The 115,343-nt window shown below is 29.4% G+C and carries 115 protein-coding genes, 10 tRNA genes and 1 pseudogene (2 of these 126 only partly in view); 77 read left to right on the forward strand and 49 right to left on the reverse strand.

Annotation, left to right across the window (positions count from 1 at the left end; all coding sequences use genetic code 11):
* The 3 genes from BLV71_RS06425 to BLV71_RS06435 form a co-directional block, all read left to right on the forward strand.
* Positions 1–60, forward strand: the end of a protein-coding gene (locus BLV71_RS06425) for an energy transducer TonB (protein WP_093869755.1). The gene continues 663 nt to the left of window position 1, outside the view; 60 of the gene's 723 nt are visible here — the last part of the coding sequence; the start codon falls outside the window, past its left edge; it ends in the stop codon at positions 58–60.
* Positions 61–170: 110 nt separating this feature from the next.
* Entirely contained in the window at positions 171–926 is a 756-nt protein-coding gene (locus BLV71_RS06430; RefSeq protein WP_093869756.1) for an energy transducer TonB, read from the forward strand.
* 45 nt (positions 927–971) lie between these two features.
* Complete coding sequence (locus BLV71_RS06435) at positions 972–1,556, forward strand: acyltransferase (protein WP_093869757.1); 585 nt, start codon at positions 972–974, stop codon at positions 1,554–1,556.
* A gap of 66 nt (positions 1,557–1,622) precedes the next feature.
* Here BLV71_RS06435 and BLV71_RS06440 read toward each other — a convergent pair whose 3' ends face one another.
* Genes BLV71_RS06440 through BLV71_RS06465 form a run of 6 tightly spaced genes read right to left on the reverse strand, consistent with a single transcriptional unit; the run spans position 1,623 to position 8,736 of the window.
* A complete protein-coding gene (locus BLV71_RS06440; RefSeq protein WP_255405126.1) occupies positions 1,623–3,041 on the reverse strand; it encodes an MptA/MptB family glycosyltransferase in 1,419 nt (472 codons plus the stop codon).
* Entirely contained in the window at positions 3,042–4,532 is a 1,491-nt protein-coding gene (locus BLV71_RS06445) for a cellulose synthase family protein (RefSeq protein WP_093869758.1), read from the reverse strand.
* Positions 4,532–5,224, reverse strand: a complete 693-nt coding sequence (locus BLV71_RS06450; protein WP_093869759.1) for a glycosyltransferase family 2 protein — start codon at positions 5,222–5,224, stop codon at positions 4,532–4,534. Before BLV71_RS06450 ends, BLV71_RS06445 begins: the two co-directional genes overlap by 1 nt.
* A gap of 3 nt (positions 5,225–5,227) precedes the next feature.
* Complete coding sequence (locus BLV71_RS06455) at positions 5,228–5,776, reverse strand: toxin-antitoxin system YwqK family antitoxin (RefSeq protein ID WP_233487117.1); 549 nt, start codon at positions 5,774–5,776, stop codon at positions 5,228–5,230.
* Positions 5,766–7,388, reverse strand: coding sequence for a 4Fe-4S binding protein (locus tag BLV71_RS06460; RefSeq protein ID WP_093869760.1), 1,623 nt, complete (start codon positions 7,386–7,388; stop codon positions 5,766–5,768). The genes BLV71_RS06455 and BLV71_RS06460 overlap by 11 nt, the downstream gene beginning before the upstream one ends.
* A 4-nt stretch (positions 7,389–7,392) precedes the next feature.
* Entirely contained in the window at positions 7,393–8,736 is a 1,344-nt protein-coding gene (locus tag BLV71_RS06465) for an NAD(P)/FAD-dependent oxidoreductase (RefSeq protein ID WP_093869761.1), read from the reverse strand.
* Between the two features lie 141 nt (positions 8,737–8,877).
* Here BLV71_RS06465 and BLV71_RS06470 point away from each other — a divergent pair, with 141 nt between their 5' ends.
* Genes BLV71_RS06470 through BLV71_RS06485 form a run of 4 tightly spaced genes read left to right on the forward strand, consistent with a single transcriptional unit; the run spans position 8,878 to position 12,755 of the window.
* The gene (locus BLV71_RS06470) at positions 8,878–9,747 is read left to right on the forward strand and encodes a transporter (protein WP_093869762.1); all 870 of its coding nucleotides are present in this window, start codon (positions 8,878–8,880) and stop codon (positions 9,745–9,747) included.
* A gap of 23 nt (positions 9,748–9,770) precedes the next feature.
* Complete coding sequence (locus BLV71_RS06475) at positions 9,771–10,772, forward strand: glycoside hydrolase family 113 (protein WP_093869763.1); 1,002 nt, start codon at positions 9,771–9,773, stop codon at positions 10,770–10,772.
* On the forward strand, positions 10,762–11,493 hold the full coding sequence (locus tag BLV71_RS06480; RefSeq protein ID WP_093869764.1) for a hypothetical protein: 732 nt from the start codon (positions 10,762–10,764) through the stop codon (positions 11,491–11,493). The genes BLV71_RS06475 and BLV71_RS06480 overlap by 11 nt, the downstream gene beginning before the upstream one ends.
* On the forward strand, positions 11,493–12,755 hold the full coding sequence (locus BLV71_RS06485) for a BamA/TamA family outer membrane protein (RefSeq protein WP_093871977.1): 1,263 nt from the start codon (positions 11,493–11,495) through the stop codon (positions 12,753–12,755). The genes BLV71_RS06480 and BLV71_RS06485 overlap by 1 nt, the downstream gene beginning before the upstream one ends.
* Here BLV71_RS06485 and BLV71_RS06490 read toward each other — a convergent pair.
* The 7 genes from BLV71_RS06490 to BLV71_RS06520 form a co-directional block, all read right to left on the reverse strand.
* On the reverse strand, positions 12,752–13,276 hold the full coding sequence (locus BLV71_RS06490; protein WP_093869765.1) for a rhodanese-like domain-containing protein: 525 nt from the start codon (positions 13,274–13,276) through the stop codon (positions 12,752–12,754). The two genes, BLV71_RS06485 and BLV71_RS06490, sit on opposite strands and share 4 nt — an antisense overlap.
* 26 nt (positions 13,277–13,302) lie before the next feature.
* Positions 13,303–14,355 carry an arsenosugar biosynthesis radical SAM (seleno)protein ArsS gene (arsS, locus tag BLV71_RS06495; RefSeq protein ID WP_093869766.1) on the reverse strand — a complete coding sequence of 351 codons (1,053 nt, stop codon included), beginning with the start codon at positions 14,353–14,355 and terminating at the stop codon, positions 13,303–13,305.
* 77 nt (positions 14,356–14,432) lie between these two features.
* Entirely contained in the window at positions 14,433–14,768 is a 336-nt protein-coding gene (locus BLV71_RS06500; protein ID WP_093869767.1) for an arsenosugar biosynthesis-associated peroxidase-like protein, read from the reverse strand.
* 72 nt (positions 14,769–14,840) lie between these two features.
* Positions 14,841–15,548 carry a DUF547 domain-containing protein gene (locus BLV71_RS06505; RefSeq protein ID WP_093869768.1) on the reverse strand — a complete coding sequence of 236 codons (708 nt, stop codon included), beginning with the start codon at positions 15,546–15,548 and terminating at the stop codon, positions 14,841–14,843.
* Positions 15,549–15,661: 113 nt separating this feature from the next.
* A tRNA-Leu gene (locus BLV71_RS06510) sits at positions 15,662–15,747 on the reverse strand.
* 67 nt (positions 15,748–15,814) lie between these two features.
* Positions 15,815–15,903 (reverse strand) — tRNA-Leu (locus BLV71_RS06515).
* Between the two features lie 23 nt (positions 15,904–15,926).
* Positions 15,927–15,998: transfer RNA gene (locus BLV71_RS06520), tRNA-Gly, on the reverse strand.
* A 167-nt stretch (positions 15,999–16,165) separates the two neighbouring features.
* Here BLV71_RS06520 and cyoE point away from each other — a divergent pair.
* The 10 genes from cyoE to tsaB all read left to right on the forward strand — a co-directional run bounded on the left by cyoE (position 16,166) and on the right by tsaB (position 23,481).
* Positions 16,166–17,068 carry a heme o synthase gene (cyoE, locus tag BLV71_RS06525; RefSeq protein ID WP_093869769.1) on the forward strand — a complete coding sequence of 301 codons (903 nt, stop codon included), beginning with the start codon at positions 16,166–16,168 and terminating at the stop codon, positions 17,066–17,068.
* A complete protein-coding gene (locus BLV71_RS06530) occupies positions 17,068–17,658 on the forward strand; it encodes a cytochrome c oxidase subunit 3 (protein WP_093869770.1) in 591 nt (196 codons plus the stop codon). The genes cyoE and BLV71_RS06530 overlap by 1 nt, the downstream gene beginning before the upstream one ends.
* Positions 17,659–17,714: 56 nt before the next feature.
* Positions 17,715–18,698 (forward strand): cytochrome c oxidase subunit 3, encoded by a 984-nt coding sequence (locus BLV71_RS06535; RefSeq protein WP_093869771.1) that lies wholly within the window; start codon positions 17,715–17,717, stop codon positions 18,696–18,698.
* Positions 18,699–18,716: 18 nt separating this feature from the next.
* Entirely contained in the window at positions 18,717–19,058 is a 342-nt protein-coding gene (locus BLV71_RS06540; protein WP_093869772.1) for a cytochrome C oxidase subunit IV family protein, read from the forward strand.
* Positions 19,059–19,125: 67 nt separating this feature from the next.
* Positions 19,126–19,773, forward strand: coding sequence for a hypothetical protein (locus BLV71_RS06545; protein ID WP_093869773.1), 648 nt, complete (start codon positions 19,126–19,128; stop codon positions 19,771–19,773).
* A 10-nt stretch (positions 19,774–19,783) separates the two neighbouring features.
* Positions 19,784–20,431, forward strand: coding sequence for an SCO family protein (locus BLV71_RS06550; protein WP_093869774.1), 648 nt, complete (start codon positions 19,784–19,786; stop codon positions 20,429–20,431).
* The gene (locus tag BLV71_RS06555; protein WP_093869775.1) at positions 20,424–20,957 is read left to right on the forward strand and encodes a DUF420 domain-containing protein; all 534 of its coding nucleotides are present in this window, start codon (positions 20,424–20,426) and stop codon (positions 20,955–20,957) included. Before BLV71_RS06550 ends, BLV71_RS06555 begins: the two co-directional genes overlap by 8 nt.
* Positions 20,950–21,168: a hypothetical protein gene (locus tag BLV71_RS06560; protein WP_093869776.1), complete on the forward strand. Its 219-nt coding sequence runs from the start codon at positions 20,950–20,952 to the stop codon at positions 21,166–21,168. Before BLV71_RS06555 ends, BLV71_RS06560 begins: the two co-directional genes overlap by 8 nt.
* 220 nt (positions 21,169–21,388) lie before the next feature.
* Positions 21,389–22,714: a TolC family protein gene (locus tag BLV71_RS06565; protein ID WP_093869777.1), complete on the forward strand. Its 1,326-nt coding sequence runs from the start codon at positions 21,389–21,391 to the stop codon at positions 22,712–22,714.
* 92 nt (positions 22,715–22,806) lie between these two features.
* Complete coding sequence (gene tsaB, locus BLV71_RS06570) at positions 22,807–23,481, forward strand: tRNA (adenosine(37)-N6)-threonylcarbamoyltransferase complex dimerization subunit type 1 TsaB (RefSeq protein ID WP_093869778.1); 675 nt, start codon at positions 22,807–22,809, stop codon at positions 23,479–23,481.
* Here tsaB and BLV71_RS06575 read toward each other — a convergent pair.
* From BLV71_RS06575 to BLV71_RS06585, 3 genes are all read right to left on the reverse strand, one after another.
* Positions 23,478–24,284, reverse strand: a complete 807-nt coding sequence (locus tag BLV71_RS06575) for a mechanosensitive ion channel family protein (RefSeq protein ID WP_093869779.1) — start codon at positions 24,282–24,284, stop codon at positions 23,478–23,480. The two genes, tsaB and BLV71_RS06575, sit on opposite strands and share 4 nt — an antisense overlap.
* Positions 24,285–24,357: 73 nt before the next feature.
* Complete coding sequence (locus BLV71_RS06580; protein WP_093869780.1) at positions 24,358–24,711, reverse strand: DUF1304 domain-containing protein; 354 nt, start codon at positions 24,709–24,711, stop codon at positions 24,358–24,360.
* A 280-nt stretch (positions 24,712–24,991) separates the two neighbouring features.
* A complete protein-coding gene (locus BLV71_RS06585) occupies positions 24,992–25,192 on the reverse strand; it encodes a dodecin family protein (RefSeq protein WP_093869781.1) in 201 nt (66 codons plus the stop codon).
* Between the two features lie 150 nt (positions 25,193–25,342).
* On the opposite strand from BLV71_RS06585, the gene BLV71_RS18815 reads away from it, so the two are divergent.
* Positions 25,343–25,489, forward strand: a complete 147-nt coding sequence (locus BLV71_RS18815; RefSeq protein ID WP_255405127.1) for a hypothetical protein — start codon at positions 25,343–25,345, stop codon at positions 25,487–25,489.
* Complete coding sequence (locus tag BLV71_RS06590) at positions 25,458–25,688, forward strand: toxin-antitoxin system YwqK family antitoxin (RefSeq protein WP_255405128.1); 231 nt, start codon at positions 25,458–25,460, stop codon at positions 25,686–25,688. Before BLV71_RS18815 ends, BLV71_RS06590 begins: the two co-directional genes overlap by 32 nt.
* Positions 25,689–25,742: 54 nt before the next feature.
* On the opposite strand, the gene BLV71_RS06595 is transcribed toward BLV71_RS06590, so the two are convergent.
* Both BLV71_RS06595 and BLV71_RS06600 read right to left on the reverse strand, forming a co-directional pair.
* The gene (locus BLV71_RS06595) at positions 25,743–26,378 is read right to left on the reverse strand and encodes a ribonuclease H1 domain-containing protein (RefSeq protein WP_093869782.1); all 636 of its coding nucleotides are present in this window, start codon (positions 26,376–26,378) and stop codon (positions 25,743–25,745) included.
* Positions 26,371–26,940: a phosphoribosylglycinamide formyltransferase gene (locus tag BLV71_RS06600; protein WP_093869783.1), complete on the reverse strand. Its 570-nt coding sequence runs from the start codon at positions 26,938–26,940 to the stop codon at positions 26,371–26,373. Before BLV71_RS06600 ends, BLV71_RS06595 begins: the two co-directional genes overlap by 8 nt.
* 180 nt (positions 26,941–27,120) lie before the next feature.
* Between BLV71_RS06600 and BLV71_RS06605 the strand changes: the two genes are divergently transcribed.
* The 5 genes from BLV71_RS06605 (at position 27,121) to pyk (ending at position 31,347) form a co-directional block, all read left to right on the forward strand.
* On the forward strand, positions 27,121–27,357 hold the full coding sequence (locus BLV71_RS06605) for an acyl carrier protein (protein ID WP_093871978.1): 237 nt from the start codon (positions 27,121–27,123) through the stop codon (positions 27,355–27,357).
* Between the two features lie 7 nt (positions 27,358–27,364).
* Positions 27,365–28,615 carry a beta-ketoacyl-ACP synthase II gene (gene fabF / locus BLV71_RS06610; RefSeq protein ID WP_093869784.1) on the forward strand — a complete coding sequence of 417 codons (1,251 nt, stop codon included), beginning with the start codon at positions 27,365–27,367 and terminating at the stop codon, positions 28,613–28,615.
* A 6-nt stretch (positions 28,616–28,621) separates the two neighbouring features.
* Positions 28,622–29,350 carry a ribonuclease III gene (rnc, locus tag BLV71_RS06615; RefSeq protein WP_093869785.1) on the forward strand — a complete coding sequence of 243 codons (729 nt, stop codon included), beginning with the start codon at positions 28,622–28,624 and terminating at the stop codon, positions 29,348–29,350.
* Positions 29,351–29,442: 92 nt separating this feature from the next.
* A complete protein-coding gene (locus tag BLV71_RS06620) occupies positions 29,443–29,916 on the forward strand; it encodes an IPExxxVDY family protein (RefSeq protein ID WP_093869786.1) in 474 nt (157 codons plus the stop codon).
* Positions 29,917–29,919: 3 nt separating this feature from the next.
* Positions 29,920–31,347 (forward strand): pyruvate kinase, encoded by a 1,428-nt coding sequence (gene pyk / locus BLV71_RS06625; RefSeq protein ID WP_093869787.1) that lies wholly within the window; start codon positions 29,920–29,922, stop codon positions 31,345–31,347.
* Between the two features lie 74 nt (positions 31,348–31,421).
* Here pyk and BLV71_RS06630 read toward each other — a convergent pair whose 3' ends face one another.
* Complete coding sequence (locus tag BLV71_RS06630) at positions 31,422–33,719, reverse strand: M20/M25/M40 family metallo-hydrolase (protein WP_093869788.1); 2,298 nt, start codon at positions 33,717–33,719, stop codon at positions 31,422–31,424.
* A gap of 100 nt (positions 33,720–33,819) precedes the next feature.
* On the opposite strand from BLV71_RS06630, the gene BLV71_RS06635 reads away from it, so the two are divergent.
* Positions 33,820–34,287: a CBS domain-containing protein gene (locus BLV71_RS06635; RefSeq protein WP_093869789.1), complete on the forward strand. Its 468-nt coding sequence runs from the start codon at positions 33,820–33,822 to the stop codon at positions 34,285–34,287.
* On the opposite strand, the gene BLV71_RS06640 is transcribed toward BLV71_RS06635, so the two are convergent.
* From BLV71_RS06640 to BLV71_RS06650, 3 genes are all read right to left on the reverse strand, one after another.
* Entirely contained in the window at positions 34,288–34,983 is a 696-nt protein-coding gene (locus BLV71_RS06640; protein WP_093869790.1) for a hypothetical protein, read from the reverse strand.
* A 56-nt stretch (positions 34,984–35,039) separates the two neighbouring features.
* Entirely contained in the window at positions 35,040–35,390 is a 351-nt protein-coding gene (locus BLV71_RS06645; RefSeq protein WP_093869791.1) for a hypothetical protein, read from the reverse strand.
* Positions 35,391–35,654: 264 nt separating this feature from the next.
* Positions 35,655–35,873, reverse strand: a complete 219-nt coding sequence (locus tag BLV71_RS06650) for a transcriptional regulator (protein WP_093869792.1) — start codon at positions 35,871–35,873, stop codon at positions 35,655–35,657.
* A gap of 102 nt (positions 35,874–35,975) precedes the next feature.
* On the opposite strand from BLV71_RS06650, the gene BLV71_RS06655 reads away from it, so the two are divergent.
* On the forward strand, positions 35,976–36,302 hold the full coding sequence (locus BLV71_RS06655) for a hypothetical protein (protein WP_143032764.1): 327 nt from the start codon (positions 35,976–35,978) through the stop codon (positions 36,300–36,302).
* Positions 36,303–37,249: 947 nt separating this feature from the next.
* Here BLV71_RS06655 and BLV71_RS06660 read toward each other — a convergent pair.
* Positions 37,250–37,708 carry a hypothetical protein gene (locus BLV71_RS06660; RefSeq protein ID WP_093869794.1) on the reverse strand — a complete coding sequence of 153 codons (459 nt, stop codon included), beginning with the start codon at positions 37,706–37,708 and terminating at the stop codon, positions 37,250–37,252.
* 101 nt (positions 37,709–37,809) lie between these two features.
* On the opposite strand from BLV71_RS06660, the gene BLV71_RS06665 reads away from it, so the two are divergent.
* Both BLV71_RS06665 and BLV71_RS18510 read left to right on the forward strand, forming a co-directional pair.
* Complete coding sequence (locus tag BLV71_RS06665) at positions 37,810–38,742, forward strand: IS1595 family transposase (RefSeq protein WP_093869795.1); 933 nt, start codon at positions 37,810–37,812, stop codon at positions 38,740–38,742.
* Between the two features lie 81 nt (positions 38,743–38,823).
* A complete protein-coding gene (locus BLV71_RS18510; protein ID WP_176974360.1) occupies positions 38,824–38,997 on the forward strand; it encodes a hypothetical protein in 174 nt (57 codons plus the stop codon).
* On the opposite strand, the gene BLV71_RS18515 is transcribed toward BLV71_RS18510, so the two are convergent.
* Positions 38,998–39,159 (reverse strand): hypothetical protein, encoded by a 162-nt coding sequence (locus tag BLV71_RS18515; protein ID WP_176974361.1) that lies wholly within the window; start codon positions 39,157–39,159, stop codon positions 38,998–39,000. It abuts the gene before it with no gap.
* Between the two features lie 54 nt (positions 39,160–39,213).
* On the opposite strand from BLV71_RS18515, the gene BLV71_RS18520 reads away from it, so the two are divergent.
* Together BLV71_RS18520 and BLV71_RS06670 are read left to right on the forward strand one after the other, a co-directional pair.
* The gene (locus tag BLV71_RS18520; RefSeq protein ID WP_176974362.1) at positions 39,214–39,366 is read left to right on the forward strand and encodes a hypothetical protein; all 153 of its coding nucleotides are present in this window, start codon (positions 39,214–39,216) and stop codon (positions 39,364–39,366) included.
* Positions 39,367–39,762: 396 nt separating this feature from the next.
* A complete protein-coding gene (locus tag BLV71_RS06670) occupies positions 39,763–40,098 on the forward strand; it encodes a single-stranded DNA-binding protein (RefSeq protein WP_093869796.1) in 336 nt (111 codons plus the stop codon).
* Between the two features lie 135 nt (positions 40,099–40,233).
* Here the strand turns inward: BLV71_RS06670 and BLV71_RS06675 are convergent, their stop codons facing one another.
* The 7 genes from BLV71_RS06675 to BLV71_RS06705 all read right to left on the reverse strand — a co-directional run bounded on the left by BLV71_RS06675 (position 40,234) and on the right by BLV71_RS06705 (position 47,859).
* On the reverse strand, positions 40,234–41,181 hold the full coding sequence (locus BLV71_RS06675) for a phosphotransferase (RefSeq protein ID WP_093869797.1): 948 nt from the start codon (positions 41,179–41,181) through the stop codon (positions 40,234–40,236).
* Position 41,182: 1 nt separating this feature from the next.
* The gene (thrC, locus tag BLV71_RS06680; protein WP_093869798.1) at positions 41,183–42,634 is read right to left on the reverse strand and encodes a threonine synthase; all 1,452 of its coding nucleotides are present in this window, start codon (positions 42,632–42,634) and stop codon (positions 41,183–41,185) included.
* 1 nt (position 42,635) lies between these two features.
* The gene (locus BLV71_RS06685) at positions 42,636–43,589 is read right to left on the reverse strand and encodes a Rossmann-fold NAD(P)-binding domain-containing protein (RefSeq protein WP_093869799.1); all 954 of its coding nucleotides are present in this window, start codon (positions 43,587–43,589) and stop codon (positions 42,636–42,638) included.
* On the reverse strand, positions 43,573–44,538 hold the full coding sequence (locus BLV71_RS06690; protein WP_158530819.1) for a pyridoxal-phosphate dependent enzyme: 966 nt from the start codon (positions 44,536–44,538) through the stop codon (positions 43,573–43,575). The genes BLV71_RS06685 and BLV71_RS06690 overlap by 17 nt, the downstream gene beginning before the upstream one ends.
* A gap of 9 nt (positions 44,539–44,547) precedes the next feature.
* Complete coding sequence (locus tag BLV71_RS06695) at positions 44,548–46,029, reverse strand: M20/M25/M40 family metallo-hydrolase (RefSeq protein ID WP_093869801.1); 1,482 nt, start codon at positions 46,027–46,029, stop codon at positions 44,548–44,550.
* Positions 46,030–46,221: 192 nt separating this feature from the next.
* On the reverse strand, positions 46,222–47,244 hold the full coding sequence (locus tag BLV71_RS06700; protein WP_093869802.1) for a helix-turn-helix transcriptional regulator: 1,023 nt from the start codon (positions 47,242–47,244) through the stop codon (positions 46,222–46,224).
* Complete coding sequence (locus BLV71_RS06705; protein ID WP_093869803.1) at positions 47,245–47,859, reverse strand: HD domain-containing protein; 615 nt, start codon at positions 47,857–47,859, stop codon at positions 47,245–47,247.
* Positions 47,860–48,014: 155 nt separating this feature from the next.
* Between BLV71_RS06705 and BLV71_RS06710 the strand changes: the two genes are divergently transcribed.
* From BLV71_RS06710 to BLV71_RS06770, 13 genes are all read left to right on the forward strand, one after another.
* Positions 48,015–49,412: an RtcB family protein gene (locus BLV71_RS06710; RefSeq protein WP_369813909.1), complete on the forward strand. Its 1,398-nt coding sequence runs from the start codon at positions 48,015–48,017 to the stop codon at positions 49,410–49,412.
* Between the two features lie 3 nt (positions 49,413–49,415).
* Positions 49,416–49,781, forward strand: a complete 366-nt coding sequence (locus BLV71_RS06715) for a hypothetical protein (protein ID WP_143032765.1) — start codon at positions 49,416–49,418, stop codon at positions 49,779–49,781.
* Positions 49,782–50,237 (forward strand): hypothetical protein, encoded by a 456-nt coding sequence (locus tag BLV71_RS06720; RefSeq protein WP_093869806.1) that lies wholly within the window; start codon positions 49,782–49,784, stop codon positions 50,235–50,237. It begins immediately after the preceding gene.
* A gap of 127 nt (positions 50,238–50,364) precedes the next feature.
* Positions 50,365–50,589, forward strand: a complete 225-nt coding sequence (locus tag BLV71_RS06725) for a hypothetical protein (RefSeq protein WP_093869807.1) — start codon at positions 50,365–50,367, stop codon at positions 50,587–50,589.
* Positions 50,590–50,600: 11 nt separating this feature from the next.
* Complete coding sequence (locus BLV71_RS06730; protein ID WP_093869808.1) at positions 50,601–51,344, forward strand: nucleotidyltransferase domain-containing protein; 744 nt, start codon at positions 50,601–50,603, stop codon at positions 51,342–51,344.
* Between the two features lie 93 nt (positions 51,345–51,437).
* Positions 51,438–52,502, forward strand: a complete 1,065-nt coding sequence (locus BLV71_RS06735; protein WP_093869809.1) for a nucleotidyltransferase domain-containing protein — start codon at positions 51,438–51,440, stop codon at positions 52,500–52,502.
* Positions 52,489–53,190: a DUF434 domain-containing protein gene (locus tag BLV71_RS06740; RefSeq protein ID WP_093869810.1), complete on the forward strand. Its 702-nt coding sequence runs from the start codon at positions 52,489–52,491 to the stop codon at positions 53,188–53,190. The genes BLV71_RS06735 and BLV71_RS06740 overlap by 14 nt, the downstream gene beginning before the upstream one ends.
* 9 nt (positions 53,191–53,199) lie before the next feature.
* A complete protein-coding gene (locus BLV71_RS06745) occupies positions 53,200–53,868 on the forward strand; it encodes a hypothetical protein (protein ID WP_093869811.1) in 669 nt (222 codons plus the stop codon).
* A 206-nt stretch (positions 53,869–54,074) separates the two neighbouring features.
* Positions 54,075–54,662: a hypothetical protein gene (locus BLV71_RS06750; protein ID WP_093869812.1), complete on the forward strand. Its 588-nt coding sequence runs from the start codon at positions 54,075–54,077 to the stop codon at positions 54,660–54,662.
* Positions 54,663–55,324: 662 nt separating this feature from the next.
* The gene (locus BLV71_RS06755; protein ID WP_093869813.1) at positions 55,325–56,011 is read left to right on the forward strand and encodes a hypothetical protein; all 687 of its coding nucleotides are present in this window, start codon (positions 55,325–55,327) and stop codon (positions 56,009–56,011) included.
* The gene (locus tag BLV71_RS06760) at positions 55,996–57,387 is read left to right on the forward strand and encodes an RtcB family protein (RefSeq protein ID WP_093869814.1); all 1,392 of its coding nucleotides are present in this window, start codon (positions 55,996–55,998) and stop codon (positions 57,385–57,387) included. The genes BLV71_RS06755 and BLV71_RS06760 overlap by 16 nt, the downstream gene beginning before the upstream one ends.
* Positions 57,388–57,609: 222 nt before the next feature.
* Complete coding sequence (gene prfH, locus BLV71_RS06765; RefSeq protein WP_093869815.1) at positions 57,610–58,302, forward strand: peptide chain release factor H; 693 nt, start codon at positions 57,610–57,612, stop codon at positions 58,300–58,302.
* A gap of 70 nt (positions 58,303–58,372) precedes the next feature.
* Positions 58,373–58,942: a tetratricopeptide repeat protein gene (locus BLV71_RS06770; RefSeq protein ID WP_255405129.1), complete on the forward strand. Its 570-nt coding sequence runs from the start codon at positions 58,373–58,375 to the stop codon at positions 58,940–58,942.
* 50 nt (positions 58,943–58,992) lie between these two features.
* Here the strand turns inward: BLV71_RS06770 and BLV71_RS06775 are convergent, their stop codons facing one another.
* Complete coding sequence (locus BLV71_RS06775; RefSeq protein ID WP_093869816.1) at positions 58,993–59,553, reverse strand: carboxymuconolactone decarboxylase family protein; 561 nt, start codon at positions 59,551–59,553, stop codon at positions 58,993–58,995.
* A 60-nt stretch (positions 59,554–59,613) separates the two neighbouring features.
* Positions 59,614–60,174: a TetR/AcrR family transcriptional regulator gene (locus BLV71_RS06780; protein ID WP_093869817.1), complete on the reverse strand. Its 561-nt coding sequence runs from the start codon at positions 60,172–60,174 to the stop codon at positions 59,614–59,616.
* 802 nt (positions 60,175–60,976) lie between these two features.
* On the opposite strand from BLV71_RS06780, the gene BLV71_RS06785 reads away from it, so the two are divergent.
* From BLV71_RS06785 to BLV71_RS06810, 8 genes are all read left to right on the forward strand, one after another.
* A tRNA-Cys gene (locus tag BLV71_RS06785) sits at positions 60,977–61,049 on the forward strand.
* A 361-nt stretch (positions 61,050–61,410) separates the two neighbouring features.
* A tRNA-Asp gene (locus BLV71_RS06790) sits at positions 61,411–61,483 on the forward strand.
* A 5-nt stretch (positions 61,484–61,488) separates the two neighbouring features.
* Positions 61,489–61,561 (forward strand) — tRNA-Pro (locus BLV71_RS18525).
* A gap of 11 nt (positions 61,562–61,572) precedes the next feature.
* Positions 61,573–61,654: transfer RNA gene (locus BLV71_RS06795), tRNA-Leu, on the forward strand.
* Positions 61,655–61,693: 39 nt separating this feature from the next.
* Positions 61,694–61,765 (forward strand) — tRNA-Gln (locus BLV71_RS06800).
* Between the two features lie 39 nt (positions 61,766–61,804).
* A tRNA-Arg gene (locus BLV71_RS06805) sits at positions 61,805–61,877 on the forward strand.
* A gap of 429 nt (positions 61,878–62,306) precedes the next feature.
* Positions 62,307–62,410, forward strand: a tRNA-Phe gene (locus tag BLV71_RS18530).
* Positions 62,411–62,755: 345 nt separating this feature from the next.
* Positions 62,756–63,856: a slipin family protein gene (locus BLV71_RS06810; RefSeq protein WP_093869818.1), complete on the forward strand. Its 1,101-nt coding sequence runs from the start codon at positions 62,756–62,758 to the stop codon at positions 63,854–63,856.
* A gap of 35 nt (positions 63,857–63,891) precedes the next feature.
* Here BLV71_RS06810 and BLV71_RS06815 read toward each other — a convergent pair whose 3' ends face one another.
* From BLV71_RS06815 to BLV71_RS06825, 3 genes are all read right to left on the reverse strand, one after another.
* Positions 63,892–65,955: a PAS domain S-box protein gene (locus BLV71_RS06815; RefSeq protein ID WP_093869819.1), complete on the reverse strand. Its 2,064-nt coding sequence runs from the start codon at positions 65,953–65,955 to the stop codon at positions 63,892–63,894.
* Positions 65,956–66,208: 253 nt separating this feature from the next.
* Positions 66,209–68,305, reverse strand: a complete 2,097-nt coding sequence (locus BLV71_RS06820; protein WP_093869820.1) for a PAS domain-containing sensor histidine kinase — start codon at positions 68,303–68,305, stop codon at positions 66,209–66,211.
* Positions 68,306–68,542: 237 nt separating this feature from the next.
* On the reverse strand, positions 68,543–70,666 hold the full coding sequence (locus BLV71_RS06825) for a Tex family protein (RefSeq protein ID WP_093871980.1): 2,124 nt from the start codon (positions 70,664–70,666) through the stop codon (positions 68,543–68,545).
* A gap of 107 nt (positions 70,667–70,773) precedes the next feature.
* Between BLV71_RS06825 and BLV71_RS06830 the strand changes: the two genes are divergently transcribed.
* The 3 genes from BLV71_RS06830 to BLV71_RS06840 all read left to right on the forward strand — a co-directional run bounded on the left by BLV71_RS06830 (position 70,774) and on the right by BLV71_RS06840 (position 72,762).
* Positions 70,774–71,367 (forward strand): hypothetical protein, encoded by a 594-nt coding sequence (locus tag BLV71_RS06830; protein WP_093869821.1) that lies wholly within the window; start codon positions 70,774–70,776, stop codon positions 71,365–71,367.
* 40 nt (positions 71,368–71,407) lie between these two features.
* Complete coding sequence (locus BLV71_RS19005) at positions 71,408–71,572, forward strand: LytTR family transcriptional regulator DNA-binding domain-containing protein (protein WP_093869822.1); 165 nt, start codon at positions 71,408–71,410, stop codon at positions 71,570–71,572.
* An 89-nt stretch (positions 71,573–71,661) separates the two neighbouring features.
* On the forward strand, positions 71,662–72,762 hold the full coding sequence (locus BLV71_RS06840) for a serine hydrolase domain-containing protein (protein WP_093869823.1): 1,101 nt from the start codon (positions 71,662–71,664) through the stop codon (positions 72,760–72,762).
* Between the two features lie 94 nt (positions 72,763–72,856).
* Here BLV71_RS06840 and BLV71_RS06845 read toward each other — a convergent pair whose 3' ends face one another.
* From BLV71_RS06845 to metG, 3 genes are all read right to left on the reverse strand, one after another.
* Complete coding sequence (locus BLV71_RS06845; protein WP_093869824.1) at positions 72,857–75,280, reverse strand: hypothetical protein; 2,424 nt, start codon at positions 75,278–75,280, stop codon at positions 72,857–72,859.
* A gap of 381 nt (positions 75,281–75,661) precedes the next feature.
* Entirely contained in the window at positions 75,662–78,082 is a 2,421-nt protein-coding gene (locus BLV71_RS06850; RefSeq protein ID WP_093869825.1) for a hypothetical protein, read from the reverse strand.
* A gap of 207 nt (positions 78,083–78,289) precedes the next feature.
* Entirely contained in the window at positions 78,290–80,344 is a 2,055-nt protein-coding gene (gene metG, locus BLV71_RS06855; protein ID WP_093869826.1) for a methionine--tRNA ligase, read from the reverse strand.
* Positions 80,345–80,447: 103 nt separating this feature from the next.
* Here metG and BLV71_RS06860 point away from each other — a divergent pair, with 103 nt between their 5' ends.
* From BLV71_RS06860 to BLV71_RS06870, 4 genes and pseudogenes are all read left to right on the forward strand, one after another.
* Complete coding sequence (locus tag BLV71_RS06860; protein WP_093869827.1) at positions 80,448–80,888, forward strand: GNAT family N-acetyltransferase; 441 nt, start codon at positions 80,448–80,450, stop codon at positions 80,886–80,888.
* Positions 80,889–80,958: 70 nt separating this feature from the next.
* Positions 80,959–81,293: pseudogene (locus tag BLV71_RS19010) on the forward strand (LD-carboxypeptidase); the annotation flags it as partial.
* Positions 81,294–81,527: 234 nt separating this feature from the next.
* Positions 81,528–81,872 (forward strand): hypothetical protein, encoded by a 345-nt coding sequence (locus tag BLV71_RS19015; protein WP_369813935.1) that lies wholly within the window; start codon positions 81,528–81,530, stop codon positions 81,870–81,872.
* Positions 81,872–82,231: a YraN family protein gene (locus BLV71_RS06870; RefSeq protein WP_093869828.1), complete on the forward strand. Its 360-nt coding sequence runs from the start codon at positions 81,872–81,874 to the stop codon at positions 82,229–82,231. Before BLV71_RS19015 ends, BLV71_RS06870 begins: the two co-directional genes overlap by 1 nt.
* Positions 82,232–82,288: 57 nt before the next feature.
* On the opposite strand, the gene BLV71_RS06875 is transcribed toward BLV71_RS06870, so the two are convergent.
* Positions 82,289–83,668, reverse strand: coding sequence for a TlpA family protein disulfide reductase (locus tag BLV71_RS06875; protein WP_093869829.1), 1,380 nt, complete (start codon positions 83,666–83,668; stop codon positions 82,289–82,291).
* 203 nt (positions 83,669–83,871) lie between these two features.
* Positions 83,872–84,228, reverse strand: a complete 357-nt coding sequence (locus tag BLV71_RS06880) for a hypothetical protein (protein WP_093869830.1) — start codon at positions 84,226–84,228, stop codon at positions 83,872–83,874.
* Positions 84,229–84,339: 111 nt separating this feature from the next.
* Between BLV71_RS06880 and BLV71_RS06885 the strand changes: the two genes are divergently transcribed.
* Positions 84,340–84,858, forward strand: a complete 519-nt coding sequence (locus tag BLV71_RS06885) for a CvpA family protein (protein WP_093869831.1) — start codon at positions 84,340–84,342, stop codon at positions 84,856–84,858.
* Positions 84,859–84,883: 25 nt separating this feature from the next.
* Here the strand turns inward: BLV71_RS06885 and BLV71_RS06890 are convergent, their stop codons facing one another.
* The gene (locus BLV71_RS06890; RefSeq protein ID WP_093869832.1) at positions 84,884–85,246 is read right to left on the reverse strand and encodes an SPOR domain-containing protein; all 363 of its coding nucleotides are present in this window, start codon (positions 85,244–85,246) and stop codon (positions 84,884–84,886) included.
* A 216-nt stretch (positions 85,247–85,462) separates the two neighbouring features.
* Between BLV71_RS06890 and BLV71_RS06895 the strand changes: the two genes are divergently transcribed.
* The 14 genes from BLV71_RS06895 to BLV71_RS06960 all read left to right on the forward strand — a co-directional run bounded on the left by BLV71_RS06895 (position 85,463) and on the right by BLV71_RS06960 (position 103,257).
* Positions 85,463–86,755: a c-type cytochrome gene (locus BLV71_RS06895; RefSeq protein ID WP_093869833.1), complete on the forward strand. Its 1,293-nt coding sequence runs from the start codon at positions 85,463–85,465 to the stop codon at positions 86,753–86,755.
* 31 nt (positions 86,756–86,786) lie between these two features.
* Positions 86,787–90,032, forward strand: a complete 3,246-nt coding sequence (locus BLV71_RS06900; RefSeq protein WP_093869834.1) for a TAT-variant-translocated molybdopterin oxidoreductase — start codon at positions 86,787–86,789, stop codon at positions 90,030–90,032.
* Between the two features lie 27 nt (positions 90,033–90,059).
* Entirely contained in the window at positions 90,060–91,460 is a 1,401-nt protein-coding gene (nrfD, locus tag BLV71_RS06905; RefSeq protein WP_093869835.1) for an NrfD/PsrC family molybdoenzyme membrane anchor subunit, read from the forward strand.
* Positions 91,450–91,977: a DUF3341 domain-containing protein gene (locus BLV71_RS06910; RefSeq protein WP_093869836.1), complete on the forward strand. Its 528-nt coding sequence runs from the start codon at positions 91,450–91,452 to the stop codon at positions 91,975–91,977. Before nrfD ends, BLV71_RS06910 begins: the two co-directional genes overlap by 11 nt.
* 11 nt (positions 91,978–91,988) lie before the next feature.
* Complete coding sequence (locus BLV71_RS06915; RefSeq protein WP_176974363.1) at positions 91,989–92,534, forward strand: c-type cytochrome; 546 nt, start codon at positions 91,989–91,991, stop codon at positions 92,532–92,534.
* 24 nt (positions 92,535–92,558) lie between these two features.
* Positions 92,559–94,127, forward strand: a complete 1,569-nt coding sequence (locus BLV71_RS06920) for a quinol:cytochrome C oxidoreductase (RefSeq protein WP_093869837.1) — start codon at positions 92,559–92,561, stop codon at positions 94,125–94,127.
* Between the two features lie 36 nt (positions 94,128–94,163).
* Positions 94,164–95,171, forward strand: a complete 1,008-nt coding sequence (locus BLV71_RS06925; RefSeq protein ID WP_093869838.1) for a cytochrome c oxidase subunit II — start codon at positions 94,164–94,166, stop codon at positions 95,169–95,171.
* Between the two features lie 33 nt (positions 95,172–95,204).
* Complete coding sequence (locus BLV71_RS06930; RefSeq protein ID WP_093869839.1) at positions 95,205–96,974, forward strand: cytochrome c oxidase subunit I; 1,770 nt, start codon at positions 95,205–95,207, stop codon at positions 96,972–96,974.
* Positions 96,975–97,128: 154 nt separating this feature from the next.
* Positions 97,129–98,151: a Holliday junction branch migration DNA helicase RuvB gene (ruvB, locus tag BLV71_RS06935; RefSeq protein ID WP_093869840.1), complete on the forward strand. Its 1,023-nt coding sequence runs from the start codon at positions 97,129–97,131 to the stop codon at positions 98,149–98,151.
* 3 nt (positions 98,152–98,154) lie between these two features.
* The gene (locus tag BLV71_RS06940) at positions 98,155–99,441 is read left to right on the forward strand and encodes a hypothetical protein (protein WP_093869841.1); all 1,287 of its coding nucleotides are present in this window, start codon (positions 98,155–98,157) and stop codon (positions 99,439–99,441) included.
* 19 nt (positions 99,442–99,460) lie between these two features.
* Positions 99,461–101,191, forward strand: a complete 1,731-nt coding sequence (locus tag BLV71_RS06945) for a SulP family inorganic anion transporter (protein ID WP_093869842.1) — start codon at positions 99,461–99,463, stop codon at positions 101,189–101,191.
* A 4-nt stretch (positions 101,192–101,195) separates the two neighbouring features.
* Complete coding sequence (locus tag BLV71_RS06950) at positions 101,196–102,605, forward strand: MBL fold metallo-hydrolase (RefSeq protein ID WP_093869843.1); 1,410 nt, start codon at positions 101,196–101,198, stop codon at positions 102,603–102,605.
* 6 nt (positions 102,606–102,611) lie between these two features.
* Positions 102,612–102,989 (forward strand): rhodanese-like domain-containing protein, encoded by a 378-nt coding sequence (locus tag BLV71_RS06955; protein ID WP_093869844.1) that lies wholly within the window; start codon positions 102,612–102,614, stop codon positions 102,987–102,989.
* 1 nt (position 102,990) lies between these two features.
* The gene (locus BLV71_RS06960; protein WP_093869845.1) at positions 102,991–103,257 is read left to right on the forward strand and encodes a heavy-metal-associated domain-containing protein; all 267 of its coding nucleotides are present in this window, start codon (positions 102,991–102,993) and stop codon (positions 103,255–103,257) included.
* A 34-nt stretch (positions 103,258–103,291) separates the two neighbouring features.
* Here the strand turns inward: BLV71_RS06960 and BLV71_RS06965 are convergent, their stop codons facing one another.
* From BLV71_RS06965 to BLV71_RS06975, 3 genes are read right to left on the reverse strand one after another with little or no spacing between them, the layout of a single operon-like run.
* On the reverse strand, positions 103,292–103,939 hold the full coding sequence (locus tag BLV71_RS06965) for a hypothetical protein (RefSeq protein ID WP_093869846.1): 648 nt from the start codon (positions 103,937–103,939) through the stop codon (positions 103,292–103,294).
* Positions 103,940–103,947: 8 nt separating this feature from the next.
* A complete protein-coding gene (locus tag BLV71_RS06970; protein WP_176974364.1) occupies positions 103,948–105,135 on the reverse strand; it encodes a pyridoxal phosphate-dependent aminotransferase in 1,188 nt (395 codons plus the stop codon).
* Between the two features lie 28 nt (positions 105,136–105,163).
* Entirely contained in the window at positions 105,164–106,255 is a 1,092-nt protein-coding gene (locus BLV71_RS06975; RefSeq protein ID WP_093869847.1) for a fatty acid desaturase family protein, read from the reverse strand.
* 124 nt (positions 106,256–106,379) lie between these two features.
* On the opposite strand from BLV71_RS06975, the gene rsmG reads away from it, so the two are divergent.
* Positions 106,380–107,009, forward strand: a complete 630-nt coding sequence (rsmG, locus tag BLV71_RS06980) for a 16S rRNA (guanine(527)-N(7))-methyltransferase RsmG (protein ID WP_093869848.1) — start codon at positions 106,380–106,382, stop codon at positions 107,007–107,009.
* A gap of 5 nt (positions 107,010–107,014) precedes the next feature.
* On the opposite strand, the gene BLV71_RS06985 is transcribed toward rsmG, so the two are convergent.
* The 4 genes from BLV71_RS06985 to pruA form a co-directional block, all read right to left on the reverse strand.
* Positions 107,015–108,655, reverse strand: a complete 1,641-nt coding sequence (locus tag BLV71_RS06985) for a DUF1501 domain-containing protein (protein WP_093869849.1) — start codon at positions 108,653–108,655, stop codon at positions 107,015–107,017.
* Positions 108,656–108,689: 34 nt separating this feature from the next.
* A complete protein-coding gene (locus BLV71_RS06990) occupies positions 108,690–110,324 on the reverse strand; it encodes a DUF1800 family protein (RefSeq protein ID WP_093869850.1) in 1,635 nt (544 codons plus the stop codon).
* Between the two features lie 90 nt (positions 110,325–110,414).
* Positions 110,415–111,647, reverse strand: a complete 1,233-nt coding sequence (locus tag BLV71_RS06995; RefSeq protein ID WP_093869851.1) for a DEAD/DEAH box helicase — start codon at positions 111,645–111,647, stop codon at positions 110,415–110,417.
* Between the two features lie 185 nt (positions 111,648–111,832).
* Positions 111,833–113,458, reverse strand: a complete 1,626-nt coding sequence (gene pruA / locus BLV71_RS07000) for an L-glutamate gamma-semialdehyde dehydrogenase (RefSeq protein ID WP_093869852.1) — start codon at positions 113,456–113,458, stop codon at positions 111,833–111,835.
* A gap of 109 nt (positions 113,459–113,567) precedes the next feature.
* Between pruA and BLV71_RS07005 the strand changes: the two genes are divergently transcribed.
* The 3 genes in view from BLV71_RS07005 to BLV71_RS07015 are tightly spaced (at most 45 nt apart) and all read left to right on the forward strand, a layout consistent with a single transcriptional unit that may run on beyond the window.
* Complete coding sequence (locus BLV71_RS07005) at positions 113,568–114,275, forward strand: NRDE family protein (protein WP_093869853.1); 708 nt, start codon at positions 113,568–113,570, stop codon at positions 114,273–114,275.
* Positions 114,276–114,320: 45 nt separating this feature from the next.
* Entirely contained in the window at positions 114,321–114,992 is a 672-nt protein-coding gene (locus BLV71_RS07010; protein WP_093869854.1) for a hypothetical protein, read from the forward strand.
* Between the two features lie 8 nt (positions 114,993–115,000).
* Positions 115,001–115,343, forward strand: the beginning of a protein-coding gene (locus BLV71_RS07015) for a hypothetical protein (protein ID WP_093869855.1). 1,370 nt of this gene lie beyond the right edge of the window; only the first 343 of its 1,713 coding nucleotides appear in the window; its start codon is at positions 115,001–115,003; its stop codon lies off the right edge, out of view.

The following is a 115,343-nucleotide window of genomic DNA, read 5'->3' on the forward strand; positions in this document are numbered from 1 at the left end:
CAAAGAGGAAGACCAGTAAGAGTTGGATATACATTGCCAATTACTTTCAATGTAGAATAGCATAGACACAATATACTTATAGATATAAAAAAGCAACTCATTTTCGAGTTGCTTTTTTTATTGGCACGTTTCTTGATTTTAACATAGCATTAACATTAAAACTTATAACTATGAAATTGCCAAAAAAAATGCCAAGAAAACAGTTAGAAAAATTTTCAACAATATTTATGCAATTAGGTCTAGTGCTCTCTTTGTCTATTGTATACTTTGCTTTAGAATATGAAACTAAAGAAAAAGAAAATATGCCTGTTACTTTTGGAGAAGAAATTCCTAAGAACTATTCAATTGACGAATTACCTAAAATATTTGTTAAGGAAGTAAAGAAGAGTGCTATTAAAACAGCACCAAAAAAGCAAGTAAAGCTTGACTTAACAAAAATTAAAAAGGTTGATAACGATGAGGTAATTAAAAGTGTTATTGATTTGCCTGTAACAGATAATGAGCCTATAATAGATGTAACAGATTTACCAGAGTCTGATGAGGATGAAATAATTAATAAAAATGATGATCCTGTAACTATGCGTAACTTACAAAATGCACCAATTTTTAGAGGCTGTGAAGGGTTAAGTGAGAAACAAGGTAGAAAGTGTTTGGAAAGAAAAATAAAACAGCATGTGCAAAGATACTTTAATTCAGAAATAGCGCAAGATTTAGGGATGAGATCTGGTAAGTATAGAATATCAACACAATTTGTAATCAATAAAGAAGGAAATATTGTAGATTTAAAAATAAGAGCACCACATATAAAGTTAAAAAAGGAGGTTAAAAATTTAGTAAATAAAATTCCTAAGTTTACACCAGGTAAACAAAATAATGTACCAGTAAAAGTAAGATATACACTGCCCATAACATTCATGGTAGAATAATTTTAAAAACTCAACTTTTTAAGTTGAGTTTTTTATTTTTGTAATATGGGTAAAATAAAAAGATTTTTTTCACATGAAACATCTATTATTGATGATGGATGTATTATAGGTGAAAGAACTAAGATTTGGCACTTTAGTCATATAATGCCTGACTGTATTATAGGAGACGATTGTAATATTGGTCAAAATGTAGTTGTATCTCCAAAAGTAGTTTTAGGAAATAATGTTAAAGTTCAAAATAATGTTTCTATATATACTGGAGTATTTTGTGAAGATGATGTTTTTTTAGGACCTTCTATGGTTTTTACAAACGTAATAAATCCAAGAAGTGCAATAAAAAGACAAAATGAATTTCAAGTAACAAATGTTAAAAGAGGCGCTAGTATTGGAGCTAATGCAACAATTGTTTGTGGTAACACAATAGGAGAATATGCTTTTGTAGGAGCTGGAGCAGTAGTAACGAAAAATGTGCTACCCTATGCGTTAGTGGTAGGGAATCCATCTCAACAAATTGGTTGGGTTAGTGAATTTGGACATCGTTTAATTTTTGATAAAAATGGAATTGCTGAGTGCGTTGAGTCAGGTGACAAGTATATAAAAAATAATGGATTAGTTGATAAAATGAACTAGAAAAATAGTCTTGATTATGAAATAGTTATTTTTTTGTAAAAAAAATTTTGTAAAAAATAAAAATATTTATATATTTGAGTTGTGGTTGAACAAACCACTTTCTTTTTCTTTTTCATAGCAATTTTTCCCACTCAATTTTTGAGTGGGTTTGTTTTTTATAAACACTTCATAAATTAAAAATCCGTATACAATTAAATATTCTAAGGTAATAAACCATAGATTCTCTTTCCATGGAGTATTGGCGTAAGCTTGATAACTTAAAATAACTACCAAACTCCAAATAATTGGAAAACGGTATTTTGTAAATACAGAAAGTATAATAAGAGTCGATAAGTACCATGGATGCATGGTTGTTGTTGTAAAATAATAGAAAGATAAACCAAATAACATGCAGGTTATTATTTGTTTCATTGAGTTGTTTTTCTTGTAAAAACTAATTAAGCTTAGAAAAACTATTGTTAAAGCTGGCATTATTTTACCGATAATAGCGATTTCATTATACCCTCTAAACAAATATCCTATTTCTCTAGCTAAGTAATAAATACTAGCATTAAATTCAAAATTTTTAAACCATAACCCTACAGATTTACTGTAGTTACTAATAAACGTAGAAGAAAAAAACGGAAGAAACAATAAACATATAGTTACAAAAATTACAAGATAGAATCCAATTAGTTTTTTTAAGCATTTAAAAATTGTTTCCTCTTTTTTTATAAATAATTGATAAAATATAGGTAGAAATAGCAGAGGGATTAACTTAACAGATATTGAAACAGCAAATAAGACACCAGCTAGTACCCAATTTTTTTGATTCAACTTATATAATCCCCAAACTAAAAAGAATAACATTACAGGTTCAAAATGTAAATTACCTGTTAGTTCAATTATAACAAATGGATTTAATAGGTATAAAAAAATATTAGATGCTGGTAATTGTAGTTTTTCTAACAGTTTTTTACCATAAAATAAAATACCAATATCAGCTAGGATTATAATTAATCGCATAACAATGACTGATCCTATGATGCTATTATTAGCAATCAATGAAGCAATAAAGAAGCATAGCTGGTTAATAGGAGGATAATTTGTATAATGGCTCCCATTCATTGCGCCCATACCATTATATAATTCTACAGCCTGGTTAATGGGGTAGTTTCTTTGTTCAATAAATGTTTCAGGTAATGATAAATATGGATTATAACCTTCTAAAAGCATTCGTCCATCCCATATAAATCGATAAAAATCTTGAGATAAATTTGGATCTGAAAATAAAAAAATGAATCTAAATAAAATAGAAATACAAACTAAAAAAGTAAAGTTTGTAATTCTACATCTGTATAAATAATAGGAGCAACTAAATAAACTAATCCATAAAAAAAGTAATGTGTAAAAAGATGTTCTTTCTAATAAATAAGCAAATAAAAAATATAAGATTATTGCAAAACCTGTTAAAATTATGTAATTATATTTTTTGTAATTCCACATTTATGCTTTAGAAAAAATTGATTTAAAAAACACATAACTGAAGCCAATAAATAGCATTAAGTGAAATGGAAATAAACCAAAATCACCACCCTGATCGCCAACTATAAAAGCGCTATACATACCAAAAGCAAAGTAAATAGCCAAAAGGCCTTCAATAATAACATTTGGTGAAATTTTTGCACGTATATATTTATTGTTTTTCCAATTGTCTTTAAGTGACTTAATATTGAATTTTGGTGTTCTTACAAATTCACTTTTTTTACCAAAATGACCTTCAAAAACAGCTATAGTATTATGTAAAGAAAATCCCATTGCAATAGAAAAGAATGAAAAGAATGCTCCGATATATTTTATAAAATTAAAAAACCCAGTTCCGTACGTTTTTTTGTACATATACCAGTAACATATAAAAAAAATAATAGTACTTACAACGAAAAAACTCATGACTAGAAAGTAAAGTCTTAAATGTCCATATTCGTTTTTTATATATAACATAGGAATACTTAAAACTGCAACCAAAAATATACAAGTAAACATTGAGCTATTTAATAAATGTAAAACTCCATGAACTTTAGTTTTAAAAGAAATGTTTTTACTCACAATGATCTTTTTTAACATCTTTTGAAAGTTTTCAGCTCCACCTTTATTCCATCTAAATTGTTGAGAACGAGCAGCACTAATAATAACTGGTAATTCAGCAGGAGTTTCAACATTTTCTAAATACTTAAATTTCCATTTTTTTAATTGAGCTCTATAACTCAAATCCAAATCTTCAGTTAAAGTATCTCCTTCCCAATTTCCAGCATCATAAATACATTCTTTACGCCATATACCAGCAGTACCATTAAAATTGATAAAATGCCCTTGACTATTTCTTCCAACTTGTTCTAGTGTAAAATGTGCATCTAAAGCAAACGCTTGAATTTTTGTTAAAGTAGAATAGTTTCTATTTATGTGTCCCCAGCGAGTTTGTACAACTCCTATTTCTGGATTTTTAAAAAAAGGAACTGTGTTCTCTAGCCAACAAGGTTTTGGTAAAAAATCGGCATCAAAAATAGCAATGAATTCTCCTTTTGCAATTTTTAACCCTTCTTTTAAAGCTCCAGCCTTAAAGCCAGATCTATTTTCTCTTCTAATATGTTGAATGTCTAGTCCTGATTCTTGAAGTTTCTTAATATGTTTCTCTGTAGAAATTACTGATTCATCTGTAGAATCATCTAAAACTTGTATTTCTAATTTTTCATTAGGATATTTAATTTTTGCAATATTATCTAACAAACGTTCCATTACGTATAACTCATTATATACAGGAAGCTGTATAGTGATAAAAGGAATTTCATTAGGATTGCTTAAATCAAGTTTAGGAGAGTCATCTTGCTTTTTTCTAGCTTTTAAATAATTAAAGAGTAAGTTTAATTGTGCTAACGCATACATTAAAATAAGAATCAATGATACTGTATATAATGTAATTATTGTGTATTGTAAAACCATTATTTAAAACTGTATTTAAATATCCAACCTAAAATTTTAAAGCCAGCTAATATACTGCCTTTTACTGTTCCAGAAACCTTAGAAATACCAATACGATTACGATATTTCATAGGAACTTCAACATACGTTAATTTTTGTTTTAATGCTTTTAATTGCATTTCTACTGTCCATCCATATGTTTTGTCTTCCATATTTAAGTTTAGTAGTTTTTCATATTTTATAGCTCTAAACGGACCAAGATCAGTAAAGTTTGCACCAAAAAAAAGTTTCATTAAAAAGGTTGCTAACCAATTGCCGAATATTTGTTGTGGAGTCATAGAACCTTGTTCACGTAGTCGCTTTACTCGTGATCCTATTACAAAATCAATATTATCATTTATAATTGGTGCAATAACTTCTGCAAGTTGTTCAGGATAATCAGAGTAGTCCCCATCAAGAAAAACAACAACTCCAGGTTTTTTTGTTTGATTAGCAATGTACTCCATTCCTTTTAAACAAGCATATCCATATCCTTTTCGATTTTCTAGTAATACTGTTGCGCCAGCATTTTTAGCATTTATTTCAGTGTTGTCTGTTGAGTTATTACTCACAACAATAATTTCATCTACTACAGAAGGGATGTCTTTAATGACATTAGCTATTGAATCCTGTTCATTATATGCAGGAATAATAACTTTTATTAGTTGATTCATCTTTTATTTTAAATCCGTCAAATTATTTTCTTCTTTAAATGAAGAAAAATCCGTCCATTCATTTACTTTTTTACCATTTCTAAACCTCACAGCTTTTACTAATTCCTTTTTTTTATAAACTAGGCAATACCCATGTTTTTTGTTGTTTTTAAGTTGGCATTTATGGTTTATAGTACCTTTTTTATCATAATATAACCACCATTTATTTTGTTTACCTCCTATAAAATGCCCTTCTTTTTCTTTTGATGAATTTTTACGGTAAAAGTACCAATACTTTACTGGAAAATTAGCTTTAAAGTGTCCTTGTTTTTTTAAAACACCATTTTTGTAATAAAACTTCCAAAAATCTACTTTTTTATTATTATTTAACCAGCCTTCTTCTTTTAAATTTCCATTATTATAGTAAACTTTAGAATATTTTTTTTGAGCATATAATATAGAAGTCAATGAAAAGAATATTATAAAAATGATAATTCTTTTTTTATATGACAGTAATGAAATACTCTTCCTTTTTTTAGAAGAATAAATAGCATGTAACCTTTTATTTCTCATTAACTAGTTTCATTAAATCAACATCATTACCTAATAAAACTTCTGTTGGGTTAATACGACCTTCTTCTGGGCCATTTTCTAGTTTTAAAACACCTCTAGGACATACTGCTGAACAAATACCACAACCTACGCAACTTGCTCTAACAATATTTTCTCCTTTTTGGGCATATGATCGTACATCAATTCCTTGTTCACAATACGTAGAACAATTACCACAAGAAATACATTGACCTCCATTGGTAGTAATTCTAAAACGAGATTTAAAACGTTGTACCAGTCCCATGTATGCCGCTAAAGGGCAACCAAAACGACACCAAACTCTGTTTCCGAAAATTGGATAAAACCCAGTTCCAATTACACCAGCAAACCAAGCTCCAATTAAAAAACTATAAGTATCTTTAATCCATTGAGATTTTATGCCTAAAAACGATTGTGTACCAGTAAAATAACAGTACAAAGTTACTATTGTCATAACTAAAGAAAATACTAAAACAGAATGAATTAACCAACGTTCAAGTTTCCAAGCATTCATACTTTTATTTGAATGTTGTCTATAAGGATCTCCTAAAGTTTCAGCTAAACCACCACAACCACAAACCCATGAACAGTACCATCTTTTTCCAAAGAAATATACCATTACAGGAACAATTACCAATGTAAGTAGTATTCCCCAAACTAAAATAAATATACCTATGGACCCGCTACTGGTTAAGCTATCTAAATTCCATTCAAAGAAAAAATCATAATCCAAAGGAAATGCATTTTTAAAATCATATCCAGGCATGTTAAGGCTAGTCATGATTTCAGGAATTAAAAAAGCAAATACAATTTGAAAAAATAAAACTGAAGTCGTTCTTATAATTTGATATTTATTATGTCTGTATTTTATATACATTCTTACAGCCATAACAAGCATAATAACACAATATAAGAAACCATATACAAACCATTGACTAGCTGGCCCACCATTAAGTGATTTACTAATCGGATCTAAAATATAAGTCCAATTAACCACATAATCTGGTAAGAAGTATAATAATAAATAGAATGATACAAGATATATAAGTACCAACCATGCTATCCAACCTTTATTAGTTGAAGAATCTAAGTAAATTCCGTTATTTTTAATTCCTTCATTTCCTAAAAGAATAAAATTAGGAAGTATAAATAAAAGTGCCCCTATAATACCTAATCCAAAAGTAAGTAGCCAAAGTAAGCCAGCATTATTTTTCATTAATCCTTTACCAGCTTTTTTTGCTAATTCATAACTTAAAGTATGTGGCTTTCCATATATTTTGAATTGATATTGTTCTCCTTTTTTTGCCCAGTTTTTTTCTGAATCATATTTTGAAATCAATTGATCATAATGATCATTAGAATTTTTATATGCATTTCTAACTCTACTAGAAAACTTAAAAATATTTAAATCTTCATTTGTAACAATAGCACTGCTAAGTTCTTTTTTTATGACTTCACTTTTATAACCTTTTTCGTTAATAAAAGAATTCAATTCCGATTCAGTTAAACTAAAAGAACCTGTAAAAATGGTTCCTGTAAAAATGGCTAGTCCTATTAAGAATAGTATTAATCCTATTTGTTTTATTGTTTTCATATTTTTAAGCTTTGCTAAAGATTCGTTTCCAGCTTTTCTTTTTTAGTTGAATGTTGGTGTTGTTTTCTTGATTGAATTTAGCTACAATTTCAGCTTCATGTAATTTGTAAAATTCAGGGTCGAAGTTAGCATCTGATAAATGTTCAAGAACGTATTCAATAGTTTGTTTTTCAGTTAAAACTCGATCAAAAAACTCATGTCTCATCCTAATTCCAAAGGTGTTAATACCAATAAACTCATTCGTTTTTTTGTTAAAATTTATATGAATACACTTCTTTCCACTTTCATGTTCCCAGTAAAAACGACTTTCATTTTTCTTAGGTTCAGCCCAAACCCAACCATAAGTTTGATATTCTATATCAATAAACTTGGCTGAATTAAACCAGTGTCCAGGTTTGTATTCTATGCGATTACCACAAATTGTTTGAGCAACAGTTTCTCCCATCATTCTTCCAGTATACCATACTGCTTCAATAGGACGTCTTTGCCCAATAGATTCATGTTGTTCGGCACAATCTCCAATAGCATATATATTTGAGATATTTGTTTCTAAAAAACGATTGACTTTTACTCCACGTCCAATTTCAATTTCAGAATCTTTTATAAAATCAACATTTGGAGAAACACCAGCAGTTAAACCAACAACATCACAAGGAATTTCTTCACCAGTTTCAGCAATAACAATAGAGGTAGCTTTGCCGTTTTGATCAGTTTTTATCTCTTTTAAATTAACACCTAAACGTAAATCTATATGATTATCAATAATTTCATTATTAATCATAGCAGATTCTTGTTTAGGTAAAACAGTATTCCAAAAACTAGTTTCACGAACAAGAAAAGTAACTGGAATGTTTCTGCTGTGAAGCATCTCTGCTAATTCAATACCAATTAACCCGCCACCTACAATAACTGCTCTTTTACATATTGCATTATCAGGAGCATATTTTTCTAATTTCTCTAGGTCTTGTTTATGGTACATTCCCATTACTCCTTTAGCATCTTGTCCTGGCCAACCAAACTTATTAGGTTTAGAGCCCGTAGCTATAATTAAAGTATCGTAATTAACGGTTTCACCACCCTTAAGTTCAATTTCATTTTTTGATGAATGAACTTTAGAAACGAACCCTTTTTTTAAATTGATATTGTTTTTTTTCCAAAACCAAGGTTCATAAGGCTGTGTGTGTTCAAACTTCATATGTCCCATGTAAACATACATTAGGGCTGTTCTTGAAAAAAAGAAATCTGTTTCTGAAGAAATGATAGTGATCTGTTTGTCGGATAGTTTTCTAATATGTCTAGCAGCAGTGACACCAGAAATACCATTACCAATAATTACAACGTGTTCCATAAATAAGTTGATTTGCAAATTAGGTCGCACTTAAAGTTAAGAACTTAATTTGAGTATTAAATTTAGAATCAGTATAAATAAAAGGTTAATGTAAGTAGGTTTTATTTTTATCGACCTAAGCTTTAATTAAAATAATTTATAATGAGAAATAGCACTAAGTATTTATTTTTTGCTTTGGTATTAATAGGTTTTCAATCTTTTGCACAAGAAGAAGAGGAGAATACAAAAAGCAATATTCAAACGTATACACCATCAAGATTATTAGATAAAGGACAATGGGATATTAAGTTTTTTAATAATTTATATACAGAAACAAAAGGTAATTTTAATGGCGTTACAGCTGATAAACCTAGAGAAAATTACTTTACTTCTACAGTAGAAGCCTTTACTGGTATTTCTGATAATAATAGAATAAATGTTGGAGCTATAGTAGAGTTCCGATCAAATACAATTAGTGGTCGTCAAGCTTTATCTGTTTTTAGTTTAGAAGATACAAATACAGATAGAAAAGGTATCACGTCAATTGCACCAGCTATAAAGTTTCAGCCACTTGAAAGTGTAGGTAATTTCTCTATTCAGTCTGCAATACATATTCCTTTAGTAAGTGATGAGTCTGATGCAAATGGAGTGTTTTTAGATCAAACAGCATGGACATTTCAAAATAGATTTTTTTATGATTACACATTTGATAGTGGAAAATGGCAAGTGTTTACAGAGTTAAATACTGAATATAATTTTGGAGAAGAAAAAAGTTTTGCAAACAACACTTTTTTATTGGTTCCAGGAGCTTTTTTAAGTTATTTCCCATCGGATGAATCTACTGTATTAGCCTTTGTTCAACATGCTCAACGCTTCGGTGATTTTACACAAAATTATACAGCTTTAGGTTTTGGAGGAAAATATCAATTATCTAAAACACTTAATTTAGAAGCATTGTATAGTAAGTTTGTTAGAGGAGAAAATACTGGATTAGGTCAGAGTTTTAATATTGGACTTAGAGCTTTGTTTTAATGGAAAAAATGTAAATTGGAGCTATGAAAAATAAATGGCTCATTTTAATAAGTGTTGTTTTTTTATATTGGTCTTGTGATGGCCAAACAAAAAAAATAAATGGAATTAGTTTTGTTGCATCCCCAAACAAAATTAATCAAGATAATATTATACCCATAAAAAAGGTGTCAGCGAATTATGTTACGTTGATGCCTTTTGGTTTTATTAAAGATTTGAATTCTCCTAAGATTACTTTTAATTCTTCAAGACAATGGTTTGGTGAAACTGAAAAAGGAATAGAGCAATATTCAACTGAATTTAGAAAAAATGATATTAAAGTAATGTTGAAGCCTCAGTTATGGGTCTGGAGAGGAGAATATACAGGATTTATAAGAATGAATTCAGAAGAAAACTGGAAGATTTTAGAGGCATCTTACTCAGAATTTATTTTAACGTATGCAAAATTAGCTCAAAAAATAAATGCAGAAATATTATGTATTGGTACGGAGTTAGAAAAATTTGTTGAAAATCGACCAGATTATTGGAGTAAATTAATTCTTAAAATCAGAGAAGTTTACAAAGGAAAACTCACATATGCCGCTAACTGGGATGAATTTAAGAGGGTGCCATTTTGGGGTGATGTAGATTTTATAGGGATTGATGCTTATTTTCCTTTAAGTACCAAAAAATCACCAACAATTCAAGATTTTATTGATGGATGGCAATCGCATAAAAATCAAATAATTAAAGTTAGGGAAAAGGTAAATAAGCCTGTTTTATTTACAGAATTTGGATACAGAAGTGTTCATTATACAGGTAAAGAACCATGGAATTCAGATAGGGTAGAAGGTAATGTAGATTTAAAAAATCAGAGTAATGCCTTAGAAGCAATTTATCAACAGTTTTGGAAAGAGAATTGGTTTGCCGGTGGTTTTTTATGGAAGTGGTTTCATGATCATACTAAAGTAGGAGGGATCAAAAACAATAGATTTACTCCACAAAATAAACCTGCTGAATTGATAATAAAAAAGGCGTATGAACAATAAAATAATATATTTTTTTTTAGTGTTGTTACTTTTGTCGTGTTCAAAAAATGAAATTACAACAGATACTTTACAAACATATATAACTCAAAAAAGTCATTTAGCAAAGGATGAAGTTATTGCTTGTGCTGCAAGTGATAAAAACAATACGGATGTTTCTTATATTTTTTATTATCCAATATTGGGAGCAACCAATATTCAGTATTTTGAAACCGAGAGTGTAAATTCAGATAAAAATGATTTTACCTTATATAACAAGGTCTCACTTGAAAAAGAGAATGTGTTTAATGGGTATTTACAAAGATTTGTTCGTGAAAGTAAAAATGAAGTTTGGAGTATAGTAACCTATGAATCTAATAATAAGCTACATATTTCAAATCCAATAAGGCTAAAAAATAGTTCAAAGCCTACTGAATGGTCTACTAGTGTTTCAATAGATACAAGTACCCCTTTAATGCCAAAGTTTTCTTGGGGAGACGGAAAAGTAAAAGAAAATGCTATTTATTTTCAAGTAGTAACAAATTCAGATAATGATTTATTATCTGGAACCTATACTTACGATAAATGGTTTCAATATTATAAAACAGGTAATGTGGTTTTAAATGTAACTAGAGATAATCCGCCAATTTTAATAAAAAATAAAGAATACCATTTTACAATGATGGGAGTGAGTGAAGATAATTGGGTAAACTTGGTTATTCAAAAGCAATTTATAGGGAAATAATGAAAAAATTGTACGCAGTTTTAATTGTTTTATTGTTTTCATTTTCAACCTTTTCTCAAAAGAAAATAGTTGTTGATGTAAAAGTAAAAGGAATTAAAAAAACTAAAAAAGAAACAGTTTTAAAACTGTTAGATACTAAGAGAGGTAATTTATTAGATTCTTTACAAATAGAAAAAGATATTATTCGTTTAAAAAGGTTACCTGCTGTTTCTCATGCATATTTTCAAGTTTTTCATTCTCATGAAAATTACTACAATGTTTTTATACATATTGAAGAAAATTTTACAATAATTCCTGAAGTAAATTTATGGACAACAACGAATAAAAGATTAGCATATAAATTAGGATTGTATGATTATAATTTTTTAGGTAGAAATATGACTCTAGGTGCCTTTTATCAACAAAATGGGTTTGATTCTTATGGGGTAAATTTTAAAGCATCTACATTGTTTTCAAAGCATTTTGGGTTAGCTGTAAACCATCAGAATTGGAGCAGTGAAGAGCCTTTGTATTTTGATGATAAATCTGCAAACTATAAATATCAAAATATTTCTTATGAAATTTTAGCTCTGTGTCAAATAGATTTTAAGAATAACATCCAGTTTGGAATAAATTTTTTTAAAGAAAGGTATAATTACTTGAGCGGTCATACAGCAAGTAATGTACCTCAAAAACTGAATATTAATAAAAAATTACTTAAGCTAGTTTATACTTATGATGATTTGGACTATTATTATCATTACATAGATGGTTTTAAAAGCCAGTTTTATGGTCAGTATGTTACTAGTAAAAATGCATATCAAGATGATTTTTTAGTAGCATGGAATGATTTATTTTACTTTAAACGAATTGGTGAAAAAGGAAACTGGGCTAATCGTTTACGAGTAGGGCTGTCATCGAATTTAAAAAGCCCTTTCGCTCCATTTGCATTAGATAATAATGTTAATTTGAGAGGTGTAGGTATTTTAGTAGATCGAGGTACTGGAAGTATAGTTTGGAATACAGAGTATAGATATACTCTTTTTGAAAAGAAATGGTTTGTATTACAAGGAAATGCATTTACTGATTTTGGTTCTTGGAGAGAGCCAGGAGGAGACCTAAGTGATTTCTACCAAAGTGAAAATATTAGAGTTTACTCAGGTATAGGCTTGCGATTTATTAATAAAAAAATATTCAATGCAGTTTTTAGAATAGATTATGGATTCGGATTAACTAAAAACGCATCTAAAGGAATTGTTTTTGGGATAGGTCAGTATTTTTAATAAATTTTTTCACCTTTTAAAAGCCATTTACTCCATTCTTTATTAAAAGTATGTATTTTTTCAGTAGTATTTTGTTGTTTGTTTACTACTTGGTTGCCTTGGTTTTTCCACTCAAAAATGCCTCCATAAAGATTATAAATGTTTGTATAACCTGTTTTTTTTAGTTTTTCAGCAATATCCTCTGATCTAATTCCCAATGAACAATAAACTATGATTTTCGTGTTTTTGTTAACGGGTAGTTTTTTTATAGTTTCTCTTATATTGAAATGATCATATCCAACACAGATAGCATTATTAATATGACTTACTTTATATTCTTTAGGCTCCCTAGAGTCAAGTAAAATAATTTGATCATTATTTTGAGTAGAGATAATAGATTGCTGTATTAATTTATTTAAATCGTTGCTTGTGATGTAAGGAATGTTTTCGGTATTAAACTTTTTTAACAATTCATTTAAGTTTTTCTGTGCATTAACAGAAAAAGCTAAAGAGAATAAAAAGATGTAAATTAAATTTTTCATTTTGAGTTGATATAAAACATAACTTTTTAAGTTACTGTGCCTTGACAGCTACTTCCAGCACCAGCTGTACATCCATAACAATGTTGATTTATAATAATATTTCTATCTTGAAGTAATTCTTCGTTATACTCTGAAATATGTTTTACTTTACTAGCTACTTTTAAATTCAACATTTGGTTAAAATCGCAGTCGTATAAATAACCTTCCCAGCTAATAGATAATGTATTGGTACACATTACATTTTCTACAGCCATTGGGTTATATGCTTCAACTAAAGCATGCATATAATCTTCATAATTTTCTGAAGCGATTAAATAATCTAAAAAACGACTTATAGGTAAATTAGTAATAGCAAATAAGCTATTAAAAGTTATAGAGAAATCATCAGATAAAGCTTTTTTAAAGTCTTTTTCCATCGAAGCTTGATCTCCAGGTAAAAAGGCCCCAGAAGGATTGTAAACAAGATCTAGTTTCAATCCTGTGTTTTCTATACCATAACCAACTGCATTTAACTCTTGTAAAGCCTTGATAGATTTATCAAAAACACCATCACCACGCTGTTTATCAGTTTTTCCACGAGTCCAATGTGGCATAGAGCTAACAACATGAACATTGTGTTTTTTGAAAAATTCAGGTAAATCGTAATACTTTTTATTGGCTCTTATAATTGTTAAGTTTGAACGAACAATAAAATCTTTAATTCCAGCCTTTGCAGCTTCTTCAACAAACCATCTAAAATTAGGATTCATTTCAGGAGCACCTCCAGTTAAATCTAATGTATGGGCGCCAGTAGTTTTAATGACTTTTAAGCATTGATGCATAGTTTCCTTTGTCATTATTTCTTTTCGATCAGGACCTGCATCAACATGACAATGAGCACACACCTGATTGCACATGTAGCCTAAATTAATTTGTAATACCTCTAACTTTTTAGGGCGAAGAGGAAATTGGTTTGTTTCTCTAATTTTTTTAGCAAAAGTTGGCAGTTCATCTTTAAAAATTCCATTTGATAAAATTTCTATTTGACGCTGTGTATTTGCTAAATCATTATTTCTTGCTAAAAGCGATTTTTTAGTCATACTTTAATATTGAGTAGGGGTGAACGCAGTTAAATATTATATAATAGCTATGTTCGAAGTAATTTTTTATAGAAATATTACATTTCTAATTTATTTACCTTATTCATCATTTGCACTCCATGCACTAAGGTAGCTCCACTTTTAATAGCAGCACCAACATGAATAGCCTCCATCATTTCTTCTTTGGTTACACCTCTTTGTAATCCATCTTTAGTATAAGCATCAATGCAATAAGGGCATTGTTCAGTATGAGCAACAGCTAAAGCAATCAAGCTTTTTTCACGTGCAGTTAAAGCTCCTTCTTCAAATACTTTTCCGTAATAATCAAAAAATTTAGTACCTAATTCTTCGTTCCACTCCGTTATTTTACCAAACTTTCTTAAGTCAGCTGGGTCGTAATATGTTTTAGACATTTGTTCAATTATTTTTTGGTTGAAAAGTAAAAATACAAATTGTTTTTGCAATTACTTTTGCTAGAGGTACTGCTATTTTCCATTTAAATTCCAATCATATTGTAAATGACTAATCTTGGCTTTGTTACTAATTTTAGTTTTTGAGTATTTGTTTAAAAAATCAATTAAGCTCCCATTTTTGGTAAAATCTCCTTCAAACCATTCAAAGATTTTAGATAAATGAATTTTCTTTTCAGATATTTTATTTCGCTTAGGGTCATTAATGAATTTTTCCATTAAATCTGTTGTTTTACTTTCGTAATTATCTTCAGTAAAGGCAAAGTTACCCAATTGAGGGCATGAGCCAGAAGCGCAATTCACTCCAACATGAATTTTTGGATCGTTAAATTGTTTACGTAATATTTTATGTTCAATATGATTTAAAGTATATGTTTTATTACCAACTTTAGCAAATTTTATATTCCAAGCATCTTTACCTTTCTTTTTAATTTTTAAAATACTTTTTAAAGGATAATTGTCTAAAATCAATTTAATAGTATAGGCATTATAAGCGTTTACCCAAAAAGCTTTGGTTTTATTAGCAGGCCAATTTTTTTTAGGAGAAGTTTTAGCTAAATAATCTAGATAGGTTTGTAGCTTAGCTTCATCTTTTTTGAATGCTTTGTAATTCACATTTCCTTTACTATCAACATGTGTTTTTAATAATGAATTAAAAACAGCTGTTTGACTAAATGAATTTATAAAAAAAGAAAGACTAAGGATTAAAAATATTTTTCGCATTTTACATATTGTTTTAAACTGGTGATTTAGACGGGTAATTAATTAATACATTACAAAAAATATTCCAGAATTATAAAACAAAAAAACCTTAACAAATAAATGTTAAGGTTTTGTACTGAAGGCGGGACTTGAACCCGCACGGACATTACAGTCCATTGGATTTTAAGTCCAACGTGTCTACCAATTCCACCACTTCAGCATAATACTATGCTATATGTTTTTTTTGACTACTTTTAAAATTAAGCCTCGCTAATTAAAGCGAGGCTTGGTACTGAAGGCGGGACTTGAACCCGCACGGACATTACAGTCCATTGGATTTTAAGTCCAACGTGTCTACCAATTCCACCACTTCAGCATAATCTCTTTTAAAAGGTTAAGAGCGAAAGACGGGATTTGAACCCGCGACCCCCACCTTGGCAAGGTGATGCTCTACCCCTGAGCTACTTTCGCGTAGTCAAAAATTATTTTAAAGAACGTGCATTACTCTGAATGCGGGTGCAAATATAACACCCTTTTTTGAATTACAAAAAAAGTTTTTAATTTTTTTTAATTAATTTTAAAAAGTATGGTGGTTCTATAAGAAAGAAATATCTTTGCAGAAATTTTTAAATAACAAGGTGAGTACTGTTTCAACAATACAAGATAAAACATCTATAAAGGTATTATTTTCTGATTTTAAACAGATTACTAAAGTAGGACTGTCTGTAAGTGTAGTTTTTACTTCAATTACAGGATATCTATTAGGTGCTGATAAAATTAATTATACTACTATATTACTTTTAGCTATCGGAGGTTTTTTTATGGTAGGAGCTTCAAATGCTTTTAATCAAATAATAGAAAAGGATATAGACGCGTTAATGCAGCGAACTAAAAATCGTCCATTACCTTCCAAAAGAATGTCTGTAACTACAGCAATGGTTATTGCAATATTATTTACAATTGCTGGAATTGCAATTTTATATGCAATAAATCCTAAATGTGCTTTATTTGGAGCGGTATCTATTTTTTTATATACAAGTGCCTACACTCCATTAAAAGCAATTACTCCTTTAGCAGTTTTTGTTGGTGCTATTCCAGGAGCAATTCCATTCATGTTAGGTTGGGTTGCTGCAACGGGACAGTTTGGTGTCGAAGCAGGATTTTTATTTATGATTCAGTTTTTTTGGCAATTTCCTCATTTTTGGGCAATAGGTTGGTTGCAATTTGAAGAGTATAATAAAGCAGGCTTGCATATGTTGCCAATGGATAAAAAAGACAAAGGTGCAGTAGTACAGATAATTTTTTATACTTGTGTAATGATTTTAATGTCTATAGCTCCTGTATTAAAAGTAACAGGAAACTTTTATATATACCCACTTACTGCTGTTATAATTTTACTATTAGGTATCTTAATGTTGTTTTATGGTATTAAATTATATAAGTCAGAAGAGAATATTGATGCAAGAAAATTAATGTTGGCAAGTGTTTTTTATATTACAATTGTGCCAATAATATATGTAGTAGATAAATTTTTACATTAATGAGTGAACAAACACAAACATTACAAGAAGAATTAAAAACAGCTAAAAGAAAATCTGCAAAACCAATGTTGTGGATTTCCATGATAAGTATGGTTATGTTTTTTGCAGGGTTAACAAGTGCTTATGTTGTTAGTATGAATCGTGAAGATTGGGTTACTTTTGATTTGCCTCAAGCGTTTTATATAAGTACTATTTTAATCATTTTAAGTAGTATTACACTGTTTTTATCACATAAAACTCTTAAAAAAGATAATTTAAAAGCCTCTTTTATGCTTTTATTGGTAACATTTATACTTGGTTTAGGTTTTATTTGGTATCAATATGTAGGGTTTAATCAACTAAAAGAAGTAGGGTTATATTTTACTGGACCAGAAAGTACAGTTTCTACATCTTTTATTATAGGAATTACATTTATGCACGTATTGCACCTGTTAGCAGGGGTTGTCGTGTTATTAGTCGTTATTTATAATCATTTTAAAAAGAAGTATTCATCTACTGATATGCTTGGGTTTGAACTAGGTGCAATCTTTTGGCACTTTGTAGATGTTTTGTGGATTTATCTATTTTTCTTTTTCTATTTTATTAAATGATGAGAAATGCTTAATTTTGGCGCACTGTTTTAACAAAAATTAACTAAATAGTATTTATGGAAGCAAATATTGCTGTAAATTCTGACAAAAAAGAAACCTGGAGCGGAGGTGGCGAAAAGCCATTTGGAGCTAGTTATGGTAAAATGATGATGTGGTTTTTCATCGTGTCTGATGCATTAACCTTTACTGGGTTTTTAGCTGCGTACGGTTTAACACGTTTTAAATTTATTGACTCATGGCCAATTGCCGATGAAGTTTTTACACACTTTCCTGGGTTACATGGGGTACATGCACCAATGTATTATGTAGCTTTAATGACCTTTATCTTAATTATATCATCAGTAACGATGGTATTAGCAGTTGATGCTGGTCATCAAATGAAAAAGAAAAAGGTAGCTTGGTATATGTTTGCAACTATAATTTTTGGAATTATTTTTGTAGGATCGCAAGCTTGGGAATGGAAAAACTTTATTAACGGTTCTTATGGAGCTGTTAAAACTACTGATAACCATATTTTACAGTTTGTAAAAGATGGTCATCAAATAGCTTTAGCAGATTTTGTACATAATGACAGGAAAGATGGTAGGGTTCAGCATGCGAAAGAAAATGGATTATGGTTTGAAAAAGAGGGAACAATTTCTGAATATTCTGTAGCACAAGTTCAGGAAGCATTTAAGAATAATCCTTCTTTACTAATAAGAACAGAAAAGATTAATCTTGAAACAAAGCAAAAAATCGTATTATCTAGAGAAGAAAGTTTAGCTCAATTAGCCAAAGCTAATATGGTGGTTGAAGGAGCTAATTTGCATGTAAATGAATATGGGAATCCTATTTTTGCAGATTTCTTTTTCTTTATTACAGGTTTTCATGGTTTTCACGTAGTTTCAGGTATATTAATAAACATTATTATTTTCTTTAATGTCGTATTAGGTACTTATGAAAGAAGAGGACATTATGAAATGGTTGAAAAAGTAGGTTTATATTGGCACTTTGTAGATTTAGTATGGGTATTTGTTTTCACATTCTTCTACTTAGTATAATTTTAAAGTATTAAAAAAATGGCAGGTCACGCACACGAATCAAATACAAAAAGAATTTGGATTGTTTTAGCAATCTTAACTATAGTAACAACAGTAGAAGTAGCTTTTGGTATTATTAAGCCAGATGCTTTACATTTACATGGTATAGGAACTAGTTGGTTAAACTGGATGTTTATCATTTTAACAATTGTAAAAGCATACTATATAGCATGGGCATTTATGCACTTAGAAGGTGAGAAAACATGGTTTAGACGATCTATAGTTTGGACAGCTACCTTTTTAATATGCTACCTTATAGCGTTAATATTAATTGAAGGAGGCTATTTATACGATACATTAGCACCATTAGTAAAATGGTAATTTTATAAAATTAAAAAAGAGGTGGTGTTTAACCACCTTTTTTTATCTCTAAAAAGAACGAACTGTTATGAGTAAAAAACAAAAGTTTATAGTATTGTTTGCACTTTTTATAGTGCCTTTATTATTTTATATATTCTTGTCACTTGGTATTAATAACTTTGCTAAACTACCAGTTTTAACAAAAAATGTAACAGATATATCTGCTATTACTAAAAAAGCTACATTTGATAGGAAAATATCAATTGTTACTTTTTTAGGTAGTGATATTCAATTAGCAAAAGGTGAGTTATTTAATTTAACTGAGAAAATATACAAACCATTTTATGGGTTTAAAGATTTTCAAATGATTGTTGTTGCTTTAAAAGGTACAGAACAAAAGGTTGAAAAACTTAAAAAAGAAATTGGAGCTTTTACAAATATGATAAAATGGAATTTTATTTTTGCCGATGAGGTTGAAATAAAGGTATTGTATGAAAGTTTTAATACGAATCAATCATTAGATTCTAATGTGCATACATCTAAAGCATTTATTATAGATAAAGATATCAGTTTAAGAGGAAGAGATGATGATAAAGATGCAGCAGGAGGAAAGTTATTTGGTTATAATATGAAATCTGTTAGTGAGTTAAATAATAAAATGAAAGATGATGTTAAAGTTGTTTTAGCTGAGTATCGTTTAGCTCTCAAAAAAAATAATGCCGATAGAGAAATTTAATAATTAAAAAATGAAAAAAAAGGATTATTCATATATAGGGATTTCGTTTATTATATTACTTTTTGGAATTTATGCGGTTCCAAAGATTGTAAAACATTTTCAAACTGCAGATTTGCATAAATTTAATAAAGTTCCATCTTTTGAATTTGTAAATCAAGAAAAGAAAACCATCACAAATGATGATTTCAAAGGAAAGGTTTATGTAGTAGAATTTTTCTTTGCTACTTGTCCTACCATTTGTCCAATTATGAATAGAAGAATGGTTGATATACAAAATGAATTTATGGGGAATCCTAATTTTGGAATTGCTTCATTTACTATTACTCCAGAAATTGACACTCCTAGAAAATTAAAAGATTATGCTGCAATACATGGAATAAATCATAAAAATTGGCATTTACTAACAGGTAAAGATGAGAGTATTGTGTATGATTTATCTAACGAAGGATTTAAATTATTTGTAGGTAAAGGGGAAGATAGTCATGGTGGTTTTGAACACTCAGGGTTATTTGCTTTAGTTGATAAAGATGGATATATTCGTTCAAGATACGATGAGCATGGAAATCCAATTATGTATTATCGAGCTTTAGATGAACACGGTTTTTCAAATCAAATACAAGAATTAAAACAAGATATTAAATTATTATTAAATGAGTAAGGTTAATAATTTAGAAGAAAAAAAATATAAAAGGTTAATTACAATAGTATCTGTGGTAATTCCTTTGGCAGTAGCAGCTTTATTTGGAATAAAAATCCCTAATGTAGAACCTTTGTCATTCTTACCTCCTATATATGCAAGTATAAATGGAATTACGGCTGTTTTACTGGTTGCTTCTATAGTTGCTATAAAAAAAGGAAATAAAAAGTTGCACGAACAATTAAATACAACTGCAATCATTTGCTCTGCACTTTTCCTAGTAATGTATGTAGCTTATCACATGACATCTAATTCTACTAAGTTTGGAGGAGAAGGAGTTATTAAATACCTGTATTTTTTTATTTTAATAACGCACATATTATTATCGATCGTTATTATACCATTTGTATTAATAACATTTATGAGAGCTAGATTAGGTAATTTTCCTGAACATAAAAAAATTGCAAAAATTACATTTCCATTATGGTTATATGTTGCGATAACTGGAGTAATAGTGTATTTAATGATTTCACCTTATTATGTATAAAAAGATATTAATTTCATTCTTAGTAATTATTTTTACAGGAAAGAAGTCATTTTCACAATGTGCTATGTGTAAGGCTGTTGTTGAAGGTGGTGATGTAAGTATGGCTGAAGGTGTTAATAATGGTATTACCTATTTAATGGTGTTTCCTTATATCTTAGTTGGGGTATTATTCTATTTTATTTATAGACATAGAAAAAAAAATAAAAATTAACACTTCAATAAGATTATTTTCTTGTAACATATTTTAATTTTAGTCGTCATATACGAGGAAGCTTTAAAAAATACTGTTCATAATCAAACATGTTGTGTTCGTTTTTTTTAGTTTTTTTAATTAATTAAATTATAGGTATTTGTTATTCAGGTATTTATTATTTCTTAATTAATTGGAATACCAATTGAATATAACTAATTGAACATAAAAAATAAACGTCTTGAAAACTAAAATTGTATTATTAATTACTTTATTATCAGCATTGGGAGGTTATTCTCAAAAGAAATGGACACTTAAAGAGTGTGTTAATTATGCATTAGAAAACAACATCACAATTAAGCAAAATAAATTAAATGTAAAACTTGCTGAAAAAGATGTTGACATAGCTAAAGGAAATTTTTTACCAGATTTAAATGGATCTTCAAGAGGAAATTTTTCATCAGGACTTTCTCAAGATAGAAATGGAATACTTCAGAATACTCAAAACTTTAACTCATCGTTTTCTTTATCAAGTGGAGGTACAATTTTTAATGGGTTTAGAAATATTAATTCTAAAAAACAAGCTGTACTTGGGGTTAAAGGAAATGAATTAGATTTAGCTAAAATTGAAAATGACATTTCATTAAATGTTGTAAATACATATTTAAATGTGTTATTTGCAAAAGAAAATTTGGCAGTAGCGGTTGTTCAAGCTGAAATTAGTAAAAAACAAATAGCAAGGGCAAAGGCTCAATTTGATGCAGGTGCAATTCCTAAAGGTGATTTGTTAAATGTACAATCAACGGCATCAAATGATGCGCAAAACGTTGTTTTACAAGAAAACACATTGAATTTAGCATTGCTTAGACTTGCTCAGTTACTTCAAATATCATCAGATAACTTTGATGTTGAAAAAATTAATATTGACTCACCATCTCTTAGTTTATTATATAATTCTTCAAATGCAGTTTATGAAAAAGCATTGACTAATAGACCAGAAATTGAAAGAGCTAAATTAAATGTAGAAAATTCTTTAATAAGTTTACAATTAGCTAAAGGCGCGTACTTACCTACTTTAACTTATTCATTAGGTGTTAGTAGTTCATTTTTTCACCAGTTTAATAATTTAATCCGTCCTAATGATTACTTTTTAAGACAAATAAACGATAGAATTAGTTATAGCGCTGGTTTATCACTTAATATTCCAATATTTAATCGTTTTCAAACAAAAAATAGAGTAGCTAAATCTGTTATCAATAAAGAGATTTCAGAAATAGCATTAGAAAGTCAGAAGTTGCAATTACAACAAGAGATAGAAAAATCTTATTTAGATGCTAAAGCAGCAGCAAAAACATATGAAGCAGCTAATATATCTTTAGAAGCACAGAATGAAGCTTTTAAAAACGCACAAGTAAGTTACGATTATGGTTCTATGACACAGTTTGATTTTGATCAAGTAAGAAATAGATTAGTAAATGCCGAAGGAGCCATGATAAGAGCTAAATACGATTATGTATTTAAAACAAAAGTGTTAAAATTTTATTTTGGAGAATCAATTCTAGATTAATATCAGGGGATAATTTATTATTGATATAGAACCTTACCAATTTGGTAAGGTTTTTCATTATAATGTATCTTTGTTGAAAATATTTTTTTATCGTGTCAATAATCTTAAACATAGAAACAGCAACAAAAAATTGCTCAGTTAGTATAGCAAAAAACGGAGATGTTTTAGCAAGTAAAGAATTAAATAATGGAAATTATTCTCATGCTGAAAAATTACACCCCTTTATTCAAGATGTTTTAAATGAGGCTTCAATAAGTATAGATGAAATAGATGCTGTAGCAGTAAGTAAAGGCCCGGGGTCATATACTGGGTTAAGAATTGGAGTTTCTGCTACTAAAGGTTTATGTTTTTCTTTTGATGTACCACTTATTGCAGTAGATACATTAAAATCTCTTTCTATGAATGCTAATATAGATGAAGGCTTAATTGTACCCATGATTGATGCAAGAAGAATGGAAGTATATTCTGCTATTTATGATAAAAATTACAATCAAGTACGTGAAATAAGGGCTGAAATTATTGATGAAAATTCATTCGAAGAATTGTTAACAGACAATAAAGTTTATTTTTTAGGAGACGGTTCAGAAAAATGTAAAAATATCATAACTCATAGAAATGCAATTTTTATTGATGAAAAGTTCCCTTCAGCAAAAGAAATGGCACTATTGAGTTTTGAAAAGCATAAAAAAAACGACATCGAAGATGTCGCTTATTTTGAACCTTTTTATTTAAAAGATTTTGTTGCCATACCAGAAAAAAAGCGTTAATCTTTTTTCTGTATCTCAACAGCATGTGGGTATGGTATCTCTATACCTGCTTTATCTAATGCGATTTTAACGTTTTCAGTAGTTTCAAAATATACATCCCAATAATCAGCTGTGTTAGCCCATGGACGCACAGCAAAGTTAACTGAGCTATCAGCTAATTCAGATACATTTACCGTAGGAGCAGGATCTTTTAATGTTTTTGGATTTGAAATTAACACGTCCATTAAAATATCTTTTGTCTTTTTAATGTCTGCATCATAAGAAACACCAAAAGTTAAATCAACACGAAGTTTTCCCTCAGCTGTATAATTTATGATATTTCCGTTTGATAATGAACCGTTAGGTATAATAGCTAATTTATTACCTGGAGTATTAATGTGAGTTGTAAAAATTTGAATTTCTTTTACAACACCAACAATTCCTTGAGCTTCTATTAAGTCACCAACCTTAAATGGCCTAAAAATCATTATTAAGGCACCACCAGCAAAATTAGATAAAGATCCTTGTAAAGCTAAACCAATCGCTAAACCAGCCGCACCAATAATTGCTGCAAATGATGTTGTTGCTACTCCTAACTTTGAAATAACTGTAACAAAAAGTAAAGCTTTTAAAGCCCAACTAAATAAGTCGCCTAAAAATTTTTGAAGCGTTATGTCAACATCTTGCTTCTTCATTATTTTTTTACTCCCTTTTACAATTAGTTTTATAGCAAAAAGTCCAACAATTAAGATTGCTAGTGCTGTTAAAAGTTTCGGAGTGTAGTTAATTAACAGTTCTTTAAATTTTTCAGTATACTGTTCCATTTTCTTTAATAAATTTAATAATTAAGTTTAAATAATATTTATTGAATAGTAGTAGTTAGGTAATATTCAAAATTTAGATAAATATGCTTAAAAGAGCAATTAAAGCTGGTATTGATTGTATAAAAAATATTTTTGATTTTTTAGTAGAATATGCTCCATAAACTCCAGCAATAAAAACACAAATTATAAAATAAATAGCGACGTCTGTTTTCTGAGAAACTATAGACCATATTAAACCACCAGCAAGAAAACCATTGTATAAACCTTGATTTGCTGCTAAAACTTTAGTTTCTTCTGCAAACTCTTTGTTTTTTAAACCGAAAGCCTTTATACCTTTAGGTTTTGTCCATAATACCATTTCTAGTATTACTATGTAAATATGAATTACGGCGATAAAGCCAACTAAGAAGAGTGATAAATAGTTCATTTTTAATTGTTTTTAATTTAAAATAGTTGCTTTTTTTATTTTCAGGAAGAAAACCTTGTAAGTACTGCTTATACAAACATACATAAAGCATTTGTTATTTTGTTACGTTTTTTAAAAATTGAGATATTACTTTGAGTTGTATTTCTATATAATATTTGTCAGAGAAATATTATGAGCTTACTTATTTATGAAGTCAAATAGCTAGATTAAATTCTTCGTAACAAAAAAATGCGACCTTGTAAATACAAAATCGCACCAATAGTAGTTAGTATTTATGTAGTTACTTTACTTCAAAAGTAACTTTTAAGTTTACTCTAAATTCACTTACTTCATCATCATTTACCACAACACTTTGAGATTGTACAAAAGCAGATTTAATGTTTTTAACAGATTTAGAAGCCTGTTTAATTGCTTTTCTTGTTGCTTCTTCCCAACTTTTGTCAGAGTTAGCTAAAATCTCAATAACTTTCATTACAGCCATAATAATTTTTTTTATGATTAATACTTACTTGTAAAAGTACAAAAAATAGGGAAAAAGACCTAATGTTAATTTAATGTTACGTAATTGTTGTTTAAGTGTAAAATTATATATATATTTGTAATGTTAGTGTTAATGATTAAAATGATAGACATGAAAAAAATAATTATTTTAGCTTGTATCTTAGCTGTTTCAGTATTACAAGCACAGGTAGGACCTAAGTTTGAGAAAGCAGGAGATTTAGTTAAAGCTACTTATTTTTATAAAGATGGAAAGGTTAAAGAACAAGGTTTTTTTTAAAGATAAGAAATTAACTGGCACTTGGATTACTTTTAGTAAAGAAGGTAATAAAACTGCAATAGCTCACTATAAAGCTGGTAAAAAAGTTGGAAAGTGGTTTATGTGGCAAAAGGATGGATTAAAAGAGATTGATTATGAAAACAATGCAATAGCTAGTGTTCAGAATTGGAAAGATGATACTAAGATTGCAGTTAAATAGCACTTAATTTATTTCAAATAGATAAAAAATCCGAGTATATATGTACTCGGATTTTTATTTTCTACCAAAATCAGCTGGAATTTCTCCCCATGCTTTCGTTTCCCATTTTAAAATAGTTACTTCTACAGGGTTTTTATGTAACCAACTTTCTGCTCGTTTTATTAACTCTAAAATATCTTTATTGGTATTATTAAATTGAACGTTTGTTTTACATTGTTTTTTTTTAATCCAACCAATAGCAATTTTTGAATCTGAATAAATAGGAATATTTTTTATTTTTTTATTTTTTAGTAAAGCTATTCCATGAACTAATGCTAAAAACTCACCAATATTATTTGTGCCGTTTTTAAAAGGCCCCATTTTAAAAATTTCTTTTTTATTATGTGTCAAAACACCTCTGTATTCCATTATACCTGGGTTTCCTGCACACGCAGCATCTACCGAAATACTTTCTAAAATAGGTGTTCCATATTTCTCTTTCTCACTGTTTGATAAAACTTTTTTCTTGGTGTTTAAACCTTTGTAGTCACTATAGCTTTTTTTAAATGCTATTTCAGCTTCTTTTTTATCTATAAAAGCTTTGTATTGTGCACCGTCGTATGAATGGATTTGCTTCTTACATTCTGACCAAGAAGAAAAAATCCCAGTTTTCTTGCCTTTCCAAACAACATAATATTTTTTTTTACCCATTTTTTAAAATTACGCTTTCAATTACCTTTGGGAAGTGCTCATATTCTAAAATATGAACTTTTTTTGCTATAGATTCAGGTGTATCTTTACTATTTAACTCTGTTTTTGCTTGAAAAATGATAGCTCCTTCATCATAATTTTCATTTACATAATGAATTGTGATACCAGTTTCAGAATCATTATTTTTTTTGACAGCTTTATGAACATTCATGCCATACATTCCTTTTCCACCATATTTAGGAAGTAAAGCAGGATGTATATTTATTATTTTATTAGGAAAAGCTTCTACAATTTTAGAAGGTATTTTTCTTAAAAAACCTGCCAAAACAATAATGTCAGCTTCAACCTGTAAAAAATTCAGCACAGTGTCATCTTTTGTAAAGCTCTCTTTATCAAACAATGAAGCGTCGGTATCAAGCCGTTCACAACGTTCAAAAACTTTGGCATGTTCATTGTTAGAAAGCACATGAGTAACTACTGCATGTTTAGAAGTTTGAAAATATTTAATAATGTTTTCGGCGTTGGTACCAGATCCAGAAGCAAAAATTACGATACGTTTCATACTGATTAAGTTGTATTGTTACTGCAAAAAAAAGAATAATTATTAACAATGATGAGCTATATAATAAAAGATTCAAGTATTTTTTTTATTTTAGACATCACATTATTTGGACAAAAATTAGAATTAAAACTTAAGATTTGTATTTTTGCCCCGATTTTAAATTTTAAAACTTATAAAATTATGTCAGACATTGCATCAAGAGTAAAAGCAATTATCGTAGATAAATTAGGAGTAGACGATAACGAAGTAACTAACGAAGCAAGCTTCACAAACGATTTAGGAGCAGATTCATTAGATACTGTTGAGTTAATTATGGAATTCGAAAAAGAATTTGATATTCAAATTCCAGATGATCAAGCTGAGAACATCGGAACAGTAGGTCAAGCGGTTAGCTATATAGAAGACGCAAAAAAATAAGAATTATATGCAATTAAAGCGAGTTGTAGTAACTGGACTTGGCGCATTAACGCCAATAGGAAACAATAAAAATGAGTATTGGAATAGCTTAGTTAACGGAGTTAGCGGAGCAGCACCTATAACGTATTTTGATGCTGCCAAGTTCAAAACTCGTTTTGCATGTGAGTTAAAGAATTTTACGGTGACTGACTTCATGAATAGGAAAGATGCTCGTAAAATGGATAGATTTACACAATATGCAATGGTAGCTTCAGATGAAGCCATAGCTGATGCAAAGTTAAATCTAGATGACGTTAATAAGTTAAGAGTTGGCGTTATATGGGGAGCAGGAATAGGTGGTTTAGAAACTTTTCAGAACGAAGCATTTAATTATGCTAAAGGTGATGGAACTCCTAAATTCAATCCATTCTTTATCCCAAAAATGATTGCAGATATCGCTCCAGGAAATATATCTATTAAAAATGGATTTATGGGGCCTAATTATACAACAGTATCTGCATGTGCATCATCAGCTAATGCTATGATTGATGCGTTAAATTACATAAGACTTGGACATTGTGATGTTATTGTTACTGGTGGTAGTGAAGCCGCGGTAACTATTGCAGGAATGGGAGGTTTTAATGCAATGCATGCTTTATCAACAAGAAATGAAACTCCAGAATCTGCATCAAGACCTTTTGATGCTGAACGTGATGGTTTTGTTTTAGGTGAAGGAGCTGGTGCTATTATTTTAGAAGAGTATGAACACGCGAAAGCTAGAGGTGCAAAAATTTACGCTGAAGTTGTAGGTGGTGGTTTATCTTCTGATGCACATCATATGACAGCACCACATCCTGAAGGTATTGGTGTAATTGCTGTAATGAAAAATTGCCTTGAAAATGCAGGTTTAAAACCTGAAGATGTAGATCATATAAACACTCACGGTACTTCTACTCCGTTGGGTGATGTAGCTGAATTAAAGGCTATTTCTGAAGTATTTGGAGATCATGCTAAAAACATTAACATTAATTCAACAAAATCTATGACTGGTCACTTGTTAGGTGCTGCTGGTGCTATTGAAGCTATAGCTTCAATTTTAGCTATGGAGCATGGAGTTATTCCTCCTACAATTAACCATAATAATGTAGATGAGAATATTAATTCAGAGTTAAACTTAACTTTGAATAAGGCTCAAAAAAGAGATGTTAAAGTAGCAATGAGTAATACTTTTGGATTTGGAGGGCATAATGCTTGTGTTGTTTTCAAAAAACTAGATTAATCTCATATGAATTTTCTTCGTAGAATAGTTAAACCCCAGAATAAAGAGGATGAAGACTTTTACTACGAATTAAAAGAACTGCTTAATTTTAAACCTATAAAGTTATCGCATTATAAAAAAGCGTTTACTCATAGGTCTTTAAAAATGGTAGATAAGAAAGGTAATCCTATAAATTATGAGCGTCTTGAATTTTTAGGAGATGCTATTTTAGGTACAGTTATAGCTTCTTATTTATATAAGAAAGTACCTAAAGGTGATGAAGGTTACCTTACTCAAATGAGATCGAAAGTTGTTAGTAGAGAACATCTAAACACATTAGGTAAAGATTTAGACCTTATTAGATTCGTAAAAAGTAATATTGCTAATAATCAAGTTAGTAATAATATTCATGGAAATATTTTTGAAGCATTAATTGGTGCCATATACCTTGATAGAGGATATAATTACTGCGATCAATTCATCTATGAGCAGGTAATATTACCTTATGTAGATATTGAAAGGTTAGAAGGTAAAATATCTAGCTATAAAGGTTATATAATAGAATGGTGTCAAAAAAATAAAAAGAAATATAGTTTTGACTCTTACGAAGATACAGGTAATCAAAGTAAAAAACATTTTAGTGTTAGGATAAGTATCGATGGAGTAATGGTTGCTAAAGGAAGGGCTACTTCAAAGAAAAAAGCTGAAGAAATTGCAGCTAAGAGAGTATATTATACCATGCAAGATAAAATGTAAAGTGCTTAACTTTTCAACGAAAAGCTTTTCGTTAATTTCACATTGTAATATAGATACATTTACTAACTTAGCAAAAAACTAATCGGTGTTTTATGCCTGTTTATGAGCTGGATTTTAATGACTTTGATACTAATGAGTATATATTAATTGGAATCCATACTACTTTAAATGATTATAAATTAGCATATCTTTTAAATGGTATTTTAAATAGCTTATTTAAAAAAGCGAATTATTGCCTTGATATTAAAAGTAAAATTGATGTGAAAATATCATTTTCTGTATATGAATATTTAAACTTAAAGTCAGATCATAATTGGTTTTTAATAAATAATGTAAGTAAACATAAAATAAAATCAGAAGAAATAGGACTGTTTACAGAAAATACTGTGACAAATTACCTTGTTCCTGAAAAGAAAAAAGTTGATTATTTTATAAAAATAGAGGGGGATTTTGAATGCACGTTTATAGAAAATGCTATAAACAAAATAAAGCAAATACCTCAAGTAATAACATCATATCAAATAGAAGTTGATACGTTAAAATCTAAAGATTTTTTAATTTTTTAGCATATGCCACATAACAAAAAAACCAAAATTGTAGCAACCTTAGGACCAGCAACAAATACTAAAGAAATTTTAGCAGAAATGGCTGAAAAGGGTGTGAATGTATTTAGAGTAAATTTTTCACATGCAGATTATGATACAGTAAAAGAGCGCATTAGACAAATTAGAGAAATTAACGAAGAAAGAGGGTATAATGTAGCCATATTAGCTGATTTACAAGGCCCAAAACTTCGTGTTGGTATAATGGAGGAAGGAGTAGAGGTAAAGGCAGGAGATACTTTTACGTTTACAACTGAAGAATGTATAGGTACACAAGAAAAGGCTTATATGACATATCAACGTTTTCCTAAAGATGTTAAAGAAGGTGAACAAATTTTAGTGGATGATGGAAAATTGTTGTTCGAAGTAGTTTCAACAGATAAAAACAAAAGTGTAGAAACTAAAGTAATTGTTGGTGGACCTTTGAAATCTAAAAAAGGAGTTAATTTACCAAATACAAAAATATCTTTACCAGCTCTTACTGAAAAAGATAAAAAAGATGTTGTTTTTGCTTTAGATCAAGAAGTTGACTGGGTAGCACTTTCTTTTGTTAGAACACCTGAAGATTTAAGAATTTTACGCGATTTAATAAAGCAAAAATCTCGTTATAGAGTTCCTGTAATAGCTAAAATAGAAAAACCAGAAGCTGTTGAAAATATCGATGCTTTGATACCTTACTGTGACGGACTTATGGTTGCGCGTGGTGATTTAGGGGTTGAAGTTCCAATGCAAGATGTACCATTGATTCAAAAAAGCTTGGTAAGAAGAGCTAAGCAAGCAAGAATACCAGTTATTATTGCTACTCAGATGATGGAAACTATGATAGATAACTCTGTTCCTACAAGAGCAGAGGTTAATGATGTTGCAAATTCTATTATGGACGGTGCGGATGCAGTAATGCTTTCAGGAGAAACTTCTGTAGGAAAACACCCTATAAGAGTTATTCAAAAAATGAGTGAAATTATAAAAAGTGTTGAATTTTCTGATCTTATTGAAGTTCCACAAGCTCCACCACATATTAGAACAAATCGTTTTATTACAAAATCGGTATGTCATCATGCGGCTTTAATGGCTGATGATATAAAAGCTTCAGCAATAACTACATTAACAAATAGCGGGTATACTGCTTTTCAAATTTCTGCATGGAGACCAAAATCTCATGTGTTAGCGTTTTCATCTGAAAAAAGAATTTTAGGAAAGTTGAATCTTTTATGGGGTGTTAGGGCTTATCATTACGATAGAAATTTAAGTACTGATGATACCGTAGAAGATATTAATGAAATAGCTAAAGAGAAAGGATTTGTTAAAGCAGGTGACTTTATGATTAATTTATCATCTATGCCTGTAAAAGCAAAAGGAATGGTAAACACATTACGTGTTTCGCAAATTGATTAATAGAATATAGAATTTCATAGTACAAATACATAAAATGGCTTGATAAATTTAAATTTATCAAGCCATTTTATGTATTACAACTTTATTTTTTTAGAAGTAATAATAGCATCATTTGTAACAAAGGGCATTGGCATCATAGTTTCATTCCTGGGCTTTAAATTAAACTTAGGGTTTGATAGCAAATCATAGGAAACTTCGTTTAAAATAATAGCAGGTTTTGAATCTTTTTCTAATGTTAAAGAGATTGATAATTCTTTATCTGAATTTGCCATTTGATATATTAAAAGTGTTCCTTTATTAGCCTTAAAAGACTTTCCTTGATTATATAAAACACCGTTTATGCAAAAGCTATAAATAGAAATAGGAGCTGTATTGTACAATTCATATTTATTAATTTTTCTTGAAGGAAATATGGTAAAACTTATTTCTCTTTTTTCATTTATAATAGTATCAATATCTATTTCAATTTTTGATATAGGGATATTCTTATTCTCAGTTTTCTTATAGTGTGTATAACGTGTGTTATATTTACTTTTTCCTTCAGATTCAGGAATGTTTCCTTCAGTATAGTCTAAATTGAAAATTTGGGATACATAACTATCAAACACAGTGTTATATGTAGCCCAATACGAAGTATTATTGTCTGAATTTTGAATAAAAACTAAACTATTAGGTTTCTTTTTATCAATTGAAAATCCATTATTAACTGTAGCAATAAAAAAAAGAATAATAGCAGTAAGACCACTTAAAAATTGGAGTATACTTTTTTTCTTTGTTTGAATAAATATTGGAAGTAAGAAACCAAATACTAATGTTATTAATATTGAAGCAATAAATAGCATTTTTAAGCCTAAACCAACAGGGAATAATTGAACCATTGGTATAATTATATATATTGTAGGTATGGATATAATTGCAAAAAGAATTGTTTTAGATTCTTTACGAACATTCATAAAAACCAAAATACTTAGTATTAAAATAGAAGCATATACAGGAATAATTAAAAAGGCAGCACCTTGTAAGTTTTGAAATATGAAAATATTTATAATTAAGCCTACTACTATTGGAGCAATTAATAAATCTATAGCCTTTTCATTTTTAAAATAACTATATATTTTGAAAAGTATCCATAAAGTTAAAAAACTAAATGCTCCTATGTATTGATATCCATTATAGGTAAACCCATGTAGCATATCATTATATTGAGGGTTTATAAACACTAATAATTTCCATAATAAGACACTAGCTACACTAGAAATAATTAAAGCTAATAAAAAGGGTATAAAGCCTTTCAAAGTGCCCTTATACGTTATTTTTTTACGATTAACTCCAATAATAAATACACCAACGAAAAGTAAGCAAGCAAAAATAAGCATTGGAAGAATCCATGAAAAAGGATATGATAACATTTTGATTAAAGGAAAATTGACAAAAACAAAATCTTCATTACTATCTAAAAGTGTTAAATCAATATTTGAAAAATGATTAAGTGAACTTGTAAAATAATCTGCTTGATGTAAAAGACTTTCTTTGTTTAATCGTTCGTAAGAATCTTGCTCAGTATGATAATCAAAATGATCATCAATAAAAGCAAAGTTAAAACCATTGATATTTCCATTTTCTCTAAAAACAGTTAGATCAGTATCATTAGGTAATTTTTTATAAACACTATACATTAATGAGTTTGCAGCTGGGTAATTGGGATTTGATTTTATGAATTCAGATAAAAGGTTCTTGTTTTTACCATTTGTTTCCATTAACATATAGCTAGAACCTCCACTACCTCTAGCTTCGAAATTCAATACTAATCCAATATCTTTGGACCAAGGATGATTTTCAACAAATGCTTGTGCTCCTAATAAACCTAGCTCTTCAGCATCAGAAAATAAAATAATAATATCATTCTTTACTTTCACTTTTTTTGCTAAAAAAGCTCTAACTCCTTCTAATATTGTTACTACACCAGATCCAGCATCGCTTGCTCCAATTGATGAGTGAGGATTAGAATCATAGTGAGTTAATAATAATAAAGCTTTACCATTTTCTGAACCTTTAATCCTGGTTATTATATTTTCAGTAGTGGTACTAGCTTTCCACTTTTTATTTATAGCAGTTTGACTTTGAATTTCTGAACTTAAGCCAAGTTTTTTTAATTCATTTATAATATAATTCTGAACCTCTTTATGTTCATTACTTCCTGTATAATGTGGCCTCTTAGAAATGTTTTTTAAATGATATAATGCATTATCTAACGAAAACTTAGTTTTATCTGTGGTTACTTTTGATGACACTGTTGGAATACTATCATTAAAAGCCCAAAAAATAGTGAATGCTATTATTAAAATAGCCCAAAATTTATTTGTTGATCTCATAGAGGATTTTTATGTTATAAATTTAGTTAAATAATACCTTTTCTAGAAATAAACGTAAGTTATTAAAAATCAGTATATTTAGTAAATTTAAATAACTATTATGGGGATAATTAACTTTCAAGGGAAACGAACTAACGCTGAAAAAAAAGAAACTGAACCAATTTTGGTTTCAGATTACATGACAACTACAATTATTTCATTTAAAGAATCTGAGCCAATTGAAAACGTAATACAAACCTTAATTGAGAATAAAATATCTGGTGGTCCTGTTGTAAATGAAAATAATGAACTAATAGGAATTATTTCGGAGGGAGATTGTATGAAACAAATATCTGAAAGTAGGTATTATAATTTACCAATGGATAAAAATAATACTGTAGGTAAGGCAATGATTAAAGAAGTAGAAACAATTGATGGTAATATGAATGTTTTTGATGCAGTTAATAAATTTTTAGAGTCTAAACGTAGAAGGTTCCCTATTGTTGAAAATGAAAAATTGGTAGGACAAATAAGTCAGAAAGATATATTAAAAGCGGCGATGAAACTTAAAGGAAATACCTGGAAGTAACTAGGATGTTTTTGAAACTTTTTCTTTTGGTAAATCAGTAATAATTAATTTTTGTTTCTGATTACTGATAAGTGCTGCAATTTTTGAATAAGAATAACCAGGTATTGGTTTATCTAAATTTTTCCATTCAGCTATTCCAGCTACAGTTATTTCTTCGCCTAATTCAATGATAGCCTCTGTGTAACGTAATGTTTTATTAAAACCAAAGAGTCCAGTACTTTCAATATCATATTGTTTTAATATAGATTCAAACTTAGGAGAAGCGTCATTAAAGGTTCCAGAAGTTACTTTTTTGTCAACAACTAAATAGCTTTTATAGTTTTTTGGATTTTGTGTAGGGTTAATCATAATTAAATCGCTATCTTTTTCTATAAAAAATGATTGAATTTTTTCTTCATAAACTAAAGTTTCCCAACTAGAACCTTCATCATCTCCTTTGTCTTGCTCAATTTTTATAGTATAAAAAACACAATTTCTTTTGCTATATGGGGCAATAAGTGGTTCTTCTATAGCTTGGGCTTTACCAGTTGTTTTAGTTAATCGATTGGTCTGTATATTGCCAATTCTTGTAAAGGGTATTTTTTTTAGTGTTCTTATTATTATTTGTTTTTTACTGTAATAAATAAACAAGAAAACTATTATGGCAAATGAAAGAATTATTAAGATAATCATAGGTGAGCTTCCTAATAAAGGCATAAAGAATAATTTAAATTTATTAATAATAAGTTGAATTTGTAAAATACGGTTTTCAGTTATTCTTGTTTAACTAACAAAAACCATTCGTTTTCTAACTCTAAATAACCTTGATCATATACATAAAAATAAATACTTCCTTTTTTTGTAGTATATATAGAGGTGATAAATTTGAATTCAAAACCTTTATCAAATAATTTTCGTCTAGTTGTTTTTGTTTTTCCTGAAGTATTAAGTTCAGAAAGAATTTTATAGTTTTTTCGTAACCGGTTGTTGGTATTTCGAATTAGATTTTTACTTTCTTTATTTACTTTGTTGTTATATGCATTTCTACAATAATCAGAACAAAACTTTTTATCAATTCGTCCAATTACTTTTTCATTACACTCTAAACATTTTTTTGAACTCATTTTTAATTGTTTGAAAACAAATATATTAAGGCATCTATATACCTGATGGGACAAGACATCACTTTGTTTAAATTAATAATATAAATATATTGAAAACTTAGGAGAGCCAGAAAATCTCCTAAGTTTATTGACAGTTAGTAATATGGTATTATCTAATGTGATGATAAAGGAACCAACGTGCACGGTATATGTATTTATACTTTTGCTGTCAATACTTTTTGAGATAACCTATATATATAGGTTATCTCATTTTTAATAGAAATTTTAAACTTGAATTAACTTGAAGAAGCCTTCGAGTTTTAAATTTCTTGCTTCACAAATCTTGGTTAGAGTCCTTAAAGGCATTCTATAACCGTTAACTTGTAGTATTTTTCTAACTGTTTTCTCATCAATATTATGGTCTAAAGCAAAGTTTCTATTTGACTTACTTGGTTTAACCCATTCTTTAGCGATGTAATTACAAACCTTTTTATCTACGTCCATATAACAAATCAATGTATTGTTATAAAAAATAACGCGGACGAAAGGACGCAAAAGAAATAATTTTTATACTTTTATCAAATATTAATTTAAAAATATTTGATTATGATGGAAACGATATTACTTTTAGTGGTACTACCTTTAGTATTATTGGTTATTGGGTATATAATTTGGCAAAGTGCTATGGATAGTTACGGATACAATATATTTAGTATTTGGGTTTTGGTTAGATTATTAATAGCAGTTGTATGTGGTTTTGTTGATTTATATTTAGGAATAACATTATTTGTGTTATTCTCTATTTGGAGTTTTATTGCCACATGGAGAAACACCTCAATGTTTATTGCAATACTTGCAGTAATATTTCAGCCAATAGCTTTACTGTTTGCTTTTTCAGCATTAAACAGACTATCTAAAGCGTTGAATGATTAATTTTTAAGGTCTTTTCTAGTAATAGAAAACCTTATAAACAAAAAAAGAACTATCCTTGTGACGGATAGTTCTTCTTGTTGTACTGGTTAAATAAGCTGTCTTATAATGAATTCCAGCACCACTCTTAGATTTTGAAATGCCCATATATTTGTTGAGTAATAATTAATTATATATGAGTATATACGATAAATCTTATCGAGAATTTTGTAGAATTTCCTTTTTAGTCTTTCTATCATTTTTAAAAATTTTAAAAATTTAGTCTGACCATATCTCTACATGAGATATTTATTAAATATCTACTTTCACTACATGTGAAAATTCTAAGGGTGCGAAGTTAAAAAACACCGTTCAATTTTGAACGGTGTTTTTACTTGTTAATTTTGTATTAAAATAAATGTTAAAATTTTGTTAAAATAGATGTTAATTCTTGATGATTTACCGTTTTATGGTCTTTCTTTTGTATGTTTGCCGCGTAATTGTAGTACAAATATTTTTGTATACGCAAAAAGTAATTATGAAAACAGCCCATTTTATTGGAGTAAAATAGGCTGAAACCTTTGAGAGTTCTTCGGATAACTCAGGTTTTTTGGTTTTCCAAATAGTACATGACTAATTAGTCATTAACCCAGAAGCAGAAAGGCTTGCTAAGATGTACTATCTTTCCAGACCTCCAATGTTTGAAAGACCAAAAACATACTTTTCTTTTTGCCATTGCAATAAAAAATATTTCATTATTATTTATTGGAAGAATTGCGCTACCAATTCGACCTCATACTAAAAATAGTTCTCTCTATCGAAAGAGAACACAGCAAATCGAGCAAGAAGATACATCTTGTCGATTAGGGATCAAAAAAATACACCTATTACATTAGGTGTATCCGTGTTTCTGCAAATATAATAAATTATTTTAAATAAAACAAGTTTTTTGTAAAGTATAGATAATATTCTTATCTAATTATCATTGCACTCTCTACTTCATTTGGTAAATACCCTAAGGGTTTGTATTCATTTTTGAAATCATTATCCTCAACCCATTCAGAAAGCCCCCAAAAACTTAGCTTATTAGATTGATTATATTTAACAATAACAAGTTTACCACTTTTCTTAAGACCTCTTAAAGTACCTTCTAATTTAATTTCTTTTCCATTAGAACTTAAACCATTAAATTGGTTAAAAGCTTCTTGTATTTGAAAAGACCTTAAACCAGTTTTAAATACATTTTGAAATAACCATAAAACCTTTTGAGGATTCCTTTCTGATATTGGAAATGTATTTATATCAAAATAATTCTCTTCAATTTTATTTGAAGATTGATTTTTGTATAATCTCATAAGGGTTGCATCTATATATTCTAGCCTTTTGAGTAATAATTCCTTTTCTTTTAGTAAACTTTCTATAAATTCCATGCTATAAATATAGTATAAAAACACTTATAAACTAATTTTTATACGTTAATTAACGTATAAATGGATTATTTTTCGTATATTTGTAGTGTAAAAGAAAGACAATGAATTTTAAATCACTACCACAATTACTAGATTATTTCAGAGAAGAAAGTACTTGTATTGAATATTATGAGAACATCAGATGGAAAGGAAACCCAACTTGTCCTCGTTGTGGTAGCGATAAGCCATATAAAACAAATAGAGGTTATAAATGTTCAAATAACGATTGCTATAAAAAATTTACAGTTAAGGTAGGAACGATATTTCAGAATAGTAAAATACCTATGAGAATTTGGTTTGCTGCGATATTTTTAGCAACGACATATAAGAAAGGTATAAGTTCTGTTCAACTAGCTTTAGATTTAGGAATTACTCAAAAGTCAGCTTGGTTTGTATTACACAGAATTAGAGAAATGCTAAAAGAAAGAGCACCTAAAATGTTAGGAAAGAATAATACTGTTGAGGTAGATGAGACTTATATTGGAGGTAGAGAAGGGAATAAGCATTTTAAGAAAAGACGTTCTTCTGTAAATAAATCATTTACTAATAACGGTAAGGTTTTTAACCCTAAGAAAACTGTTATTGGAGTTATAGAGCGTAAAGGAAAAGTTGTATTAAAGCATAGTCCTAATGCTCAAATAAATCACGTAAAGGCATTTATATCTAGTAGCGTTACCAAAGGTTCTACAATTTATTCAGATGAAGCGCCTGTATATAATTACTTAAAAAATAACTACACGCATAAAAGCGTTAAACATAGTGCCAATAAATATGTGGTTGGAAATGTACATACAAACACAATAGAAAACTTTTGGAGTGTTTTAAAGCGTGGATTGTATGGTATTTATCATCAAGTAAGTGAGAAACACTTAAGTAGATATTTAGCTGAATATTCAGCTAGATTTAATACTCGTGAACTTTCTTCTCACGATAGATTTATAAAATTTCTTGGAAATGGAGAACACGTTTTATCTTACAAAAAACTAACTATATAAAAGATATTACATAAAGTATTATCAATAAGAGTATCTCATATAAGATACTCTTATTTTTTTTTTAATCAAAAACTTAAAATTATGAGCAAACAAAAAATAGAAGTTGCAAACAAAATTAAATCATTAATAGACGAATTGAATGTTGAGCTTAAGAAAGCTAAAGAAAATAATTTAATAATCGATATAGAGCTACCTTATCCAACTGTCGGAAGAAATGATATAAATTATGATATTTATGAGAAAGTTAATTATTAACTATTTACATTTTTCTTTGATTAGTAGTTCAATTCTGTCATGATCCCTTCTACGCCCATCTAATTCTCTTTTAATATCTTGAAGTTCAAGTTTAATTTCTGATTGATTACGTTTAATTGCTTTAATTCCTTCTAATAAGTCTGTTAAATCTTGTTGATTCATTATGTTTAAAATTTAGTTATACCAAAATATATAATTAATTCGTAAATTTGTTATATGTCAGAGAGCAAAAAGAAAATAATAGAAGGTAAGAAAGAACCTAAACAAGTTAATCGAGAAGATAAAAACGATAAACTTAAAATCAATGGTACTTTAGATGATGTTCTTGGCATGTCTGTACCAGAGTTAACAATTCAACAAACAAAATAATATATCTCTATAAATCGGTTTTGACCGTTTAGCTAGAGTAGCTTGTCTACATCAAGGCATTAGCAGTTTATAGATAGTTCTTATTCTTATTAGCGAAAGCTGGAAAGTTTAAATTTTGGTATATCCGCCTGTATTGATAACAGGAAGTAAGTATTTTGTTGCTTACGAAATTTAACTTTTTAAAAAATCACAAAAACTTAACGTAAAACAAAACTATATTGGCTTGTCCCAAGTTGTATATAGTTGCCTATATTAAAAATAATTAAACGATTACATTCATTTACAAACGAAAACAAATGTTTACTAACCTATTATGATTTGGTTTGTATTGCATCTTTGCAGAGTCAATTCAAATGAATGACAAAATCTTAACTGTTTAACGAAAAAAATAATAATATGAACGCACTAAAAAACAGAGTACAGTTAATTGGAAACTTAGGAAATGATCCAGAAATTATCACTTTAGAAAGTGGTAAAAAACTAGCTAAATTTTCAATAGCAACTAATGAAACGTACAAGAACTCTACAGGGGAAAAGGTAACTGACACACAATGGCACAATATTGTAGCTTGGAACAAAACAGCAGAAATCATTGAAAAATATTTAGAAAAAGGAAACGAAGTTGTTATTGAAGGGAAATTAACATCACGCTCTTTTGATGATAAAGAAGGTAATAAACGATATGTAACAGAGGTAGTTTGTAATGAATTATTAATGTTAGGAAACAAATAAGTGGGGAATTTGCTATTAAACTAAGTGCATAAAGAGCACAAAACCGAAGTTTTTAAAACTTCAAATTGAAAAAGAAAAGAATAAAAGAGACTGTTTCAAAAGCTATGACAGTCTCTTTTTTGTGTTTTAGGCAAGTTATTTATTAAATACAGTTTTAAATTCATTAATAGAAATACTTAATATTGAATCAGCCAAATTTTTCATTGAAACATAATGGTTTTTCATTGAGGGTATAACATTTATATAATTGAAGTTTTGATGCCTCCAAAAAGCAGTTGCAGTTGCTCCGTAAATTGTAAAAGCTTGTAGAGCTTCAATTTCTACTTCTTTTAATTTTATGTTTTGCTGGTATCCTTTAAGTAATTTTTTAGCTTTATGTAGGTTTATTGTTTCTTCTTGACAGCAAGTTCCAACAATCATCATTCCAATATCGAATACACGATAGTAATAACAAGCTTCTTCAAAATCCATAATAGTACCAGTTTTTAGGTCATCACTAACAATAATGTTACTGTAAAAAATATCGCTATGTATCAATGATTTTGGTAGTTCTGGATATATGTATTTTTTGATATAGGTTTTTACCTCTTTTAACCATTTATAAAAAGAAGAATCTGGTGCGTAAACCTGTACTTCATCAAAACGATCTATACTACCATAATTTAAAGTTTTTGGAACATAATTAGGTACTTTTACTTGATGTAGCTTAGCTAACTCTTCACCTAAATAAACTAGTAGGTTATCAGGAAAATCCTGTAGTATATCACCTTCAATAAATTCTTTTAGTATAATAGGTTTATTACTAAATGTTACAGTAAGTTTTCCTGTTTTTGCCTTTACTAATTTTGAAGTACTAAAATTATTACGTTCAAGATAGTTTAATAAAGAAGCTAATTCTTCTGCTTCTTGAACTGACTTTTGTTCACAAACTGTTAATACAAACGCTTTACCATTTGTGTTTATTAAATAATTAGTATTCTCAGAACCACCACTTAATATTTTATAAGAAGTTACTTTTTCAATACCGTAATGAATTAAAATGGTTTGTATGCTCTCATCATTTAAAACTGTATACTGTGCCATATTATTTTCCTTTTGTTAAATCCCAATTTGTTTCCATTGCATGTATAAGAGCTTCTTCTAAATATTCATGATTGCACAAATGAACTTTTTCACAAAGGCGTTTTTCATTTTCTATACTTTGATGTGTACCTGCTTTAGGTAGAACAGAAATGGATAGTGCCTTTTTTATTACCTCAGGAAATTTTGATGGATGTGCAGTTGCCAAACAAATCAATTTCTCATTACCTAAAACATTTTTTAAAACATCAGTAGCATTTAATGATACTGCCCCATGCGGATCTAATAAATAAGATTCAGCAGTGTAAATTTCATTAATTAGATTTAGTGTTTCCTGGTCTGATGAACTGTTTGAAAGGAATCCCTTTTTATAGGTTTCAAAAGTTTCTTTATCGAATGTTACATTTCCAGTAGTTTTAAACTCATCCATCCATTTTTTTATCCTTTCAGTATCTTTATCTATACAGAAATATAAATACCTCCAAAAATTAAACGGAATTAAAATATCTATTGCAGAAGAAGGTGTTTCAATGATTTCTTCTTTGGTAAATCTTCCTTCTGAAAATATACGATGTAAACAAGCATTTTTATTATTGGCAGCTACTAAATATTTTATAGGTAATCCCATTTTACGGGCTAGTCCACCAGCGCATAAATTACCAAATCCACCAGAAGGTACTGACATATTAACTTGTTCACCAACGGTATCAACAACTTGCAGATATCCATAAAAATAATGAACAGTTTGCATCATCACACGTCCCCAATTAATAGAGTTAACACTTGATAATTTTAGTTTTTCCTTAAATGGTTTATTAGCATATAGCTTACTTATTACTGCATCTAAATCATCACCACCATCAGGACAGTTTGATACACCAACAGGATGAACATTCGCTTGCTGTAAAGTGGTCATTTGACGTTCTTGTTCTTCAGTAATTAATCCTTTTGGGTATAACACCCAGGCATCTATATTTGATTTTCCCGCTGCAAAATATGCTGTGGCTGGACCGGTATCACCTGTAGTAGCTACAACAATAGTAAGGTGCTCTTTTTTTCGTTCTAAAAAAAAGTTAACCAAATTCACTAAAAAAGCCAACCCTACATCTTTAAATGAAATTGTTGGACCATGAAACAACTCCATAATGTAGGTATCTTTTCTAGATTTTATTTTATATAATGGAATAATCTCTTTCTTTTCGAAAGGAGCATAGGCCGTTTGCAGTATGCCTTTTAATTCATTTTCGGAAATAATAGAGCGATCTATGAATAAAGAAAGGATTTCGAAAGCTAATTCTACATAACTTAAATCTTTCCATTCTTTTAATTGCTCTTCTTTAATTTCTGGCAATATTTCAGGAACATATAATCCTCCATCAAGAGCAAAACCATCTAATATTGCTGTTTCAAAATCAACAGGTTTTCCACCTCCTTTATTACTAACAAATTGAAGCATTTTATTTATTTTTTAAGTAGCCGTTATACACCGCTTTAGTTATCATAATATCTTGTACAGCTACTCCAGTTAAATCAACAATTGTAATTTGACTGTCCTTCGTTCGTTGTAATTTTAAATCTTGAACTGCAGTTCCTAATTCAATGACTGTATTTTCTGAAATTTTACCATCACTAACAGCTTTATAAATTTCTCCTCTACTTTTACTCTGTGGAATACTATCAGCAATAACAATGTCTGCCTTTTTTAGTAATTCACTTTCTAATTCTTGTTTATGTTCTGTATCTGAACCAACTGCTGTAATATGTGTTCCTACTTGAATATCTTCTGCTTTTAATAAAGCGATTTCAGAAGGTGTAGTAGTTACTATAAGGTTACAGTTTTTTGCGATTTCAGAAGGTGATTCTGCAATTTGAATATTAAAATCAGTACCAAGTTCTTGAACAAACTTTTTTACATTCTCTTTGTTTCTTCCCCAAACCCAAACAGAAGAACAAGGTGTATGTTTTTGAAGATATTGTAATTGTAATTTTGCTTGTATTCCAGTTCCAATAATTCCGATTGCTTTTATTTTTTTTGGAGCAAAATACCTTGCTGCTAAAGCACCTGCTGCTGCTGTACGAATATCAGTCAAATGCCCTTCATCTAATAAAATAGCTTTTGGAACTCCTGTTTTTTGATCGAATAATAACATTAATCCTTGACTAGAAGCAATTCCTAATTTTACATTATCATAAAATCCAGATGCAACTTTAATTACATAATAGTCATCATTTTTAATATATCCGTATTTGATATGTGCATCTCCTTTAGGTTTTTCAAATAATAATTCTCCAACAGGAGGAACTACTGTATTTCCATTACTATATTGAATGAATCCTTCTTCCATAGCAGCTATTATATCTATGTTTTTTAGTATGGATTTTATTTCTTCTAAATTAATAACAGTCGCCATAATTTTTGTTTATTTCAGTTAATAATTGTTTGTTTATTTTTTTTCCTGTTAAAACTACTACCACATTTTTATTGCGATATTTATCTCCATTTAATAATGCTGCAACTGGTAATGCAGCAGTAGGTTCTACTGTTGTTTCATGAAATTTATATAAAAAGGCTACTGCTTTTTTTATATCTTCTTCTTTAATTGTTTCAACATGAGAAAGGTGTTTTTTACAAATAATAAATGTTAAGGAGTTCTCTTCTATTCCTCCTGCAGCAGCATCAGCAATCGTACTATATTTACTTGGAGAAACAATTTTATTTATTTTTATAGATTGTTCCATTTCTGAAGCATTTATTGGTTGACTACCTACAATAGTTACATTTTTGTTTTCTGAAAAATAAGAACAAATTCCAGAAATAAGTCCACCACCACCAATAGGAACTATAACCGTATCTACTTCAGGAAATTGTTCTGCTATTTCAATAGCAATTGTTCCTTGCCCTTTTATAATTTCTGGATCATTATATGGGTGAATCAAAACTCCATCAATTTCTTTAGCATATTCTCTTGCTTTCCGCTCAGTTTCCATACTAGAATTTCCGTACAAAACGGTTTCAAAAGCATATTTAGAAATTCCTGTTAATTTTTCTTCTCTAATGTTTTTTGGTAAAAATAACTTCCCTTTAAATCCAAATTTATCTGAAGCATATCCAAATGCTGCTGCGTGATTTCCTGTTGAAGCTGCTACAAAGGTTTTGTTAAAGTCCTTTTTGTTAATACTCTTTAATTTCGTTAGCACACCTCGTATTTTAAATGAATCTGTTATCTGTAAATGTTCCATTTTTAAATACACATTCGCGCCAGAAATAGCACTCAATTTTGGAGAGTGTACTAAAGGTGTTTTTAAAATATCATCTTTAATATTTTTATAAGCGATCTCAATATCTTTTTTATGTACCACTTTGATGAATTATTTAGTTGGGAAATTTTGATCTATATTTTCAATGGTCTTTTGAATTAGTTTCACAACATTTTTATAAAACGTAGGATTTATATTTTCAAAATCATCTGTTGGTTTATGATAACTAGGATGATCTTCTTCACTAAAAGTGATGTTTGGAATTCCTTTTTTATGAAATGGACCATTATCTGATGAGAACATCCAATAATCTTTCGTTTTATCATTAGGATTATCATGTCCGTAAGACACTTTTAAAGAACTTGTTTTTGCTACTTTTTCAACCAAAGATTTAAATTGTGGATATGGATAAGTACCTACAACATAAATCTCGTTTTTTGGATTACGACTAATCATGTCAAAATTAAAATTCAATTGAATATCTTCTAAAGGTATTGGTGGATTTTCAACAAAAAACTTAGAGCCATGTAATCCTAATTCTTCAGCATCAAAAGCTGCAAAAATGATAGAATGTTCTGGCTGATGACTTTTGAAGTGTTTTGCCAAAACTAATAATGCAGCAGTACCCGATGCATTGTCATCAGCTCCATTATAAATAGTATCATTAACAATACCTAAATGATCATAATGAGCACCAATAACAATATATTTGTTTGGATATTTTTTTCCTTTTATGTACCCAATGATGTTTGTCCCTTCTCGTTTCTTAGTCGTTTTTTTATTAATGAAGGTGAAAGGAGAATTATAGGTGTTGTTAAATTTCCCTAACCCAACATTTTCAAAATAAGTAGTAATTAAATCTTGAGCTAGTTGATTGTTTTCTGTCCCTCTACCTTTAAATTCATTAGAAGAGAGTTTTTCTTGTAAACTCAGTAATTCTGATCTCGTATCTGTTGTAATATTATAATTAATAATTTCTTCTGAAGTCATCCAGTGAATACCATCAGCAGGAGCAGCTTTAAGAGTGTACCAATAGAAATCAGTAGGGATTTCCATTTCTTTATAGTAGTTTAAATACTTTTTATGTTCTTCATGCTCTTTAGGAAAATCTAAAGCAACCTTATCTCCACCAGACCAAGAATGAACTCCTAGCTTAGCTGTTGGATGTACTTGTCTTTTAGTTCCAGCTAAAAACATATCTGTTCCTCCAGAAGCTACCATTCCATTTTTTGGAAGATAGGTGTTTATATTACGTTTTCTAATTTCTTGAGATGCTACCAAGTTAACTTCATCATCAATAGATCCACCAACATTAACCATAGTAATTGTTGTTATTTGTGGATTGTTATCTAATACTTTTTTTATATCAGTAAGTGTATTACTATATATAATTCCTTTCATGTAAAGAGTGTCTTTACTTGTTTGGTTTTCCTTAAAATAGAATTCAGCAACTTGTTCACCTTCCATTTTCATGAGCATTTTTTGTCCTAATGCAGATACGTATAGTACTTGAGGGAAAAAGAAAATTAGAATTACAGTTAAAACACCAATTGTTAATAGTCCAATGAGACTTTTTTTAATGAATTTTTTCATTTTTTATGTTTTTAAAATTGGTATAAAAAAAACTCCGTACACCAATTAGTTATTACTAATTAAGGTATACGGAGTTTCCGTAAGAAATAAAACCTATTTTCCCAATGTCTTCCTTATGATAGAAAATAAGTTTGTAACAAGAGTTACATGAATTTCTCTGTTACAAATATATAAAAATTATAATAAGTTTTTTTAGTCACCTTCATTGTTTTCAGAATTAGAGTATCTGTTAATAGTATTTTTTAGTTTATGAAGTATTTGGTTTCTTAGTTTTTCAGGTTTTAGTATTTCTATAGAATCTCCATATCCTAATAACAAACGTTCGAGTTCAAAATTAGTTTTCACAAATATGTTAAATATAACACCATCTTCTACACGTTTTATTAAACGTTGTGATTTATGAAGTGGCTTAGTAATTACGTATGGAGCATGTCTTTTTTCAATCCAAAATTGAATACGTTGTGGTCTTGAATTAGTAACGGTTGCTCCAACTACATCTTTATAAAAAATATCGCCATCAATTTGTAAATCGTTTAACTCTATATTTTCTTCAATAGCAATGTTAGAAACTCTATCTAATGCTAATGTTATATAATTATTTTTATGGGTAGCTAATAAAAACCATCTATTATTATATTCTTTTAATAACTGCGGGTGTAGAACCATGTCACTAGCTTGTCGTGCTTTAAAGGATTGGTAAGTTATCTTTATTACATTTTTGTTTTTTATAGCATCGTATATAGGATCTATAAACTCTAAGCCTTTTAACTGTTCATTTTTATCTAAATGAATAATGGCTCTGTTACTTTTGTTGGAAGAATAAACTGAATCTTCCAATCGTTGTAAAACACCATCCATTTCTTTAAACAAAGAGAAGTCTTTAAACTGACGTAACATTTCTATGGCTTCATTCATAACCTTTACATCAGCATCAGTAACAGGAATGTTTTTTATGCTATAATCATCTTCTGAATATCTATAATACTTCCGTTGATATACTTCAATAGGAGCATTATATCCTAACTTATCACTGCGCATATGCTGAATGTCTAACTGAATAGTACGCTTACTTACATATACATCTTTTCCTTCATATTCATACAACGCATCAGAACAAGCTTCAATTAAATTATCTAAAGTCCAAGTTCGCATGGTATTTCGTAAGCATTGATCAATCGTTTTATAACGGATTAATGCATTTTTATTTGAAGCCATTTATAAAGCATTTAGTTCATTCGTAAGATTAAGTTTTGCTTGATTTTCGTATAAGCGTCTAAATTCATTAGTAGCATAAATAAAAGGTTTATCAATAAAGTGTTGTAAAACTTTTTTACGACCTTTTTTATAAAGAAGATTAGGAACTAGTTTATATTCGTTTCTAATCAATTTAGAATAGTTAGAATAAACTTCAGAAGATGTACCTAAAATTGCTAAATCAAAATCTATCATCCATTTTGCATCATTATCTATAGCATCATGTGTTTTTGTTGCAATTATTTGCTGGTGAATGTTTTCTAGGAAATCAGAAGATAAATTAATCTTTGAGAGTTGATCTAAAGAAACGAGGGCACTTTTTTCTTCATTATCTTTTTTCCAAATATTATAGATTATATCATGATAAAAAATAGAAAAAGAAACTATATCAGCATTCTTTAATTCAACTTTATAGGTGTCAAAATAAGTAAATAGTTCTTCTAAATGAGAAAAATTATGATAAACTCTATGTTTTTCAGTGTAGTTGTTTTCAAGAGTATTCCATAGAGAATCTATTAAGTCTTTATTAGAAGTATAAGCTGAAACAAGGTTTTTAAAACGATTTTTTAAGTCCAAGGCTAATTTTTTTATAAAAATAACAAATAATTTTATCTACGCAAAAAGATTGCGTAATGGTATGTAATATTTGTACCGGAATCATAAGAAAGTAAATAACTTTCAATAGTAATTGCTCCACAAAACAAGGAGTTTGTGGAGCTTAAAAAATTAAAATGATGGAAAATAAAACTAAAATTACAGGAAAAGAATTAATTGAAATGGGATTCAAATCAGGAAAATGGTTTCCAGAAGCGATGGAATATATAAACTCAAATGAGTTGTCAGAAAAAGAAACATTAGAATACTTAGAGCAATTTCGTTCAGGACCTGAAATTCCATTGTTAGAAAATCCAGCGAGTTTTAATATTAATATTAAGGCTGAAAATGAGTTAGAAGAAGAGAATGTACATAAAGTAATCACTTCAATGGAAGTATTAATGAAAACCCCAACGATTGTTGATGGATCTATAATGCCAGATGCTTGTCCTACTGGACCAGCTGGAACCATTCCAGTAGGTGGAGTAGTGGTAGCTAAAAATGCGATTCATCCAGGGATGCATAGTGCTGATATTTGTTGTTCTGTTATGTTAACTGATTTTGGAAAAGCTGATCCGAAAGAAGTGTTAGATGCTGCACATAGTAACACACATTTTGGGCCAGGAGGTAGAGATAGAAATACGCAGTTCCGTTTTCCGATGGATTTATTAGCTGAAATAGAAGCAAACCCTTTTTTGAATACTCAAAAATGTATTTCTGCCGCAAGAAGTCATTTAGGAACACAAGGAGATGGAAATCACTTTCTATTTATTGGTACTTCTAAAAAAACAGGAAATACAATGATGGTAACACATCATGGAAGTAGAGGTTTTGGAGCTAATTTGTATTCAAGAGGAATGCAAGTTGCAGAACAATTTAGAAAAGAATTGTCTCCACAAACATTAAAACAAAATGCGTGGATTCCGTTTGATACTGAAGAAGGAGAAAATTATTGGGAAGCATTACAAATTATAAGAAAATGGACAAAGTTAAACCATGAAGTTTTACATGATGCAACTTTAGATAAGTTAGGAATTGAAAAAGAAAACAGGTATTGGAATGAGCATAATTTTGTATTTAAAGAGGGCGATTTGTTTTACCATGCAAAGGGGGCAACTCCGTTAGATGCTAAGTTTATGCCAGATATTACTGGGCCACGTTTAATTCCATTAAACATGAGTGAACCAGTATTGATTGTGGAAGGAAAAACGACTAAAAGTAATTTAGGATTTGCACCTCATGGAGCTGGTCGAAATGTTAGTAGAACACAGCATAGAAAGAGTAAAACAGGAACTTTTGAAGAAATTTTTAAAGAAGAAACTAAAGGTATAGATGCTCGTTTTTTTTCTAATGAAATTGATATTACTGAGTTACCTTCTGCTTATAAAAATGCAGAGAGTGTTCGTAACCAAATGGAAGAATTTGGTTTAGGTGAAGTTATTGATGAGGTTGTGCCTTACGGTTGTATTATGGCAGGTGATTGGCAAAAAAATGCACCTTGGAAGAATAAAAGAAGACAAAATAGAAAGAGGTAGCTTATGAAGTTTTTTTGTAAAAAATGTAATAGTTTATTAGTGAAAGGATTAAAGGAAGCACAAAAGAAAGAAGTTATCTATGCAGACGAATATGATTTAATCCCAATTGGGAAATATATAGTCAATAGTGATATTTGGAATTTTGGAGATTTAGAAATTATTTACCTTATAAATGCTAATAATATAGACTTAAAAAGTCATCATGATTATGCGAAAATGCAAGGCTGTTGTGGACCTTCAGGAGCAGATGGACTGAATCAACTTTGCCCTACTTGTAAAGAAGAAATAGGGGTTTTAGTTGCTGATTGTTATACTCCACGTTTTATTGGATTAGATGTAAATAAAGTTTCATTAAAACCATTATGGTAAATGGAAAGAGTATCTTTTTTTGAGAAAATTATAATTATAGCTGGATTAATTGTTTTTCTACTAACGATTCCTTTTATCTTATTCTATTTTCTTTTAAGATGGATATTCAATAAAATTAAACTCAGAATTCTAGTATATAAAAATAGAGGTAAAATGTATTTTATTTATTCTGATTATAATGAGTTTGAATTTTCAAACTACATAAAAGAAGATACTGATTACTCATTAATAAATTGTATAAAAGTAATAAATGGTAGTGTTGAAGGAGTACTAGAAGGGTTTTTGATTAGAGGATGTAGAACAAAGTCGTATCCTAGATTAGTTAAAATCGGTAGAAAAGAATTGATACATAAAGAACATTATGGAAGCTTTAAAAATTTTGCTAGAAGAAAGAAAGATCCAGAAAGCTTTTTTTTGTTATTAAAGAAGTCGATAAAAAGGTTAGAAAAAGAATAATATGAACTTAGGACCTATTAAAAAAGTTATATGATTCATAAAAAAGAATGTTAGGTTTATAATAAGTAAGAGATGCAAATTAAAAAAGGAACACTGTATTAAGTTTTAATTAATAACTTAATACAAAATGAAATCGTACACAAACAAGAAGTATTACAATTTCAAAAGATCTCATAAGAGAAAAAAACGTACAAAATCAGCTAAAATTTATTGGAAAAGTAATAGTTGGGAGTACAGAAGATTTTTGAGGCAACAATTCAGAACAAAATGTAAAACTGTTTTAAAAAAACAAGTTGAAGGCTATGAAATAGAATTTCCACTGTATAGAAAAACACTTTGGTGGGAATATTAAAATTAAAAACAATGGAAAAGAGAATTTTAGAGTACTTAGCAAATTTAGAACGTGAAAAAGATATTGAAATATTATTTGCAGTAGAATCGGGGAGCAGAGCTTGGGACTTTGCTTCTCCAGATTCTGATTATGATATACGATTTGTATATAAACACAAAAGAGAATGGTACTTAAACCTTTGGGAGCAAAAAGATACGATTCAATTTATGACTGATGATGATTTAGATGGATCAGGATGGGATATTCGAAAGGCATTACAATTGTTATCTAAATCAAATGCATCGTTTTTAGGGTGGTTGTTTTCACCAGTTGTTTATAGAGCAGATGAGGTTTTTCTTAAAGAAATTAAAGAATTAGCTAACTTAAATTTTAATCCAGTTTCAGGGTTTTATCACTATCACAGTATGAATAAAGGGTTTGAAGAAAAATTAGGAACTTCAGAAATGACTATAAAAAGCTTTTTTTATGCTATTAGAACAGCTTTATGTGCTAATTGGATAGTGAAAAACAAAACGATTCCGCCAGTACTATTAAGAGAAATGTATTCTTTATTGGAAGAAAATCATCAAAAAAAATTAGATGATTTAATTCTGTTAAAGAGTAAAAACATAGAAAAGAGTATTTTGAATATTGATAATGATTTAATCAATTTGGTAAGAAAAATTGTTGAGGAGAATAATGATATGAAAAACAGTTTATTAAATACAAAACCTAAAAAGGAAGAATTTAATAGGTTTTTTATAAAGAACGTTTAAAAATGTCATTGCGATTGAGGTACGAAAGAAGCAATCTGTTTATAGATAAATGGATTGCTTTACAAGCAATAATGAAACTAAAGATTGTATAAAATGACACTAGAAGAATTAAAAAAATCAGGAAGTATTATATTCGAATGTATCAGTGGAAGTAGAGCTTATGGCTTACAAACTCCTACTTCCGATACTGATATTAGAGGTGTATTTATTTTGCCAAAAGAACAATTTTATTCTTTAAATTATATTGGGCAGGTAAACAATGAAACAAATGATATAGCTTATTATGAATTAAGAAAGTTTATAGAATTATGTTCTAAGAACAATCCGAATATTTTAGAGATGCTGAACGTTCCTGAGGATTGTGTTTTATACAAAAATCCATTATTTGATGAAATTAAAAAAGAATACTTTTTGTCTAAACTATGTAAAAAGTCCTTTGCTAATTATGCGTTTACACAAATTAAAAAAGCAAGAGGGTTAAACAAGAAAATTGTTAATCCAATTGAAAAAGAACGAAAAACTATTGAGGATTTTTGTACTATAAGAACAGATAAGAGAGCTATAAAAATTGAAGATTTTCTAAAAGAAAAATCATTAGAAAAAGAAAATGTCGGTTTGGAAAAAATACCGAACATGAAAAATTGTTTTAATCTATTTTATAGTGATACTTCAAATTATCAAGGAATTTCAAGAGAAGAAGCAAATGAAGTTTGTACGAGTTCTATTCCAAAGGAAGAACAACCAATAGCAATGTTATATTGTAATTTGGAGGGATATTCATCGTATTGTAAAAAATATAAGGAGTACTGGTCTTGGGTAGAAAAAAGAAATGATGAACGTTATAAAAGTAATATTTCTCATGATAAGAATTATGACGCTAAAAATATGATGCATACGTTTCGATTATTACACATGGCAAAAGAAATAGGAAAAGAAGGAATAATTAATGTAAGACGAAATGATAGAGATTTTTTATTAGCTATAAAAAATGCTGAATATGAATATGATAATCTAGTTAGAAAAGCAGAATTAATGAGAGAAGAATTAGAGTTGATTTATAATGCATCCGACTTGCTTGAAAAACCTAATTTACATAAAATAAACTCATTACTAATTTCTGTAAGAAACAAATACTACACACTTAATGTCAAAAAATAGAGGAAAAGAAGGTAAAGACGATTATTTATTTGGAGAAGTATTTATGCAACGAAAAATAAAAGAAGCGGTACTTGACATGTCTTTTTTATTAGAACGTGGTTATGGTGAATCTTCTTCTTGTGAATTAGTAGGAAACCGTTATAAGTTGAATAAAAGACAACAACAAGCAATAAAAGGAATGGCGGCAAGTGAAACTGCTGTTGTGCATCGAGAAAAGACTAAAATATCCGTTGAAAATTTAGAAGGAGCTACATTAATTATTGACGGATTTAATCAGTTAATATTATTAGAAAGTATACTATCAGAAGCCTATGTGTTTAAAGGAAGAGATGGAGCGTATAGAGATTTGTCGAATTTATACGGGACCTATAAAAGTGTACGTCAAACTGAAAAAGCCATTGAAGTTTTTGCTGAGTTCTTTAAAAAGTATAGTGTTTTAAAAGTTGTTTGGGTATTTGATGCTCCAGTTTCTAATAGTGGACATATGAAAGTAAAGTTAATGGAGTATGCAAATAAAAAAGGGTATAATTGGGAAGTGATACAAGAGAACAATCCCGATAAATTCATAGTAAATAGCAATTTTATTGGGGTAAGTTCTGATGCTTGGATTTTAGATAAAACAAAATCCTGGACTAATATTATTGACGTTTTAATTCCTGAAAATTATCCTTTTTTGATCACCTGTTAGTAAAATAAAATGGAAAAAGAAAAGGTACTATATAAGTTAAAAGAAATACAAAGGTTGTTTTTGTACGAAAACAAAGAACATTACCTATTGAAATGTAAGGATGAGCATATTGAAACAATAGCATTTAATATCGAGAATTATTTTTCTCAAGAATGTTTTCTCGAAAAATATGAGCAGCCCTACTTTGAAGAAGAAATAAAAATTGATAGAATCTTGGTCTTTAATAAATTTCAGTTTTTAATAGAAGAAAAGAATATACCTGAATTAATTCAAAAATTAGAGGAAGTAAAAATTAAAGATTTCCTTATAGTTTTAGGGCAAAGAATTACATCAGCAACAATTAAAGATGAAAAAGCAATTCTGCCAATAAACAAGGAAGTGTACAATGCAAGCTTTAAGTTTTATAATACACAGATTTCAAAAGCAGTGAGAGCTTTTGAAAAGCATTCAGAAAGAACCACAAATAGTTTTTGGGGAAAGGCTATTGGAAATCCTGCTGAAAAAGAAGAAAAAGTAAGAGATTTATTAGCTGGGATGTTAAAAAATAAAACATGGTGGAATGTTTATTATCATTACAAACATGAAATAGTATATGAGATAAGAATAGCGTCAGGACATGGAGCTCGTTGGAAAAAAGAAAATTTAGAATTTATTGGTTTTGTAGAGCCGTTTAGATGATGGTAAAAATTAGATTTAATATTTTTGAAAAATGAAATTTTAATTGTTATGAGAATATTAATAAGAACTCTTTATGAATTTAAGGATAATACTTTAGAAATTTTTTCACTTATGAAGCTATACAAGTTATAGATGGTATAAAAAATTATTCTAAATTCAGTTTAATAATTTATAAAACAGGATTTGAACCCAACTATAAGGGGTTAATGTTGAGAAGAAATCATTCAGAATTTATGGTTGAATACTTTGATAATTTTAATCAGAGTTTTGATAAGTTAAAGTTAAATTCATTTTCGGAATTTAACTTACATCTTAATAGGTTTTTAAATGAAGAAGAAGAAAACATAACAAAATTGTTTTTTGAAAGTTTAACATCACAGAATAAAGAAAAAGAAATTGAGAAATATAAAAAATGGAAAATTAAATATAAAAAGAAACAGAAAAATGAAAAGAAAAAAAGAAGGATTAAAGTTTTAATAGCATTAGGTCTGTTGCCTTTTATTTTATATGTAGGGAATTTATTATATACAGGTGAATACAAATTTTTATTTCAGGATACGTCAAATGTAAAAGCAGTCATATTTAAAACTAATTGGTCACCTACTATTGGTGGGTATTATCAAAATCTATATTTTCAGTATGAGTATAATGAAATATTATATGAAAATAATGTCAAAATAGATAAGATTGAAGGGCAAAAAAATATAGGGGACACAATATTTTTAAAAATATCTAAAACTTACCCTAAAAGATACCTTATTGAAGGCTACATAACTTCTTTTGATACACAGTGATTTAATAATTTAAAATTAATCTAAACGTTTTTATCAAAAAAATAGATGATATTTGTAATTAATAATTAAAGAATAAAACAAAATTTAAACCTATGACAATACTAAAATTCACATATCAGGACGCAAATAAGCGACTTAGTGAGTTGTATTTTAGGTAGAAATTCACAGTATAAAAAGTAAAAAGCGTCCAAAATTAATTTTTGGACGCTTTTTTTTATAAAAAATTTTAAAACCTGAAATCCACTTTGAATCGTGTAGTACAAAATGTACATAACAAAGTATCAGTCAATTAATAAATCTGCAAAAGGCGGACGGGATTTTTATTTCCTAAAAATAACCGCAACTAGTTGATTATTAGTAAAATAGAAAGTGTTTTTATTTGTGTAATTCAAAAATAGATTCTAAGTTTGCATCGCAATTATGCAACAAAACAATTATAAAACGAAGTAACATGTTCAAATACCAATTAAACATAAGTACACTAATAGAACCAGGTTCTTGTGTGCACATGCTTCGCGACTTTCTTCACACATAGATAAGAATTATCCTATATATGAAAAGTCCGAAGCCAAAAAGTTTCGGATTTTTTTATGCTCTTTTTCAAATAACATACGAGTTAATAATTATTTCCGATAGGTGATAAATAGTTAAATATATGTTCATTGAAACCAAAACACATCAAAGAACAAAGACAGAAAGCCATTCGAATTATAAGAAAGAGGCAAAGAGAGATTTATCAAAAAATTAAAGAATTAGGGTACATAAAATTAAAAGAACCTATACGACATGGTTGGTTTAAAGAAATTGTAATAACAGAAAATGTAGAACGCTATAAAAACAAGGCGGCTATTTTAGAGTTGTACGATTGTATAGAAAAAAGTTTTTGGGGTAGAACAAAAGAAAAAGCTGATAAACAGTGGTTTCATAAAATCTCAAAACACTTAATATATAAAGAATTTCCAACCATATCTAAAAAACAATTTAATCGATTAACATATAAGGCGCAAGCTATGTGTACGGTATTCTCTTTTAGAAACGAAAACAAAAAAATAAAAAAACGATTTTATATAAGAATTCCAAAAGGAGCTTATAAAATTAAATATACAAGAGCATATATAACACACTCTAAAAGAATTGATCCTCAACTTGAAAGTGAGTTAGATCTTTTAGAACAACAATTGTATAAAAGTGGTTATTATGAAATTTGGCAAGAGAGTTATTGGAAAAATTATTGGAGAACTCCTCAAGAACACAAGCAAAAATTTCAAGTAACTAAACAGTTGAATGCTCTTAAAAAGTATCCTTTACAGGATATTATAAATGACAACATATCATGGGAAATAAATTAAAAGGAAAGGACTTAATAAAATTAGGGTTTCCAAAAAATAATAGTATAAATATAGCCTTAGGGCAAATTAATAGATATCGTAAAAGAGAAAAGAAAGAACGCATTTTAGAGGAAGCAAAGCAAGTATTGTTAGCACCAGAAAAATATCAGGGAAATGCTATTTGGGGTAAAGTTGCAGAAGGTTTGGTAAAACCTGTTGAGGTACAAATGCACAAATTACGAAACACTAGGGTTCCATTTAGTATTTATGGAGAAAATGAAATTGACGATTTAGCAAAATACCAATTGTATGACGCTTTAAAATTACCAGTTGCTGTACAAGGAGCTTTAATGCCAGATGCGCATGCAGGATATGGTTTACCAATAGGTGGTGTATTGGCCACAGAAAATGCCGTGATTCCTTATGGAGTAGGAGTTGATATTGGTTGTAGAATGTGTTTAACAGTATATCCAGTAAAAGCATCTTATTTAAAAGGGAAAGTTCATCAGTTGGAAAATATATTGTCTGAGCATACTAAATTCGGAATGTATGAAACGCACAAAATGAAGCATGATCATGAAATATTTGAACGTACCGAGTTTCAAGATATACCGTTGTTAAAGCGGTTAAAAATTAAAGCATATAATCAACTAGGAACCTCAGGTGGAGGAAATCATTTTGTAGAGTTTGGAGTGGTAACTATTACAGATGAAAATAATGAATTTGATTTGCCTATTGGAGAATATATAGGATTATTAACGCATAGTGGAAGTCGTGGATTGGGAGCAAACATTGCAAAACATTATACGTATTTAGCAACGAAACAATGTCCTTTACCAAAAAATGTACAACATTTAGCGTGGTTAGATTTGAATACTCATGACGGACAAGAATATTGGTTAGCAATGAATTTAGCGGGTGATTATGCAAAAGCATGTCACGATAATATTCATAAACGAATTGGTAAATTACTAGGAGCAAAAGCAATTGCAAAAATTGAGAATCACCATAATTTTGCTTGGAAAGAAAAGGTGAATGGACAAGAATTAATTGTTCATAGAAAAGGAGCAACTCCCGCTAACAAAGGTGAGTTAGGTATCATTCCCGGTTCCATGACAGCTCCTGGGTACATAGTACGTGGCTTGGGAAATACTGAAAGTTTAAATTCTGCTTCTCATGGAGCTGGTAGAAAACATTCTCGAAGAAAGTGTAAAGAGAAATTTACAAAAAGCGATATCAAACACCAATTAAAAATGAATGGAGTAAGTCTTATTGGAGGTGGAGTAGATGAAGCACCAATGGCATATAAAAACATTAAAAAAGTAATGGCAAATCAACAAGAACTGGTTGAAGTGTTAGGAACCTTTACGCCGAAAATTGTAAGAATGGATAAATAGCATTCTTTGAGCGTTACCTAAAGGTCGCGCTTTACGCTATATCTTTTTATAGCTGTCATTGCGAAGTTTACTGTTTTGTAAACTGTGGCAATCTTATAATTAATAAACAGATTGCTTCGTCCCTCGCAATGGCGCTAATTTATGTAAGCTATAAAAAGGATGCCGCTTCAAACCCTAACGCAAGCATTGTAATAAAGGGATTAGTATAAATAATAAGAAATAATGGGCACAAAAATAATACAAATAACAGCAGCTAAAGGCCCATCAGAATGTGCGTGGGTAGTTGCAAAAATTTTAAAAATATTTTTAAAAGAATTAATAGAAGCTAACATTGAATATACAGTGTTGCATAAAGTTAATGGAATTGAAAATGGAACAGTACAATCTGTAACTGTTGAGTTAAAAGGAAAACTACTTTCTGATTTTTTAAAAAACTGGTTAGGATCTATTCAATGGATTGGAACTTCAACTTTTAGAAAATATCATAAACGTAAAAACTGGTTTATTGGTTGTTATGAATTGAATCAACATAAAGAAAAAACAATTAACGAAAACGATATTCAATTTCAAGCAATTCGAAGTTCAGGAGCTGGTGGGCAACATGTAAACAAGGTAAGTTCTGCTGTTAGAGCAAAACATATACCAACAGGAGTTCAAGTATTGGTCTCTGATGGTCGTTCACAACATCAAAATAAGAAGACTGCAATACAACGATTAAAAGAAAAAATAGCAGATCATAATATCGGTCAGTTAAAAGAATCGGTAAAGAACGAATGGGAAAATCATTTAAGTTTAGAACGAGGAAATCCTACTAGAACATTTACAGGTTCAGATTTTAAACAACAAAAGAAATTGAAATCTTTTAAAACAAAACGGAATCAACTAAAAACTGATTTAAGAAAACAATTAGAATAACAATACAAAACGTCATTACGATTGTAGCGAAGGGTAAAGAGGTAATCTCTCTATATATTAACAAATTTAGATGATTCTTCAAAATGACAAAAAAGAAAATAAAATGGGAACATTAGCAAATAATTACATATTTAAAGCAATAGATGCTTATCCATATGATTTAGAGGAAGCAATTGAAGCTTTAACATATGCTTTAGCATATGATGAAAAAAACACGATTGCCTTATGTTTAATGGGGCGTATTAATGCCGAAGCATTATACAATTATGACAAAGCAAAAGAATATTATGCAGAGGCTCTAGCTGAAAATATTCATGCTTTTAATGTATATCCAAATTACATCAATGTGCTATTATGGAATGAAGATTTTGAAGAGGCAGAAAAGCTAATAGATTTTGCCTTGAGTGTAAAGGGATCAGATAAAGCGGTGTTGTATTTAAAAAAAGCAGTTTTATTTGAGACCCAAAAGAAATACAAAAAGGCGTTAAAAAACGTTATTAAAGCTAGAGAGCACAGTTTTAATAGTGAATTTTCATATACTATTGATGAAGAAGAAAAGCGTATTAAGGGGAAATTGCCCAAAAAGAAGAAAGTAAAATCTAAGAAAAAAGATAAAAAATCTAAGAAAAAGAAGAAATGATTTAAAACTAAAAACCACATTATTTATTTTAATGTGGTTTTTTATTCGTGTTATTTTTGCATTTCATTTTCCCAAGCGAACTTTTTAAAAGGTTTATCTATAGGGGTGTTAGCAATATGATTAGTGTAATTACTAATTGTTTTTTGTGCTAAGCCTAAAATGATTTCTAAGACTTGCTGTTGACGATAGCCAGCATCAAAGAATGCTTTCAAATCTGCATCAGAAATTCTACCTCTATTTCTAACTATAGCTAAAGTTGTATTTCTTAGTATTTCTAATTTTTCATTGGCAATAGCAGTTTTGTTTCTTAACGCATCAGTTAAATTTTTATCAACTTTCATCATATGAGCTATTCCAGTATGTGCAGGAACACAATAATGACATCCGTGTTCTACATTTATGGTTTGCCAAACTACAGTTAGTTCCTCATTATTAAAAGAGGAGTTTGAAAATAATTCATGTAGTTTTTGATAGGCATCTAATGTTTCTGGTGAATCGGCTAATACGCCATGTAATCCGGGTACCATACCAAAAGCTTTTAATGATTTATTTAATAGTTTTATGCTTCCTTCAGGAGCTGTTTCAATTGTGTGAATTTTTAATGTACTCATAATTATTGGTTTTTAATTATAAAACTAAACGATCGTTTAGTTTTGTTGTAAAAAAAATGTTTAAATATTTTTAAATATCATTTCAATATAATCAGATATCTCTTTTTTATTGTTAACTCTTGTAGCAGCAGCTAACCCATGTTTTGCCAAGAGTAAAAAGTTAGCTTCTTTCAAAATAATATCACTACTTTTTGATTCATCTTTTAATTTTTGAATAAATATCTCTTTTAATGAATTCATAAAAAAATTAATTAACTTGTTTATTTCAGAATCAGTATTATTTGAAAATTCATTGTAAGTGTTAGTCATTAAACAACCTTTATGATTACCTTCTTGATAACAAACATCAACAGAATCATAAAAAAACGTTTTAATGTCGTTTATTCCATTATTCTCCTCTTTTAACTTAGTAAACATTTTGTTTGTTTTACGTTTGTATAACTCTATACTTTTAATAAAAATACCATGTTTATTACCAAAACTAGAGTAAATAGAAAATTTATTTATCCCCATTTCTTTTTCAAGCATTTGCATAGAAGTATTTTCATAACCGTTCCTCCAAAACAATCGCATTGCTTTGTCTATAACCTCTTCTTCTATATATTGCTTTTTTCTAGACATTAAGTTTTAATACACTACAAATCTAAACAATCGTTTAGAAATAAAAAAATGTTTATCATTTTTTATGAAATCTTATTTATTTTGGTACTAAATTAGAGTTGGTTTGGTCTATCATAAACTAAAAAAGAGTAATATTGCTGTAATAATTAAGAAATGGAATTAAAATATATACATACTAAAGAGCAAATACAGCTTTGTTCATTTGATTTTCGCCCGAGTATTTGGCGAAAAGGATGTTATGTATGTAAAAATAAACAGTGATTTAATACTTTTAAATTAATCACAGAACAATACAAAGCGTCCAATTAACAATTGGACGCTTTTTTTATGAAAAAAAATAAAAATGTTTTAGTTAAGAAAATCAAATAATAAAAAGTAACAAACAATTGAGAGACAGACTATTGTGTGAAAGTTTATTATCCGTTAAATAACGGACAGGATTCTTAGTGGATAAAATCAAATTAAACACCTGTAAATCAATAATTTAAACTTGTTTTTTCCTTGTGTAATTAAAAAATGTGTTACATATTTGCAACATCAAAACAAGAGAAATTATTGTTTTGATATTGACTAGATATACTATTAAAAATAAAAATAAGAACATAAAATGAAACAGTATTCACAACATATAAAACTAAACTACTTCGAGTTTCGCTTACCGAGTAGCCTATGTATACTATGTGATGATCAGGAGTTCAATTTTAAAAAGGAGATATATTATGATGATATAAGCTAATTATACATTCATACATAATTGTAAAGCATCTCCGGTTAAGGAGATGCTTTTTTTATGGAATAAAACGACAAGGTGGCTGAATGGCAAAGGCAGCGGACTGCAACTCCGTTTTTTATGAGTTCGAATCTCATCCTTGTCTCGATGATTGAGGTAATCCAAACTTGTTTGAGAATTACGGAAATCCAATTCTAGATTAGATGAGAACACGAAGTAATCTCATCCTTGTCTCGATGATTGAAGTAATTGAAACTTGTTTGAGAATTACGGAAATCCAATTCTAGATTAGATGAGAACATGAAGTAATCTCATCCTTGTCTCGATGATTGAAGCAATTGAAACATGTTTGAGAATTAATCAAATAATAAAATGTGTCATTCCGATGAGGAACGAAGAAGGAATCTATTAAAAGATAGCTTCATTTCATTCGCAATGACTTAATAAAATAAAGTGTGGAGTAATTAGACAACTTATTAGATTTGGGTTCTATCACTTATATAAATAGTACTGTAGCACAATGGCTAGTGTGTCCGACTGTCTCTCGGAAAGTTGCGGGTTCAAATCCCGTCAGTACTGCAAAACTGGGAAGATAACGATTGGTTGTTTGCCTGCTTTGGATGCAGGAGGCTGTAGGTTCGAGCCCTACTTCTCAGACAAAATTAAATGCGGGAATGGTGAAATTGGTAAACACGCTAGATTTAGAATCTAGTATCGAAAGATGTGAGAGTTCGAGTCTCTCTTCCCGTACTAATAAAGAATAAAGATTTATTTCTTTCTCTAGAAGAGAAACCTGTGATGTAATGGTTAGCATACAAGATTTTGATTCTTGTTGTATAGGTTCAAATCCTATCAGGTTTACAAAATTTGAATATTAATCAAAATAGTAATTATTAAAAAAGGGGTATAGTTTAATTGGATAAAATTTTAGAGTACGATTCTAAAGATGCAAGTTCGAATCTTGCTATTCCTACAAAAAATCAAAAATATTTTAATTACGCAAAAAGACTGCGTAGCTGTGTTGAATATTTGCATAGTAATTGAAAAAGAACGCCGTTAAAAGTGGGAGAATTGCAAAAGAAAAAAGATGAAAAACCTCATCATAACATGGAGTATGATGAGGCAAATTAAAGAAGTTCATTAACATATTAAAATGAAAAGGTCATTACGAATGTAACGAAGTGAAATGAAGTAACCTGTTAAAGAACTTCTTAATTACTTCATTTTAATGACATTAAAATATCAAGTAAGTCTTGTTGGGTGTTTCTGTATAGCACCATTGTATACAACTTTGCAGTTTTGTATTGAGTTTGTATATGCAACTTGACTTGAAGGTTTTGATTATTAGCCAAAAAATAGTCACGGCTCTATGTGTCGCAGGTTCGAATCCTGTCATAACGGAAGTTATGTAGCTCAGTTTGGTAGAGCAATAGATTTCTAGACTGAAAATCTAGGTTTTCGGTAACACTCTTTAAAGTGTGTCGGTTCAAATCCGATTTTAAACTAGAGACTGATAATCTCGGTAGTTTTTGTAAATCAAGCTCATCATCTTATGAAACTGATGAAAAAGTAAAAGTATTGAGTGTTTAATGAAGTTTTTAAATAAACACTTGTAAACGTACTTGAAAGAATAACTTTTAAATAAGTGAAGTATTAATATTTAGCACGTCAATTATTGTTGAGTATAAACTGTAATCCATTTGTTAAATTAAAATATGGACTTTTTTAAAATTATTATTTCCGTGTTTTTATAAGCATGAGTACTCAATACTTTTCATTAAAAAAGAACAAGTTTCTCCTTTATTGGAATGAATTGTTATAAAAGAAGTTGAATTATAAGCAAAAGAAAAAATGAAAAGAGTAAGAATTAACCAAGGAAATGTAGGTTTAGTTTTTAAAAATGGAGACTATCAAAAAGTAATTACTAGTGGCTTGCATTGGTTAGGTTTTAATCAATATGTAAATACATATGATTTAACTAAAGATTTTAATATTTCACTAGCATTAGAAGTTTTATTAAAAGATGAAGAGCTGGTTGCGATGTTAGAGGTTATTGAAGTAAAAGATAATGAGTTAGTTTTTGTATATGAAAATAATAATTTTAAGCGTGCTTTAGAAGCTGGGAGATATACATTTTGGAAAGGTTTAGTAAAAAGAACTTTTCAAACCATTGATATTAGTAAAATTTATATCACTGAAAATTTAGATAAAGCGTTGTTTAAAAATTATGCTGTAAATAAATACATAAGAGTATTTGAAGTAGCTGCGTATGAGAAAGCAGTGTTGTTAATAGATGATGTATATACTAAAACCATAACTGGTGGTGTATATAGATTTTGGAGAAATGATATTTCTATTAAAATAGCTAAAGTTGATACAAGACAATTGCAATTAGAGGTTTCTGGACAAGAATTGTTAACTAAGGATAAAGCGAATATTAGAATCAATTTTTATACACAGTATAAAATTATAGATATCGAAAAAGCATTGTTAGCAAATAAGGAGTTTGAAAAGCAATTGTATGTTTTAATGCAACTAGCTTTAAGGTCTTATGTAGGTAGATATACTTTAGATGAGTTATTAGAGAAAAAAGAAGATATTGGAAATGCTGTATTTGAGGAAGTTTCTAAAAACACAAAGGCTTTAGGAGTAACATTGATTTATTGTGGAATTAGAGATGTTATTTTACCAGGTGATATGAAAGAAATTATGAATCAAGTTCTAGTAGCGCAGAAAAAAGCGCAAGCTAATATTATTACAAGACGTGAAGAGACAGCTTCTACTAGAAGTTTATTAAACACTGCCAAATTAATGGAAGATAATGAGATGTTATACAAGTTGAAAGAAATGGAATATGTAGAAAAAATAGCAGATAAAATAGGAGAGATTACTGTTTCAGGAAATGGAAACATGGTAAAACAATTAAAAGAAATTTTTTCAGTAAATAAATAGCTCACAGATACCTGTGGGCTTTTATAGTTTCTTTTTTATTTAGGTAACGTAAAATAAAAGATGGTACCTTCATTAACTTTTGAGGTTAGCCAAATTTTCCCCTCACAAATATCTATTATTTTCTTTACTATGGAGAGTCCAACTCCTGTTGAATTTTCATTGTTTTCTAAAGTTTGAAAGATTTCAAATATTTTTTTGTGGTATTTATCTGAAATACCAATACCATTATCTTCAATACTAAATTGCCAATGCGATTGCTCCTCTTTACATTTCACATTTATGATACCAGTTTGCTTATCGTTATATTTTACAGCATTGCTTATTAAATTTTGGAATAATTGATATACTCTAAATTTTTCTACGTTTAATTTTGGTAATTTATTTAAAATGTTGACGGTAAAATTTTTTGGAACATAAATAGTATCAATAATATCCTTAACTAAGCCATTTAAATCAGTTTTTTGTTTTTTAGAGTTTACCTGATCAATACTTGTGTACTTTAAAATACCGTTGATTAAATATTCCATTTTGTCAACCTTTTTTAAAAGTAATTTCGTATTCTCATCTATGATTTTATTCGGATGAATAGTGTTTTCTTCTTTAATCCAATTTGCTAAAGCATTTATACTTCTTAAAGGCGATTTAAGGTCGTGTGATACTACATGTGCAAAATCTTTTAACTCTTTATTTCTTGAAGTTAAGTTTTTTAATAATGCTTTGTTCTTTTTATCAGTTTCAATTCGAAGCTGTAAATTAAGAGCATTTTTTAACTGAGAAGAAGCTAAATTAGCAATGGTTTCTAATGTTTTTAAATGATATGTTGTAAAATAATTTCTAGTTGAATGTTCAGAGTCTATAACACCAATAACTTCATTGTTTGCAATTATTGGAACAGAAATTTCGGATAAACGAATTTTATCATCTACAATGTATCTTTTATCTATAGAGGTGTCGTTTATAATTTCTGATTTGCCTTCTTTTGCTACACTACCAACAATGCCTTCACCAATTGATATTTCTAATTGATTTGTTATGATGTTGTTAGCGTCAATTTTATTTTCAAAAGCAGCAATTTGTTCTAGCTTACCCGTTTTATAGTTTAATAAATAAATAACACAATCTTCAAAACCTAATAACTTTGCAGAAGTTGCTGTTATTTCCCATGCAATTTCGTGAATGTTTGTTTTTCCTAAAATAGAAGACATTAAACTATTTAAACCTAAAAGTAAAGACTGGTTTTGTAATTCTTCTGTAATGTCATCAATTAAGGCTACTTGATAGTTGTTTTTGTGAGTTGTTTTTATAACTGAGGTGTTTGTTTTTGCCCAAATTGTTTTTCCACTTTTTGAACGATAACATTTATTAGTGGAGGTATTACTAACTTCTTCATTGTCAATTTCTTTTTTTTCTATAATGCTAGACATACTTAGTGTGGTTAATTCTTCTTCGGTATAACCTAATAATTTTTGAATAGCTTTATTTGATTTAATGATTTTATCTTCTTGAGTTAATACAATTCCTATAGAAGAATGTTCAACAATTGCATCTAATTGTTTTTTCTGTTCATCAAAAATATCTTGTTGTAGTTTTTGTTTGGTAATATCTCTAATAATTCCTTGAGCCAAAGTAGGGTTTCCTTTGTGGTCATATACAATATTACAGTTAATATCAACCCATTTAAGATTTTTATGTTTGTCATAAATTCTTGTTCTAAAATTTCTAAAAGTACCTTTTTCAATTAATTGATAAAAAGATTTCATGGCATATTCATAATCATCATGAAAAAGAGTATCCATTACATTAAATGATTCGATGTTATTATTCGCACCAAAAAAATCAATTGAAGCTTTGTTCATTTTAATAACATTACCAAAAAGATCCATTAAAATATATGGATCAATAATACTTTTAAATAAACTATTTATTTCAAGCTGTTTTTTGTTTACAATTGAAGATAGGTTTTGTCTAGTAGTTTCAAGTTCTTCGGTTTTGTAATCTAAATCTAAAGATATTTTTTTAATATCCTCTTGTGCTTTTTTAAGAGCAGCATCTTTCTGAGCAAGAGATTCTTCTAAAAATCGTATTTTATGATAATCCATTCTTCAGGTTTTTATAACAGTATATTACTAACTTTTAGAATCAAAATGCTTTCTTATAGTTAAGGGTTGTGAATAATGAAATTAAAAAAAAAGGTCGAGCTAGATAAGTTATATTGATGAAGAGAAGTTAACTTTCGTTCAAATGCAAGTGTTTAATGATAAGAGAAAGTTTCAATTTAATTTTTATTAAATTAAATTGAGGAAAACTATTAATTAAATAGAAGGAAAGGGTTTAAAAATATTTTAAAAAGAACTATTTAGGCAGTGTAAAATAAAACACAGTACCTTCATTTATTTTTGAAGTAAGCCAAATTTTCCCTTCATAAATATCTACTATTTTCTTTACAATAGATAGTCCGACTCCTGTTGAATCTTCACTTTTTTCTAAAGTTTGAAAAATTTCAAATATTTTTTTATGGTATTTGTCAGAAATACCAATTCCGTTGTCCTGAACGCTAAATAACCAGGTTTCTTCTTCTTCTTTACAAGTAATGTTTATTATTCCTTCTTGCTTATCGTTATACTTTACAGCATTACTTATTAAATTTTGAAATAATTGATATATTCTAAACTTTTCAACTTCTAATTTAGGTAGCTTGTTTAAAATATTTATTTTAATGTTTTTAGGTATGTAAATAGTATCTATGATATCTTTTACTAGATTATGAAGGTCTGTTTTTTGTTTGGTAGATTTAACTTGATCTATACTAGCATATTTTAAAATACCATTGATCAAATGTTCCATTTTATCAATTTTCTTTAAAAGTAAATTAATATCGTCATCAATTACTTGATTGGTAGTTTTAGCATTTTCTTCTTTAATCCAGCTAGCTAAAGCATTCATACTCCTTAAAGGTGATTTAAGATCGTGTGATACTACATGGGCAAAATCTTTTAATTCTTGGTTGCTTTTAGTTAAACTTTTTAGCAAAGCTTTATTTTCAATATCTGCCTCAATTCGAAGTTGTAAATTAAGTGCGTTTTTTAATTGAGTAGCAGCTAAATTAGCTATGGTTTCTAATGTTTTTAAATGATAATCTGTATAAAAGTTTTTATTGGAGTGTTCAGAATCAATAACCCCAATGATTTCGTTGTTTGCAATAATAGGAACTGAAATTTCAGAAAGGCGTACTTTATCATCTACTAAATACCTTTTGTCTTTAGAGGTATCGCTAATAATTTCTGATTTACCAGTTTTGGCAACATAACCAGCAATTCCTTCTCCTATACTAATTTCTAGTTGGTTTTGTATAATTTTTCTTTTTTCAACTTTACCACCGTGTGCAGCAATTTGTTTTAATTTACCAGTTTTATAATCTAATAAGTATATTACAAGGTCTTCAAAATTTAAAAGTTCAGTTGTTCTTTCAGAGATTTCCCATGCAATATCGTAAATATCAGTTTTTCCTAATATTGAAGACATTAAACTATTTAAGGCTTTAAGAAGTGATTGATTTTGAAGTTCTTCAGTTATATCTTCAACCACAGCTACTTGGTAGCTATTGTTTCCTCTGCCTGTTTTTACAGTAGAAACATTTGTTTTTGCCCAAATTACAGTGCCATGTTTAGTTCTATAACGTTTGTTAATAGAAAAATGTTCTATTTCATTGTTATCAAGCTTTTTCATGTATAACTCAGATGTTTCTTTGTCTTCTTTTAAAGAAATATCACCAACAGATAAAGCTAAAAGTTCTTCTTCAGTATAATTTAGTAACTCTTGAAAAGCTCTATTACTTTTTATAATTTCTCCTTTTTTTGTTAAAACAATACCTAATGAAGAATAATCGACAATAGCATTTAATTGATTTTTTTGTTCGTCAAAAACTTGTTGTTGAACTTTTTGTTGAGTAATATCTCTAATTATTCCTTGAGCGAAAGTAGGATTTCCTTCAGTATCATACACTACATTACAATTAATATCCACCCATTTTATTTCTTTTAGATTGTTGTAAATTCTTGCTTGAAAATTTCTAAAAATCCCAGTTTCTAAAAATTCTTGAAATGAATTCATAGCATATTCAATATCTTCCTCATATAGGGTATCCATTACATTGAAAGGATTCTTTTCATTATCAATTCCAAAAAAATCGATAGAAGCATCGTTCATTTTTAAAACATTACCGTACAAATCCATTAAAATGTATGGATCAATAATTGTTTTAAACAAATTGTTTAACTCAATTTGTTTTTCATTAATAACTTTAGAAAGGGTTTGGTTAGTTTCTTCTAACTCTTGATTCTTATCATGTAAATCTAATGATCTTTGCTTCATTATTGCTTCAGCCTCTTTGCGGGCTTTTCGTTCAAGTGCAAGAGATTCTTCTAATAACTGTATTTTCTTTTCATCCATTTTTTTGTAAATAAAATGGTACTATTAAACTATTATTTTTAATGTACACATGGGGGTTTTTAACTTAAGTACTAAATTTAATAAATTATTATATAATTTATCAATTTCATTACAGTTATTTTGAAGATTTTTAAATGATTAGGTAAAAAAAGAGGAGCAAGTAAATCAAAAAGTAAGACAGGTTGCGTCTTACTTTTTGATTAAAAATATATTTATAGAATAAGATTTACAGTTTTACTAAAAATTCATGCTCAATTGAATACGTTTTCTTTGAATGTCTACTTCTAAAACTTTAACTTGAACATGTTGTTGTAAGTTAACATGCTCATTAATATCTTGTACAAAGGTATTTGATAGGTTTGATACGTGAACTAAACCACTTTCTTTAATGCCTATATCTACAAAGCAACCAAAATTTGTAATATTGTTTACAATACCAGGTAAAATTTGCCCTGTTTTAAGGTCATTAATAGTTTTTATATGTTCGTTAAAGCTAAAAGCTTTAGCTTTTTTTCTTGGATCTAATCCCGGTTTTTCTAACTCTTTAATAATATCTTGTAGTGTTGGTAACCCAAAAGAGTCAGTAACGTACTGTTGTAATTTTATTTGTTTTAATACAGAAGTATTTCCTATTAATTCTGTTATATTATTTCCAGAATCTTTAGCTATTTTTTTAACTAAAGAATATTGTTCTGGGTGAACCGCTGAATCGTCTAAAACATTATCTCCATTTTTAATTCGTAAAAATCCAGCAGATTGTTCAAAAGCTTTTCCTCCTAAACGAGGTACCTTTTTTATAGCAGTTCTATTGCTAAATGCACCATTTTCATTTCTATAGTTTACAATGTTTTCTGCTAATTTGGAACCTATACCAGATACATAACTTAATAACGATGCACTTGCTGTGTTTATATTTACACCAACTTTATTAACACAATGTTGCACAATAGTGTCTAATGATTTGTTAAGTTTAGATTGGTCAACATCATGCTGATATTGTCCTACACCAATTGATTTTGCGTCAATTTTTACTAACTCAGCTAATGGGTCTGCTAATCTACGGCCAATAGAAATTGCCCCTCTAACAGTAACATCGTAATTAGGAAACTCATCACGAGCAATTTTTGAAACAGAATAAATAGATGCACCAGCTTCACTTACTACAAAAACTTCTATGTTGTTTTTAAAATGAATTCGTTTTATTAATTGCTCACTTTCTCTTGAAGCTGTTCCATTTCCTATAGCTATAGCCTCTATTTTATAAGCATCTACTAGTGTACTAATTTTTTTTATAGCTTCGGTAGCTTTATTTTGAGGAGCGTGAGGGAAAATAGTTTCGTTGTGTAATAAATCACCTTGTTTATTTAAACAAACAATTTTACATCCAGTTCTAAAACCAGGGTCAATAGCTAAAATTCGTTTTTCACCTAAAGGGGAACCAAGTAAAAGTTGCTGTAAATTTTTAGCAAATACTTTTATAGCATTTTCATCAGCTTTTTCTTTTGCTATACTCATTGTTTCATTAGTAAGAGCAGGAAACAATAAACGTTTATAAGAGTCTGAGATTGCTAATTCTATTTGTTGAGCACACTCATTATGAGAACGAATTATTCGATCTTCTATTTTTTGAAGTGCTCGGTCGTTATCTATTTCAATTTTTATACGAATAAAGCCTTCTTTTTCTGCACGTAATATTGCTAATAAGCGATGAGACGGGATACGACTTAGGTTTTCTTCCCAAGAAAAATAATCTTTAAATTTTTGAGCACCGTCTTCGTCTTTTTTAGATTTAATTATTTTAGTTGAGATAATTGCAAAACGCTCTAGTTGGTAACGAATGTTATTTCTAATATCACTTCGTTCGTTTATCCATTCAGCAATAATATGGCGTGCTCCTTCTAAAGCATCTTCAATGGTTTCAATTGCATTAGAAGTGTATTTTGATGCTGTAAATTCTAAATCATTCACACGTTGACTCATAATCATTTTAGCCAAAGGTTCTAATCCATTTTTACGAGCAGTTTCTGCTTTAGTTTTACGCTTTTTCTTATATGGTAGATAAATATCTTCAAGAGTGGTAAGACTCTCGGTGTTTTCAATTTTTAGCTTTAACTCATTTGTTAATACCTCTTGTTCTTCGAGAGCTTTTAGTATTGTAGTTTTTCTTTTCTCTAAAGTTTCATATTGTTCTTTTAATTGAACAATTTGACCTATTTCAACTTCATCTAAATTTCCTGTTTTTTCTTTTCTATATCTTGCTATAAATGGAATAGTGCAATCTTCATTTAATAGTTCAATAGTGTTTTGAATTGATTTTTCTGAAATTTCTGAACGAGAGGTAATATATTTTATCAAGAGTATAATTTTAAATTTTGATGGAGTCAAGCAAAAATAATGAAATAAAAAATAGGCAGATGTTATCTTAATAAATAATCTAATTGTTAGTTTTGAAATTATAAATAAAGAAAATGAAGAAAGAATATCCTTTAAATAAAAATATTAAAAATCATTTATTGTTAGGGATAATTTTGTGTCTTTGGGTTTTTGTTTTCTTGTTTTTTGCTGAGCCTTTTGATATTCATAAGTTTACAACTACTGAAAAGTTAATTTTTCTTCCTGTTTATGGAGTAATTCAAGGAATATGTTATTGTTTGCCTATTTGGTATCAAAACAAATTTAAAAATAGTATTTGGCGTGTAAAAAATGAATTGATTTTTATTGTACTTATGATTATTTTTGGCTTTGGAATTAACTTTTTGTTTTACAAAAATATTGTAGCATATAATGAGCCTGATACTTATGAATATTACCATTATTTTAAATGGATTTATGCTCCAGCTTTAGCTATAATTCTTCCTTTTATAATTATAGGAAGATATGTAATGGGTAAATTTTTTGAGAATGAAATTAAAACTGATAAGAAAAAAATAATCATTAAAGGAAAGGGAAAGTATGATCTTATTACTCTACATATGGATGAATTAGTTTTTATTCATTCATCTGATAATTATGTTGATATTTTTTTCACTGAAAAAAATATTTTAAAGAAAAAAAACACTTAGAGAAACACTATCTGGAGTAGAAAAATCATTTACGTTTTTAATGAAAACTCATCGTTCTTTTTTAATAAATCCAAATCATTTTAAACAGTTTAAAATAGAAAATAAAAAGCTTTATATTGATATGGGTTTCGGAAAAAAAATTCCTGTATCTAGAAATTTACAAACTTCCATAAAATCTAAATTACCAATTACCACAAATAAGTAGCGTTTCGCCACACAGCTAGTAAAATTAATAGTTTTTAAGGCTTTTGAAATTAATTTTGAAACTATAAATTAATTTTAAAACTTACTAGAATGATTAAAAAAGTGCTACTGTTTTTAATGTTTTTAACTTTACAATCTTGCCACATAGGAAGAATGATTCGGTATTATAAAGCAGATATTGATGATCACAAAATATTCCCTTATACTGAAGTGAATAAAGGAGAAGAAGTGTTTTATTTTAAAGATAGTACTAATTCTAAACTATCAGAAAAAATAAAGAATATAAAGGTTTTAGAAAATGAAAGAGAACATTTTATTGATGATTTTTTAGATAAAGAAACAGAAGCTACAGCTTTTTTAGTTATAAAAGATGATGCTATACTTTTTGAAAAGTATTACGAAGGATATAAAAGAGATTCAATATCTAATATCTTTTCGGTATCTAAATCTGTAACGTCTTTATTAGTAGGTATAGCTTTAGATGAAGGTCTAATTAATAATGTAAACGATCCAATTACCAAATATATCCCTGAGCTTTCAGAAGCTAATAAAACATTTAATAAATTAACTATAGAACATTTATTAAATATGCGATCTGGTTTAAAGTTTAATGAAACATACAGTAGTCCTTTTGATGAGGTTAGTAAGTTGTATTATGGGAAAAATCAAATGAAACAAATTTCAAGTATGGAATTTATTCATGAGCCTGGTACTTATCATGATTATCAAAGTGTTTGTACTACGCTATTAGGTATAGCTATTGAACGAGTATCAAATAAACAATTGGGTAAATATTTAGAGGAAAAATTATGGAAACCATTACAAATGGAAAATAATGCTACCTGGAGTTTAGATGATAAAACTCGTAAAAACACTAAAGCATTTTGTTGTTTAAATACAACTGCAATTGATTTAGCCAAATTAGCTAGATTGGTATTGAATAAAGGACGATTTAATGGGGAACAAATTATTTCAGAAAAATGGATAAATAAATTAACTACTCCTAATAAAATGAATGATTGTTATCAATATCAGTGGTATAGCAATGAATGTTCAGATGATTATTATGCTCTAGGTATTTTAGGGCAGATAATATATATTGTGCCTAGTCAAGATTTAATTATTATTCGTTTAGGTAAATCATCTGGTAAAATGTTTTTATCAAAAGTAAAAGAAGCTGTGAGTATTTAAAAAATCACCCCTTCACTTAATAGTAAAGGGGTGAACAGTATAAAAGTTGGTATTAATAGTTGGTTAGTTGCTTTTAGTGATATTATTTAGTTTATTATTGATTTTGACCTGTATTTAGAGTTTTATTACCTACGATGTATGTGCCTTTTTGTGTCATACCTTCTATAAAAAAAGATATACTAGTTTTAGCAGGGTTGTATATTTTAAAAGTTAAATTACCATTATCGTCTATTTTACAATTAGGAATCCAATCTATAACTCCATATTCTTTATAAAAGGTATCATGATAGGTTTTGTATTTAGGAACATAAAATTTTTTACTGCTAGAAAAAGTTAAAGGGAATTGAAACTTTCTAGTATTATCAATAGGTTTTCTCATTTTATGTGTTTTTAACGTGTAAATTTTTAAAACACCAGCTATTCCTCTAAAGCCTTCTCCTAAACCATTTGGATTGGCAATTATATAATCTACATAGCTCATATCATAATTGTATAAAAAAGAATAATCTGTTTGCATTATATCATCTATATATACAAGAGGACTAGCATTTTCGTTCCTAAATGACATAGAAGTAGATCCGTTTAAAATAAATTCTCCTGAAGTTTCATCTGCACTAAAACCAGGAACATATGCGTTTACATAATATGCTAATGACAAGTGAGCATCTCTAATATTGTCACTAATTAGGTAAGCATTTCCCCAATGTTTAGATAGAATACGGTTCATTCTTTTTCGTCTTATATTACCGCTAACTTCAACTTCTTCTAGATTTTGTTGATTGTTTAATTCAAAATTAGTAAAAGGTTCTGCTTTTGTTTCTGCAGAATACACTGAAAATTTTGGAGATAATGTAGAAGTAAAATAGTTATTGAATTTTGGTACCTTATTTGGGTAAAATTGAATGTACAAATTAGGTTTAATAAGTTTACCTTTTTTATTTAACACACTTACATCTAAAGTTTCATCATCTTGAGGGTATAAGCCTGCTTCTGTAAAACTTTTTTTACTTTTCGATAAATTTATAATACTAGCATTATTATTCATTAGTGGTGAAATGAAAAAAGTAGAATTGTTTAAGTTGTTTTTATTTACTTTTATAACAATACCATTTTCAAAAGGAAAACTATTAATAGGTTTACTATTAAAAATAGTACTCCATTTATAACTACTCCAACCTTGAGTAATTAATAAATTGTCTAAGTCATACTTCTTTTTTCGGTTAATATTGGTGAAATAGTAGTCTGCATTTTCTATATACCCTTTTACATAAGGTTGCAAGTGAGTGTATGAAATAATATTATGGTTTTTTTGATAAGAATTTGTTTCTTTTGGTAATACTGAAACACTTAAATGTATATTATTTTTAGGTTCATTTAATGATTTAGTAAAAGGAATGCTAATTTTTAAAGAATCACCAATTTTCGAAAAACTAGACTTCCCTAAGGATTCTATATTAATACCTTTGTAGTTAAAAAAAATACGCTCAAGTATAGGATTGTTATTAGTGTCAAAAAGAGTAAAAACATTTATCCCAGGAAGCAAATTTTTGTAATCAATTACTTTAACAAACCTTGTTTTTTTAAATTTAATAGTTCCCTCTTTTATAATATTACCATTATGTATTATTAATTTAAAAGGTTTGTTTTTTATATTCTTCAAAGTTTTTCTGTTCGTGTTTAGTTCTATCGCAACTTTTGAATTTGATTGATTAAGACGAATTGAAATTCCTTTGTTTTTAATACCGGTTATAGCGTATTTGTATTTTTTATTTAGGTGGTTGATTTTAACTGTATAACTTTTGTTAGTTTTTGGAGTAAATAAAAATTTGCCGATACCCAAAAAGTTAGTTTTAAATGTTGTTACTATTTGGTTGCTTGAATTGTAAAGACTTCCTTCAATATTAGGAACACCATATCCATTTTCATTTTTTATAGTTACGCCTACATTTGTTTTTACATCACTAACAAAATGACCACCTTCAGGTAATAGTTGTACATCTAATACATTAGATATTTTCTTTCTTTTTTCAAAAGCATTCTTTTCAGGATCTATAACATTAAAAGACTCAATATAAGCATTAGGCTCATCAAAATTTTTCATCCAATTTGTATAGGCTTTAAAAGTGTATTGTCCTGTTGTAAAAAGACTATCTATTTTAAAAGTATTGTATGCAACACCCTTATTGATATTAAGAAGTTGGCTTTTAATAATTTTATTATTCTTGTCAGTAATTACACAGTATAAGTTTTTGGTTGATTGTGATGCTTTTTTTTGTGTTTTATCTATTACGTAACTACTAAACCCTAATACTTCTCCTTTTATGTATGTTGATTTGTTAAGATGACAATAAGCAGTTTCTCGGTAGTTAGAAGTATATTCTTGAAAGTTCTTAATTATAGAGCTAGGTTTTTTTTGTTGTGCAGAAGAAAATGAAGTTATAAGAACACAATTAAAGAAAAGAAGTAATTTTAATAGAAGATTTGATGTTTTTTTAGATGGTAAGTGGTTGGTTTTCATTTGTTTTATTTGTTAGCAATTAGTTTTTTTAAATTATCAAAAACTATACCTAAAGTAGTGTTTTGTTATTTTTTTGTTAAAAAAAATAATGAGGTTTTACTTAAGTAATTGTATGTGTTTTTAATTTTTTAGATTTTAACTAAAAAAAGGAATGATGCAATTTTAATTGAGCAATTCAACAGTATTTTAAATTGATCTTTTTTGAAATGTCAAAATAGGAAGTAATATGTTTTATTAAAAAATGTAATCTTAAATTATTTAAGTAAAAAAGCGGTTGGTGGTTAAATAAAAACACCCCTTAACTTTATAGTAAAGGGGTGAACAGTATAAAAGCTGGTAATAATAGTTGGTTAGTTGCTTTTAGTGATGTTATTTAGTTTATTATTGATTTTGACCTGTATTTAAAGTTTTACTACCTACGATGTATGTACCTTTTTGTGTCATTCCTTCTATGAAAAAAGTGATACTAGTATTTGCAGGGTTGTGTATTTTAAAAGTTAAGTTTCCGTTTTGGTCTATTTTAGGGTTTGGAATCCAATCTATCACTCCATATTCATTATAAAAAGTATCATGGTAAGTTTTATATTTAGGAACATAGAATTTTTTACTACTAGAAAAAGTTAAAGGAAATTGAAACTTTCGTATATTTTGAGTTGATTTTTTTGGTTTTAATGTTTTTAAGGTATAAATTTTTATAACACCGTTAGCTCCTCTAACACCTTCTCCTAATCCATGACGATTAGCTATAATATAATCTATATGACTCATATTAAAGTGATATAAAAAATCATTGCTTGATTGAATCATACCGTCTAGCAATACAAGAGGAGGGGCACTACCATTAAAAGAAAGACTAGATCCTGAGCTTATAATAAATTCACCAAGGTATTCATTAGCTGAAAATCCTGGTATATATGCATTTATGTAATGTGCTAGTGTTAATCCTGAATCTCTGAAAAAATCGTTAACAATATAAACATCTCCCCAACTATTTTTTTCAATTTTGTCAATTCTTTTTTGTTCAATATTTCCTTTAATTGTAACTTCATCAAGGTTTTGTTGGTCGTTTAACTCAAACTTAGTAAATGGGATCGTATTCTCTTCTAGGGTAAATAAAGGTGATTTTGGCGATAATGTAGAAGTATAAAGGTTATCGAATTTTGGCACCTTATTTGGATAAAATTGGAGGTACAAATTAGGTTTAATAAGTTTACCTTTTTTATTAAGTACACTTACATCTATAGTTTCTTCATCCTGAGGGTACAAACCAATTTCAGAAAAACTTTTTTTGTCTTTGGGTAAGTTTATTAGCGTAGCATTATTGCTTTTCAGTGATGAAAGGAAAAAAGTTGAATTGTTTAAGTTGTTTTTATTTACTTTTACAACAATACCATTTTCAAAAGGAAAACTGTTAATAGGTTTACTATTAAAAATAGTACTCCATTCATAACTACTCCAACCTTGAGTAATTAATAAATTGTCTAAGTCATATTTCTTTTTTCTGTTAATTTTTGAGAAATAGTAACCTGCATTTTCTATATATCCTTTTAAATAAGGTTGCAAGTGTGTGTATGAAATTATATTATGATTTTTTTGATAAGAGTTTGTTTCTTTGGGTAGTACTGAAACACTTAAATGAATATTATTTTTAGTTTCATTTAATGATTTAGCAAAAGGAATACTAATTTTTAAAGAATCACCAACTTTTGAAAAACTAGATTTCCCTAAAGTTTCGATGTTAATACCGTTATAATTAAAAAAAACACGTTCTAATATAGGATTGTTATTAGTATCAAAAAGAGTAAAAACGTTTACACCAGGGAGTAAATTTTTGTAGTCAATAACTTTAACAAATTTTGTTTTTTTAAATTTAATAGTTCCCTCTTTTATAATGTTTCCATTATGTATTATTAATTTAAAAGGTTTATTTTTAATATTTTTCAAAGTTTTTCTATTCGTATTTAACTCTATTGCAACTTTTGAATTTGATTGATTAAGACGAATTGTAATTCCTTTGTTTTTAATACCAGCTATAGCGTACTTATGTTCTTTATTTAAATGATTGATTTTAACAGTATAACTTTTGTTAGTTTTAGGAACAAATAAAAATTTACCTATACCTAAAAAATTTGTTTTAAACGTTGTTATTATTTGATTGTTTGAATCGTATAGGCTACCTTCAATATCAGGAACACCATACCCATATTCATTTTTTATAGCTACACCTACATTTGTTTTTACATCTCTAACAAAATGACCACCTTCTGGTAATAATTGAACATCTAATACATTAGAAATTTTCTTTTTTTCTTCAAAAGTGGTTTTTTTAGGGTCTATTACATTAAAAGATTCAATATACGCATTGGGTTCATCAAAATTTTTCATCCAATTTGTATAGGCTTTAAAAGTGTATTGTCCTGTTGTAAAAAGACTATCTATTCTAAAGATGTTGTGAGCAACTCCCTTGTTAATTTTTAGAAGTTGACTTTTAATAATTTTATTATTCTTGTCAGTAATAACACAATATAAATTTTTGGTTGATTGTGATGCTTTTTTTTGTGTTTTATCTATTACGTAACTACTAAATCCTAACATTTCTCCTTTTATGTAAGTTGATTTGTTAAGATGGCAATAAGCAGTTTCTCGGTAGTTAGAAGTATATTCCTGAAAGTTCTTAATTATAGAACTAGGTTTTTTTTGTTGTGCAGAAGAGAACGAAGTTGTAAAAGCACAATTAAAGCAAAGAAGTAATTTTAATACAAGATTTAATGTTTTTTTTGAGGGTAAGTGATTAGTTTTCATGTGTTTTGTTTTTAGCAATTAGTGTTTAAAAATTATCAAAAACTATACCTAAAACAGTAATTTGTTATTTTTTTGTTAAAAAAAACAACTTTTCATTATAAATTGTGCATAACTAAAAACGCTCAATAGTAGATGACTATTGAGCGTTAAAAGAAAAATTGATGTCTTTTTTATAAGTTAAATTATATTGATAGTATGTTTTTTACATTAAGCAATAAACTCTCCATTGTTTACTTTTTCAGAAGGTTGAACAAATGCTAGTTTTCCATCAGGAGTATCGGTCATTAAAATCATGCCTTGACTTACAACACCACGTAATTTACGAGGAGCTAGATTACATAAAACAGAAACCTGTTGCCCAATTATATCTTCTGGTTTAAAGCTTTCAGCAATACCAGAAACAATTGTACGTGTATCTATACCTACATTAACAGTAAGCTTTAATAGTTTTTTTGTTTTAGCAACTTTTTCAGCTTCAACTATGGTTCCTACACGGATGTCCATTTTAGTAAAATCGTCAAACTCTATGGTGTCTTTTTGAGGCTCAATTACTTTGTTGGCTGCTTCGTTTGCTTTTTTGGTAGCTTCTAATTTGTCTAATTGAGCTTGAATAGTTTTATCTTCTATTTTTGAAAATAACAATTCAGCTTTGTTAATTTGATGTTCAGAATTTAATAACACATCTTTTTCAGCAACACTAGCCCAAGTAAGTGAGTTGTCTAAATTTAATATTGATTTTAGTTTTGTAGAAGTAAAAGGTAAAAAAGGTTCAGATAATACTGCTAAACCAGAAGCTATTTGTAAAGCTACATACATAATAGTTTTTACACGTTCTTCATCTTGTTTAATTACCTTCCAAGGTTCTTCATCAGCTAAATACTTATTACCTAAACGTGCTAAATTCATTAGCTCTTGAGATGCTTCTCTAAAACGGTAACGCTCTACAGATTTGGCAATAATATTTGGAAACTCTTTTAATTGAGCTAAAGTATCCTCATCTATTTCGCTAAAATCATTAGGAGTTGGAATAATACCATTATAATATTTGTTTGTTAAAACAACTACACGATTAATGAAGTTTCCAAAAATAGCAACTAATTCATTGTTGTTTTTTGCTTGAAAATCTTTCCAAGTAAAATCATTATCTTTACTTTCAGGAGCATTGGCTGTTAACGTATAACGTAATACATCTTGTTGATTAGGAAAATCTTCTAAATACTCATGTAGCCAAACTGCCCAGTTTTTAGAAGTAGACAACTTATTTCCTTCTAGGTTTAAAAACTCATTAGCAGGAACATTTTCTGGTAAAATATAGTCTCCATGTGCTTTTAACATTGCAGGGAAAATAATACAGTGAAACACAATATTATCTTTACCAATGAAGTGTACTAATTTAGTGTCGTCTTTTTTCCAATAGTCTTCCCAGTTTTTACCTTCACGTTCAGCCCATTCTTTTGTAGCAGAAATATAACCAATAGGAGCATCAAACCATACATATAAAACTTTACCATCGGCACCTTCCACAGGTACAGGAATTCCCCAATCTAAATCACGTGTTACTGCTCTAGGACGTAAACCATCATCAATCCATGATTTTACTTGTCCTAAAACATTAGGTTTCCAATCATTTTTATGACCTTCTAAAATCCATTCTTTTAAAAAAGCTTCATGTTTATCTAAAGGTAAAAACCAATGTTTAGTTTCTTTTAAAGTAGGAACGTTTCCTGTAATAGCTGATTTAGGATTAATTAAATCTGTAGCATTATGGCTAGTTCCACATTTTTCACATTGATCTCCATAACTTTCTTCATTTCCACATTTCGGACAAGTACCAATTACAAATCTATCCGCTAAATATTGATTTGCTTCTTCATCATATAATTGTTCTGTTACTTCTTCAATAAACTCACCATCATTATACATTTTTGTAAAAAAATCAGAAGCTGTTTTATGATGTATTTCTGAAGATGTTCTTGAGTAGTTGTCAAAAGTAATTCCAAAATCAACAAAAGACTTTTTTATAATCCCATGATATTTATCAATGATGTCTTGTGGAGAAACGCCTTCTTTTTTAGCACGCATAGGTATGGCAACTCCATGCTCATCAGAACCACAAATGTAGGCTACATCTTTACCTTTAGCTCGTAAAAAGCGAGCATAAATATCTCCAGGAACATATACGCCTGCTAAATGACCAATATGAATTGGTCCGTTTGTATAAGGTAATGCTGCTGTGATTGTATATCTTTTTGGTGTATTCATGAATTTTATGCTAAAAATTAAAGCGCAAAAGTACAAAAAAGCAATTTTTAAAACTGATAGAAATTAGATACATTTACGTATATATTTTATCTGTAGCATTAATATGAATAACATTCTGGTTAGAAAAGTAAAAGAAACAGAAATTGATTGGGTTAATTCTAAATATAAAGAGATTAACTTTAAGTTATCTGATTATAAAAATGAGCTTATAGTTATTGTTGAGGTTAATGGCGAAAAAGCTGGTTTAGGAAGATTAGTGTATATAGATGAAAATAATTTAGAACTTGGCGGAATATATGTGTTTGATAAGTATAGAGGCATAGGAGTGGCAGATAAAATAGTGAGTTTTTTATGTGAAGCTAACACTGATAAAAAATCTGTTATTTGGTGTTTGCCTTTTGAGAAACTAAAAGGTTTTTATAATAAGTTTGGGTTTACAACAAATCTTAGTTTACCTCCCAAAGAGATTTTAAAAAAATTAGAATGGTGTAATTCACCAGAAAATTATAGTGAAAAGGTTCTTTTACTATCTAAAATAATATAAAATGAGAAAGAAATATTATGCTATTGCGTTATTTTTTATTTTTTCAATAGTTAATGCTCAAAATATTCCAATGAAATTAATTACACCCTCTTACTTAAAAAAAGGAGATACTATTGCAATTGTAGCTCCAGCTGGAATTTTAAAAAATAGAAAGCATGTTATTGATAAAGCAAAAGAATTAGCTGAAAGTTGGGGCTTGAAAGTTATGTATGGTAAAAACATGTTTCATCAGAATAACCATTTTGCGGGCACAGATGATGAACGTTGCCAAGATTTTCAAAATGCACTTGATAATCCTAATATAAAAGCTATTTGGTGTGCACGTGGGGGTATGGTTCGGTAAGAATTCTTGATAAATTAGATTTTTCAAAGTTTAAAAGGAATCCTAAATGGGTAATAGGATATTCTGATATTACTGCGTTTCATAATCATATTCATAATTTAGGAATAGAAACATTGCATGCAATGATGGGAACTAGTATGCAAGATACACCTGAAAAAATAGCACATACTATAACCACTTTTAAGAAAGCATTATTTGGAGAAAAGTTGGAGTATAGTGTTTCTTCATCTAAAAAAAATAGAAGAGGTAATGTTGAAGGTGAATTAGTAGGTGGAAATATTGCTATTCTAGCTTCAATGTTGGGGTCAGACAGTCAAATTTCTACTGAAGGTAAAATTTTGTTTATTGAAGAAATAGGAGAATATAAATATTCAATTGATCGGATGTTGCAAAGTTTAAAAAGAGCTAATTATTTTACGAAGGTAAAAGGAGTCATAGTTGGTGGAATGACGAAAGTAAAGAAGAATAGTACTCCTTGGGGCAATTCAATTGAACAGTTAATATTAGAGGTGCTACCTAAAGATATACCAGTTATGTTTAATTTTCCAGCGGGTCACGAACCTGATAATAGAGCTTTAATTTTTGGTAGAAACGTTCAATTATCTATTGATACTAAAAAGGCTTTAGTTATTTTTAAATAATGGCAGCACATAACGAATTAGGAAAAAAAGGAGAGGAGTTAGCTGAAGATTTCCTAAAAAACAAAGGCTATACCATACTAGAAAAGAATTACCGTTACCAAAAAGCTGAAGTAGATATAATTGCTAAAAAAGATAAAGTATTATCTGTTGTAGAGGTGAAAACCCGTTCAACAGATTATTATGGAAATCCACAAGACTTTGTAAATCCTAAAAAAATTAAATTATTGGTAGCAGCAATTAATAACTATGTGGTTGAAAAGGATATTGATATAGAGGTGCAATTTGATATTATTGCTATTCTAAAGAAGAATGATAAAATAGTTGTTGATCATATTGAAGATGCCTTTTTATATTTTTAAAAATAGAAAAGCCAATATCGTAATAATATTGGCTTTTGTAAAATATGTATTGTTCAGTTATAAACTTTTAAAGTATTTGTGAACGTCTTCAACAGTGTTAGGGATTGCAATAATTTTTTTATTGCTATCTAAAACGAAGTAAGTAGGTGTTGCATCAATTTTATATGCTCTTACAGTTTCATTGTCAAATTTGTTATCAGGGTGAGTTCCATAAACATTATGCCACCCATCTAATTGTTTTTTGAATTCATTAAATTTAGTGTCGTCACTTTCAATTCCAAATCCAATTACAGACGTATTACTAAACTGTTTCATGAAATTATGAACATCAGGAATTTCCTTAACACAGTGAGGACAAGCAGTACTCCAGAAAATTAATAAATAAGTTTGCCCATCATTTAATGTAGATAATTTGTAGTCTGTTCCGTTTTCCTTCCATGAAAAATCAGGAGCAACTCGTCCAACAGAAACACTTAACTGACCTAGTTTTTTTGCTTTAAAGCTTTGGTCACTATTATCTAGTTTGTCATAGAATTCGGTAAATAACCAGTCTACTACTTCTGAATTTCTTTTATCGGTAAAAGAAGTAACTAAAAACTCAATAGCTTCCTTTTTAAAACTTTTACTTGATAGTGCATCATCCAAAACTTTAGTAATAGATTCTTTATATAATTTTTGTTGAGTAACTTGATCTTCAGAGTAGTTTAAGTAAAAAACAAAATCATTAATTCTATCAATTAAAAAAGAAGATTGGTAAAGAGGTTTACTTTCAAAATCAACATATTTGAAAAAATTGTCAACTTTTGAAGCTACATATTTTTCCATATTATCTATAGGACTAGAAGAATTATATTGAGCTGAGGCTTTTATAAAGTGATGCGAAAGCATTCCTTCAGATTTGTTTTCGTTAGCTTCTTGCAAGTCTTCTAATTTTTCTACTGCTTTCTTATAAGCCTTTTTTACATCCCTAACAGGGTTTTGTATATAATTAACTTGATAGGAGTTGATTTCTTTTTGTGCATTTGCAGATTGTTCAAGGTACTTACTAAATACTTTGTTTTCTCTAGAACTAGTGAAAGTAATAGATTGTTCAGGATATTTAGGGTTAAAAATAAATTCAACATTTTCTTTATTGAATATAAAGTCAACAAAACCTGATCCACTGTTTCTATAAGTAGCACGGTATACACCTGTTTGAGCAGTTTCTGGTAATTCAAAAGAAAATCTACCTATTACTTGTTTGTCAGCACCTACTTTAATAGTATCAAACTTAATAGTAGTGTGTGATATAAATTTAGGTTTTATTCCTTGTAATCTATGTAGCATAACCCAGTCACTTTTTTCTGGCGGAGTCATTGTACCTTTAATAGAGTATTGTGCATTAACTATTGAACTAGTCATTAATACTATTAGTAGGCTTAGTAATTGTTTCATCATAATGTTTTGATAAAGTTATTATTAAGGGTTTAAAACGAGTTGTTTGTTATTGTCTTTTCAAGAAGCGTACCAAAGTTTTTTATTAACTTCTTAATTACAAATAAACAAGACTATTACTCAGTAAATATATAACAGTTTATTTGAAAAACAAGAGATTTGTTATTTTAACAATAAAACAAATTAAAAAAGAAGTTAAAAACTGTTTAGTTAATAAAACCTAGGCCAATAAAATAATTAACAATGGCTTCTTTTATAAGAACCGACTGTTCACCAGGCTTTAAATTTGGCAATTCAGTTAGTGTTTTATAATGTGGCCAACCATCATTATCAAAATAATCAAACTCATAATACCCATAAGGTTCTAAAAGTTTACATATAGCAATATGCATAAGATTTATCTTTTCATCTTTTTTAAATGTTTGGTGTCCTTTACCTAATTCTTGAACTCCTATTAAATAAATGATACTATCAACATCTAAAGTATCACCGTCAGCAAATTGTTTTGATAACTTATCAGTTAATAAATTCCAATTCTCTTTTAAGTCTGTTTTTTTATCCATGTTTTAAAAAAAAGCAAAGATACAAACGAGTTGTTTATATTTGTCGTAAACTTTTATAAACCTAACAAAGTAGAATTGTTTTGGTTGAAGAATAAATACAAGATTAAACTCATGAATACATTTGATATAATTATTGCTGCACTATTATTGTTTGGTTTTGTAAGAGGTTTGATGAAAGGACTTTTTGTAGAAGTGGCTTCTTTAGTTGCATTAATTGCAGGTGTTTATGGTGCTATACACTTTTCATACTTTGCAGGTGACTGGCTTAAAGATAGTGTTGATTGGGATGAGAAATATGTTTCATTAGCTGCTTTTGCAGTTACTTTTGTGGCTATCATTGTTGTGGTAGCGTTAATGGGCAAAGTTTTAACGAAAATAGCCGATTTTGCAGCTTTAGGTATATTGAATAAAATTTTAGGAGGCGTGTTTGGAGCTTTAAAAATTGGCTTGATATTAAGCGTTTTATTTATTTTCTTTGGTAAAATGAATGACACAATACCTTTTGTAAGTCAAGAAAATTTAGAAGAATCTATATTGTATAAACCAGTTAAAAAAATAGCTCCGACCATATTCCCGTCCATCATAAAAGATGATGGTTTAGTAGAAGAAAAAAAAGAAGAGACCGTTTAAACGGTCTCTTCTTTTTTAAAATATTTTACATTGGGATTACAATAGCACCAGAAAATTTTTCTCTAATTTTATTTAGAGCCCTATCAGCATCTAGCCTAGTTTTATAATAGCCAACTTGAATTTTCCATTCAGGCGCTTTGTATCCTAAGTGTGTAGTAACTCCTGGATATTCAACTTGAAATCTATATTTAATTCGTTTAGCATTCTTTTCAAGACCATTGTACAATTGAATTCTATAACCAGTTTTATTTGACTTGTTATACTCTCTCTTTTTTTCTATTAATTTTTTTATTGCTTCTTCATTTTTATAGTCTGACTGAGCGTTTATGGTAAAAATGCTACCAATTAATAAAAATAAGAAAAGTATAAATGATTGTTTATTTTTCATGAGATATTAAACTTTTTACAAAAGTAACGACTTGTTAAATAATAGATTGTTTAAAAACTTTATTTAGAATTAGTATAAATTATGAATTAGGAAACTCTTAACATTTCACAATTTAGAGATAAGTAGTACTTTTGTGCAACTTTCTGTAACCTGTTTTTATAATTAGGGTATAGAAAAAATTGTACCAAAATAGATACAAAACTTATATTTTATAGTATGAAAAGTGTGAAACATCACAGTAAATTGACTCAAACGCTCTTACAGAGTTTAGCTTTCTTTTTAATCTTTTTAGTAAGTTTTTCGACCTATTCACAAGATGTTGATGAGGCTCGTCAAAAGGAAGGGAAAAAATTATTCAAATCTCTTTGTGCTTCTTGTCATAAGTTGGATAAAAAGCTTATCGGACCAGGATTAGGTGGTGTTGAAGAAAGAAGAGAAAATGATTGGTTAAAGGCATGGATTAAAGACAATGCGGCTTTAAGAGCATCTGGAGATAAAGATGCAATTGCGATTTTTGAAGAGTATAAGGGGTCTAACATGACCGCTTTTCCTCAGTTAACAGATAAGAATATTGATGATATTCTTTATTATACTACTGTTGGTGAGCTTAAGCCTGTTGGAGGTCCAGAAACAGGGGATGATAACGGAGGTAAAAAGGGGGGTGCTCCAAAATGGATATTGTACATTTTAGCTGCTGCTATTATTGTTGCCTTCTTGATTATAGGAAGTTTACTAAAAACAATTAGCGAGTTAAAAGGTGCTCCAAAAACACCAGGTTTATTAGGTCAAGCTGCTGAGCTTTGGGAAGGAATAAAGAAGAATACATTTTTACATGTCTTATTTGTGATCTTTGGAGTGTTAATGACAGCATATGTTTTATTTGGAACATTGTTTAAAGTTGGTGTGGATCAAGGATATCAACCAGTACAACCAATTGCGTTTTCACATAAAGTTCATGCAGGAGATAATAAGATTGATTGTCAATACTGTCACTCTTCGGCAAAACATAGTAAGCATTCAGGAATTCCATCTGTTAATGTTTGTATGAATTGTCATAAAAATATTTCTGAGGTTGCAGATGGTTTACAAGTTGAGCATAATGACGAAACGTTAGTTAAGGCTGACTTAGATAAAGAGATAGCTAAGATATATGACGCAGCAGGTTGGGATGCTGATAAATTAGAATATACAGGTAAAACGAAACCAGTAAAATGGATTAGAGTACATAATTTACCAGATTTCGCATATTTCAATCACTCACAGCACGTAACTGTTGGAGGTGTAAAATGTCAAAAATGTCATGGGCCTGTTGAGGAAATGGATGAAGTTAAGCAACATTCTCCATTAACAATGGGTTGGTGTATTGATTGTCATAAAGAGACAAAAGTTGACTTGAAAGGTAACGAGTACTATGCTAAAATTCATAAAGAATTAGCTAAGAAGTATGGAGTTGAGCAAGTAACTATTGCACAGTTAGGTGGAAAAGAGTGTGGTAAGTGCCACTATTAATCAATTAGAAAGTAGAAAAACACGTATATAAATGGCTTCAAACAAAAAATACTGGCAAAGTGTTGAAGAACTAAAAGATAGTTCTGTTGTTGAAACGCTACGTAATAATGAGTTTGTACAAGATATTCCTACAGATGAGTTTTTAGGTGATAAAGAAACATTAGAAACTTCATCAACTTCACGTAGAGATTTCTTGAAATATGTTGGATTTACAACTGCTGCTGCATCATTAGCTGCATGTGAAGGTCCAGTAAGAAAATCAATCCCTTATGTAGTACAACCAAATGATATTGTAGTAGGTGTAGCAGATTGGTACGCAACTACAATTGCTGATGGTTTTGATTTTGCAAACGTACTAGTAAAAACACGCGAAGGTCGTCCAATCCAAATTATGCCTAATAAAGAGGCGGGTGGGGTAACTAATGCACGTACACAGGCATCTGTGTTATCATTATATGATGATAAATTACGTTTAAAAGAACCTAAAAAAGGAAAAGCTCAAATATCTTGGGCTGATGCTGATAAAGAAATTATAGCAAAATTAGCTCAATTAAAAAACGCTAACGAACCTGTAGTTTTACTAACTGGAACATTAGCAAGTCCTTCTACTGAAAAAGTGATTGCTGATTTTATTACTGCTTATCCAAATGTAAAGCATGTAATTTATGATGCGGTATCTGAAAGTGCTACTGCTGATGCTTTTCAAGCGATGTATGGTAAGCGTGCTTTACCAAATTACGATTTTAGTAAAGCAGGAGTTATTGTGTCTATCGGTGCAGATTTCTTAGGAGATTGGCAAGGTGGATATGAAAAGTCATATGCAGAAGGTCGTAGAGCAGAAACAGGAAACATGTCATACCATGTTCAAATAGAAAGTAACATGTCTTTAGCTGGTGCAAATGCCGACAGAAGAATTGTTGCTAAGCCATCTGATCAGGTATATGCATTAATCAATTTATACAATGCTGTAGTTGGAGGTAGTCTTCCTTCAAAAGCAACTCCATTTGATGCTAAAATTAAAAGTTTAGCAACAGATCTTAAAAAGGCAGGGTCAAAAGGAGTAGTAGTTACAGGAATAAATGACAAAAATGCTCAATTAATTGCTTTAGCAATTAACAAAGCATTAAATAGTGAAGTAATCGATACGAAAGGAGTTAATTTAACTCGTCAAGGTAACGATGCTCAAATTACTCAATTAGTAGCTGATGTAAAATCAGGTAAAGTAAAAGGTTTAGTTACTTATAATGTAAACCCAGTTTATACTTTAGCGAATGCTACTGATTTAGTAAACGGATTAAAGAACTTGAAATTATCTGTTGCAATTTCTACTCAGAATGATGCAACAGCTAATGCTACAGAATATACATTGCCAGCACCTCACAATTTAGAAAGTTGGGGAGATGTTATGGCAAATGCTGGTACTTATAGTTTAATGCAACCTACTATACAACCATTATTTAATACACGTCAATTACAAGATGTTTTATTAAAGTGGTCAGGGAGTACTAAAAACTATTATGATACTTTAAAAGAATTTTGGAGTGCAAATGTTTTAGGTGAAAAATCTTGGAACCAAGCATTACATGATGGATTCTTTAAAGGAGAAACGGTTATAGCTGAAGAGGCAACTACAACTGAAGCTACAGAGACAGAAACAGTTGTTGATATCAATGTTGCAGGTTCTCAATTAGCAGGTTCTGTTAAATCTTCAGGATTTGAATTAAACCTATATACATCAACTGCCTTAGGAGATGGTAAACAAGCCAACAATCCTTGGTTACAAGAATTACCAGATCCAATAACACGTGCGTCTTGGGATAACTACTTAACTGTTTCTATGGCTGATGCTAAAGAATTAGGTTTTGATAACCCTGTTAAAGATAACGGAGCTATTGATGGTAATTACGCTAATGTAACTGTTAATGGAGTAAGTATTAAAAATATTCCAGTAATGATTCAACCAGGTCAAGCAAAAGGATCTGTTGGATTAGCATTAGGTTATGGTAGAGTTGAAGGATTAAAAGAAGAAATGCAAGTTGGTATAAATGCATATCCTTTCTATAAAAATGGAAACAATGTACAATACAATGTTACTATTGAAAAAGGAGCAGGATGGCATAAGTTTGCTTGTACACAAGTTCAAAGTACTTTAGCTGGACGTCATGATATTTTAAGAGAAGCTTCTATTAAGGAAGTAAATGAAGCTTCTTCCGATCCAAATAGTCCAAAATATTTTAAAAAGACTTGGAATAAACCATTTATGGTTTCTTATGATCACCAAGAAAAAGAAGGTAGTACAATTGATTTATGGGATGAGCATGATAGAAGTATCGGTCATCATTTCAATTTGTCTATTGACTTAACATCTTGTACAGGTTGTGGAGCATGTGTTGTAGCTTGTCACGCTGAAAACAATGTGCCAGTAGTTGGTAAAGATGAAGTACGTGTTGGTAGAGATATGCATTGGTTACGTATTGATCGTTACTATTCTTCAAGAGTGCAAGGTGATATGACTTTAGATGAGTTTAAAGCTGCATATAAAGTTAAATTAACTGAAAAATACAAAGCTAATTATCCTGACTTACCAGCAACGGAAATTCAAGGAAAGGTTAATAAAGAGTTTGGTAAAATTGCCAATCAAGAGCTTGAAAGAAAGTATACAGAAGATGTTTTAGGATTAAGTAAAGGTGATTTATTTGATGCATTAGAAAATCCTGCTGAAAACCCTCAGGTTACTTTCCAACCAATGATGTGTCAGCACTGTAATCACGCACCATGTGAAACAGTATGTCCAGTAGCAGCAACTTCTCATGGTCGTCAAGGTCAAAATCAAATGGCTTATAACAGATGTGTTGGTACAAGATATTGTGCAAACAACTGTCCATATAGAGTTCGTCGTTTCAACTGGTTTAACTATGCTGAAAACAATGAGTTTGACTTCAATATGAATAATGAGTACGGTAAGATGGTGTTAAACCCAGACGTGGTTGTTCGTTCTCGTGGAGTTATGGAGAAATGTTCTATGTGTATTCAAATGACACAAGCAACTATTTTAAAGGCTAAAAAAGAAGGAAGAGCAGTTAAGAAGGATGAGTTCGAAGTGGCTTGTGCTCAAGCATGTTCAACTGGATCAATGGTATTTGGTGATGTTAATAATTCAGAAGATACTGTAGCGCATTTAAAAGAAGATAAAAGAGCTTTCCATGTGTTAGATTATATTGGTACAAAACCAAATGTAGTGTATCAAGTGAAAGTAAGAAATACAAACGAAGCTTAATAATAAAATTAACAAGTATATAGATTTATGTCGTCTCATTACGAATCATCTTATAGAGAACCTTTAATACTTGGTAACAAAAGTTACCATGATATTACAGAGGATATTGCAAGACCTATTGAAGGTAAGGCAAACAAAAATTGGTATATAGCATTCTATATCGCTTTAGCAGCAATGTTATGGGGATTTGGATGTATCTTTTACACTGTTGGAACAGGTATCGGTGTATGGGGATTAAGTAAAAACATTGGTTGGGCATGGGATATTACCAACTTTGTATGGTGGGTAGGTATCGGTCATGCCGGAACCTTAATTTCTGCTGTACTGTTGTTATTCCGTCAAAAATGGAGAATGGCAATTAACCGTTCTGCAGAAGCAATGACAATTTTTGCGGTATTCCAAGCAGGTTTATTCCCTATTATTCACATGGGACGTCCTTGGAATGGATATTGGGTATTGCCTATTCCAAACCAGTTCGGATCATTATGGGTTAACTTTAACTCGCCGTTATTATGGGATGTATTTGCAATTTCTACTTATTTGTCTGTATCATTAGTATTCTGGTGGACAGGTTTACTTCCTGATTTCGCTACGATTCGTGATAGAGCTGTTAAACCTTTCCAAAAGAAAATCTATGCATTACTTTCTTTCGGATGGTCAGGTAGAGCTAAAGATTGGCAACGTTTTGAAGAAGTATCATTAGTGTTAGCAGGTTTAGCAACACCATTAGTACTTTCTGTACATACAATTGTATCGATGGACTTTGCTACTTCTGTAAATCCAGGATGGCACTCAACAATATTTCCTCCTTATTTCGTAGCTGGAGCAATCTTCTCTGGTTTCGCAATGGTACAAACACTTTTAGGTGTTATGCGTAAGGTAACTAACATGGAAGAGTATATTACTCGTTTACATGTTGAGTATATGAATATTGTAATTATTTTAACAGGTGGTATTGTAGCTGTAGCATATGCAACTGAGTTTTTTATAGCTTGGTATACAGGTTCACCTTATGAAAATTATACATATTTATCATTTGGAGCAGAAGCTGGTGCTTATGGATGGGCATTCTGGTCATTAATGATATTCAATATTATGATACCTCAATTCTTATGGATAAAGAAAGTAAGAAGAAGTTTTATTTGGTCTTTCTTAATTTCTATAGCAATTAACATTGGTATGTGGTTTGAGCGTTTTGATATTATTGCAATTGTATTAAGTAAAGGTCAATTACCTTCTACTTGGTGGCGTTTTGAACCAACGTTTGTAGATGTTGGTATATTTATCGGAACAATAGGGTTCTTCTTTGTGTTATTCTTATTATATGCAAGAACATTCCCAGTAATTCCTACAGCAGAGGTTAAGACGATTTTAAAATCTTCAGGAGAGAACTTTAAAAAATTAAGAGACGAGAACAATGAGCACTAATAAAGTAATTCACGCATTATACAATGATGATGATATCTTAATGGATGCTGTTAAGAAAGTAAAAGCAGATCATCATCATATAGAAGAGGTTTTTTGTCCATTTCCTGTTCACGGACTAGACAAAGCAATGGGGTTAGCTCCAACACGTTTAGCTATTACAGCTTTTTTATATGGAATTACCGGTACTGCAGTAGCAACTTGGTTAACATGGTATACCATGATAGCTGATTGGCCACAAGATATTGGTGGTAAACCAAGTTTCTCTTGGGCTACTAACATGCCTGCCTTTGTTCCTATTTTATTCGAATTAACGGTCTTTTTTGCAGCTCACTTAATGGTTATAACATTTTACATGCGTAGTAGAATTTGGCCTTTTAAAGAAGCTGAAAATCCTGATCCAAGAACTACAGATGACCATTTCTTAATGGAAATACCAGTTCATAATAATGAAGAAGAATTGAAGGCGTTGTTAGAAACAACAGGAGCAGTTGAAATTAACGTAGTAGAAAAGCATTAATTAAGGAAAGTATGAAAAGTTTAAAAATAATTTTAGCTTTAGTTATAGTTGCAAGCTTTGCTTCTTGTAATAATAAAAGAACTCCGCAAGTACAATACATGCCAGATATGTACGTATCTGTTCCTTATGATGCTAATGGAGTAAATTCTGCTGGAGGGGTAGTTGTTAACAGAATACCAGTTGCTGGTACTGTTAGTAGAAATGGAATAGTAGCTTATGATATACCTGATACTAATGAAGGATATGAAAAAGCTAAAGCAGAATTGAAAAACCCTTTAGAAGCTAATGAAAAGAATTTAGAAAAAGGGAAAGAATTATATGATATCTATTGCGCTTCTTGTCATGGTAAGAAAGGTGATGGAAATGGAGTATTATCACAAAGAGATAAGTTTAATGGTATTCCAAACTATAAGGATAGAGATTTAAATTCAGGAAATATTTATCATGTTATTATGTATGGTAAAAACTTAATGGGATCTCATGCTTCACAATTAAGATATCAAGAACGCTGGCAAGTTGTTCAGTATGTTGAGAAATTAAGAAGCGAATTAAAATAAGTCTATAATAGATAGTATAAAGATATGTATCAGTTTACAGGAAAATTAAAAATACTTGCGCTTGCTTTAATGGTAATTGGTCTTTTAGGTACAGCGTGGAGTTTTATGACTACGCCTAGTTCTCTTAAAGAAGCAAAAGAGATTATTGCAAAACAGGCTGCTCATCATGGAGGACATGGAGAGGTTGATAGTCATGGAGAAGCTAAAACACATCATGCTGAAGAAGCAAAAACTACTGAAGCACATGGTGAAGTTACACATAAAGAAGAAGCAACGACTGAAAGTCATGGTGAAGCTAAACATGTAGAGGAAGTTAAAGATACCACTCATGCTTCTACTTCTACTACTAAAGAAGTAAAAAAAGAAGCTCACACAGTTGCTGAAACTACTCACGCTAAAGTAGCATCAGAAGATGCACATGCAGGTTCTCATGATGATCATCATGCAGAACATGTTTTTCACCAAATGCAAAATAGACCATGGTCTGCTTTTTATGTAGCTATGTTATTTTTCTTAGGGGTAACATTATTAGTATTTGCTTTTTATGTTTCTCAAAGAGTTGCTAACGCTGGTTGGTCAGTTGTATTATTTAGAGTAATGGAAGCTATTACAAACAACTTACACTATGTAAGTGGTTTTATGTTAGTATTTATTATCTTAACTGTAATGCATAAAAATCACTTATTCCCTTGGATGGCAGAAGGAATTGTTGATCCTTTAAGTGATAATTACGATCCTATTATTGATGGAAAAAAATGGTTTATGAATCTTCCAGGTTGGGCTATAAGAAGTGTTATTTATCTTTTAGGTTGGAATATTTTCAGATTTATCATTAGAAAAAAATCTATACAACAAGATAATGGAGATTTAAAATTACACAAAAACTTATACAACATAGGTGTTGGATTTATCGTGTTTTTCATGATCTCTGAATCAATGATGTCTTGGGATTGGATTATGGGGATTGATCCTCACTGGTTCTCAACATTATTTGGATGGTATGTGTTAGCTACTTTCTTAGTATCAGCATTAACCGTAATCGCTTTAGTAACAATATATTTACGTCAAAAAGGTGCTTTACCATTTGTAAATGATAGTCATATTCACGATTTAGCTAAATTTATGTTTGGTTTCTCTGTGTTTTGGACTTACTTATGGTTTGCACAATTCATGTTAATATGGTATGCTGATATGCCAGAAGAAACTACATATTTTGCACAACGTTTTAATGAATATAAACTTCCATTTTTATTAATGGTAGTATTAAACTTTATCTTCCCTGTATTATTATTAATCAATAGTGATTTTAAAAGTATTCCTTGGTTAGTAATTATAGGTGGAGTTGTTATTTTAATTGGTCATTATATTGATTTATTTGTAATGATTATGCCTGGAACAGTTGGAGGTCAATGGGGATTCGGAATTGGAGAAATAAGTGGTATACTATTCTTCATCGGATTGTTTATATTTGCAACCTTTAGTGCATTTGCAAAAGTAAATCCATTAGCAAAAGGAAGTCCTTTCTTACATGAAAGTGAAACACACCATTACTATAACATCGAACACAGAGGAGAAGATAGTAATCACCATTAATAAAATAAAATTATAACTAATAATAGTTTAGATATTATGCTCGCTTTATTTTACATTTTTATAGCAGTTGCAATAGGAGTTAGCTTTTGGCAAATTACTCGTATTATGAATTTTCGTTCTGTAATTGCTACAGATAAAGACAATGACACACAAGGTAAATTAGCAATAGGATTCTTAGTGTTCCTTTATGTTATGATGATTTATTGCTTAATTGCAATGAACGTTTATTTATTGCCAGAATCTGCTTCATTTGAAGGAGAACATGACGATAACCTTTTTAATATAACCTTTTGGTTAATTGGAATTGTTCAATTTGGAATGCAATTCTTAATCTTCTTTTTCTCTTATAAGTATAGAGGAAATAAAAATAACAAAGCATTGTTCTATGCTGACAGTCATAAGTTAGAGTTATTATGGACTACTATACCTGCTGTAACAATTGTTATTTTAATTGGATATGGTTTATGGGCATGGAACAACATTATGTATGTTGGAGATGACGAAAATCCTATTGTAATTGAAGTTTATTCAAGACAGTTTGACTGGCAAGCAAGATATGCTGGTGATGATAATGAGTTAGGTTTAGGTAACGTAAACTTTATTAAAGGTATAAACTCAATGGGAGTTGATATGTCTGACCCAAGTGCTCAAGATGATAAGAAAGTTACTGAAATGTACTTACCTAAAGGTAAAAAAGTGTTATTTAAGTTCCGTTCTCAAGATGTACTTCACTCAGCTTATATGCCTCACTTTAGAGCCCAAATGAACTGTGTTCCAGGGATGGTTACTCAATTTGCTTTTACACCTAAATATACAACTGAAGAGATGCGTCAAAACTCTGAAGTAATAGCAAAGACTAAAGGTATAAATAAGATTAGAAAAGCTAAAGGGGAAGAGCCTTACGAGTTTGATTATTTGTTATTATGTAACAAAATTTGTGGTGCTTCTCACTACAACATGCAAATGAAAATCACAGTTGTTGAAGAAGAACAATATAAAAAGTGGTTATCAGAACAAAAAACATTAGCTCAAGTTATTAAATAAGATATTTTTAAAATATATATAAAGATATAGATTATGTCAGATCACCATCACAAAGAAACATTTGTAACGAAATATATTTTCAGTCAAGATCATAAAATGATTTCGAAGCAATTCCTTGTAACCGGAATATTCATGGGGGTTATAGGAGGTTTTATGTCTATGTTATTTCGTTTACAAATTGCATGGCCAGATACATCATTCTCAATTATTGAAGCGTTTTTAGGTAACCATCAAACTGATGGAGTTATGGACCCAGATATGTACTTAGCATTGGTTACAATTCACGGTACAATAATGGTATTCTTTGTATTAACAGCTGGATTAAGTGGTACTTTCTCAAATTTATTGATTCCTCTACAAATTGGTGCTCGTGATATGGCATCTGGTTTCTTAAATATGGTTTCTTACTGGTTATTTTTCTTATCTTCAGTAATAATGGTAATTTCATTATTTGTTGAAGCTGGACCTGCATCAGCTGGATGGACAATTTACCCACCACTTTCTGCTTTACCACAAGCAATACCTGGATCAGGAACTGGAATGACATTATGGTTAGTTTCTATGGCTATCTTTATTGCATCGTCTTTAATTGGTTCATTAAACTATATTGTAACTGTACTAAATTTACGTACAAAAGGAATGAAAATGACAAGATTGCCATTAACTATGTGGGCTTTCTTTATTACAGCAATTATCGGTGTTATTTCTTTCCCAGTATTATTATCTGCCGCTTTATTATTAATATTAGATAGAAGTTTTGGAACATCATTCTTTTTATCAGATATTTTTATCTCAGGAGAAGTATTACATTATCAGGGAGGATCACCAGTATTATTTGAACACTTATTTTGGTTCTTAGGACACCCTGAAGTATATATTATTTTATTACCAGCATTAGGATTAACTTCTGAAATAATCTCAACTAATTCACGTAAACCAATTTTCGGTTACCGCGCAATGATTGGATCAATTATGGCTATTGCCTTTTTATCTACGATTGTTTGGGGTCACCATATGTTTATTTCTGGAATGAATCCATTTTTAGGATCTGTGTTTACATTTACAACAGTATTAATTGCAATCCCATCTGCAGTAAAAGCATTTAATTATGTAACTACTTTATGGAAGGGTAATTTACAAATGAATCCTGCAATGTTATTTTCTATCGGATTAGTTTCTACATTCGTAACAGGAGGATTAACAGGATTAGTTTTAGGTGATTCTGCATTAGATATCAATGTACATGATACTTACTTTGTGGTAGCTCACTTCCACTTAGTAATGGGAGTATCAGCTTTATTAGGAATGTTTGCAGGTGTTTACCACTGGTTTCCTAAAATGTATGGTAGAATGATGAATAAAACATTAGGTTATTGGCATTTCTGGTTAACTATTATAACTGCTTATGGTGTATTTTTTCCAATGCACTTTGTTGGATTAGCTGGTTTACCTCGTCGTTATTATACAAATACAAACTTCCCAATGTTTGATGATTTAGTTGAAATCAATGTATTTATGACTGTAATGGCTATAATAGGAGGACTAGCTCAGTTAATATTCTTAGCTAATTTCTTTATTTCAATTTATAGAGGTAAAAAAGCAACTCAAAACCCATGGAATTCTAATACATTAGAATGGACTACACCAGTTGAACACATACATGGTAACTGGCCAGGTGCAATTCCTGAAGTTCATAGATGGGCTTATGATTATAGTAAAACTGATGAAAATGGAGAGTATGTTCACGGGAAAGATTTCGTATTACAAACTACACCATTATTAGAGGGCGAAGAGCCATCTTAAAAATATATAAACAAAAAAAAGCCTTTCTTTTGAAAGGCTTTTTTTTTGTTTAAAATTATCATTTCTTATGAGTACCTTAGCAATACAGCCATTGTTTGTTTAGTAACTTTTATCACAAAACAAACATTTTATTTGAAGTATATTTGTGAAACATATGAACGAGAATTTAAATCCGGAAAATAGTAATTATTCAAATGAAGAAATAGATGTAGAAAAAAAACTACGTCCGTTGTCATTTGACGATTTTACTGGCCAAGATCAAGCAATAGAAAACCTTAAAATTTTTGTTGAAGCAGCTAATCAAAGAGATGAAGCACTTGATCATACATTGTTTCATGGCCCTCCTGGTTTAGGTAAAACTACCCTAGCTCACATTTTAGCAAATGAATTAGATGCAGGAATTAAAGTTACTTCAGGACCAGTTTTAGACAAACCTGGAGATTTAGCTGGGTTGTTAACCAATCTTGATGAAAGAGATGTATTATTTATTGATGAAATACACCGTTTAAGCCCAATTGTTGAAGAATATTTATATTCTGCAATGGAAGACTTCAAAATTGATATAATGATCGAGTCTGGGCCAAATGCACGTACAGTACAAATCAATTTGGAACCATTTACTTTAGTTGGTGCTACTACCAGATCAGGTTTACTTACAGCTCCAATGAGAGCTCGTTTTGGTATTAGTAGTAGACTGCATTATTACTCAACTGAATTATTAAGTAATATACTTCTTAGAAGTGCACTTATATTAAAAGTACCAACTTCAATGGAGGCAGCAATAGAAATTGCAGGTAGAAGTAGAGGAACACCTCGTATAGCAAATGCATTATTACGAAGAGTTCGAGATTTTGCTCAAATTAAAGGAGATGGTAAAATAACTATTGAGATTGCAAAATATGCTCTTAAGGCATTGAATGTCGATGCTCATGGGCTAGATGAGATGGATAATAAAATTTTAACTACTATCATTGATAAGTTTAAAGGAGGTCCAGTAGGTATTACTACATTGGCTACTGCAGTAGCCGAAAATGCTGAAACTATAGAAGAGGTATATGAGCCTTTTTTAATACAGCAAGGGTTTATAATGCGTACGCCAAGAGGAAGAGAAGTAACAGATTTAGCTTATAAACATTTAGGAAGAATAAAAGGAAAAACGCAAGGTGAATTATTTTAATTTATGGAAAAAAAAGATACTAAAAGTTGGTTACAAAGGCTAAAGGATGAAAGTTGGGAAGCTGAATTGTTAGTTTCTGCAATTGCCATTTTTGGTTCTTTTAAACTTTTCGATCTTATAAGTTGGAGCACAAACTTATTTATAGATTTTTTAAGTCCATCACAATACTATATCGGTTATTTTATAGTTCTTTTTGGTCTTATAGCTATAAGTATTTTAGCGTCCATGTTTGTAATTCATTTTTTCTTACGTGCATATTGGGTTGGATTAGTAGGTTTAAATTCTGTGTTTCCTGATTATAGTATAGAGGATAGTGCGTATTCAAAAATTTATACAGAAAAAATTCTTTCAATTTTACCAAAACTTAAAGACTCAATTCAAAAAGTTGATGAGTTATGTAGTGTTATTTTTTCTGTTGCTTTTACATTTTTATTAATGTATGGTTATATGGCATTATTTTCAAGTTTATATTTATTTGTTTATAATTTGCTTTCTGATTATGTGAACCATTATATTCTTTTAATTCCAGCTATATTCATATTTACAAGTTCAATATTTCAAGCTCTTGTAGGTTTGTATGCAAACTTGAAAAGAAACAGAGAAAAAGAAAAATTACAAACATTTAACTTTAAGATTGTAAAATTCGTTTCTATGTTGTCTTTTGGGCCACTTTATAAAAGTATCTTACAAGTATCAATGGTATTTGGATCTAATTTTAAAAAGAAAAAGGCACTAGTATATTTAATATTCTTGTTTATAGTATCTGGAGGAATTGTAACGAGTGTACAAATAGCAAAAACAAACATATTTTATTTAGTTATTTCAGGTGAAAATAATTTTTTCGATGTTCATAAAACTTATTCAAATTATTATAAAGACGCTAATGTAAATAATACTTTTTTATTGGCTCCTGAAATTCAATCTGATAAAATAGAGTCTAACGTTTTAGAAGTTTTTATCCCTATATATACTTATGAAAGTAAAATTAGAAATAAAGTTTGTGGTGAATTTGTAAAAGATCATGAAAAATCTAAGAAAGAACAAAAGAATGATTATGCAAATTATTTGTCAACTTGTTATAAAAAATACAACATAGTTCTACTAGATGGAGAAAAAGTGAATGTAGATTTTATAAGATATGATAATCATGTGCGTACTAACCAATTTGGACTACTTTGTTTTATAAATATTAAAAATTTATCTGAAGGTGTACATGAAATTAAAATTGAAAAGAAAAATAAGAAAGAGAGTTTTTTAGAATGGACAATTCCTTTCTATAATTTAAAATAATTAACTTTTTTTAAATAAAATGAAGTTACTTAAAAAACTGATACCAATTTTAGAATGGTTACCTAACTATAAAAAATCACAACTACAAGGAGATGTAATTGCTGGTATAACTGTTGCTATAGTTTTAATACCTCAAGGAATAGCATATGCTTTAATTGCCGGATTACCTCCAATCTATGGATTATATGCTGCACTTTTTCCTCAATTAATTTATGCAATATTTGGTTCTTCTCGTCAAGTAGCTATTGGTCCTGTAGCCATGGATTCTTTAATTGTGGCAACTGGAGTATCAACTCTTGCATTGGCTGGCTCTGAAAGTTATATTGCTATAGCTATATTATTGGCTTTAATTGTAGGAACAATTCAGTTTTTAATGGGAGTTTTTCAATTAGGTTTTATAGTTAATTTTCTTTCACGACCTGTTATCACCGGATTTACTTCAGCGGTTGCACTTATAATTGGATTGAACCAATTTAGAAATTTATTAGGAGTTGATTTTTTACAAAGTGATCAAATACATATATTATTAGAAGATATTTTTGATAAAATACAATACTATAATAAAAATACAACTATAATTGGACTGACTGCATGTTTGATTATAGTATTTTTTAGAAGAGTAAATAAAAAAATACCCAATGCTTTAATTGTAGTGATATTAGGTATTATTACAGTTAAATATTTTGGAAAAAGTTGGTCAGATGTAGAGATAGTTAAAAATATACCTTCTGGCTTACCAAATTTTGCAATGCCAGTTATAGATATTGCATTAATAAAAGAATTAATGCCTATAGCATTAACTTTAGTAATGGTAGGATATTTAGAAACCATTTCTATAGGGAAAACTCTTGAGTCAAAACAAGATGATTATCGTATTAGGCCTAACCAAGAATTAATAGCATTAGGATTAAGTAATATTATAGGTTCTCTTTTCAAAGCCTATCCTTCAGCTTCAAGTTTTTCACGTTCAGCTATTAATGCAGAATCTGGTGCAAAAACTGGAATTGCTGCATTTATATCAGTGGTGTTAGTAATCATAACGTTATTGTTTTTAACACCAGTGTTTTATTTTTTACCTAAAACAATATTAGCGGCAATTATTGTAGTAGCTGTATTTAATTTAATTAATGTGAAAGAAGCTAAACGATTATGGAGTGCTAATAATCTTGATTTTTGGTTATTAGTAGCAACTTTTTTCTCAACACTTTTTTTTGGTATTAAGTATGGTATTTTAACAGGAGTAGGGATGTCGCTTATTTTATTAATATTTAGGACATCTAGGCCTTATGTAATTGAACTAGGAAAAGTTCCAAATTCTGATTTTTATAGAAATAAAAATAGATTTAAAGAAGTTGTTGTTGATCAAGAAGTTTTAGTTTTTAGATTTGATGCCCAATTATTTTATGCTAACGCTAATTATTTTAGAGATAAGCTAGATGAATTGGTTGAAGAAAAAGGAACGAAATTGAAATTAATAGTACTTGATGCTGAAAGTATTAATAGAGTTGATAGTACAGGTGTTGATATGCTTAAAGAGCGTATATTATATTATAATAAAAGAGGAGTTAATTTTTATTTTGCTGGTGTTAAAGGGCCGGTAAGAGATGCTCTTTTTAGAAGCGGTTTGTTAGAAGTAGTAAGTTTAGATCAATTTTTCATGAGAGCTAATGGCGCCGTACAATTTTTTAAAACAGGAGATAATTTAAATCAAAAAAAATACGCACAATACATACATCAAGCGTATGAGTAATATTATGAAGATAGAACAAATTTATACAGGTTGTTTAGCACAAGGAGCTTATTATGTTGAGAGTAATGGAGAAGTAGCTATTATTGATCCATTAAGAGAAGTTCAGTCTTATATTGAAACAGCAGTAAGAAATAAAAGTGAAATAAAATATATTTTTGAAACTCATTTTCATGCAGATTTTGTAAGCGGGCATGTAACACTTGCTGAAAAAACTGGGGCAACAATTGTATATGGTCCTACAGCAGCACCAAAATATGAAGCACATATAGCAACAGATGGAGAGGTTTTTAAACTTGGACATATAACCATTACTGTTTTACACACACCTGGTCATACCATGGAAAGTACAACTTATTTGTTAAAAGATGAAGCAGGTAATAATCACGCTATATTTAGTGGAGATACATTGTTTTTAGGAGATGTTGGAAGACCAGATTTAGCTCAAAAAGCGGCAGATATGACCAAAGAAGAGTTAGCAGGTTTGTTATACGATAGTTTACGAACAAAAATAATGACCTTAGATGATGAAGTAATTGTTTACCCTGCACACGGAGCAGGTTCTGCTTGTGGTAAAAATTTAAGTAAAGAAACTGTTGGAACTATAGGTGAACAAAAAAGAACTAATTATGCATTACGTGAAAATATGAATAAAGAGGAGTTTATTAAAGAAGTTACTGATGGTTTACTTCCACCTCCTGCATACTTTCCTTTAAATGTAAAAATGAACAAAGAGGGATATCAATCAATTGATGATGTAATAAAAAGTGGATCAAAAGCATTATCAGTAAATGAATTTGAAAAATTAGCAAATGATTCTGACGCTGTAATTTTAGATGTTAGACATCAATCGGAGTTTATTAAAGGATTTATACCAAAGTCTATTTTTATTGGCTTAGGAGGTACATTTGCGCCTTGGGTTGGTGCTTTAATAAAAGATGTTAAGCATCCTATACTATTAGTTACTCCAAAAGGAGAAGAAGAAACAACAATAACAAGATTATCAAGAGTAGGTTTTGATAATGTTTTAGGGTATCTAGATAATAGTTTTGAGTCTTGGAAAAAAACAAATAATGAAGTAGATACCTTACAGTCTGTTTCGGCAACAACTTTAGAAAATAAATTAAAAGAAGGTGTAACGGTTTATGATGTTCGTAAACCGGGTGAATATAACAATGATCATATTATTAATGTAACAAACACACCGTTAGATTTTATTAATGAGTACGTTAATGAATTTCCAGTTGATAAAGACTTTTATTTACATTGTGCTGGAGGATATCGTTCAGTGATTGCAGCTTCTATATTGAAAGCAAGAGGGTATCATCATGTAATTGATGTTGCTGGTGGATATAAAGCTATAAAAGAAACTAGTATAGAAAGAACAATTGGTGTGTGTCCGTCAACATTAAAATAAATAAAAATGAAATTTATAAATAGTATACTTATAATTACCGTATTGTTTTTAACTGGGTGTAAAGGACAATCTAAAGAAATTAAAAATATTACTACCAGTACATTAGAAACTGTTTTAAAAAGTGATTCAAGAATACAGTTAGTTGATGTGAGAACGCCTGCTGAATGGCAAAAAGGGATTATTGAAAATGCAATTAAGATAGATGTCACATCTTCAAGTTTTGAAAAGGAAGCTTTAAATCTACTAGATAAAACTAAACCTGTATATTTATATTGCAGATCAGGAGGAAGAAGTATGATTGCAGCTGAAACGTTATTGAAAAAGGGATTTGAGGTTTATAATATAGAAGGTGGGTATATGCAATGGCAACAAAAAACTAATTAAAATGATACAAGATATATATATAGAAAACTTAAAGTGTGGTGGTTGTGCTGCAACTATAAAAAAAGGATTATTAGAAATTGATGGAGTAGATACAGTTACTGTAGATGTAGAAAAATCATTAATAGCTGTTAATACTCCTTTAGAAAATTTACAAAAAGTAAAGGAAAAGTTATCTAAGCTAGGTTATCCAGAGGTAGGAGATAAAAATACAGTGCTGCATAAAGCGAAATCTTTTGTAAGCTGTGCTACAGGCAAAATGAGTAAATAATAAAATAAAGAGAGAAAACATATGTTTTCTCTCTTTATTTTAATTTCTCACCTTGATTCATTAATTTTAAATGAATTTCATCTTCTTTATCAATTTCCATTATTTCAATCAAAACATGATCATAGAATATTTTTCTAAGATTCTTTTTTAATTTTTCTACAACTTCATCAGATATAGATTCGAAAGCTAGGAAATAATATGTAGCTTCAGTATTTATGTACTTACCAATATAAATATCTTGATTATTTATACCATTTGTTTTATCTATAGCTTTTAAGAAATCTTTTTTTGTAGATTTTTGAACAGATGAAAAAATAGTGAATAATTGTTCTATCTTTAATTTTTTTGAGTTTAAAGAATCATTAGTTAGATTAATCATCACATCATCAGTAATGTCAATTCCACCTTTTAAATTAGTTTTCACACTATTAATAGTGTCAGATGGGCCATAAGGAATCGACCACCATCCAAAAATTAATGAAATAACATTATAAATAAAACCTTGCTTTTTTCTGTCATCTTTTGGACTCAAAAAAAAAGCTGGAGAAACTGCATTAATATTTGATATAACTAGAGATATACAATAAGGGTATATTATAAACCTATACCCTTTATTAATCCTTTCTTGTACATTGTCTTTAGATAGGTTCTCTATGTTTCTTAAACTTAAACGATACTTCATTAAGTAAATTAACTAAGAACTTCTTTTATTCTTTTAACAGCTTCACGTAATTGTAACTCAGATGCAGCATATGACATACGAATACAATCAGGAGCACCAAAAGCTTCACCAGTTACGGTAGCAACATTAGCTTCTTCTAATAATAACATAGAAAAATCACTAGCATTGTTAATTAATTTTCCTTTAATAGTTTTTCCGAAAAAAGCAGAAATATCAGGAAATACATAAAAAGCACCTTCAGGTATATTTAATTTAAATCCGTTAACTTTTCCTAATAAAGCCAACATTATATCTCTACGGTTTTTAAATTCATCAACCATATATTGCACTTTACTAGGTTCAGCTAATACAGCAGTAATAGCAGCACGTTGAGCAATACAATTAGTTCCTGAAGTGATTTGTCCTTGCATTTTTGTACAAGCTTTAGCAATCCATTGTGGAGCACCAATATATCCAATTCTCCAACCAGTCATAGCAAAAGCTTTTGCTAATCCATTTACAGTAATGGTTCGATCATACATACTTTCAATAGCAGCAAAACTAAAAAGTTCACTACCATAGTTAATATGCTCATAAATTTCATCAGATAAAATATAAATTTGAGGATGCTTTTCTAAAACTTCAGCCAAAGCTCTATATTCCTGTTCACTATAAATAGAACCACTTGGGTTATTTGGTGAATTAAAGAAAATCATTTTTGTTTTAGGAGTAATAGCAGCTTCTAATTGCTCAGGTGTAATTTTGAAATCAGTATCAATAGATGAAGGTATTTCAATAAATTTAGCTTCGCACAAAGTAGCAATTGCAGAATAGCTAACCCAATATGGAGCAGGTAATAAAACTTCATCTCCAGGGTTTAATAAAACCTGAGCTATATTAGCAATTGACTGTTTAGCTCCAGTAGAAACTACAATTTGATTTGGGCTATAGGTTAAATTGTTATCACGCTCAAATTTAGCGCAAATAGCTTCTTTTAGCTCTACATATCCATCAACAGGGGTATATGAGTTATAATCTTGGTTAATGGCCTCAATTGCCGCTTCTTTAATGAAATCAGGAGTGTTAAAATCTGGCTCTCCTAAACTTAGACTAATAATGTCTTTCCCTTGAGATTTTAATTCTCTTGCTTTAGCTGCCATAGCTAATGTTTGGGAAACAGGTAAACTGTTAATTCTGTCTGATAATGCGTTTGACATTGTTATATATTGCGTTGTTGTTTTTTAATTATGCTAGTTGAGGCTTTTTACCTAATTCAGCCAAATGATTGAAGTGCTCAATAATTGCTCTTCTTGTTGTTCTATACTCATTATAAGGTAAATTAAACTCTAAGGCAGTTTCTTTTACAATTTTTGCTAACTTATTATAATGAACATGAGAAATATTTGGAAAAATATGGTGTTCTACTTGGTGGTTTAAACCGCCAGTATAAAAGTTAATAAGCCAATTTTTAGGAGCAAAATTTGCTGTAGTATACAATTGGTGTATTGCCCAAGTGTTTTTCATATTTCCATTTTCATCAGGCAAAGGCATTTCTGTTTTGGGCACTACATGTGCTAATTGGAAAACTACACTTAAAATAATTCCAGCAGTATAATGCATAACAAAAAAACCGATTAATACTTTCCACCAAACGATATTTAAAACTGCAATAGGTAATACAATCCAAAGAGAGTAATACGCTACTTTAGAAATAACTAATTTAGTCCATTCTGTTGCAGGACTAGGAAATTTACCATACGATAATTTTCTTTTTAAATAGTTATGCATTTGTTTAAAATCGGTAGTAATAGCCCAGTTAATGGTTAATAAACCATATAAAAAGAAAGAATAGTATTTTTGAAATTTATGAATTTTTAACCATTTTGAATGTTTAGAGAAACGGATAATTCTACCAGCATCAATATCTTCGTCATGATCTTTAATATTTGTGTATGTATGGTGAAGTACGTTGTGTTGTACTTTCCAGTTATATACATTTCCAGCTAAAATATAAATACTACTACCCATTAGTTTATTTACCCATTTGTTGCTTGAAAATGATTCATGATTTGCATCATGCATTACATTCATACCAACACCAGCCATACCAATACCCATTACAATGGTCAAAATTAATTTAATCCATTGCGACATGTCAACAGTTAAGATAAAAACAAAAGGAATTAAAAATAAAGAAAACATAACGATAGCTTTGGTATATAATTTCCAGTTACCAGTACGTTTTATGTTATTTTCTTTAAAGTATGTATTAACTCTTTTATTCAAAGTTCTAAAAAACTTTTGCTTGTCTATTCTTGAGAAGTTTATTGTCTTCATTTATTGTTTGTTAAAGGAAAGAGCAAAAATATGCTTTTTGTTGTTGTTTTTTATGATAAACGTCAGTTTTTGTTAGGAATTGTTTGTTAACATTTAACTATTTTTGCAACTTATTAGCAATTTTATGGAAATCATACTTAAATACTTTCCAAATTTAACGGAAACACAAATAGAACAATTCTCTAAACTACAGGAATTGTATGAAGATTGGAACTTGAAAATTAATGTAGTTTCTAGAAAAGATATTGACGAGCTATACTTACGTCATGTATTACATTCATTAGGAATAGCTAAAGTAATGAAATTTCAACCAGGAGCGAATGTTATGGATGTTGGTACAGGAGGAGGTTTTCCAGGTGTTCCATTAGCTATTTTATTTCCAGAAACTAATTTTCATTTGGTAGATTCAATAGGAAAAAAAATAAAAGTAGTAGATGAAGTTGTTGAAGGCTTAGGCTTAGAAAATGTAAAAACTACTCATGGTAGGGTTGAAGAGGTAAAAGAAACTTATGATTTTATAGTAAGTAGGGCCGTAGCTCAAATGGAAACTTTTCATCGTTGGATAAAAAAGAAAGTACAAAAAAAGCAAAATCACCAACTTAAAAATGGAATTTTGTATTTAAAAGGTGGGGATTTAACAGAAGAATTAACTAATTTTCCTAGTGCAACTATTTATGAATTGCCTGATTATTATGAGGAAGATTTTTTTGAAACCAAAAAGGTTGTGCATGTTCCTATAAAATTTAAAGGATAGGCAGATTATAGCCTAAGTAGCTTGTGTATTTCAGTTTTACCATTATTTTTAATTTTTAAAAAGTAAATTCCTGAAGCTAAATTAGGAGTTGCTATTTTAATATTATTATTAAAACCTTTAACTACATTTTGTAAAACAAGTTGGCCTTGATTATTGTATAATTGATAATTTACTGTTGAAAAATCTTCTAATGAGTTTAAGTTTATAATAGTATTAAATGGATTTGGATGTACTAACCATTTGTTATTGCTGTTGTTTAAAATTACATCATTGTTAGAAAGCGTATCACTTAAACAATTTGTTGCTACTGAATGTGAGTTTTTTAATAATTCATTTATTTTTAAATCAGAAAAACTTTGACTGGTTGTGTTGTTAAAAAAAGCATTGTCAATTACCAAATTACTGGCACCTAAAAAATTTTGAAGTAAGGTGCCTAATACTTGTCTGTAGTCAAATTGAACTGTTTCTAGTTGGTAATTATTACCAGATATAGCTTCAGTTAAATCTACATTATTACCAGATACTCCTCCGTTTACAGGTTTCCCAAAAACAAACATAGGTGCTATTTCTCCATGATCAGTACCTAAATTTCCATTTTCTTTAGCCTTTCTCCCAAATTCAGAAAAAGTTAAACCAACCACATCATCAGCTATAGTTTGTGAAGTTAAATCACTCATAAATACTTCAACTGCATCAGAAACAGTTTTTAATAAATTGTAATGTTTTCCTTCAATATCTCCAGAAGCTTGGTTTTGATTGTTATGAGTGTCAAATCCTCCTATACGAACCATATAAACTTTAGATTGTAAGCCTCCGCTAATTAAACGAGCTACAGTTTTTAATTGATTTGATAAATCGGTATCAGGATAAGTAGCAATGTTTTTACCTTTATTGAAGGCTGATGAAATAGATTGAGAATACTGGTTTGATAAAGAATTTACATTGATAATATATTCTAATTCTTTTCCAAAATCAGAATTTGGAATATTTGTGGGTGCTACTCCACCAAGGCCATTTAATTCAGTATAAAACCCAGAAGGATCTTGACCAGAAATATTTATAGATAAGCCATGTTCATCTTCACCATGAAATCCCAACTCGGTTTTAGTTGAGCCTATTTGTACACCTAACGGGTAATTTTCTTTTAACTCTCCTGAATAATATTTTTCAACAAATCGACCTATCCACCCAGAGTCGTTTCCGTTATCCCAACTATTACCATCATTTCCTGTTGAATACAAGTCTTTTGAAGCAAAATGACTTTTGTTTTGAGAAGGGTAACCTACAGATTGAAGTATTCTTAAAGAGCCTTGATCGTATAAAGATTTAAAACCTGTAAGTGCTGGGTTTAAGCCAATCTTTTGAGTATCTGATAACGTATTATCTAAAGTAATATAGCTTTTACTCCCAGATGTTGGTATTTTAAGGGTAGGACGAAGTGCCGCATATTCATCGTAAACATTTAAGGGAATTACAGTATTTAAGCCATCATTTCCTCCAGCTAAATTGATTAAAACCAGTTTTCTATTTGAAAGATCGCCACAGCTTGCTATATCTACAGTTTTTAGCATAGCTCTCAATTCTAAAGGCATTAAACCTAAGGCTGATACTGAGGATGCTAATTTTATGAAATTTCTTCTTTTCATTGTAAGGGGATGTATTTAAAAGAATATTTAGATATTACATTAATTGATATTCAGGAGTATTTACCATTCTTATTATTAAAGAATCTAAACGCGATTTTACAATAGTATCATCACCTCCATTGGTATAGGCTACCCAAGCACTAGTCCAATAGTAATTAGGGAATCCTTCTAGTAAATTTTCAGCAAAATAGTTTTTTCTTTCCTCAGAAATAACTTCAGGGTATAAGTAGCCAGAAAGTTCAGTAATTAATTCAATTGGATCTGAAGCATTTTTTATGGTATCCTTAACAAAGGAAGGAAGATGAATACTTACTTGAATTCTTCCATTATTTCCAACTTTATTTCTCCCTGTAATTAAGCTTTCAATCATTTTGTATCTTGCTAATACAGTATTAGAAGAAAACCAATGACGATCAAAATCGGGTTCTTGATAATGTGCAGGGTAACCAGCAACAGAATCGGGTGACCATAAATTCATTCCTGATGCAGCTAGAAAAGAACTATGAATAAAGTTGAAAAAAGTATAAAATTCACCGCTATTATTTACAGGGTCAGGAATTTCTAATTTAAGAAAAGAGATGGTTTCACTGATTAATTGAAGCGGACTTTTAATAATGCTTCCAATAATTTCATCACTCGGGTTTGAATCACTTACATCAAAAAAGTGTTTAGATATGAGTAGTTTTTTAACAATTGGTAATATTTCATAATTACCATCTTTTAATTCAGTAGCTAATGGTTTTATTATAGAATTTTCAACTTCATCATTCCATTCGCTTTTTATAAAAAAGCGATATAGTTTTCTGCAAAAAGAAATTGCTGTTGCCTCTTTAGAGAATATCATTTCAACAAAATCATCCAGTTCCTGTTCTATTCCTGCTTCAGTATTTTGACCTTTAATTATTTGTTTGTTAAAAGCATCACTAAAAGTTTTATCATTTTTTTCATGCTGGTTTATAACAATTCTCCCCTTGGGTAAATTGGTGTCAGTATCTATTAAACTCCTATCTACCTGTGTTTTTATACCTGAAAAAACTTTAGCGGTTTGTTGAATATCTAATTCAGTATAATTTGTATAATCTCCACTTCCTTTTTGAGGACCTTTTAAAATGGTAAATAATTCAAGAAACTCACGGGCATAATTTTCGTTAGGATTATTCGCATTGTTTTTTGTATTATCCAAATAATCTAACATTGCATTATCAAATGTTATTTTTTTTGATAAAGCTTTTATATTTCCAAAAGCATAATGTTCTAAAAGACGTAAATGATCAAAAAAGTGCGTAGAAGTACCAGCTCCTCCATCTTTTGAAACAGTAAAGGAGGTATGTAAAAAGAAAGTAAGTTTTTGCTTTAAAGAATTTTGAGTAATTGCATTATACCACCACCAAGAGGTTACAATTCTCCGTTTTCTAGATTGACCAGAAAAATCGGTAGGTTTTTTAGTAGATGATGTCCAATTTCCATCAGGAGCACTTGTAGGTAATGGATCATAGGGTTCTATCCATTTATTATTTTGTTGTAAAGTAAGTTTATTAAATGCTTCTTCTGGTGTTAATTTAGAGAAATTATCTAAAACTTCGCTGGTAAAATTGAAAGAGGTTCTTCGTAAAAAGTGTTTAGCCCTACGTAAACCCAAAACTTGAGTAAATTGATTTAAACTTTCCATTAATAAGGGGATAATGTACTTAGTTTATAAATTTACTAATTTTTTTTGGAAATACTAAATTTGAGAATATTTAAAAAATACTTGGATATATTAATACCAACGTTTTTTGTTTTTTTTAGAGTTTGTAGATTTTCGTCCTTTTTTATTTTTACTAATTGTATTTGGTTGTTTAATATGTTTGGGTTTTACTAAAGGAAAAGGATGATCCTCTATAACAGTTATAGACCTTTTTAAAACTTCCTGAATTGCTTTTATGTATGAAGTTTCATCAGCACTACATAATGAAAAAGCAATACCTGATTTACCAGCTCTACCAGTTCTACCTATTCTATGAACATAGGTTTCTGGAATGTTAGGTAAATCAAAATTAATAACAGCATCTACCTTGCTAATATCAATACCACGAGCAGCAACATCTGTTGCAATTAAAATTGTAGCTTTTTTTTCTTTGAAACCTTCAATAGCTTTATTTCGCAATGCTTGGGTTTTGTCACCATGTAAACTGGTTACTTTATAGTTGTTTTTTACAAGTGTTTGCTCTAATTTATCAACACCAATTTTGGTACGTCTAAAAATGATAATCTTACCGTTAATTGTATTACGTAATAAATGTAAGCATAAATCGGTTTTATTTTTTTTAGGAACATAATATAATAATTGCCCTATGTTTTTTGAAGTACTTCCTGAAGGAGCAATTATTACTTTTTTTGATTTGTATAACATTGAGTTTGCTAACTCTGTTATTTTTTCTGGCATGGTTGCAGAAAATAGTAATGTTTGTTTCTTGCGAGGGCATAACTCTTCTATTCGTTTAACATCATCTATGAAGCCCATATCAAGCATTAAATCAGCTTCATCTAAGACAAGAGTTTTTAATAAACGTAAATCAATAGCACTCTGTTTATGTAAGTCAATTAATCTTCCAGGAGTAGCTATTAAAATATCAACACCTTTATTTAATACATCTTTTTGAGGAGCGGTAGGCATTCCTCCATATACAGCTGTACTTCTTAAATTTGTATATTTTGAATATATGTTAAAACTTTCATGAATTTGTATTGTTAATTCACGAGTAGGAGTAATAATTAATGCTTTAATTTTTTTACCGCCTTTTTCTGCATCTTGTTCTTCAAGCAGCCCTTGAATAATAGGTAAAGCAAACGCTGCAGTTTTTCCAGTTCCAGTTTGTGCCGTTACAACAACGTCTTTTTTATCTATAACTAAAGGAATAACTTCTTGCTGAACAGGAGTAGCTGTGTGGTATTTACTTTCAGTAAGAGCTTTTAGTATGGTTGTATGTATAGGGAAATCTGAAAATTGCATTAATTGTTTTTTTTTGCAAAGGTAGGTTAAAACTGAAGATTAATTTTATGAATCGTTTAAATGATCTAGTTGTGTTATTGTTATACTTACAATTAGTAAAATTATATTAATTAAGTGTAGAGTTTGTTGTAAAGAAAAACCTCACCATGAAATGATGAGGTTTTAAAATTATTGATGTTTATATCTTAACCTAAGAAAGGGTATTTATAATCTGTTGGAGTTACAAGTGTTTCTTTAATTAAACGAACAGATGTCCAACGTAACAAGTTTTGAGCTGAACCAGCTTTGTCGTTTGTTCCGGAAGCTCTACCTCCACCAAAAGGCTGTTGTCCTACAACTGCACCAGTTGGTTTGTCGTTAATATAGAAGTTACCTGCTGCATTTTCTAAAGCTTTTGATGCTTTTTCAACAATGTATCTGTCAGTAGAGAAAATTGCCCCAGTTAATGCATATTCAGTTGATTCATCAACTAATTTTAATGAAGCTTCCCATTCTGCATCTTCGTAAACGAAAATAGTCATAACAGGGCCAAATAATTCAGTTGTCATTGTTGCATAAGTTGGAGATTTAGCAACGATTACTGTAGGTTCAATAAAGTATCCTACAGATTTATCATGGTTTCCACCAATAATAACTTCAGCGTCTGCGTCAGTTTTTGCAGCATCAATATAACTAGCTATTTTATCAAAAGAACCTTCATGAATAACAGCATTAACAAAGTTATTAGTGTCTTCAGGAGATCCCATTTTTAATTCACTAGTTTGAGCTATTAAATGACCTTTTACTTCTTCCCACATTGAAGCAGGGATGTATGCACGTGAAGCTGCTGAACATTTTTGTCCTTGGTATTCAAAAGCACCTCTAGTTATTGCAGTTGCAACTTGTAAAGGGTTAGATGAATTGTGAGCCCAAATAAAATCTTTACCACCAGTTTCTCCTACAATTCTTGGGTATGTTTTATACGTGTGAATGTTGTTTCCAATTTGTTTCCATAAATCTTTGAAAACGTGTGTAGATCCTGTAAAGTGTAATCCAGAGAAATCTGGAGAAGATAAAACAGTATCACTAATCATTACTGGATCACCGTATACAACATTAATTACACCATCAGGTAAACCAGCTTCTTTAAATAAATCTACAATTACTTGTGCAGAGTAAGCTTGATGATCAGAAGGTTTCCAAACAACAACGTTCCCCATTAAAGCTGCAGATGCTGGTAAATTAGCTGCAATAGATGTAAAGTTAAAAGGTGAAATTGCATATACAAAACCTTCTAATGGTCTGTATTCTACTCTATTCCATATTCCAGGAGCAGAACCAGGTTGATCTTTGAAAATGTCAGTCATGTATTGAACATTAAAACGGAAAAAGTCAATCATTTCACAAGCTGCATCAATTTCAGCTTGGTGTACATTTTTAGACTGAGCAATCATAGTTGCAGCATTCATTTTAGCACGGTAAGGACCTGCTAATAATTCTGCAGCTTTTAAAAAGATAGTTGCACGTTCTGTCCAACTTGTGCTAGACCATTCTTGTCTTGCAGCTAAAGCAGTACTAATTGCAGTATCTACGTGAGATTTATCTGCTGTATGGTATTGACCAACCACGTGTTTATGATCGTGTGGAGGGGTAATGTTTCTAGTATTTCCTGTTCTAACTTCCTCTCCGTTAATATGCATTGGTACATCTATAGTACTATTGAACATAGATTTATACGTTGCTAATAACTCTTCTCTTTCTGGAGATCCTGGAGCGTATCCTTTAACAGGTTCGTTAACTGCCTTTGGAACATTAAAAAATCCTCTTGCCATTTTATATGTTGTTTGTTAAATTAGATTAATTTTAAAGGGCAAAGTTAACATTTATTTTTAGTAATAACTAAGCTGTTTTTGCGTCTTATTAATCAAAATTGAAGACTATATGTGTACGGTAACTTATTTACCTTTAGGAGATCATGATTTTATATTAACATCAAATAGAGATGAAAGTCCAATTAGGAAAACGATTCCTCCAAAAAGCTATATTGAAAATGGAGTAGAGTTAACGTATCCTAAAGATAAATTAGCAGGAGGTACTTGGGTTGGATTAAGTAATAAAAAGCGATTAGTTTGTTTATTGAATGGTGCTTTTGTAAAACATAACAGAACTGGTAATTATAAGAAAAGCAGAGGTGTTATTGTGAAAATGTTACTAAAATCGGATGATGTAATTCTTGAAATTAGAGCGTTTGATTTTAATGAGATTGAACCATTTACTGTTGTTTTGATTGATTGGGAAGAGAAACTTTCTATTTTTGAATTGATTTGGGATGGAGAAAAAATACACTTTAAGGACTTAGATAAAAAACCTAAGATATGGTCGTCGTCAATGTTGTATACAAATGAAATGAAACAGCTTCGTGAAGAGTGGTTTGCAAATTGGTTAGAAAAGAATAAACAATTTGAGCAAGAAGATATTTTAAATTTTCATCAAGATGAATCAAAAGGGAATAAAGAAACTTCTTTAAAAATGAAGAGAAAATATGTGGAAACTGTAAGTGTAACTTCAATTATGAAGAATAATACTACTATAACTATGGAATATTTTGACTTTTTAGATGCTAAAAACAATTTAGAACTTTTAAAATAGAAGTGTTGTACTAAAGACTTTTAATATATTTGCAAAAAATATGTTATGAGCAAAAAACTATTATTATTTTTCTCTCTGCTGTCTCTCTTTTTATGTACTAGTTGTTTCGAGTTTGTAGAAGAAATAACTTTTAATAAAGATGGATCGGGAAGTGCTACTTTAACAATTAACCTAAGTAAAAGTAAAACTAAAATTGCTTCTATTATGTTGTTAGATAGTGTTAATGGATATAAAGTTCCTACGAAAAAAACAATTAAAAATAAATTAACCGAGATGGTTAATAAAATAGAGAAAACAAAAGGGATTCATAATGTGAAAAATACATTGAATTTTGATGAGTTTATAGTTACTATTTCATGTGATTTTGACAATGTAGAAGCCCTTAATGAAGTATTGTTAACGTTTAGTTCTAAAAGAGAAGCTTTAGCTATAAAGAAGAATAAACACTTTACTTATAATAAAAAGAATAAAACATTCACGCGCAGTCATCATTTTAACATTGGTAAAGAGTTTCAAAAAACAAAAATGAAAGATCGTAAAGTTTTTGAAACTGCTACTTATACAGGAATATATCGTTTTGATAATCCAATACTGTCATCAACAAATACTCAAGCAAGAATATCAAAAAGTAAAAAAGCAATTATGTTACGAGTTAAAGCTCAAGATATAATTACGAATAAACAAACAATCAAAAATAAAATACAATTACAGAATTAAAACTTATTATGAAAAAAATTATTGCTACCCTGCTTTTAGTAAGCATAACTGTTGTTCAAGCTCAAAAACTTGAAACTAAAATACCTAATACAGCAGATGTGGTTATTACTGCTAATGCTGAAAATATCTTCAAGTTAATTAGTGTTTCGGAGATGGATAATAGTATGATTGGTAAAGAAATATTGAAAAATATTAATAGAAAAAGAGAAAATAAAGTAAGTTCAGTTAGTAAAGCGGGAGTTAATATAAAATCAAATGCATATTATTTCTTTAAACAGACTGATAGTGTTACGTATCATTCTTTTCTAGCCGAAATTTATAATAGAAAAGAATATGAATCTAATTTAAGTA

Origin of the sequence: Tenacibaculum sp. MAR_2010_89 (assembly GCF_900105985.1) — a bacterium.
GTDB classification, from domain to species: Bacteria; Bacteroidota; Bacteroidia; order Flavobacteriales; family Flavobacteriaceae; genus Polaribacter; species Polaribacter halocynthiae.

Coding starts and splice junctions, on each gene's coding strand:
- BLV71_RS06430 (WP_093869756.1), top strand. CDS start 171: ATGAAATTGCCAAAAAAAATGCCAAGAAAACAGTTAGAAAAATTTTCA.
- BLV71_RS06435 (WP_093869757.1), top strand. CDS start 972: ATGGGTAAAATAAAAAGATTTTTTTCACATGAAACATCTATTATTGAT.
- BLV71_RS06440 (WP_255405126.1), bottom strand. CDS start 3,041: ATGTGGAATTACAAAAAATATAATTACATAATTTTAACAGGTTTTGCA.
- BLV71_RS06445 (WP_093869758.1), bottom strand. CDS start 4,532: ATGGTTTTACAATACACAATAATTACATTATATACAGTATCATTGATT.
- BLV71_RS06450 (WP_093869759.1), bottom strand. CDS start 5,224: ATGAATCAACTAATAAAAGTTATTATTCCTGCATATAATGAACAGGAT.
- BLV71_RS06455 (WP_233487117.1), bottom strand. CDS start 5,776: ATGAGAAATAAAAGGTTACATGCTATTTATTCTTCTAAAAAAAGGAAG.
- BLV71_RS06460 (WP_093869760.1), bottom strand. CDS start 7,388: ATGAAAACAATAAAACAAATAGGATTAATACTATTCTTAATAGGACTA.
- BLV71_RS06465 (WP_093869761.1), bottom strand. CDS start 8,736: ATGGAACACGTTGTAATTATTGGTAATGGTATTTCTGGTGTCACTGCT.
- BLV71_RS06470 (WP_093869762.1), top strand. CDS start 8,878: ATGAGAAATAGCACTAAGTATTTATTTTTTGCTTTGGTATTAATAGGT.
- BLV71_RS06475 (WP_093869763.1), top strand. CDS start 9,771: ATGAAAAATAAATGGCTCATTTTAATAAGTGTTGTTTTTTTATATTGG.
- BLV71_RS06480 (WP_093869764.1), top strand. CDS start 10,762: ATGAACAATAAAATAATATATTTTTTTTTAGTGTTGTTACTTTTGTCG.
- BLV71_RS06485 (WP_093871977.1), top strand. CDS start 11,493: ATGAAAAAATTGTACGCAGTTTTAATTGTTTTATTGTTTTCATTTTCA.
- BLV71_RS06490 (WP_093869765.1), bottom strand. CDS start 13,276: ATGAAAAATTTAATTTACATCTTTTTATTCTCTTTAGCTTTTTCTGTT.
- arsS (WP_093869766.1), bottom strand. CDS start 14,355: ATGACTAAAAAATCGCTTTTAGCAAGAAATAATGATTTAGCAAATACA.
- BLV71_RS06500 (WP_093869767.1), bottom strand. CDS start 14,768: ATGTCTAAAACATATTACGACCCAGCTGACTTAAGAAAGTTTGGTAAA.
- BLV71_RS06505 (WP_093869768.1), bottom strand. CDS start 15,548: ATGCGAAAAATATTTTTAATCCTTAGTCTTTCTTTTTTTATAAATTCA.
- BLV71_RS06530 (WP_093869770.1), top strand. CDS start 17,068: ATGAGTGAACAAACACAAACATTACAAGAAGAATTAAAAACAGCTAAA.
- BLV71_RS06535 (WP_093869771.1), top strand. CDS start 17,715: ATGGAAGCAAATATTGCTGTAAATTCTGACAAAAAAGAAACCTGGAGC.
- BLV71_RS06540 (WP_093869772.1), top strand. CDS start 18,717: ATGGCAGGTCACGCACACGAATCAAATACAAAAAGAATTTGGATTGTT.
- BLV71_RS06545 (WP_093869773.1), top strand. CDS start 19,126: ATGAGTAAAAAACAAAAGTTTATAGTATTGTTTGCACTTTTTATAGTG.
- BLV71_RS06550 (WP_093869774.1), top strand. CDS start 19,784: ATGAAAAAAAAGGATTATTCATATATAGGGATTTCGTTTATTATATTA.
- BLV71_RS06555 (WP_093869775.1), top strand. CDS start 20,424: ATGAGTAAGGTTAATAATTTAGAAGAAAAAAAATATAAAAGGTTAATT.
- BLV71_RS06560 (WP_093869776.1), top strand. CDS start 20,950: ATGTATAAAAAGATATTAATTTCATTCTTAGTAATTATTTTTACAGGA.
- BLV71_RS06575 (WP_093869779.1), bottom strand. CDS start 24,284: ATGGAACAGTATACTGAAAAATTTAAAGAACTGTTAATTAACTACACT.
- BLV71_RS06580 (WP_093869780.1), bottom strand. CDS start 24,711: ATGAACTATTTATCACTCTTCTTAGTTGGCTTTATCGCCGTAATTCAT.
- BLV71_RS06585 (WP_093869781.1), bottom strand. CDS start 25,192: ATGGCTGTAATGAAAGTTATTGAGATTTTAGCTAACTCTGACAAAAGT.
- BLV71_RS18815 (WP_255405127.1), top strand. CDS start 25,343: ATGAAAAAAATAATTATTTTAGCTTGTATCTTAGCTGTTTCAGTATTA.
- BLV71_RS06590 (WP_255405128.1), top strand. CDS start 25,458: ATGGAAAGGTTAAAGAACAAGGTTTTTTTTAAAGATAAGAAATTAACT.
- BLV71_RS06595 (WP_093869782.1), bottom strand. CDS start 26,378: ATGGGTAAAAAAAAATATTATGTTGTTTGGAAAGGCAAGAAAACTGGG.
- BLV71_RS06600 (WP_093869783.1), bottom strand. CDS start 26,940: ATGAAACGTATCGTAATTTTTGCTTCTGGATCTGGTACCAACGCCGAA.
- BLV71_RS06605 (WP_093871978.1), top strand. CDS start 27,121: ATGTCAGACATTGCATCAAGAGTAAAAGCAATTATCGTAGATAAATTA.
- fabF (WP_093869784.1), top strand. CDS start 27,365: ATGCAATTAAAGCGAGTTGTAGTAACTGGACTTGGCGCATTAACGCCA.
- rnc (WP_093869785.1), top strand. CDS start 28,622: ATGAATTTTCTTCGTAGAATAGTTAAACCCCAGAATAAAGAGGATGAA.
- BLV71_RS06620 (WP_093869786.1), top strand. CDS start 29,443: ATGCCTGTTTATGAGCTGGATTTTAATGACTTTGATACTAATGAGTAT.
- pyk (WP_093869787.1), top strand. CDS start 29,920: ATGCCACATAACAAAAAAACCAAAATTGTAGCAACCTTAGGACCAGCA.
- BLV71_RS06630 (WP_093869788.1), bottom strand. CDS start 33,719: ATGAGATCAACAAATAAATTTTGGGCTATTTTAATAATAGCATTCACT.
- BLV71_RS06635 (WP_093869789.1), top strand. CDS start 33,820: ATGGGGATAATTAACTTTCAAGGGAAACGAACTAACGCTGAAAAAAAA.
- BLV71_RS06640 (WP_093869790.1), bottom strand. CDS start 34,983: ATGCCTTTATTAGGAAGCTCACCTATGATTATCTTAATAATTCTTTCA.
- BLV71_RS06645 (WP_093869791.1), bottom strand. CDS start 35,390: ATGAGTTCAAAAAAATGTTTAGAGTGTAATGAAAAAGTAATTGGACGA.
- BLV71_RS06650 (WP_093869792.1), bottom strand. CDS start 35,873: ATGGACGTAGATAAAAAGGTTTGTAATTACATCGCTAAAGAATGGGTT.
- BLV71_RS06655 (WP_143032764.1), top strand. CDS start 35,976: ATGATGGAAACGATATTACTTTTAGTGGTACTACCTTTAGTATTATTG.
- BLV71_RS06660 (WP_093869794.1), bottom strand. CDS start 37,708: ATGGAATTTATAGAAAGTTTACTAAAAGAAAAGGAATTATTACTCAAA.
- BLV71_RS06665 (WP_093869795.1), top strand. CDS start 37,810: ATGAATTTTAAATCACTACCACAATTACTAGATTATTTCAGAGAAGAA.
- BLV71_RS18510 (WP_176974360.1), top strand. CDS start 38,824: ATGAGCAAACAAAAAATAGAAGTTGCAAACAAAATTAAATCATTAATA.
- BLV71_RS18515 (WP_176974361.1), bottom strand. CDS start 39,159: ATGAATCAACAAGATTTAACAGACTTATTAGAAGGAATTAAAGCAATT.
- BLV71_RS18520 (WP_176974362.1), top strand. CDS start 39,214: ATGTCAGAGAGCAAAAAGAAAATAATAGAAGGTAAGAAAGAACCTAAA.
- BLV71_RS06670 (WP_093869796.1), top strand. CDS start 39,763: ATGAACGCACTAAAAAACAGAGTACAGTTAATTGGAAACTTAGGAAAT.
- BLV71_RS06675 (WP_093869797.1), bottom strand. CDS start 41,181: ATGGCACAGTATACAGTTTTAAATGATGAGAGCATACAAACCATTTTA.
- thrC (WP_093869798.1), bottom strand. CDS start 42,634: ATGCTTCAATTTGTTAGTAATAAAGGAGGTGGAAAACCTGTTGATTTT.
- BLV71_RS06685 (WP_093869799.1), bottom strand. CDS start 43,589: ATGGCGACTGTTATTAATTTAGAAGAAATAAAATCCATACTAAAAAAC.
- BLV71_RS06695 (WP_093869801.1), bottom strand. CDS start 46,029: ATGAAAAAATTCATTAAAAAAAGTCTCATTGGACTATTAACAATTGGT.
- BLV71_RS06700 (WP_093869802.1), bottom strand. CDS start 47,244: ATGGCTTCAAATAAAAATGCATTAATCCGTTATAAAACGATTGATCAA.
- BLV71_RS06710 (WP_369813909.1), top strand. CDS start 48,015: ATGATGGAAAATAAAACTAAAATTACAGGAAAAGAATTAATTGAAATG.
- BLV71_RS06715 (WP_143032765.1), top strand. CDS start 49,416: ATGAAGTTTTTTTGTAAAAAATGTAATAGTTTATTAGTGAAAGGATTA.
- BLV71_RS06720 (WP_093869806.1), top strand. CDS start 49,782: ATGGAAAGAGTATCTTTTTTTGAGAAAATTATAATTATAGCTGGATTA.
- BLV71_RS06725 (WP_093869807.1), top strand. CDS start 50,365: ATGAAATCGTACACAAACAAGAAGTATTACAATTTCAAAAGATCTCAT.
- BLV71_RS06730 (WP_093869808.1), top strand. CDS start 50,601: ATGGAAAAGAGAATTTTAGAGTACTTAGCAAATTTAGAACGTGAAAAA.
- BLV71_RS06735 (WP_093869809.1), top strand. CDS start 51,438: ATGACACTAGAAGAATTAAAAAAATCAGGAAGTATTATATTCGAATGT.
- BLV71_RS06740 (WP_093869810.1), top strand. CDS start 52,489: ATGTCAAAAAATAGAGGAAAAGAAGGTAAAGACGATTATTTATTTGGA.
- BLV71_RS06745 (WP_093869811.1), top strand. CDS start 53,200: ATGGAAAAAGAAAAGGTACTATATAAGTTAAAAGAAATACAAAGGTTG.
- BLV71_RS06750 (WP_093869812.1), top strand. CDS start 54,075: ATGTTGAGAAGAAATCATTCAGAATTTATGGTTGAATACTTTGATAAT.
- BLV71_RS06760 (WP_093869814.1), top strand. CDS start 55,996: ATGGGAAATAAATTAAAAGGAAAGGACTTAATAAAATTAGGGTTTCCA.
- prfH (WP_093869815.1), top strand. CDS start 57,610: ATGGGCACAAAAATAATACAAATAACAGCAGCTAAAGGCCCATCAGAA.
- BLV71_RS06770 (WP_255405129.1), top strand. CDS start 58,373: ATGATTCTTCAAAATGACAAAAAAGAAAATAAAATGGGAACATTAGCA.
- BLV71_RS06775 (WP_093869816.1), bottom strand. CDS start 59,553: ATGAGTACATTAAAAATTCACACAATTGAAACAGCTCCTGAAGGAAGC.
- BLV71_RS06780 (WP_093869817.1), bottom strand. CDS start 60,174: ATGTCTAGAAAAAAGCAATATATAGAAGAAGAGGTTATAGACAAAGCA.
- BLV71_RS06810 (WP_093869818.1), top strand. CDS start 62,756: ATGAAAAGAGTAAGAATTAACCAAGGAAATGTAGGTTTAGTTTTTAAA.
- BLV71_RS06815 (WP_093869819.1), bottom strand. CDS start 65,955: ATGGATTATCATAAAATACGATTTTTAGAAGAATCTCTTGCTCAGAAA.
- BLV71_RS06820 (WP_093869820.1), bottom strand. CDS start 68,305: ATGGATGAAAAGAAAATACAGTTATTAGAAGAATCTCTTGCACTTGAA.
- BLV71_RS06830 (WP_093869821.1), top strand. CDS start 70,774: ATGAAGAAAGAATATCCTTTAAATAAAAATATTAAAAATCATTTATTG.
- BLV71_RS19005 (WP_093869822.1), top strand. CDS start 71,408: ATGAAAACTCATCGTTCTTTTTTAATAAATCCAAATCATTTTAAACAG.
- BLV71_RS06840 (WP_093869823.1), top strand. CDS start 71,662: ATGATTAAAAAAGTGCTACTGTTTTTAATGTTTTTAACTTTACAATCT.
- BLV71_RS06845 (WP_093869824.1), bottom strand. CDS start 75,280: ATGAAAACCAACCACTTACCATCTAAAAAAACATCAAATCTTCTATTA.
- BLV71_RS06850 (WP_093869825.1), bottom strand. CDS start 78,082: ATGAAAACTAATCACTTACCCTCAAAAAAAACATTAAATCTTGTATTA.
- metG (WP_093869826.1), bottom strand. CDS start 80,344: ATGAATACACCAAAAAGATATACAATCACAGCAGCATTACCTTATACA.
- BLV71_RS06860 (WP_093869827.1), top strand. CDS start 80,448: ATGAATAACATTCTGGTTAGAAAAGTAAAAGAAACAGAAATTGATTGG.
- BLV71_RS19015 (WP_369813935.1), top strand. CDS start 81,528: ATGTTGGGGTCAGACAGTCAAATTTCTACTGAAGGTAAAATTTTGTTT.
- BLV71_RS06870 (WP_093869828.1), top strand. CDS start 81,872: ATGGCAGCACATAACGAATTAGGAAAAAAAGGAGAGGAGTTAGCTGAA.
- BLV71_RS06875 (WP_093869829.1), bottom strand. CDS start 83,668: ATGATGAAACAATTACTAAGCCTACTAATAGTATTAATGACTAGTTCA.
- BLV71_RS06880 (WP_093869830.1), bottom strand. CDS start 84,228: ATGGATAAAAAAACAGACTTAAAAGAGAATTGGAATTTATTAACTGAT.
- BLV71_RS06885 (WP_093869831.1), top strand. CDS start 84,340: ATGAATACATTTGATATAATTATTGCTGCACTATTATTGTTTGGTTTT.
- BLV71_RS06890 (WP_093869832.1), bottom strand. CDS start 85,246: ATGAAAAATAAACAATCATTTATACTTTTCTTATTTTTATTAATTGGT.
- BLV71_RS06895 (WP_093869833.1), top strand. CDS start 85,463: ATGAAAAGTGTGAAACATCACAGTAAATTGACTCAAACGCTCTTACAG.
- BLV71_RS06900 (WP_093869834.1), top strand. CDS start 86,787: ATGGCTTCAAACAAAAAATACTGGCAAAGTGTTGAAGAACTAAAAGAT.
- nrfD (WP_093869835.1), top strand. CDS start 90,060: ATGTCGTCTCATTACGAATCATCTTATAGAGAACCTTTAATACTTGGT.
- BLV71_RS06910 (WP_093869836.1), top strand. CDS start 91,450: ATGAGCACTAATAAAGTAATTCACGCATTATACAATGATGATGATATC.
- BLV71_RS06915 (WP_176974363.1), top strand. CDS start 91,989: ATGAAAAGTTTAAAAATAATTTTAGCTTTAGTTATAGTTGCAAGCTTT.
- BLV71_RS06920 (WP_093869837.1), top strand. CDS start 92,559: ATGTATCAGTTTACAGGAAAATTAAAAATACTTGCGCTTGCTTTAATG.
- BLV71_RS06925 (WP_093869838.1), top strand. CDS start 94,164: ATGCTCGCTTTATTTTACATTTTTATAGCAGTTGCAATAGGAGTTAGC.
- BLV71_RS06930 (WP_093869839.1), top strand. CDS start 95,205: ATGTCAGATCACCATCACAAAGAAACATTTGTAACGAAATATATTTTC.
- ruvB (WP_093869840.1), top strand. CDS start 97,129: ATGAACGAGAATTTAAATCCGGAAAATAGTAATTATTCAAATGAAGAA.
- BLV71_RS06940 (WP_093869841.1), top strand. CDS start 98,155: ATGGAAAAAAAAGATACTAAAAGTTGGTTACAAAGGCTAAAGGATGAA.
- BLV71_RS06945 (WP_093869842.1), top strand. CDS start 99,461: ATGAAGTTACTTAAAAAACTGATACCAATTTTAGAATGGTTACCTAAC.
- BLV71_RS06950 (WP_093869843.1), top strand. CDS start 101,196: ATGAAGATAGAACAAATTTATACAGGTTGTTTAGCACAAGGAGCTTAT.
- BLV71_RS06955 (WP_093869844.1), top strand. CDS start 102,612: ATGAAATTTATAAATAGTATACTTATAATTACCGTATTGTTTTTAACT.
- BLV71_RS06960 (WP_093869845.1), top strand. CDS start 102,991: ATGATACAAGATATATATATAGAAAACTTAAAGTGTGGTGGTTGTGCT.
- BLV71_RS06965 (WP_093869846.1), bottom strand. CDS start 103,939: ATGAAGTATCGTTTAAGTTTAAGAAACATAGAGAACCTATCTAAAGAC.
- BLV71_RS06970 (WP_176974364.1), bottom strand. CDS start 105,135: ATGTCAAACGCATTATCAGACAGAATTAACAGTTTACCTGTTTCCCAA.
- BLV71_RS06975 (WP_093869847.1), bottom strand. CDS start 106,255: ATGAAGACAATAAACTTCTCAAGAATAGACAAGCAAAAGTTTTTTAGA.
- rsmG (WP_093869848.1), top strand. CDS start 106,380: ATGGAAATCATACTTAAATACTTTCCAAATTTAACGGAAACACAAATA.
- BLV71_RS06985 (WP_093869849.1), bottom strand. CDS start 108,655: ATGAAAAGAAGAAATTTCATAAAATTAGCATCCTCAGTATCAGCCTTA.
- BLV71_RS06990 (WP_093869850.1), bottom strand. CDS start 110,324: ATGGAAAGTTTAAATCAATTTACTCAAGTTTTGGGTTTACGTAGGGCT.
- BLV71_RS06995 (WP_093869851.1), bottom strand. CDS start 111,647: ATGCAATTTTCAGATTTCCCTATACATACAACCATACTAAAAGCTCTT.
- pruA (WP_093869852.1), bottom strand. CDS start 113,458: ATGGCAAGAGGATTTTTTAATGTTCCAAAGGCAGTTAACGAACCTGTT.
- BLV71_RS07005 (WP_093869853.1), top strand. CDS start 113,568: ATGTGTACGGTAACTTATTTACCTTTAGGAGATCATGATTTTATATTA.
- BLV71_RS07010 (WP_093869854.1), top strand. CDS start 114,321: ATGAGCAAAAAACTATTATTATTTTTCTCTCTGCTGTCTCTCTTTTTA.